This window comes from Pseudomonas sp. P4_C4, from assembly GCF_056402055.1.
This window is the reverse complement of sequence record NZ_JBFUID010000024.1, coordinates 1-86,678: the sequence shown is the minus strand read 5'-3', so window position 1 is coordinate 86,678 and position 86,678 is coordinate 1. Positions and strand designations below refer to the sequence as shown.

Here is an 86,678-nt window from a genome sequence, read left to right as displayed (position 1 = left end):
GTCTACGGTCTCGATGGTAGAAACCAGCAGGTTGTTAAGGCTGGAAGAAGATATTGACTTTCGGCAGCGGTAGCATGCTTGAGTTGGGGCAGGAACAGTAAAAATAATCACTGTTTTTATGATTTGTTATTGTCGGTGCGATGTTCTGTGGGTTGCATGTAATAAATATTTGAGAGTTTCTCAGTTTTGTTGGTTGGTTTAAGTGATGAGGAGATATCTTCTGCGCACTATGCAGTAAAGTCCAATCACATCTTACGGCCGGTTGCCCTATCATGACGGCCTTGCAAGGAGAGGGATCTGCGTGATCCTTGAGTCGGGCGCCTGACTGGTTTGTGATCCTGATAACACTGCCGCATTGGCGGCGCGCTATTACCGTATTCCAGCAGGTAGTCGCAGTCTAAATTATAAAAGCATTTCATCCGGGCGAGAAAGAAAAAATTCAGGCCAAGCCCGGATGTTCGACTCTTACTGGTGTAAAATGAAAGTCGTACGGGAATGAGCGCATTCTAAGCGTCATAAAAATAGGTGTGGTTGGAGCGTTCGAAGGGGTTATGGAAAGATTCCGGGTTTTGTTATTAGGTCTTCCGCGCCGCAGTAAACGACTGATCCAGGTTGCTGCTGATGTCGCGTTGGTGTGGCTAGCCCTGTGGATGGCATTTGTTGTCCGATTAGGCATCGATGAGATGGTCAACCCGCTCACTCAGCATCTCTGGCTTTTTTTGAGTGCGCAGTTTGTAGCAATTCCACTTTTCTTTCAATTTGGAATGTATCGCGCAGTCATGCGCTATTTTGGTAATGATGCCCTTATTACGATCGTCAAAGCGGTAAGTTTGTCATCGTTAATTCTTGGCGTTGTCGTGTATTGGTATAGTAATCATCAGAATATTGTGCCGCGGTCAATAATTTTTAATTATTGGTGGCTAAGTTTGGTCATGATCGGTGGTCTTCGACTGTTCATGCGTCAATACTTTCTCGGTGATTGGTTTTCCGCAGCCCAACATGTTCCTTTCACCAACCGGGATAACGGATTACCTAAGGTGGCCATTTATGGAGCTGGTGCTGCCGGAAATCAGCTTGTAGCAGCTTTGCGAATGGGACGAGCCATGCGTCCGGTCGCCTTTATCGATGACGATAGAAGTATTGCCAGTCGAGTTATTTCTGGGCTTAAGGTTTATAAACCAAAGCATATCAAGGAGATGATTGAAGCTACTGGTGTGCAGGAAATTTTATTAGCGATACCCTCCACATCTCGTGGGCGTCGTCGAGAAATACTTGGTTTTCTGGAGGAATATCCCCTTCATGTTCGCACTGTCCCCGGGTTCATGGATTTGGCTAGCGGACGCGTAAAAGTCGATGATATCCAAGAAGTAGATATCGCCGACTTATTGGGGCGTGATGCAGTTGCTGCCCAACATGAGTTACTCGAACATTGCATCAAACAACAGGTCGTACTTGTTACCGGGGCTGGTGGGTCTATAGGTTCTGAGTTGTGCCGGCAGATATTGTCATTGCAACCCACGGTCCTTTTATTGCTCGAGCATAGTGAATTTAATCTCTATAGTATTTTGTCGGAGCTTGAGCAACGAATTGTTCGGGAGTCGTTGTCTACGAAAATTCTTCCGATCCTCGGATCGGTCCGTGATAAGGCTAAAATTTTAGATGTGATGTCAACATGGCATGTAGAGACCGTCTATCACGCTGCGGCTTATAAACACGTTCCGATGGTCGAACATAATATTGCCGAGGGTGTACTCAATAATGTAATGGGTACACTTAATACGGCCCAAGCTGCAATCCAGGCAGGCGTGGCTAATTTTGTATTGATTTCGACGGATAAAGCTGTACGGCCTACAAATGTCATGGGTAGCACTAAGCGTCTTGCCGAACTGACGCTTCAAGCTCTCAGCAAGGAGCCCGCACCGGTACTATTTGGTGACACTGCAAGCATATCCAGAGTCAATCGAACCCGATTTACGATGGTCCGTTTTGGAAACGTTTTAGGTTCTTCCGGCTCGGTGATACCATTATTTCACAAACAAATAAAATCAGGTGGCCCGCTCACGGTTACTCATCCTAAAATCACTCGTTACTTCATGACCATTCCAGAGGCGGCGCAACTGGTTATTCAGGCGGGCTCTATGGGGATGGGAGGTGATGTTTTCGTGCTGGATATGGGCGAACCGGTAAAAATTGTTGAGCTGGCAGAGAGAATGATTCATCTGTCAGGTTTAAGTGTTCGTTCAGAAAAAAATCCGCACGGTGATATCTCCATTGAGTTTACTGGGTTACGCCCGGGAGAGAAACTCTACGAAGAACTGCTGATTGGTGACAACGTAGTTGCAACTCAGCACCCGATGATCATGAGTGCTCACGAGGATTATTTGGCCTGGGAAGTCCTCAAGGTCAAGCTGACGCATCTGCTTGCGGCGCTTGATGAGAATGATTACTCTCTCGTTCGACAATTATTGAGAGAAACAGTCCATGGATACACCCCTCAAGGAGAGATAGTGGATTGGATTTACGAACAGCGGCGTCTTGATCATTAAGCCGGTTATATTACGGATTTTAACTGAAAAAAATCCTGGATCCATGGCGGGCTGAGTAGTCGTACTGAATAGATGTATTATATTTTTAAGCTGTTTTTATATTTTTGATGGCATTGGTACGAATACTAGGGCTTGAATTGTGTGTGCATTTAAGGAGTGAGTCATCTTGAATCTTGAGACAAGTGATACTGAATGCGAAGTTCACTCTACCATTGAACAGCGTATCGTTGTGATAGGTGGAACTGGCTTTGTTGGTCAGCATTTACTCAATTCTTTAGTTGATTACAGCAAAGAGTTCGAAATTATTTTCGCGGTCCATCGAAACGAGCCACATTGGTTAACAGAATCGCCTATACAGGTTCGACATTTTGACTTGGATGATAGCGCGTCGTTAGAGAAAATTTTGAATTGCGGCAGCATCGTTTTGAATTTGCTGCGGCCAGACGGCACCGGATGGTTCTTGTCAGCGATCAAGAATATTTTGCGCGCTTGCGGCAATGCACGTGTTAAGCGTTATATCCATGTTTCAAGTATTGACGTTTTTGGAGCAAGCCAGGACAGCATTTGTACTTCGGCTTCACAGATCGTGCCTATCACGCCTTATGAGCGTGAGCATGCCGCTGCTGAGAAGTTTGTGAGCGCCGTCAATGCCGAGCATTTCGAAGCCTTGATTTTGCGCCTTGGCGCGGTATTTGGTGTCGGTGGATTAAATATTGTTTCATTCGTAAGGGAAGTTTCGAGTGCCCCTGGCTGGAAACTCGCATTGCGCCGTTCATTGTACGGTGCGCGGCGAATGCATTTGGTCAGCGTTGAAAAAGTAGTCGAGGTTTTATTATTTGTTACAACGGCGGCACCAATAATTCAGGGGGAAATTATTGTAGTGACTGAAGACGCTGACGCTGATAATAATTTCGCTTATCTTCAGGATTGTTTGCTGGAAGTATTTAATCGTACTGCAGTATTGCATATTCCTTACCTCCCCTCGCGAGTGCTGCGTTTGGTATTAAATGCCAGAGGGATTAGTAATACCGATCCAATGCGTCGCTTCCAAGAAGATCGATTGTTGCAACTTGGATTGCCAGATTCTGCACTGTTCACCCAGCGCCTTAAAGGTTACTTGAGTCACTTGAGGGCTACGGTATGAATGTTTTATTGATTAATATTTCTCTTGATGCACAGCGTGGGGGAGGGACTGCGGAACGCACAAGACACTTAGCCAATACCCTTGCGGATAAAGGCTGTCGTTGTGAAGTCATCGCGATGTCCGGTGATTCCTGGCAGTCAGAATTTAATACTCGAGGTGTTAAAACCTACATTACTGGAAAAATGGGTCAACACTTTCCAATCCCATTGGTCAATTTTATGCGTCTGTGGAAAGCGGTGAAGTCTGCTGACATTATCCATATCATGGGCTACTGGAATTTGTTGAGTATTATTACCGGCTTCTTCGCCAGGATCGCGCGGACTCCTTATGTACTTTGCCCCGCGGGTGAATTTGCTTCCATCGGAAAGCCTAGTCCAGTTAAGAAGCTGTTTCATTTGTTGCTTGGTAAATCACTTATAAAAAGTGCGTCGGGGTTTATTGCAATTACTCAGTTAGAGCGAATACTAATTGCAGAAGTTACAGGTTTTTTGCCGGATCGTATCCCGGTGTTTCCGAATGGGGTGGCGGAGCCCGCGTTAACCCCAATACGTACACTGCAGAATCTGCCCGAAGAGCCGTATATTTTATTTATGGGTAGGCTTGCCCCTGTCAAAGGCCCTGATTTGCTTATTAAAGCCTATCTCTCTACAAAGGCAGCCCACCATTATCCTTTAGTGCTTGCCGGGCCAGACTTCGGAATGCAAGCCGAGCTTGAGGCCTCTTTGATTGGTCATGAAATAGCTCGTCAGATTCATTTTATTGGATTTCTCAATGAGGCCCAACGGAATGAAGCTTATCAACATGCATTGATGCTTGTCATTCCCTCCAGATCGGAAGCCATGTCACTTGTTGCTCTGGAAGCAGGAATCACAGGTTTGCCGGTATTGCTGACAAATACATGTGGCTTTGACGAAGTACAGACAATCAACGGGGGAAGAGTTGTCGAGCCGACAGCCGCTGGTATCAGTAGAGGGCTTCAGCTCATGCTTTCAGAGACCGACGATTTGACGCTTAAAGGGCAACGACTTAAGTCGTTTGTAATCGACCATTATAGTTGGCATGTAATTGTAACTAATATGGTCGATTATTTTGAAGGTTTTATTCAGGATAATTAGAGTGCTTGTTGATGTAAAGAGTTGATGGGATGCTTTTGTTTATTTAGTATCCATCTCAGCACAATTAACCCTATAAGAAAAGCGGTTATCTCAATCGCGAAAAAAAGAAACGCTCTGGGGAAATTAATTTGCACTGTCAAGTATGCCATTCCAACGCCAATAGTAGCGCTTGTCATAACATTATTCAGTAACCGTTTAGCGGCAAGCTCGATGCTATAACCCAAGAAGAATAATAGTGCCATGCCAGCAAAAAGCACGAGATGATTGCCGCTGTAATACAGTACTGCTATAGGACCAGGGATTGTCATGAATGTAAAATTTTCTAATCTTTCATACTGTGCATTAGATATTCGCTGATATATTGCTTGTGTGCCTTGTGCTGGATCTTCTTTTAAGCCTCTCATAAAAAGATCTAAATTCAGGTGATGATTGCTCGTTACTGCTAAAACTCCTTCAGCGCCAATCCATCGGTCTACGATTAGCTTGCTCAATTCGTTTGCGATTCGTTTGAACTTCAGTTCGGGTGACAGTTGATGCGGGGTGAYGTATGGCTCTGGGGTGGCGTCGTGTATTAAAGTTTTTTCGGATAATTTCAACGACGTCCCGGATTCTTCCAGATTTCCTTTCACGATGGTTTTTTCTGTATAAGGTACTGCCTTTGCAAACGAAGAAAGGCGATCGACTGATACGGAAATTATCGAAAATGCAAACAATAAAGCGGTCGTCGAAAAAATCTTTATCCAGCCAATTTTTGATATGTTCCACTCTAGTTTTCTCCCTTGTATCAGGTAAGCAATAAAAGGGGCCGAAACATGAAGGATCATTTGTGCACGACTGCCCATCGAAATTGATGTCAGTGCACCCTCAATAATGACGATATAAAAAAGCATGTTCGGAGTTAATTTTCCGCTTTTTACCAACCAGTAAGCCAAGGTGAAAAGAGCAATAGAGTTTCCCCAGGCGACCATGAAGGAAAAGACTACGTAAATATAACTATGTAGCTTTAAAGTTGGTTCGTATCCAACTTTGATAATCGAAAAGTAATAGTTAAAAATTAGAGAGGCAATTGTGAAGATGATTGCCATGCCCAAGAGTGTTGATAAGAATTTTGTGTTTATATTGGTTTCGAGTTCTTTTCTTTTTTGCAAGCCGGCCACGACAATGAAGTAGCAGATAAGCAGCGCGCTAAATGCTGTGATCAGTACTACAATGGCGTTGTTCCATGCGGCTGGCGATTCATCAAAGCCTCCTATGGGCTCAATGAAATTGTTTCCAATGAGCAAGTGTAAAGTGATTTTTGCCCAGCAACCTAAAATCAAAAAAGAAAATAGAAAAAATATGAAGTAGCTTTTCGGTCGATTTTTAATCGTGGCATATATTATGGCAATGCTCAGTGTGCAATAGATTGCAAATAAAGCGACCATGCCTGGGTAATAGAAGCCTGCCCATATGCTAAGTAAAGTCACTGTGGCGACAATCCATGTTGTTGTCGCTTTATTATCAAAATAGCCTTCTGAGATCTCGTTCATTTTTTTACCGATGCGGATTTATAAATGCCGATTACGTAGCTGATCATCTTGCGAGAAAATAGTGATGAAGGGCTTAGTATTGCGGCCCGAAACATCTGCTTTAAACTGATGAGGTAACGGCCGGAGAAACCGTGCATGAATCCTGACAGCAGATAGGCGTTTGCCATCGCCCTTTTTTTCCAGCGAAGAAACCTTTTGGGTAAACCATTCGTATTATAAAAATCTTTAATAACGATAACTGGCTCATCTGAACGTTGAACACTGGAGGGATTATAGGTAGTTGACCCAGAGTGAATGCGAAAATCTGCTAGCGCCTCTGGGACGCGGATGAATGGGCCGTGTTGACAAAAACGCAGAAAAAAGTCCATGTCCGGAATGTTTCTTAACCCAGTATTCCAGTCGCCTACTAGCGCCCATGTTGTCCGTTTGAATAGCGCGCCTGGGCCAGGTAAACATTGGAAATTGGCGATGAGCAGATTTTCAGAATATTCGGGGGCTGTAATGGTTCTAATATAATTTGAGTCTTCGTCGATTACGCAAAAGTCCGGGTATGCCAATACTGCTTCAGGTGACAACGCCATTCGCGAGACCATCGTCTCGATTGCAGTAGGGTGTAATCTGTCATCAGCACTTAGATAACCCAACAAATCGCCGGAACTTTGTTTCCATCCGAAATTCATGGCAGCGCTTTGTCCAGCATTTTCCTGTCTGAAATGCGAAAACTGCATAGGATGATTCTTCAGCAAATTCGGAGTGTCATCGGTTGATCCATCATCAACCACAATCAGTTCGATATTTTGATAGGTTTGTTTTTTGACGCTATCAATTGCATCCAGCAAATATCGAGCAGTATTGTACGTGGGGATGACAATAGTGACTTTCGGCAGTGTCGTCATTTTATCGTCCATGTGGATTCTCTTAGTGAAAATAGGATTGGCTGAATTTGATTGTTGATTTAAAGTTGGCAGTTGTTTTCAGGTTGAATATTCGATTTACATAATGAATCATCAGGGCTGACTGAATAATACTGCCCGAGCTATAAACGATAGCTAATCCAATTATGCCGAAATATATGAATGCCACACTTCCTCCGGCGATCATCAGTACACCGCTGACAATAGAGATTCGCATGGTAATATGTTGTTTTTGCAACATGACCAAGACCATGCCGGCGGTTCCAGCGAAGGTCTGAATAACTTGAGCGAAGCCGAGAATGATAAATAGAAAGTAAGCTTCTGAATACTCTTCTGGCCAAGCCATTGCAATAATGAGTTGACCTAAAATGGCGAATAATAGATAGCCCGTAATTGCCATTCCCGTTGCTACACCCGCACCGATACCCATCACTTTTTGCAAGTAACGTTTTTTTCGTCGAACCCACAGACGCCCAATTGATGGTGCGATGACTGTATTGACTACTGCCAAGGGAATTATCACCAAGATAGCAAGCCGTGATGCCAGGCCATAGATTGCTACGTCAGCGGTGCTGCCAAAGAAAACAATGATCCACAAGTCTGCTTGAGCTATGATAAATAGCACGCTTGTGGTGGTAAGGTTAGGTATGGTTTGCCACAATATTTCGGAATAACTTACAGTTTCTTTGGTTTCCCCATCATGAGTATTGTGCCAGCGCCACAGGGAATATCCACCCAGTAATGCGGTACATAAAACACCAAGAACTCCCGAAAAGAGAAGGGTGTCCAATGAAAGTGTTATCTTTGACTGCCAGGCAATAATGACGGCAGCAGCGCTGGCGACAGCAGTACCAACCACCAGGAAACTCGCCTGAACAAAGTGTCCTAAAACCCGGTGTTGCTCGGATAGTAAAGTTACCGTGGCAGCTAACATCATACTGATTGAGATAAGTGGTGCTAATTTCTGCAGCGCGCCTGTCAACTCTGAGTGCAACAGGTTTTCCAGTACCGTTAGAGTTATCAAAAAAGTAACCGCGAACAGACTTGCCGCTGAGCATCCAATGATTAAAGTGCGCCGTAAAGTTTGCTTTACCCTGGCAGTGTCTTTATCACCGATGGCTCTGGAGATAATAGCTGGAGCTGTAATGCTTAAACCTAACTGACCCAAAGTGGCAAGCGCTGCTATTATGGATTGGCACAAAAAAAACAAGCCCACGGACTCTTGCTTCATAGTGAGTGGCAGTAGAATTCCGGTCAGGGCCCCCGTACCAAGCAGGAGAAATCGACCGACGATGGCTGCAGCACTCGCAGCCACTGGAGAGGATAGAGCGCTGATATTTTTCTTCGCAGTCATTTATTGAGATTTCGCAGCCGGTCATAATGCAGCTGCCGATTTTCACGTTTTTTCAATGCCCTGTCTACAGCCAGGGTCCTCCAGTTCTAACCGATCGGCGGAAGCTGTGATTTCTGCTGTGGCTGACCAAACTTGCTTGCCTGGAAGATGCAACGGTTGGTGACTCGGCAATCAATGAGCTATTTTAGCAACGCTAAAGGGGCGGAATCAGTTCCATCCACTGCCTTTTCACGGAGCGCTACCTGGTTTCAATCGTGCCATTGACCTATTGATGATGCATCTTCTCACGAAGTTGCACGCGACTCTTATAGTTAAACTATCTGTTAGTATTTAATGTTCCGCTATTGCTGGATAATTTATTCGAAGTGATTGGCGATTTAAATAAATTTTGTTGAGACACTCTTCGCTCATCACGCAGCTGCTGGAATCGTACTGCCAGCTCCGGTGTTTACATTGACAAAATGTTATCTGGCCAAATTCCTTCATCTCGACCTATGATTGTTTCATTTTCCGCAACAGACACATTCTTGACATTCTCCCACGGCGCCTGATTTGAGGAGCAGCTTCAGAAATGCTGCTTCTTCAACCGATGTCATGGAGCGCCATTTATGCGTACAGGCTATTTCTACTCCCAGGTTTTCGCCTTGCTTACCAGCGCCTCTTTTACCGCTAAGGCAGAGCCTGCAGCGAATCCGGATCTGCCAAGGTTGCGGTGGTGATGGAAGGCTTCAGCGAATGCGCAATCGGCACAGTGGATCTTGGCAGGGCCGATGCGCCGACTTTGCGGCGTGAGTTAACCGGTGCAGGGGAGACCAAGGCTCTGGCGATTGTTGCGTACCGCGAAAGTATTGGTCTGTTTGTGGCCGACGAGTTGTTCGAAGTGAAGGGTATCGACAAGGCCCTTCCAGATAAGAATCGCGAGAAGTCCCGGTTGAACTATGCTTGTAAATCAGTCTTGGAGGCCGGTCATTGACCGGCCTTTTTTAATTTTTGGTGACTGCAGCGAATTTTGACTTCCGTCGGCAATTGAAAAATTACGACTGTAATATACTATATTAAATTATGTGTATAATAAATACGCAGCTCGTCCAGGCAGGCTGAGATTCAGGCGCTTATCTATCCCTCTGGCATCTCCCAGGAGCCAAGTCATGACGTCCATTCAGTCCCAAGGCACCGCCCTCATCACTGGTGCTTCTTCCGGTATCGGTGCGATTTACGCGCAACGGTTGGCAGCGCGAGGTTTTGATTTGTTGCTGGTTGCTCGTGACCAGGAGCGGCTTGAAGCAGCGGCAAGCGCGCTGCGCAATGCTCATGGGGTTCAGGTGGAGGTGCTCAAGGCAGATCTGACGCAGAAGGACGATGTGCTGAAACTTGAACAGCGTCTGCGCAGCGATTCGAGTATCAGCCTTTTACTGAACAATGCCGGCGTAGCCGCGGATGGCTTGTTGGCCAACGCCGATACCGATCAACTGGAGCGAATGATTCAGTTGAATATTACAACGGTGACGCGATTGGCATCGGCCGCGGCGGCCAGTTTTGCCAAGGCGCGCCGGGGTACCATCATCAACATTGCTTCTGTGGTAGCGCTGTTTCCCGAACGCTTCAACGCCACCTACAGCGCCAGCAAGGCCTATGTATTGAGCCTGACCCAGTCGTTGAATGCCGAACTCGATGGCACCGGGGTCAAGGTCCAGGCCGTATTGCCTGGGGTGACACGCACCGAAATCTGGGAACGCTCCGGTATCGATGCTTCGCAGATTCCAGCCGAGATGGTCATGGAAGCGGGCGAGATGGTCGACGCGGCACTGTCGGGTCTGGATAAGGGCGAGTTGGTCACCATTCCTTCGCTGCCGGATGCCGCCGACTGGGATGCCTTTGTTGCGGCACGCCTTGTGATGGCGCCCAATCTTTCCAAAAGCAAAGCCGCTGCGCGTTACAAATGAAACGCCCCTAATCGACTGAGGTATTGCGGTATGAGTGATCGTCGTGTGGTTGTAACGGGCATGGGCCTGGTGTCGCCGCTGGGGAGCGGTGTCGAGGCAGTCTGGACGCGGCTGTTGGCCGGGCGTTCCGGGCTGCGCAATTTACCGCAAGAGGTGGTTGCCGACCTGCCGGCCAAGGTTGGCGGTGCAGTGCCTGCGTTGGCTGACGATCCGGAGGCGGGGTTCGATCCGGATCGGGCAACCCCACCCAAGGAACAGAAGAAGATGGACCGCTTCATCCTGTTCGCCATGGAAGCGGCGCGTCAGGCACTGGAGCAAGCCGGCTGGCAAGCACTGGACGCCAATGCCCAGGAGCGCACGGCCACCATCATCGGTTCAGGTGTAGGTGGTTTCGGCGCGATTGCCGATGCGGTGCGCACCACCGATAGCCGTGGTCCGAGACGTTTGTCTCCATTCACTATCCCTTCATTTCTGGTCAACCTCGCGGCAGGTCACGTGTCAATCCAGCATGGCTTCAAAGGGCCATTAGGTGCGCCGGTCACGGCATGTGCCGCCGGGGTTCAGGCGATTGGCGATGCGGCGCGGTTGATTCGCGCGGGTGAGGCGGATATCGCGGTGTGCGGTGGTGCGGAAGCGGCGATCGATCGGGTCAGTCTTGCCGGGTTTGCGGCTGCTCGTGCCTTGTCCAGCGCTTACAACGAAACGCCTGAGCGCGCTTCGCGACCTTTCGACAGTGGTCGCGATGGCTTTGTCATGGGAGAAGGGGCCGGGCTGCTGGTCATCGAATCTCTGGACCATGCGCTGGCCCGCGGCGCCAAGCCCCTGGCGGAACTGGTCGGTTACGGCACCAGCGCCGATGCCTTTCACCTGACCGCCGGCCCCGAGGACGGCAGCGGTGCGCGGCGAGCGATGTCGTTGGCATTGGCGCAGGCCGGTGTTTCACCGGCTCAGGTTCAGCATCTGAATGCTCATGCAACCTCGACTCCGGTAGGTGATCTAGGTGAGCTGGCGGCGATCAAGGCGTTGTTCGGTGCGCAAAACGGCATCGCCGTGACATCGACCAAGTCGGCGACCGGGCATTTGCTCGGTGCAGCGGGTGGGCTCGAAGCGATCTTTACGCTGCTGGCGATTCGTGACCAGATCGTGCCGGCGACTCTCAATTTCGAGAACCCGGACCCTGCCACTGAAGGTGTCGACATCGTTCATGGCAACGCGCGGCCGATGGCCATCGAATACGCGCTGTCCAACGGCTTCGGATTTGGCGGGGTCAATGCCAGTGTGCTGTTCAAGCGTTGGCAGGATTAATCCTGTGAATGTTTGAGGTGATCGCGTGCGACGTCGAGAATCCGTTGGGCAAACTCGGCGTCGGCGACGCTGCGGGATAACAGCAAGGCGCCGACCAGCGTCGACATGATGACGATGCTGCGGTCGGCGGTGCGCTCACCGTCAAGGGTGTGCTGGATCTGATCGAGTCGCGCCTGGAGCACGACGTCGCTGGTTGGACTCGGTTGACCACGCAGCCCCAGTTCCGAAGAAATGGTCAGCAGCGGGCAGCCCTCGTGAGGCGAGGTTTGATGCCATTCGGACAGGTAGGTGTCGATGAAAGCTTCGAGTGGGTGTTCCTCGGCGAAGATTTGCGCGCACAACTCGTCGACTTGTACGCCAGCCTCTTGCAAGGCTTTCTCCACCAGTTCGTCTTTGGACTTGAAATGCGAGTAAAAGCCACCGTGGGTCAAGCCCAGAGCTTTCATCAGGGGTTGCAGCCCGGTCGCGCCGATACCATCGCGTCGAAATCGCGCTGAAGCTTCCTTGATTATGCGTTGGTGGGTCTGGGCTTTATGGTCCTGCGAGTAACGCATCTGATATCTCCGCATCAATGCGGACCATATTAACCAATGAAAATTGCATGGTGACTGTACTTCTACTTCTAAAAAGCATGCAGATGCTTCGATATGGGTACAAAGCGGCATGATTTAAGGATATTCCACGCAAAAACAAACCCCACCGATACAGGCGGGGTTTTCAGTCAGCGGTCCTTCGCTTCCTTGGCGTCCATTTCCGCATTGCGTTCGGCGACGCGCTTACGTTGCTCTTCGGTCAGTTCGACCTTGTTGGCGGTGTCGCGCAGCAGCATCAGACCACCAACGATCGAGCCGATGGCAACGACCAGAATCAGCCAGGCATACCAGGGCATAGGACTCTCCTTGAAAAGCGGGCGGGTCGACGAGGGTTCGCCAACCGATCGTGCATACCACTTTGAGTGATGGGGTTTCATCGCAGTTCCATCGCTATCACCCCCATTCTATGCCTGTTGTCCAAGGTTCACTCTAACGCTTTCAATGTCCGGTCAACATCGCATCCGCCGGTGCGTCGGCGCGCAATTGCGCGGTGAGCATGAAGTACACGAAACCTGCCACCATGAAGCCCAGGAAGATCAGGCCGATCAACGTGTTGAACCATGCCATCGCCACCAGGCACACCACTGCCAGCATCAGTGCAATGAACGGCACCAGCGGGTAGCAGGGGGCGCGGAAGGTGCGTTCCAGGTTCGGCTCGGTTTTACGCAGTTTGAACAGGCTGAGCATGCTCATGATGTACATCACGATGGCGCCGAACACGGCCATGGTGATCATTGCGGCGGTCAGCGTCATGCCGCCTAGGTTGATCAAGCCGTCGCTGTAGATGGCTGCAATGCCGATTACACCGCCGGCGATGATCGCCCGGTGCGGGGTTTGAAAACGTGACAGTCTGGCCAGGGACACCGGCAGGTAGCCGGCCCGGGCGAGGGCGAAGAACTGCCGCGAGTAGCCAAGGATGATCCCGTGAAAACTCGCCACTAGACCAAACAGGCCGATCCACACCAGCATGTGCAGCCAGCCCGAGCTTTCGCCGACCACGGTTTTCATTGCCTGTGGCAGCGGGTCGTTGATGTTCGACAGGGTGCGCCAGTCGCCGACGCCACCGGCGAAGAACATCACGCCCATCGCCAGCAGCACCAGGGTCAGAATACCGCTGATGTAAGCCTTGGGAATCGTGCGCTTCGGGTCCTTGGCTTCTTCGGCGGCCATGGCTGCGCCTTCGATGGCGAGGAAGAACCAGATGGCAAAGGGGATCGCCGCGAACATCCCGGCAATCGCCGGAGCATCGAACACGTCGGAACCGGCCCAGCCATTGAGGGCGAAGTTGCTGAAGCTGAACGCGGGGGCGACTACGCCCATGAACACCAGTAATTCGGCGACGGCCAACACGCAGACCACCAGTTCGAAGGTCGCTGCCAGTTTCACACCGAGGATATTGAGGCCCATGAACACGATGTAGGCACCGACTGCCGCGTGTTTCGGGTCAAGGGCTGGAAACTGGACATTGAGGTAGGCGCCGATGGCCAGGGCAATCGCCGGCGGGGCGAAGACGAATTCGATCAGTGTCGCCAGCCCGGCGATCAACCCGCCTTTTTCGCCAAAGGCGCGACGGCTGTAGGCAAAGGGACCGCCGGCGTGAGGAATGGCAGTGGTCAGCTCGGTGAAACTGAAGATGAAGCAGGTGTACATGGTGGCGACCAAAAATGAGGTCACCAGAAAGCCCAAAGTCCCGGCCACGCCCCAGCCATAACTCCAGCCGAAATACTCCCCGGAAATCACCAGCCCAACCGCAATGCCCCACAAGTGCAACGTGCCCAGCGTGGGTTTGAGTTGTGTGTTCATGTTTTTGCTCCCTGAGTGGTTTGGAAAGCTCGGGGGAGGCCAGTGCAGTGGGCGTGCCATTTCACGATGGTGCGTCGTAATAGGATGAAAGGCGTCGTATCGGGGATGTTCGCCACAGAATGCGCGAATTTTGTGCGTCAGTCAGGGGCGGCGCTGGTGTAAATGCCGCTTTCGCGAGCAAGCCCGCATGCCCGCTACCCGACACCGCTGCAACGCGCAGGTTTGGTATTTCAATGCAGGTGCGGGCAGCGGTTGATGCTCAGGCTTGCTGAGTGAGGCACTCGCGCAACGCCGTTTGCCAGTCAGGTTGACTGACACCCCAATCGCGTTGCAAGCGACTGCAATCCAGGCGCGAGTTGAGCGGCCGGGCTGCGGGTGTCGGGTAGTCGCTGGACGGGATCGGTAACAGGTCGGCGCAGGGCTTGCCCTGTTGTCGCAATGCTTCGCCGATCGCCTGTGCGAAGCCGAACCAGGAGGTTTCACCTTGAGCGGTCAGATGATAAGTACCCCAGTTGGCAACTTCGTTCGCCTGCCAGCGTTCGATCAGGGCAAGGGTGCTATTGGCGATTGTACCGGCCCATGTAGGGGCGCCGATTTGATCGGCGACTACGCGTAACTCCGGTTTCTCTTGCAGCAAACGCTGCATCGTCAGCAGAAAGTTACGGCCATGAGTTGAATAGACCCAACTGGTACGCAGGATCAGGTATTTACCTTGCACGTCCCTGATTGCCTGCTCACCGGCCAGTTTGCTCTTGCCGTACACCCCAAGCGGATTGGGCGTGTCGTCCTCGTTGTAAGGTCCGGCTTTACTCCCGTCGAATACATAGTCCGTGGAGTAATGTATCAACGGGATGTCGAGAGCCAGCGCTTCTTCGGCAAGGATGCCGGGAGCTACCGCGTTTATGGCAAAGGCTGATTGCGGCTCGCTTTCTGCCAGATCAACCGCTGTATGGGCCGCGGCGTTGATGATCAGATCGGGCCGGACGTTTTGCACCTGACGGCGAATCTGATCGGGTTGCGCAAGGTCGAGCTGATCGCGACCCAATACGATCAGCTCGCCGGCAGCCCCCAGTCGCCGTTGCAATTCATGTGAAACCTGACCGTGTCGGCCATTGATGAGTATTTTCACGGGAACAGTCCAGTCTCGTTACCGGGCGAATCGGGCTCGCACAGATTCATTGCTCTTCCCCTGCCAGTTTGGCCAGGTACTGGCCATACCCGGTTTTGCCAAAGTACCGGGCACGCTCCAGCAACTGTTCGCGGTCGATCCAGCCATGTTCATAGGCTATCTCTTCGAGACAGGCGACTTTGAGGCCTTGGCGGTGTTCGATGGTTTGCACGTACTGAGAGGCTTCGAGCAAGCTGTCGTGGGTGCCGGTGTCGAGCCAGGCGAATCCTCGACCAAAACGCTCGACCTGCAGATCGCCACGTTGCAGATAGGCATTGTTGACGTCGGTGATTTCCAGCTCGCCGCGAGGCGAAGGCTTCACCGCCTTGGCGATCTCGATCACATCGTTGTCGTAGAAATACAGGCCGGTAACGGCATAGCTGGATTTCGGCTTTTTCGGTTTCTCTTCGATCGAAAGCGCACGGCCATCTTTGTCGAAATCGATCACGCCGAAGCGCTCGGGGTCTTTGACCCAGTAACCGAACACGGTGGCACCGCAAGTGCGTTTTGTCGCGTTCTGCAATTGCTCGCCAAAGTGCTGGCCATGGAAGATGTTGTCGCCCAGGATCAGGCACACGGGATCATCGCCAATGAACTCTTCGCCAATCAGAAAAGCCTGGGCCAGACCGTCCGGTGATGGCTGCTCGGCAAAGCTGAAGTTCACCCCGAACTGGCTGCCGTCACCCAGCAGATTGCGATACTGGGGTAGATCCTGCGGGGTGGAGATCAGCAGAATATCCTTGATACCGGCCAGCATCAGCACCGAAATCGGATAGTAGATCATTGGCTTGTCGTAGACCGGCAACAGCTGTTTCGACACTCCAAGCGTAATCGGGTGCAGGCGCGTGCCCGAGCCACCCGCCAAAACGATGCCTTTCATCATGCGAGCAGCTCCTTGGGGTTGATGGCGCCAAGGCGTTCGCCCTGATAGCTGCCGTCTTGAACGCGGCGGCACCATTCCATATTGTCCAGATACCATTGAACGGTTTTGCGCAGGCCGGTTTCGAAGGTCTCTTCGGGTACCCAGCCCAGTTCGCGTTCAATCTTGCTGGCGTCGATTGCGTAGCGCAGGTCATGACCAGGGCGATCCTGGACGAACGTGATCAGGTCGGCGTAATGCGCAACGCCCTCAGGCTTGTGCGGTGCCAGTTCTTCAAGCAGGGCGCAGATGCCACGTACCACGTCGATGTTCTTTTGTTCGTTGTGCCCGCCGATGTTGTAGGTCTCGCCGACGGTGCCGGTGGTCACCACTTTGAGCAGTGCCCGGGCGTGATCTTCGACGAACAGCCAGTCGCGCACTTGCAGGCCATTGCCATACACCGGCAGCGGCTTGCCGGCCAAGGCATTGAGGATGACCAGCGGAATCAGTTTCTCGGGGAAGTGGAACGGCCCGTAATTGTTCGAGCAATTGGTCAGCAGCACCGGCAAGCCATAGGTTCGCTGCCAGGCGCGGACCAGGTGGTCGGACGCTGCCTTGCTGGCGGAGTAGGGCGAGCTTGGCGCGTAGGGCGTCGTTTCCGTAAACAGATCGTCGACGCCGTGCAGGTCGCCGTAAACCTCGTCAGTGGAAATGTGATGAAAGCGAAAGGCGCTTTTCTCAGGCTCCGGGAGTTCTTGCCAATAGGCACGGGTGGCTTCGAGCAGGCTGTAGGTGCCGACGATGTTGGTCTGGATGAATTCCGATGGCCCGTCGATGGAACGATCGACATGGGACTCGGCTGCCAGGTGCATGATCGCGTGAGGCCGGAAACGCGCCAGCACTGCACTGACGGTCGCCTGATCGACAATATCGGCCTGAACGAACTCGTAGCGAGTGTCGTTGGCAATGCTGGTCAGCGACTCGAGATTGCCGGCATACGTCAGTTTGTCCAGGTTGAGCACATCATGCTCAGTGTGTTGAATCAGCTCGCGGACAAGGGCCGAGCCTATGAAACCGGCTCCGCCGGTAATAAGGATACGCACGTTGGGCCAGCCTTCTTCAGAAATGCGAATAGCGGTAGCTTGCAGGCGCGAGCGGGGAGGTGCAAGAGTTCTTGACCCCACTCGGTTGCGTCGCGCCAATCGGGCGGGATTATCCATGACTTGCAGCCTTCACTCACTACTCTCGCGCACAATTTAGAGTTCTACCTGCGACACTCCCGGTTTTTCCGCCCCGCACCCTGTAACCCCTGCATAAACCCACTCTTTACGTTTTCTTTATGCCTCTCCCGCACCCTCGATCTCGTTCCTTTACAGCCTCCTTTCCGACAATGACTCCACACGCGGCAATACGCCGTAACACGGAGAACTTCCATGAGCGTTCTGGACGGGGTGTCACTACTGCTGGCAGTGGGGCTGTTCATTTATCTGTTGGTTGCGCTGCTGCGCGCGGACCGGAACTAGGAGCGGCTATGCACGGTTATGACTATTGGCTGATCCTCGGGTTTTTTGCCCTGGTATTGGTCCCGGCGCCGTTTCTCGGGCGCTTCTACTACAAGGTGATGGAAGGTCAGCGCACGTGGTTGTCGCCGGTCCTTGGGCCAGTCGAACGTGGCTGTTACCGACTGGCCGGGGTTGACCCGCAAGCCGAACAGAGCTGGCAGAAATACGCCCTGTCCTTGCTCGCCTTCAACCTCGCGGGTTTCCTGCTGCTGTTCGCGATCCTGCTGTTCCAGGACCACCTGCCGCTGAACCCTCAGAACCTGCCGGGCCAGGAGTGGACGCTGGCGTTCAATACCGCCGTCAGCTTCATGACCAACACCAACTGGCAGGCCTACAGCGGCGAAGCGTCCCTGAGCTACTTGAGCCAGATGGTCGGCCTCACCGTGCAGAACTTCGTCAGCGCCGCCACCGGTCTGGCCGTACTGGTTGCGCTGTGCCGCGGCATCGGTCGCAAATCCACTGCATCGCTTGGCAACTTCTGGGTCGATATGACCCGCGCCACCCTCTATGGCCTGCTGCCGCTGTGCCTGCTGCTGGCGCTGTATCTGGTCTGGCAGGGCGTGCCGCAAACCTTCGCGCAGTATGTGAATGCGGTGACGGTGCAAGGCGTCGACCAGGTCATTCCCCTTGGCCCGGCGGCCAGTCAGATTGCGATCAAGCAATTGGGCACCAACGGTGGTGGTTTTTTCGGCGTGAACTCGGCGCATCCGTTCGAGAATCCGACCGCGTGGAGCAACCTGTTCGAGATGGCCTCGATCATTCTGATCCCCGTCGCGCTGGTCTTCACCTTCGGTCATTACGTGAAGGACCTGCGCCAGAGCCGCGCGATCATCGCCTGCATGCTGGCGCTGTTCCTGATCGGCGGCGCGACCTCGCTGTGGGCTGAATACCAACCGAACCCGGCGTTGAACTACGTTGCTGTCGAACAGACCGCGCCGCTGGAAGGCAAGGAAGCACGTTTCGGCACCACCGCCACGGTGTTGTGGTCGGTGACCACCACGGCCGCGTCCAACGGTTCGGTCAACGGCATGCACGACAGCCTCAACCCGCTGAGCGGCATGGTGGCGCTGGTCAACATGATGGTCGGCGAAGTGATCTTCGGCGGCGTCGGCGCCGGGCTCTACGGCATGTTGCTCAACGTGCTGATCGCGGTGTTCCTCGCCGGCCTGATGATCGGCCGCACCCCGGAATACCTCGGCAAGAAACTGCAGGCCAGGGAAGTGCAATTGCTGGTGGTGACCCTGATGGTCATGCCGATCGGTGTACTGGTGCTCGGCGCGATCGCCGCCAGCCTGCCAGGCCCGGTGGCCGCCGTGAGCAACCCGGGCGCTCATGGTTTCAGTCAGCTGCTCTACGCCTACACCTCGGCCAGTGCCAACAACGGTTCGGCTTTCGGTGGCTTCGGCGCCAACACCCCGTTCCACAACCTGATGCTGGGCCTGGGCATGTTGCTCGGTCGCTTCGGCTACATCCTCCCGGTGCTGGCCCTGGCTGGCAGCCTGGCGATGAAGAAAACCGCACCGATCGGACAAAACAGCTTCCCGACCCACGGCCCGCTGTTCGTGACCCTGCTGACCGTGACCATTTTGCTGGTGGGTGGTTTGACCTTCCTGCCGACTTTGGCATTGGGACCAATCGCTGAACATCTGAGCATGGGATTCTAAGGAAACCATCATGAATATGCCTGCAATCAAGCCTGCCGCCGTCAAGGCAGCGGAACAACCGAAAACCGCGATCTCGGCCCTCTGGCGCCCGGCGCTGCTGCAAGCCTTCGTCAAGCTCGACCCACGGCAATTGCAGCGTGCGCCGGTGATGCTGGTGGTCGAACTGACCGCGATCCTGACCACCGTGCTGTGCTTCATTCCCGACACAGCGGTGCCGACCTTCGTCGCCGCGCAAATTGCGGTGTGGCTGTGGTTCACCGTGCTGTTCGCCAACTTCGCCGAAGCCCTCGCCGAAGGTCGCGGCAAGGCCCGCGCTGACAGCCTCAAGGCGGGTAGCGAAGGCCTGAGCGCGCGGCGCAAGAGCGGCAATGGCAGTTTTCAGGTGGTGCCCGCCATCAGCCTGCGCAAAGGTGATGTGGTGCGCGTCGACGCGGGGGAGATGATCCCCGGTGACGGCGAAGTGATTGAAGGCATCGCGGCTGTCAACGAGGCGGCGATTACCGGCGAATCGGCGCCGGTGATTCGTGAGTCCGGTGGCGACCGCTCGGCCGTCACCGGTAACACGCGGCTGGTGTCGGACTGGCTGTTGGTGAAGATTACCGCCAACCCCGGCGAGTCGACCCTGGACCGCATGATTGCCCTGGTCGAAGGCGCCAAACGCCAGAAAACCCCGAATGAAGTGGCGCTCGACATCCTTCTGATCGGCCTGACCCTGATCTTCCTGCTGGTGGTCGTGACCCTGCAACCGTTCGCCCACTTCGCCAATGGCAACCTGCCGCTGGTGTTCCTGGTGGCGCTGTTGGTCACGTTGATTCCGACTACCATCGGCGGTTTGCTGTCGGCCATCGGTATCGCCGGGATGGATCGCCTGGTACGCCTGAACGTGATCGCCAAGTCCGGTCGCGCGGTGGAAGCGGCGGGGGACGTGCACGTCTTGCTGCTSGACAAGACCGGCACCATCACSTTCGGTAACCGTCGTTGCTCGGCGGTGTATGCCGCGCCAGGTGTGACAGCCAGGGAACTGGCCGAAGGCGCATTGCTGGCTTCGCTGGCCGACGACACCGCTGAAGGCAAGTCGATCGTCGAGTACCTGCGTGGCACTCATCCGCAACCGGAACCGTCCGCCGATGTGCTGACAGTCGTGCCATTCAGCGCCGAAACCCGCTTGTCCGGTGTCGACTATCAGGGCCGCGTGTACCGCAAAGGCGCGGTGGATTCGTTGCTGGCGTTCGTCGGCCTCACGCGGGCTGATCTGGCTGCACCGTTGTCCCGTGAAATCGACAAGATCGCCCAAAGCGGCGGCACCCCGCTGCTGGTGTGTGCCGACGGCAAGTTGCTCGGGGCGATCCACCTCAAGGACGTGGTCAAGCCCGGTATCCGCGAGCGTTTCGCCGAGTTGCGCAAACTGGGGATCCGCACCGTCATGGTCACCGGCGACAACCCATTGACCGCTGCTGCCATCGCCGCTGAGGCGGGTGTGGACGATGTGCTGGCGGAAGCCACGCCGGAGAAAAAACTGGCGCGCATTCGTCACGAGCAAAACGACGGTCGTCTGGTCGCCATGTGCGGCGACGGCGCCAACGACGCCCCGGCCCTGGCCCAGGCGGACGTCGGCATGGCGATGAACGACGGCACGCAGGCAGCACGTGAAGCGGCCAACATGGTCGACCTCGACAGCGACCCGACCAAGCTGCTGGACGTGGTGCAGATCGGCAAGGAGTTGCTGGTCACCCGCGGTGCGCTGACGACCTTTTCCATCGCCAACGACGTGGCCAAGTACTTCGCGATCCTGCCGGCACTGTTCGCCGCGATCTATCCGCAACTGGGCGTGCTCAACGTGATGCACCTGAGCAGTCCGCAGAGCGCGATTCTCTCGGCGATTGTGTTCAACGCCCTGATCATCGTGGTGCTGATTCCTCTGGCGCTACGCGGCGTGCGGGTTCACGCGGCGAGTGCGGCGGCGTTGCTGCGGCGCAATCTGCTGATCTACGGCCTGGGCGGGATCCTGGTGCCGTTCGTGGGCATCAAGGCGATCGACATGCTGTTGACGGCGTTGCATCTGGTTTGACTGCGTGGTGTGCCAGATAAGCCGCCATCGCGAGCAAGCTCGCTCCCACAAAGGCACCTCATACCCTGTGGGAGCGAGCTTGCTCGCGATGGATGCGCCACGGTGTACCTGACTTGTGAATTAGAGGGTTTTGAAATGTCCACATTGATACGTCCAGCCCTGAGCCTGCTGGTCCTGATGACGCTGATCACCGGCGTCGCCTATCCACTGGTGGTCACCGGCGTGGCCCAGGTCATGTTTCCGGATCAGGCCAACGGCAGCCTGGTGCGTGATGCCGAGGGCAAGGTCCGTGGCTCTTCGCTGATCGCCCAGGATTTCGTCGGCGACGCCTGGTTCCACCCGCGCCCTTCGGCTGGTGCCTTTGCCACCGTGTCGAGCAGCGCCAGCAACCTGTCGCCGAGCAACCCGGCCCTGGCCACGCGGGTGATCGACGATGCCAACAAACTGCTGGTGCCAGGCCAGGGGCCGGTGCCATTGGCGCTGGTCACTACGTCCGGCAGCGGTCTCGATCCGCACTTGCCACCGGCGGCGATTGCCTATCAACTGGCGCGTGTCGCGACGGCGCGCAACCTGCCGGTAGCGACACTGCAACAACTGCTGGACGCTCACATCGAGCAACCACTGGTAGGCCCGCCAGTGGTGAATGTGCTTGAGTTGAATCGGGCGCTGGAAAACCTGTAGATCAAAAGATCGCAGGCTTCGCCAGCTCCTACAGGATGTACGCCATCTGGCGTAGGAGCTGCCGCAGGCTGCGATCTTTTAATGCCACACCCATATATCAAGTCAAACAAGGCAATGAAAATGAGCAACTCCGGCCGCGCCGACGCGCTGTTAGCAGACCTGCCCCGCGATGGCCGTGGCCGGCTCAAGGTGTTTCTCGGCGCCGCGCCGGGTGTCGGCAAGACCTACGCCATGCTGCAAGCGGCCCACACCCAGTTACGCCAAGGGGTGAAAATCATCGCCGGCGTCGTCGAAACCCACGGCCGGGCCGAAACCGAAGCCCTGCTCGGCGGCTTGCCGCAGCAGCCGTTGGTGCGCTCGGAATACCGTGGCGTGTTGCTTGAAGAAATGGACCTCGACGGTCTGATCAAAGCCAAACCAAAACTGGTGCTGGTCGACGAACTGGCGCACACCAACGCACCCGGTAGCCGTCACGAAAAACGCTGGCAGGACATTCAGGAACTGCTCGCCGCAGGCATAGACGTGTACACCACGGTCAACGTCCAGCATCTGGAAAGCCTCAACGACCAGGTGCGCGGCATCACCGGCGTGCAGGTCCGCGAAACCCTGCCGGACTGGGTGTTGCAGGAAGCCTATGAACTGTTGCTGATCGACTTGCCGCCACGGGAGCTGCTGGAGCGACTGCGCGATGGCAAGGTCTATGTGCCGGAGCAGGCGCGGGCGGCCATCGACGCATTCTTTTCCCAGACCAACCTGACGGCTTTGCGCGAACTGGCGATGCAAACCGCGGCGGCTCAGGTCGATGACGATCTGGCCCAGGGCTATCGCCAACTCGGTCAAGCGGCTCCGGCCGTGCGTGGGCGTTTGCTGGTAGGGGTCGACGGCGATACCCAGGCTGAACGCCTGGTACGGCATGCCAGCCGCGTGGCCCAGCGGCGGCACCTGCCCTGGAGTCTGGTACACGTGGACAACGGCAGCGTGCGTGACGAACAGTCGCGCCTGCGCCTGCAAAGCGCCCAGCAACTGGCCGAACGGCTGGGCGGCGAAGTGGTGTTGCTGCGCGCCGGTGAAGTGGCGAAGACCCTGATCCAGCATGCCGCCGAACGCCGCGCCAGCCTGGTGCTGGTCGGTCAGTCCCGGCCGAGATTGCGCCGGCGTCTGTTCGGTGGCGGGCTGGCGGCGCGGCTGCTGCGTAATGCACGCGGACTGGAAATCAACGTACTCGACAGCGATCACCAACAGCATCAACCCCATCAGCGGTCGATGCATTCACTGGTCTGGTTCGACTACGCATTGGCGGTGGTGGCGACGGTTCTGGCCAGCGCCCTGGCCTGGGCCGTGGCGAGTGTTCTGCCGTTGCCGAACATCTCGCTGGTGTTCCTCGCCGCCGTTTTGCTGGTGGCGGTGCGCAGCAGTCTCGGGCCGGCGCTGGCCTGTGCGGCGCTGTCGTTTCTGACCTATGACTTCCTGTTCATTCCACCGAATTTCTCTTTCAGCATCCAGCGCGAAGAAGACGTGCTGACCCTACTGTTTTTCCTGCTGATGGCGGCCCTCACCGGCAACCTCGCGGCGCGCCAGCGCAGGCAATTGCAGGCACTGCGCGATACCCAGGAAGAGACCACCGAGTTGCTCGACCTGTCGCGCAAACTTACCGCCGCCACCGACCGTCAGGCTGTGGTCAGCGCGGCCGCCCAGCACCTCAACGGTTGGAGCGATGTGCAACTGTGCCTGCTCAATCGCGACGGGCAAAACGGCTGGAAAGTCGAAACCGGTGGCCCGCTCGAGTTCACCGAAGCCGAACGCGCCGCCGCCGATTGGGCCTGGCAGCACGATCAACCCGCGGGTGCGGGTACCGGCACCTTGCCGTTCGGCCGCTGGTGGTGGTGGCCGTTATCGGTGGAGGACGGCCCGCTGGCGTTGCTTGGCGTATGTGCCAACGAAGGCCAGACCCTGAGTGGCCAGCGCCGACGCTTGTTGACCGCGCTGAGCCAGCCGCTGGCCCAGGCGCTGGCCCGGGCGCAACTGGCCGATGATCTGGAAGCGGCGCGGCTGCACGGCGAAACCGAGCAACTGCGCAGTGCCTTGCTGGCTTCGGTGTCCCACGATTTGCGCACACCGTTGACGTCCATGCGCGGCAGTATCGACAGCCTGCTGGCCCTGGGTGAGGCGATCCCGCTGGAGGATCGACGTGAACTGCTCGAAGGCACGCGCGATGAAGCCGAGCGCCTCGACCGCTACATTCAAAACCTGCTCGACATGACCCGGCTCGGCCACGGCGCGCTGAAGCTGGCACGGGACTGGGTGTCGCCGGCCGATATCATCGGCAGTGCGCTCAATCGCTTGCGCGCGGTACTCGCGTCGCTGCAGGTCAGCACCGAAGTACCGGCGCAATTGCCGCTGCTGTTCGTCCATGCCGCGCTGATCGAACAGGCACTGGTCAACGTGCTGGAAAACGCCGCGCGGTTTTCGCCGCACCACGGACGTTTGCAATTGCGCGCCGGGGCCGATGACAGTGAGCTGTTTTTCTCGGTCTGCGATGAGGGGCCGGGAATTCCGGAGGCGGAACGGGCGAAGATTTTCGACATGTTCTACACCGCGGCGCGGGGTGATCGTGGCGGGCAGGGTACCGGGCTGGGGCTGGCGATTTGTCAGGGCATGGTCGGTGCCCATGGCGGGCGTATCAGCGTTGCCGACGGTATCGAGGGGCGCGGGACCTGCATCACGTTGCACCTGCCGCTACAGGCTCAGCCAGGATACGAGAGTGAAGCCTGATCGTGCTTGCGCTACTCTCTTGCCACTTCTTTGTGTTGATGTGAATTCATGAGCCAGACCGCGACCATTTTGGTCATCGACGACGAACCGCAGATCCGCAAATTCCTGCGCATCAGCCTCGCTTCCCAGGGCTATAAAGTGCTGGAGGCCGGCACCGGCAGTGAAGGATTGGCACAAGCCGCGTTGAACAAACCGGACTTGCTGGTGCTCGATCTCGGCTTGCCGGACATGGACGGCCAACAGGTATTGCGCGATTTTCGCGAGTGGTCGACGGTGCCAGTGCTGGTGCTCTCGGTGCGCGCCGGTGAAGGGCAGAAAGTCGAGGCCCTGGATGGCGGCGCCAATGACTACGTGACCAAGCCGTTCGGCATTCAGGAGTTCCTGGCGCGGATTCGTGCGTTGTTGCGCCAGGCGCCCGTGGGCGAGGTGCAACAAGCGGCGCTGACCTTCGGTCCATTGACGGTCGACCTGGCGTATCGCCGGGTGTTGCTCGACGGTATCGAAGTCGCGCTGACTCGCAAGGAATACGCCGTGCTGGCGCAACTGGCGCGACATCCCGGGCGGGTGATCACCCAGCAGCAATTGCTCAAGGACATCTGGGGGCCGACGCACACCGAAGACACTCATTACCTGCGCATCGTGGTCGGGCACTTGCGCCAGAAACTGGCGGATGACCCGACCCAACCCAGGTTCATCGTCACTGAGGCTGGGGTGGGGTATCGGTTGTTGAGTGAGGGTAGCCTTTAGATCTTCGTTGCCTGATCTGACGATGGGGCCCTTACATTCACCCGAGAGTTTTCAGGCTTTCAGTTCTGCTCATTCTCATACCGATCCAGCGTATCCCGCGCAATCTCCCGTCCCAGCGCGATCAGCTCCGGCGCCTTGTAGAACTCGAAAAACCGACACACGCGTTTAGGCACGTTGATCAGGATGTCAGGCGGATACCCGGCAATCTTGTACTGCGCCAGCGACGTCTGCATCACCTCGAAACTCTGGTTGATCAAATCCAGCAAGGACGCCGGCCCGACGTTGTCGATGATGAACGAACCGGTGGCGGAGCGGGGTGCGCCACTGGTTTGCGGAGCGGCCGCGGGTTGCTGCGCCTCGGGCTCGGCGGATTCGATCCACGGGTTGAAGTCCGCACCTTCGGCCTTCAAGGCTTCCTGTTCCAGAACCAACAATTGTTCAGCCTGTTTGCGCCGGAACGGCAACTTCGAGCCGACGGAGTTGATCAGGCTGTCGAAGCGGGTCTTGAAGGCAGCGGGACGCTGGATGACCGGCAATTGATAGTGGCGCTGGTTGGTGGAGTTGAGGTTGACCGCGATGATCAAATCGCAATGGCTCGACACTACGGGCACGATCGGTAGCGGGTTGAGAATGCCGCCATCGACCAGCATGCGGTTGCCCTGCATCACCGGGGTAAACAGGCTGGGAATCGCTGCCGAGGCGCGCATGGCCTGATGCAGGCAACCTTCCTGGAACCAGATTTCCTGCTGGTTGGTCAGGTCGGTGGCAACCGCGGTGTAGGGAATACGCAAATCTTCGATGTTGATCTCGCCGACGATCTTGCGGATCTGCCCGAAGACTTTCTCGCCACGGATCGCCCCCAGACGAAAACTGACGTCCACCAGACGCAACACGTCGAGATAATCCAGGCTCTCGATCCAGTCGCGGTAATCATTGAGTTTGCCGGCGGCGTAGATCCCGCCCACCACCGCGCCCATGGAGCAACCGGCGATACAGGCAATGTCATAGCCGCGCCGTTCGATCTCTTCAATGACCCCGATATGTGCATAACCCCGGGCTCCACCCGAGCCCAATACCAGTGCGACACGCTTTTTCATGGATCGCCCTCGCTTGAATGGTTCAACAATGCACCCATCGAGGGGCACGCTTCAATCGCCTTGGTCGTTCGACGGGGCAAGAGCGTCGTATTTTCGACACTCCATGGCGGCACATGGTTATTCTCGTCAGCGCTATAGTTTGCATAGCGGACCAACGGCACTTTTCAGGTGCCACACCGTCTTACCTGCACGACTGTTGACCTATCTTTGAGGAGTGAGTGATGAAAGCCTGGATCTGCGTGCCATTGATTGCCCTGGCGCTCGCCGGTTGTGCCGGCAAAACCGCTTATCGCGACAGTTGCGGTAGCAACCTGGATGCTGCATGGCATGAACTGGACTTGGCCAAGGCCGAAGGTTTTGCCGGGACCGTCAGCTACTCCAAGGCCCTGTCGCTGTTGACCGCAGCCAAGACCCAGCAGCAATTCGAGGGGTTTGAAGGCTGCACCACCAAAGCCGAGAAGGCCCGTTTCTATATTCGTGAATCGCGCGYGGGGCGTTAAAAGCGAAAAGCGGTTACAAGCTCTAAGCTGCAAACTGCAAGACCCACCGAGCTTGCAGCCTGGAGCTTGCAACCTGGCGCAGTTTACGGAGTAAACCCCCATGATCGATCGGTTGGTGGCTCAGGTTCTGGGCCTGGAAGTTCGTCTGCTGGCCTGTCAGGCCCGCCTGAACGAGCGTACAGACCCTGAAGCGTTACACGACCTGCGCACGACCATGCGTCGGTTACGCAGCCTGTTGCGACCCTTGCGCGGGCTGCCCGGTGTCGAACAACTGGAAGCGGCCGCCTCCCGGGTGGGCGAACTGAGCACGCCATTACGTGATCGCGAAGTGCTGGCGGCGTACCTGCTCCAGCACCATCAACCCCAAGCCGCACAGTGGCGCATGGCGCAAATGGCCGAGGCCTATCCGGCCGTGGCGGCCAGCCCTGAACTTGCGCAATTGCTGATCGTCCTCGATGCATTTCCGCGTTTTCTGCGCGCCGCCCAGCGCCAGGGATTGCTCAAGGGCTTGCGCAAGCGCATCAAAAAACGCCTGGGCAAGCAGTGGGGAAAACTCGACGAGGCACTGCACGACCCGGCTCATGACCGTCATCGGCTGCGGCTGCTGATCAAGCGTGTGCGCTATGGCATCGATGCTTACCCCGAACTGGACCGTTTGCCGAAAGCGGCCATGTCCCGGTTGAAATCGGCCCAGGGCGCGCTGGGCGACTGGCACGATTGCGTGCAATGGCTGGCCATGGCTGAACAGGAAACGGATTTGCAGCCCTGTGTTGCGGTCTGGACAGCCACCATGGCCGAGGCTGAACAGCGTGCGGACCGGGTGCTGGAAAAACTGGGTAAGGCCTGTTTCAAATCCTGAAAACACCGGAGATCCATTGTAGGAGCGAGCCTGCTCGCGATGAGGTCGTGACATTCAAAATTGATGTTGGCTGTCCTGGCGCTATCGTCGGAACGCCGCCCGGAGCAGGCTCGCTCCCACAGGGTTATGTGTTCGGCTCTTCTGTCAGTACTTTTGGCCGGAATGGGTGCTGTATAGCCTTCTCCGGCTGGGTAAGATCCCTTCATCTTTTTTCGATCCCTGAGGTTTTCATGCGTTTCTCCGAACTGCTCGACGCTGTCCGTAGCCAGCCGCATGAGCTGTCTATCCCGGCCTCCTGGGCGCAGGGGCGCGCCAGTTTCGGTGGCCTGGTGGTTGCTTTGCAGTACGAAGCCATGCGTGCCCGGGTTCCGGCGGATCGGCCGGTACGTTCGTTGGCAATCACCTTTGTCGGCCCGGTTGAACCCGAGGTTCCGGTCAGTTTTGAGGTCGAGGTGCTGCGCGAAGGCAAGGCGGTCAGCCAGGTGTTGGGCCGGGTGATGCAGAAGGGTCAGGTGGTGACGTTGATCCAGGGCAGTTTTGGCGCCTCGCGCCCCTCGGAAGTGGCGGTGACCGCTGAACCGGCACCAGAAATGAAGCACTGGGACGAATGCCAGGAACTGCCTTTTGTCGAAGGCGTCATCCCGGAATTCATGCGGCATCTGGCGATGCGCTGGAGTATCGGCGGGCTGCCGTTCAGCGGCAGCACGTCCCGGCAAATGGGCGGCTGGGTGCGCTTGCGCGGCGACGTGAAAGAAGAGGCCATCAGCGAGGCGCATATCCTGGCGCTGGTGGACGCCTGGCCGCCGGCCCTGATGCCGTTTTTGAAGAAGCCGGCGATGGGCAGCACGCTGACCTGGACCATCGAGTTCGTGCAACCGCTGCTGGAACTGAACACTCTGGACTGGTGCAAATACCTGGTCGAAACCGAATACGCCGCTGACGGCTACGGGCATGCTGCCGCAAAAATGTGGAGCGCGGATGGCCGGTTGATCGCCATGAGCCGGCAGACGGTGACCGTGTTCGCCTGATCAGTGACGGCGGTGGCGTTCACGCCAGGCGCGCCACCAGCCACCGCTGAGGAAGAATCGCGGAAACGTCAGGAACTGCTCGACCAACAAGCGCGAAATCGCATCTTTGCGGTCACTGAACGGCTCGGAGGCTTGGGTCTCCAGGCTGTGGCCGTGGCGTTGCAAGGCCAGCGCCGCAATCACACCGATCACACCGATGGCGATGTTCGCCAGGCTCAGGCTGAACACCCCGGACACAATCAGCAGAAACGCCACGATGAACAACGGCACCGCGATCAGGTGCAGCACCAGATTGGTCGGGTGCTGATGATTGTTCGGGTACGCTCGCCATTGCCAGACGGGAAGGTTGGGGTGACGTTTGCCCATGATGCTGATCCTCGATCCATGTTGAACACATGTAGGAAGAATAGGCCCGGTCCATGCTGGCGGCGAATCAAGGCTGGCTATTGGCTTGATAGGTGTCATGGTCTGGATTGATGTTGCCGGTTCCGGCCTCATCGCGGGCAAGCCCCACATTCGTCCGCATTCTAATGAAAGAACTCGGTCACCTGTGGGAGCGGGCTTGCCCGCGATGAGGACATCACATCCAACATCGGTGTTATCTGAAAGTCCGCTATCGCGGGCAAGCCCGCTCCCACAGGGATTTATGTTAATCAGGAGATCAATGGCAGCCCATAAAACGCCCGCGCACAGGCTGTAGTGTGCGCCGCCAGATCTTCCTGGCTTTCTCCGCGATGCAGCGCCACTTCACGCAATACTTCGGTCAGGTACGCCGGCTCGTTTCGCCCGTTCTTCGGCTTGGGGCGCAGGCTGCGCGGCAGTAGATACGGTGCATCGCTTTCGAGCATCAGGCGTCCGCGCTTGATCTCCTTGACCAGCGGATGCAAATGCGTGCCCCGGCGCTCGTCGCAGATCCAGCCGGTAATGCCGATGTGCAGATCGAGGTCGAGGTAGCTGAACAGCGCCTTCTGCTCCCCAGTGAAGCAATGCACAACGGCGGCCGGCAGTCGGTCGCGGAAGTCGCGCAGGATCTCCAGCAAACGCTGGCTGGCGTCGCGCTCGTGCAGAAAAACCGGCAGCTGCAATTCGACGGCCATGGCCAGATGTTCTTCGAGGACTTTCTCCTGTTGCGGGCGCGGCGAGAAATCACGGTTGAAATCCAGCCCGCATTCACCCACGGCCACCACATTCGGCTCCATGAGCAAGCTGCGCAAACGTCGGGCGCTGTCGGCGTTCCAGTCGCTGGCGCAGTGAGGGTGAATACCGGCGGTGGCGAACAGGCGCTGGGCGCTTTCGTCCAGTTGCTGGCACAGCTCAAGAGCCTGTTCACTGCCCTCGACACTGGTGCCGGTCAGCACCAGTTGGCACACGCCGGCCGCGTAGGCGCGGTCGAGTACGGCCTGGTGTTTGTCGGCAAAACTGGCGTTGGTCAGGTTGACGCCGATATCGATGAGTTGCATGGTGCTACCTCGGCCCAAAGGCCGGAAAGCATATCAGAGCCGTGGATTTATAAGAAAAACCAAGAACTACAACGGGTTAACGCTGTCTCTTGAGCCGCGGACCAGGCTGGGTTGGTAGTTTTGCCATCATTGTGCCAGTCTTTCGCACTTTGCCAGCGCCTTGGGCGCTCTGTTTTTGTCGCCGCGCTTGATGGTTTTCGTCATTGAAGCGGGCCTCATATTCTTTCCGGAGAGTGGATGATTCGTCCCTCGGTTTTGCTACTGCTGTGTTGTTCGCTGCTACTGCCGATGTCGGCGGTCGCGCGTCTGCCCGGGCCGCTGCAAGCCGTACCGGCCAGCAAGGTGCGCGACCTTGCGGAAATTCGCAACAGTCGTGTGCTGCGGGTGTTGGTCAACCAGAGCCGCAACAGTTCCGGCGAAGTCCAGGGGCAGGCGATCGGGGTCGAATACCACCGTCTGAGAGCGTTCGAGCAATACCTCAACGGCCACGCCCGAGACGGTCAGGAAATCACCCTCAAGATCATTCCCAAGGCCAAGGATCAACTGCTCGGCGCATTGCAGCGCGGGGAGGGCGATCTGGTGGCGCCAGGCGAGTTGCTCGATCTGCAAGCGGGTTTCGCCGTCAGCACCAGTGAGCCGATTGCCAGCAACATTGCGCTGGTCCTGGTGGGCATCAAGGGCGAGCGCCGCTACACCCGGCTTGAACAGCTTTCCGGCAAGACCCTGGCGTTACCCGCCGGCAGCGCCGCCGGGGATGCCGTCAGCCAGATCAATCAAAAGCTTGCCCTGCACAAACTGCCACCGGTCAAAATCGAGTGGGTCGATCCGAGCCTTGCCGTCGAGGATGTGCTGGAGATGGTGCAGGGCGGGATCTTCCACCTGACTATCGTCGAGCAGCCGATCGCCGAACGCTGGGGCAAGATCCTGCCCAAACTGCGTTTCGACAAACAGGCACTTGTCAGTGATCCGGGAGAGGAATTCTGGTTCGTGCGCCGTGACGCCTCGATGCTGCGGGCCAGCATCGATCGCTTCCTCACCGTCTACAAGAAACCATCGGATCAGGACGTCGCGTTCCTGCGGATCTATCGTCGTCTCTATCAAGTGCACTATCCACTGGCGAAGACGGACCGGCAGCGTCTGGAAAAACTTCGCCCGGTGCTGCAGAAACACGCCGATGCCCAGGGCATGGACTGGCTGAACCTGGCGGCGCTGGCCTTCAAGGAGTCAGCCCTGCAACCTGCCGCCCGCAGTGGCGATGGCCCCACCGGTCTGATGCAGATCACTCCTGCTGCGGCGCAGCGGGTGGGGGTCAACAATATTCAGGACGTAGACGGCAATGTGCAGGCCGGGGCCAAGTACCTGGCGATGATCCGGCGCAAATTCTTTGCCAGCCCGAAACTCAACGAGCGCGAACGCATGGCCTTCGTGCTGGCGGCCTACAACATCGGGCCGGAGCGGGTTCAGGGCATGCGCGCAGAAGCCCGGCGGCGAGGATTGAATCCCAACCAGTGGTTCTTCCAGGTCGAACGCGTGGCCATGGAGCAAGTGGGTATGGGCCCCGTCAGCTATGTTAATAGCGTGAACAAGTATTACTTGGCATTCGACCGGGAGCGAGAGTCGTTGGAGCCCCAGGGACAAAAGATTGCTTCACGCAAATGATCGGTTAATTTGATTGTAATGGTGGGTTTTTTGCGCTTTTAACATGCAATTAACTGATTAATATAGCGGCCAACCAACACACACTTACAAGGAATGAAACAGCATGAGCACTCTGATCAACAAGGTACTGTCTACCCGCGCTGGCTACGGCCTGACGGTTCTGCGCATCGTGGTCGGCATTATTTCCGCCGCTCACGGCTCGCAGAAACTCTTCGGGGCATTCGGTGGCTATGGTCTGGCTGGAACCGCGCAGTACATGGAAAGCCTGGGACTGACGCCGGGTTACCTGATGGCGACACTGGCGGGCGGCATTGAATTCTTCGCCGGCCTGGCCCTGATCATCGGCTTGCTGGTTCGCCCGGCCGCGCTTGGCCTGGCCTTCCTGTTGCTGGTCGCGATTTTCTCGGTGCACATCAGCAACGGTCTGTTCATGGCCAACAACGGTTATGAATTCGCCCTGGCCTTGCTCGGTGGCAGTATCGCGGTATTGATCGAAGGTGCGGGCAAACTCTCGGCGGACCGTGCCATCGCTGGTTGACCGCTCTGGCTCAACGAAAAGGCCCGCATTGTCGGGCCTTTTTTGTTGAGCGTCATTCTTGACACTGTCCAGTCAGCTTCTCTAGGATGTTGCTCATGCGCCGATTTAAACAGCTACTTGCGGGGCGCCAGGTGACTCATTCAGTTGCCGATAGAAGCCGGAACAGGCTTCGAAATACCGCTAAAGCGCTGGTTCGGTGTTGCCTCTCACCTGCCATGCAGACTTTTGAGGCAGAGACACGACACAATGAATGCACTAAACGCCGTTGTACGTCCCGCGCCGATCACGGCACACCTGACCCAGCGCAATCCAAAAATCCTGCTTGGCGGCAAACATCAGCCGACGCTCTTGCGTTATCTCGATGGCTGGCCACGCCGTACCGGCGGTCCCGCTGCTTTCCTGATCCAGTTTGTCGAAGACGGTGAGTCCCTCGCTCGTTTCGCCGACGACAGTTTCGATCTGGCAGTGATTCAGTCCCCCAGCCTCGAAGAGGCTCCTGAAGTGATCCGGCAACTGACCCGCGTTGCCCGGCAAGGATTGATTACCCGGCGTTAAAGCTCACGGGTAGTCGATCGCCACGATGTAAACGCACTGCTCACCGGTGGGGGTCTGGACCCGGACTTCGGCGTCCAGTGCCTTGCCGATCAGGGCGCGGGCCAACGGCGAATCAATGCTGATCAGGCCCTGTTTGAGGTCCAGTTCATCGGGCCCGACAATGCGGTAGCGCGACTCTTTGCCATCCTCATCTTCGATCGTGACCCAGGCGCCGAAATAGACCTTGTTCGGATCGCTGGGTTTTTCGCTGACGACTTTCAGCGCTTCCAGACGTTTGGTGAGAAACCGCACGCGGCTGTCGATTTCTCGCAGCATCTTTTTGCCGTAGGTGTATTCGGCGTTCTCCGAGCGATCACCCTGGGCCGCGGCTTCGCTGACAGCCTGGGTAACCTGGGGGCGACGTACATGCCACAGCTCATGGAACTCGGCGCGCATCCGCGCTTCACCCTCGGGGGTGATCAGCGCGGTGCCGGCGGTGCGGGGAGGGCGGTAACGGCTCATGACTGCTTCTTGTGGTGAGGATGGCAGGAGTCTATCAACCCTCGCGCAGGACTGTCAGCGGGCTGGCGTTCAATGCCCGACGGGTGCCGAACACCCCGGCACCACCAATGAGCACGGCACCCAGCAGTGGCAGCAACATCAGCAATGGATGCGGATGCCACGGCAGGTCAAAGGCGTAGCGGTAGAGCACCCAACTCACGACTTCCGAACCCAGCGCTGCCAGCAAGCCACTGACGGCGCCCAGCAAACCGAACTCGATGCGCCGCGCCTTGACCAGCAATTGCCGTTCCGCCCCCAGCGCACGCAGCAACGCGCCCTGGCGAATGCGTTCATCCAGCGTCGCTTGCAGGCCGGAGAACAGCACCGCCATCCCCGCCGCCAACACAAACAACAACACGTACTCCACCGCCAGGGTCACCTGGGCGAGAATGCTGCGCAGTTGCTCCAGCAAGGCTTCGACCTGCAGGATCGTCACCGCCGGGAAGGCCCGGGACAGGTCGACGATCTGCTGGTCGTGACCGGGTGCGAGGTAGAAACTGGTCAGGTAAGTCGCCGGCAGATCCTTCAGGGTGCCGGGCTGGAAGATCATGAAGAAGTTCGGCTGGAAGTTGTCCCAGTCGATCTCCCGCAGGCTGGTGACTTTCGCCTCGCGATTGACCCCGCCAACGCTGAAAATCAGGTGGTCGCCGAGCTTGATTTTCAAGCTTTCGGCGACCTTGCCTTCTACCGACACGCCGGGAACATCGTCCGGCGTTTGTTCGTTCCACCAATGGCCGGCCGTGAGTTTGTTACCCGACGGCAGGTCCGCGGCCCAGGTCAGGCTCAGGTCGCGCTGGATCGCCCGATCACCCGCAGATTCTTTGGTGACGATCTGTTGCACCGGCTCGCCGTTGATGCTGATCAATCGCCCCGGCACCACCGGGTACAACGGTGCCGATTGAGCCGACACGGCGATCAGGTGGTTGGTGAAGGCCTGTTTATCTGCGGGCAGGATGTTCAGGGCGAAGTAATTGGGGGCGTTTTTCGGCAACTGGTTCTGCCAGGTATCCAGCAACTCACCACGTAGCAAGGCGATCAGCGCCATTGACAGCAGAATCAGGCCGAACGCCAGGGACTGTCCCGCCGCAGCGAGCGGATGACGCAGCAATTGCCCGAGTCCAAGACGCCAGGGCAAGGATGCACGCGCAAGCATGCGCCGCAGACTCTTCAACAGCAGCAACAACAAACCGCCCAGCACCAGCGCTGCAATCACGCCGCCGCCGAGCAGGGCAAAGGTCAGCACCAGGTCCAGGCTCAGGCGCCACATGATCAGGCCGAGGGCGCCCAGCGCTACACCGTAGACCATCCAGGTGCTGGAAGGGATCGGCAGCATATCCCGACGCAGCACGCGCAATGGCGGTACCCGGCCCAAGGCCGCCAGCGGCGGCAAGGCGAAACCGGCGAGCGCCACCAGTCCGGTGCCGATCCCGGCAACGGCCGGAAACAGTCCGCCCGGAGGCACGTCGGTCGGCAGCAAGTCATGCAGCAGGGCAAACAATCCCAGTTGTGCGAGCCAGCCGAGGAGGGCGCCGCTGATGCTGGCCAGCAGCCCGAGCACAGTGAGTTGCAGGCTGAACAACACCATGGTTTCCCGGCGCGACAGCCCGAGGCAGCGCAGCAATGCACTGGCATCGAATCGGCGGGTGGCGAAGCGGGTTGCCGACAGCGCCACCGCCACGCCGGAGAGCAATACCGCCACCAGGCTGGCCATGTTCAGGTAGCGTTCGGCCTTGCCCAGGGCGCCACCGATCTGTCGATTGCCGTCGCGGGCGTCCTGCAAGCGCTGATTGGCGGCAAGCCCCGGCTTGATCAGTTGCCGGTACGTCTCGAGTGCCTGAGCGTTGCCTCGCCATAATTCGCGATAGCTGACCCGGCTACCGGGTTGCACCACGCCGGTTGCTGCAAGGTCGCCGAGATTGATCAGCACCCGCGGCGTCAGGCTGTAGAAATTGCCGGCGCGATCGGGTTCGTAAGTCAGCACCCGCGCCAGTTTCAGGGTTTTCATGCCGACATCGATGCTATCGCCGATCTTCAGGTCCAGGGCGGTCAGCAGGCGTGCCTCGACCCAGGCTTCACCGGGTTGCGGTCCGCCACCGACTGTTTCCGTGGCGAAGGGGGCGGGCGCGCTTTTCAATTCGCCGCGTAGCGGGTAGGTGTCATCGGCCGCCTTGATGCTGGACAGCTGAATGCCGTTATCGGTGGCGATGACGCTGGAGAACTCCACCACTTGAGCGTGTTCCAGACCCAGTTCGGTGCCGCTTCTTATCTGTTCGGGGCGCGCAGGCGAACTGCCTTCCAGCAGCAGGTCGGCACCGAGGAACTCGGTAGCGCGCAGCATCATGGCGCCGTTCAGGCGCGCGCCAAAGTAACCGATGGCGGTGCTGGCGGCCACGGCCACCAGCAAGGCGAAAAACAACACGCGCAATTCACCGGCGCGGGCATCGCGCAGCAATTGGCGGATGGCGAGGCTGAACAGGCGCAACAGCGGCAGACGTGCCATCAAGGCTCCAGAGGGGCGACCAGCAGGCCGGCTTCAAGACGGATCAGGCGCCGGCAGCGATGGGCCAGGCGTTCATCGTGAGTCACCAGCACCAGGGTCGTGCCGCGTTCCTGGTTGAGCTCGAACAGCAAGTCGCTGATGCGCTCGCCGGTGTGGCTGTCGAGGTTGCCGGTCGGTTCGTCGGCGAACAACACATCGGGCTCGGCGGCAAACGCGCGGGCAATCGCCACGCGTTGTTGCTCGCCTCCGGAGAGCTGGCGCGGCGAGTGAGTCAGGCGTTGGCCCAGCCCGACCCGTTGCAGCAATTGGGTGGCGCGTTCTCGGGCGTCTTTGCGGCCGTCGAGCTCCAGCGGCAACATGACGTTTTCCAGGGCATTGAGGCTGTCGAGCAACTGGAATGACTGGAACACGAAACCCACGTGTTCGGCGCGGATGCGCGCACGCTGGTCTTCATCGAGGTTGCTCAGGCCTTGCCCGGCGAGAGTGACCTCGCCACTGCTCGGCAGGTCGAGGCCGGCGAGCAGGCCCAGCAGTGTGGATTTTCCAGAGCCCGAAGCGCCGACGATGGCCAGGCTGTCGCCCTTGTTCAGTTCCAGGCTGAGTTCGTGCAGGATGGTCAGTTCACCTTCCGCGCTGGGAACCACTTTGCTAAGGTCCTTCGCGATGAGAATGCTTGCGCCCATGGAGAGTCCGATGCGTGTCTGGTTTTTGAGTGCTGGCCTGGCCTTGATGTGCATGGCCCAAAACGCAGCGGCGGGTACAGTCCTGATCGTTGGCGATAGTATCAGCGCCGGTTTCGGGCTGGATACCCGGCTGGGGTGGGTGTCGCTGCTTGAGCAACGGCTCAGGCGCGAAGGTTTCGACGACAAAGTGATCAATGCGTCCATCAGTGGCGACACCAGTGCCGGGGGCCAGGCACGCCTGCCCGCGCTGCTTGTAGAGCATAAACCGCAAGTCGTGATCCTCGAGTTGGGCGGCAATGACGGCCTGCGCGGCTTGCTGCCAACTCAATTGCAACAAAATCTTGCGTCAATGATCGACAGCTCCCGGGCCAGCGGTGCCAAGGTGCTGTTGCTCGGCATGCAACTGCCGCCCAATTACGGTGCCCGCTACACCAAGGCCTTCGCCGAGGTCTACAGCAACCTGGCCGATGAGAAAAAAATCCCGCTGGTGCCGTTTTTCCTCGACGGCGTGGGCGGCCATCCGGACTTGATGCAGGCCGACGGCATACACCCGGCGGCCGGGGCTCAGGACAAGTTGCTGGAAAATGTCTGGCCTACTCTAAAACCACTGTTATGACACTTTTCTAGAAGCAGGCTTTCGGCTAAGGTGGCGCCCCCGATTTGGAGCCCCCGATGCCGCGTCCTGCCTGGTCACTTTTTGCCTACCAACTGATCGAGCCTGACGAACAGCTGGATCTGTTCGCCTGCCAGGAGGTGCGGGTGCATCTGGTGACCCGTCAACTGGAGCTGGGCGGCTCGGCGGACCGCACCTTGTGTGGCAGTCTGTTGCCGGCGCAACCGCGCTGGTCGAGTGTCGATCGCCGGGTGTTTCAGGATCAGCGTCTGTGCTCGTTGTGCCGGGCCATTCTTGAGTCGCAGAAGCGGGGGACTTCGCCGATCTGGCCGGAGTTGCGGTTTGAGCTTTGATTCGTGTTGATTGTGTACATATCCGTTGGTTAGGTAACGGCGGCTTATGGTTTCGCCCTTACGGCGAGTCCCTTTTGGCAAACGCCCCAAAAGGAACCAAAAGGTCTCGCCCCGAACGTACGGCCCCTCGCTAAGGCTCGGCGTTCCTTCGCTCCGGCATTCATCCGGGGGCATTGCCCTCCGGTCGGCTTCGCTTCGACCTACATGCAATGAGTTCGACTGCGTCGAACGGCGCTGCGCGCCCATCCCCGGATGAACACCTCCACTCAGCCTTCCGAGGGGGCGGGTGGATCAAGATCAAAAGCTGCAGGCGAGCTAACGCTCGGCCTGATGAGTGGTGAAGAGCATTAGGTGCACGTCGATCCATTGTAGGAGCGAGCCTGCTCGCGATGGCGGCCTGCCAGCCGACCTGGTTTCGCGGACGTATCAATCCGTAGGAGCTGCCGAAGGCTGCGATCTTTTGATCTTGCTTGTAAGCAATAAAGCCAAAAGATCGCAGCCTCGTTGCACTCGACAGCTCCTACAGGGAAACACGCACGCATCAGAACCAGGCCGGCCGGTAGGCCGCCTCGGACGCTGTTGCGGTACACGCCCCCTCGTGAGGCCGAGTGGAGGTTCTGCGCAGTGGGCAACCCGGCATGGATGCCGGGTTAGCCGCCGCCGGCCATGGATGGCCGATGGCGGCGGGCCCACGGAGCAGGACCGGAGCGAGGGCATGCCGAGCCTAGGCGAGGCACCGAACGTCAGGGGCAAGAGCCCTTTGGTTACTTTGGGGCTTTTCCAAAGTGACCCGCCGTAAGGGCGGAACCCTAAGTGGCCGTTACCGCAGCAACGGATATGTACACCCACAAAATACTCATCGCCTGACACACAGCCATCGCAAGCAGGCTCACCCCCACACGGAATCGAGGACAATCGCAAAATCTCCTTGCATTACCTGCAATCGGGCCATCTCCCCGAAATAACGGATGGCGGTGTACAATCGCGTTCTTATACCCTCTGTTGATCATGCGAAGGATTTTCCGGATGTTGTCGCGCTTTCCTGCCGTCACCCGCTGCCTGACACTTGCCGCCCTTTTGGTGGCCGGTCCCGTTGCAGCATTGGAGTTTCCCCTGCCACCGCCCGGTGAAGACATCATCGGCCAGGTGCAGGTGATCAAGGCCAAGTACGAAGATACCTTCGCCGACCTTGGTACCGCCTACGATCTGGGCTACACGGAAATGGTCGCGGCCAACCCGGGTGTCGATGCATGGTTGCCAGGCACCGGCACGGAAATCATTCTGCCGACCCGCTTCATCCTGCCACCGGGCCCGCGTGAAGGCATCGTGATCAACCTGGCCGAGTACCGCCTCTACTACTACCCGAAAGGCAAGAACGTGGTGTACACGTTCCCGCTGGGTATCGGTCGTGAAGGCTGGGGCTCGCCGATTGCCCACACCAGCATCACCGCCAAGACGCCGAACCCGACCTGGACGCCTCCGGCTTCGATCAAGGCCGAGCACGCAGCAGACGGTGATCCGCTGCCCAACGTCGTGCCAGCCGGCCCAGACAACCCGCTGGGGCCGTTCAAGTTCACCCTGGGCACACCGGGCTACCTGATCCACGGTTCGAACAAGAAGTTCGGTATCGGCATGCGCACCAGCCACGGTTGCTTCCGCATGTTCAACAACAACGTGCTGGAAATGGCGGGCATGGTGCCGGTCGGTACGTCGGTGCGGATCATCAACGACCCGTACAAGTTTGGTTTGAGTGGCGGCAAGGTCTATCTGGAGGCGCATACGCCGCTGGACGACAAGGGCAACCCGTCGGTGGTCGACAAGCACACCGCGGTCATCAACGCGATGCTCAAGCGTGAAGACATCACTAACAACCTGCGCATGAACTGGGATGTGGTGCGTGATGTGGTTGCCGCTGAAGACGGCCTGCCGGTGGAGATTGCTGTGCCGGGCAACAACGCCGTACCGATGGTGTCGAGCACTCCGGTCGACCCGATGCAGTAAGCTTGTAAAGAGCCCGTCGGCGCGGACTGCGTCGACGGGTTTTTTATTGCCTGGAGAAACGCCGGGCAATAAAAAAGCCGACCCAAAAAATGGATCGGCTTGATAACAATCCCGAAGGATTATTACTTGCGGCTAGCTTTGTCCAGCATGCGCAGAGCACGCTCGTTAGCTTCGTCAGCAGTCTGTTGTGCTTTTTGAGCAGCAGCCAGAGCTTCATCAGCTTTACGGTAAGCTTCGTCTGCACGAGCCTGGGAGCGAGCAGCTGCGTCTTCAGTAGCGGTCAGACGTGCTTCGGTTTCTTTCGATGCGCTGCTGCAACCGGTAGCCAGAACTGCGGCCAGAGCCAGAGCAGAGAATTTCAGAACGTTGTTCATCGTGTTCCCCTTCAAGGACTTTCTATTAAGTAGCTATCTCCTCCGATTGAGGAAATAGCCGGCGTACATACTACCTATTACTTGTAGTAAGTAAAACTGACGTGACGCAAGAAGCAAAAAAAATTGTAGGCGTTGATTCTTTTTCGAGCAACTTTTAACTGAACTGATTAAAAAACATCCAGCTGCAAGGCCCGTGGCTGAGCCAGCTGGCGAGAAAAAGTTCCTTCGGCATACCGCTCTTTTTCCAGTCTGGCTAGAGCCCGCCTACATGGATTCGTCTACACTTTTGTTCGGCTTTTGCGTAGCGCCTCCCAATATCTTTCTCGATGTTCAGGTGACTTTAACAACGGGCGCTCGTCTTAAGTCTCAACATCCGGCAATGTTCAGGCTATCGACCCGGAGTGATCTTCGGTCGAGCCATTCCTGCGTGATCCGGAGCAGCACCCGCCAACCCGCACGATGACGAGCGCACCTTGAGCATTTCTGCCAATGGTGCCTACTATTTGTAGGTGCTCGGTAGCGCGAGATCGGTGCAGCTCTTCTCGGTGTCCATTCAGGCACGGGGTGGCGTAGATGTTCCTTCGCCGGAAAAACATCGGTAAGGTAGGGGTCGGAATTCCAGACCCGCGAGGAGTAGTGATGAGCGAGGCGTTGTCCATCCACCATGACCAGGCTGGTCATCAGTTCGAGACCAATGTGGACGGTCATCGTGCCTATCTGACCTACATGGATCTGGGGAAGCAGACCCTGGATATCTATCGCACCTTCGTGCCCAACGCATTGCGTGGTCGCGGTATTGCGGCAGCCTTGACCGAGAAGGCGCTGGAGTACGCTGACGAAATGGGTTACACCGTCATTCCATCGTGCTCCTACGTCGAGCGCTACATGGAGCGTCACCAGCGGCATGCGGCCAAGCTGAGTCAGTGACCTTCAACAAAACGAACGCATAAAAAAACGCCGGGCTCAGCCCGGCGTTTTTTTGTGTGCGTTTTTTGTGCAGGCAAACAGGCGATCAGCTGCGATCGCGTTTGGGCAACACATCCTTGAGCTTGGCATGCATGCTGCGCAAGGTGTTTTCGGTCGCGGTCCAGTCGATGCAGGCGTCGGTGATCGACACGCCGTATTGCAGGTCGGCGAGGTCTTTCGGGATCGCCTGGCAGCCCCAGTTCAGGTGGCTTTCAACCATCAGGCCGATGATCGACTTGTTGCCTTCGAGGATCTGGTTGGCGACGTTTTCCATCACCAGCGGTTGCAGGGCCGGATCCTTGTTGGAGTTGGCGTGGCTGCAATCGACCATGATGTTCGGCTTGATCTTCGCCTTGTTCAACGCCTGCTCGCAGAGCGCAACGCTGACCGAATCGTAGTTCGGCTTGCCGTTGCCGCCGCGCAGCACCACGTGACCGTAGGCATTGCCCTTGGTGGTCACGATCGACACGCCACCTTCCTGGTTGATGCCCAGGAAGCGATGCGGGCTGGAAACCGACTGCAGGGCGTTGATCGCCACGGTCAGACCGCCATCGGTGCCGTTCTTGAAGCCGACGGCCGAGGACAGGCCGGACGCCATTTCGCGGTGAGTCTGGGATTCGGTGGTGCGCGCGCCGATGGCCGACCAGCTGATCAGGTCCTGCAAGTATTGCGGGGAGATCGGGTCGAGGGCTTCGGTGGCGGTTGGCAGGCCTTTTTCGGCCAGGTCCAGCAGCAATTGGCGACCGATGTGCAAGCCGTCCTGGATCTTGAACGAGTCGTCCAGGTACGGGTCGTTGATCAAGCCTTTCCAGCCGACGGTGGTACGGGGCTTCTCGAAATACACGCGCATGACCAGATACAGGGTATCGGACACTTCGGCAGCGAGAGCCTTCAGGCGCTCGGCATACTCGTGGGCGGCCTTGATGTCGTGGATCGAGCAAGGCCCGATGACGACGAACAGGCGGTGGTCGGTGCCATCCAGAATGTTGCGAATGACTTCGCGGCCCTTGGTGACAGTGCGCAGTGCGGTGTCGCTCAGGGGAATATCGCGCTTGAGCTGATCGGGAGTGATCAGTGTCTCGTTGGAGGCGACGTTTAGGTCGTTGATCGGTAAATCAGCCATCGTTTACTCGTCAGGTCACGGGTGCCGGCCGCCAGCGAACCCGCGCGGCGGAGCACAGCAAATTAAGCGCGTCGGGGAGCCGAACCTTAGCGCGTTACACCGTGGCTCGACAATGGGCAGACACTGGTTTAGGGGCCATTCTCAGTCAGTTTCCCCAACGTGGCCGGCAAACCCGTCGGGAACGCCCCTAATCCAGCACAGGCAAGGCAAAAGCCTTGCGCACCGATTCGTGAGAAAACTCGTCGGCATGCTCCTGGAGCCATTCGAGGGCCAGGGCCTGGATACCCTGCAAGTCGTCGTGGGCGTCATGCAGGCGGCAGTAGCGTTCGATCTGGCACACCTGCTCGCCCATCCGGGCGCTGAACAGCATTTGTTCGTCGACGAAGGCGATGCCCACCAGATAACCGCGCTTGCGCCGCAGGCACCAGGCGACATAGCCCAGGTAACGCGCGTCCGGATTCACGGTCGGCATGCGAACTTCCAGCGCTGTGCCGTGGCGCCACGCGCGGTGATAATTGCAAGCCATGCCCCCGAGGCTGATAGTGTGCAGTTGTCGTCGCGAAATACATTCAGGTTTCAGCAACGTTAATTCGACGGGCACATCGTCAGGGTGAGGAATAAATCGTCCCATGAACACAGACTCCATGTGTCGGCCATCTGACATTGTTCTCCCAAGTATAGTGGTCGAATTGGAACTGACCGATTTTGACGCCGACCAACGGCTGCTGGCGATGAGCGGTGTATCGCTGGTCATTTTCACCAGTGTCGGCTGCGCCGGTTGCCGGTTTGCCCGCGAGCAATTGCCGACACTCGACCTGGCAGTCGATCGACTGTGCTGGATCGATGCCGGCAACAACGGCGGGGTGGTCGAGCGTTATCAGGTCTTTCACTTGCCGGCGCTGTTTGTCGTTCGCGACGGCGAATTCTTTGGAGCACTGAAATCGCGCCTGACCGACACCGAGCTCAACCGGGCCGTGCGCCAGGCGCTGAGTCGAACAGCAGAGGAGTTGCCATGATGGGGACAGTTGCTAGGCCGACGATCGGCATAATCGGGACCGGCGCAATCGGTGGTTTCTACGGGGTAATGCTGGCGCGTGCCGGTTTTGATGTGCATTTTCTGCTGCGCAGCGAGTTTTCCGCTGTGGCCGAGCACGGGTTGCAAGTCGATAGCGCGCCCCATGGCGCGCTGAAACTGAACCCGGTGCAGGCTTATTCGAACGCTGAAGACATGCCGCCCTGCGACTGGCTGCTGGTGGGCGCGAAAACCACCAGCAACGCCGACCTGGCACCCGCTATCCTGCAAGCGGCGGCACCGAACGCCAAGGTACTGCTGTTGCAAAACGGCCTGGATGTCGAAGACAGCCTGCGCGCGTTGCTCCCCGATTCGCTGCATGTGCTTGGAGGGCTCTGCTACATCTGCGTCCATCGCGAGGCGCCGGGCGTCATCACTCATCAGGCGTTGGGCGCGGTGCACGTTGGTTATCACAGCGGTCCTGCCGATGGGCCGGCACGCACTGCGATTGTCGAGGAAGGTGTCGGCCTGTTCCGCAGCGCCGGTCTCGATTCCCAGGCCATGGCGAATTTGCATCAGGCGCGTTGGCAAAAACTGGTCTGGAATATCCCTTACAACGGTCTCTCGGTGTTGCTGGGAGCGAGCACCACACCGTTGATGGCCGATGCCGACAGTCGCGAACTGATCAAGGCGCTGATGGCTGAAGTGGTGCAAGGCGCAGTCGCGTGCGGGCACGGTGTACCGGCGGGGTATGCCGAGCACTTGTTCATGGTGACCGAAAAAATGCCTGACTACTGGCCGAGCATGTACCACGATTTCCTGCACAAACGACCGCTGGAGCTGGCCGCGATCTACGCCCGGCCACTGGCGGCCGCCAGGGCCGCGGGGTGTGAGATGCCGCGCATCGAGGCCTTGTATCGCAGTTTGAGTTTCATTGATCGACGAAACACCTGAGTCGACCAACCTGAGGGAGAAGGGCATGCCGAAGGCAATTGACGACAAACTGGTGCTGGCGATTTCTTCGCGAGCGCTGTTCGACCTGAGCGAAAGCCACAAGGTCTATCTGTCGAGCGGTGTCGAAGCCTACCGGCAGTATCAGATCGAACACGAAGACGAAATCCTCCAACCCGGCGATGCCTTTGCGTTGGTGCAGAAACTCCTGAACCTCAACAATAGCCTCGGCCGTGCCCGGGTCGAGGTGATTCTGGTGTCGCGCAACAGCGCCGACACCGGGCTGCGGGTATTCAACTCGATTGACCATTACGGACTGGCAATCTCTCGCGCGGCCTTTGTCGGCGGGCGCAGTCCGTATCCCTACCTCAAGGCCTTTGGCTGCGACCTGTTTCTCTCGACCCACGCCGAAGACGTACGCAATGCACTGGACGCCGGGTTCGCCGCGGCGACCATTCTGTCGGGCGGTGCCAGTCGTGCGGCCAGCGACGAATTGCGCATCGCCTTCGACGGAGACGCGGTGCTGTTTTCCGATGAGTCGGAGCGCGTTTATCAGGCCGGTGGTCTGGAGGCGTTCCAGGCCAGCGAGCGTGAGGCCGCCCGCGAGCCGTTGCGCGGTGGGCCGTTCAAGGGCTTTCTCGCGGCCCTCAATCTGTTGCAGCGTGAGTTCCCGGAGGACGCCTGTCCGATCCGTACTGCGCTGGTCACGGCGCGATCGGCGCCGGCCCATGAGCGAGTGATTCGCACGTTGCGCGAATGGGACATCCGTCTCGACGAGTCGCTGTTCCTCGGCGGCCTGACCAAGTCAGCCTTTCTCGAAGCCTTCGCGGCCGATGTGTTTTTCGACGATCAGGCCGGCCACTGCGAATTGGCCCGTGAAGTCGTCGCCACCGGTCATGTGCCCCATGGCATAAGCAACGAGCAAAAGGTTTAAGCCCACTGTTCAATGCGTTGCGCCGCATGTCGTAGTCGCCAAGGCACTGCTAAGCTGAATCAAATCTCCGCCATGTTGGCAGTCGAGGAGGTCATATGATTCGTTCGATGCTGTATGCCACTGACCTTGGCCTGTACGCGCCCGTGGTGATGCAGCATGCCCTGGAACTGGCCCGGACCTTCAATGCCGATTTGTATGTGGTGCATGCGGTTGAACCCATGGGGTTGTTTGCCGAGTCGGTGCTGCAAAGTTATCTCGATGAACAGGCGCTGAACGAGTTTCACAGCCAGGGCCTGAATACAGTGATTGCCAGTATCGAGCAGCGGGTGCTCGACAGTTTTCGTGAGGAGTTGGGGGATGAAGGGGAGCACGATCTGGAGCGGATTCAGGCAGTACGGGTGGTGCAGGGCGACCCATCGCAGGTGATTCTGGACCAGGCGCAGAAACTCTCCGTGGATTTGTTGATCGTAGGGAGTCACAGCCACGGTGCGGGTGCGGAAACGCCTTTGGGGCGAACCGCCGCCCGTGTGCTGCAACTGTCCAAGGTGCCGGTCTATCTGGTGCCGCTGGTGCAACGTCGTCGCCAAGGGGATCTCTAGAACACGAATAATGGCAATTTGACAAAAAAGTTCTAGATTTATTCTTCGAACCATTAATATAGTTATATACCGTCGCTGATGCCCGTGGCGTCTACCTGCTTTGAGGGATTCATATGAAGCTTCAACAATTGCGCTACATCTGGGAAGTGGCGCACCACGACCTCAACGTTTCCGCTACAGCCCAAAGCCTTTACACCTCTCAACCGGGCATCAGTAAACAGATCCGTCTGCTGGAAGACGAACTGGGCGTCGAGGTTTTTGCCCGCAGCGGCAAGCACCTGACCCGCGTTACCCCGGCCGGCGAACGCATCATCACCACCGCTGGCGAAATTCTGCGCAAGGTTGAAAGCATCAAGCAGATCGCCCAGGAATTCTCCAACGAGAAGAAGGGCACCCTGTCGATTGCCACCACTCACACCCAGGCGCGTTATGCGTTGCCGCCGGTGATCAGCAATTTCATCAAGCAATACCCGGACGTGGCCCTGCATATGCATCAGGGTTCGCCCATGCAAATCGCCGAAATGGCCGCCGACGGCACCGTGGATTTCGCCATCGCCACCGAAGCGCTCGAGCTGTTCGGTGATCTGGTGATGATGCCGTGCTACCGCTGGAACCGTTGCGTGGTCGTGCCTCAGGGCCACCCGCTGACCAAACTGTCGAAACTGACCCTCGAAGCCCTGGCCGAATACCCGATCGTGACGTACGTGTTCGGTTTTACCGGCCGGTCGAAGCTCGACGAAGCATTCAGCCATCGTGGCCTGACGCCGAAAGTGGTGTTCACCGCCGCCGACGCCGACGTGATCAAGACCTATGTTCGCCTGGGTCTGGGTGTGGGCATCGTGGCGAAAATGGCTGTCGACAGCAAACTCGACAGCGACCTGGTGGTGCTTGATGCCAGCGAACTGTTCGAGTCCAGCGTGACCAAGATCGGCTTCCGTCGCGGCACCTTCCTGCGTGGTTTCATGTGCGACTTCATCGAGAAGTTCGCGCCGCACCTGACCCGCGAAGTCATGGCCAAGGCCATTCAGTGTCACAACAAGCAGGAACTGGAAGAGCTGTTCGAGGGCGTCGAACTGCCCGTTCACTGATAGTGTTTCCTGCCGGTCAAACCACCTCGGTGACAGCGAACTGTTGCCGAGCGCCCGCCACCAGAATCTCCACCTCATCGCCCTCGAACTTGCCCAGCAGGCTTTTGCCCAGCGGTGAGCGCGGGGTGATGACGGTTATCAGTTGCCCCACCAGATCGACCTTCAATCCGGCTGCATCGGGGGCGAGAAACAGCCATTGTTCGCGCCCCCTTTCGTCCTCGAGCCCGAGCAGCGCGCCCACTTCGATGCCCCGCTGATCGTCATACGGGCGCAGGGCCAGGTTCTGGCAGAGGCTCAGTGACTGGCGAATTTCCTCGACCCGCCTGGCTTGCCCGGCCGCGAGATAGGACGCTTCCAGCCCCAGGGTGTCGTATTTGTTCTCGGCGATGTTTTCTTCATGGGTCGCCGTTTCGTAAGCGGTTTGCGCGGCCCGTTCGGCGATGTCTAGATCGACCCGCAGCTTGTCGAGAATCAGTTGGTGGACTGTGTGCTTATTCATGATCAATCGCAGAATTGCAGGACGTTGGCGCGGCTTTTTTCGCTGGGTGCAGTCCGGTCCTGTTGCAGCCAGAACTGACAGCTTGGGTTGGATAGGTTGCGACTGCTGCTGCGCGCCTGATCGAGCCGTTGCTGCTGCTCGTTCTTGCGCAGGTTTTCTTCATATAGCTCAAACAACGGACTCTGTGGCGGAATGTCCGGCACCGGTTGCGCTGCCACCGGTGGTTTGGCCAGTTGCTCCACAGCTGCTGCCACAGGTGCCAGTTGCTCGCTGAAAAGCAGGCGCGAAGCGAGCCAGCAGGTCAGCACAATGGCAATGAATCCCAGCCACATGCCGAGGGCGATGCTGCCGGTCAATTGCAGGGCATTGAGGCTGATTGGGAAAGAGCGGTGCGGAGTGGGGCGGTGGGGCATGGTTGCTTCCTGGCGAAAGGTCACGGGCGAGTGGCGATTGTCGCATGAAGAATAATCACCGTCGGCTCTTCTGCACGGGGTAATTTATGCGGACAATCGGCGCCTTTGCCAACGGGAACCTGGAATGCCTGAAATGAAAACCCGCTGGGATATTTTTTGCACCGTAGTCGATAACTTCGGCGACATCGGCGTGACCTGGCGACTGGCCCGACAACTGGTCGCCGAACATGGGCTGGCGGTGCGTCTATGGGTCGATGATCTGCGAGCGTTCGAGCGCCTGTGCCCGGAAATCGACATCCACGCTGCGCAGCAGTGGCAACAAAACGTCGAAGTGCGCCAATGGCCAGCCGAGTGGCAACCGACCGAAGCCGCCGATGTGGTGATTGCTGCATTTGCCTGCCAATTGCCGAGCGCCTACATGGACGCCATGGCCGAACGGGAAAAGACGCCGCTGTGGATGAACCTCGACTACCTGAGTGCCGAGGACTGGGTGATCGGCTGCCACGGTTTGCCCTCGGTGAAGTACAAAAGCGTGCAGAAGTTCTTTTTCTTTCCGGGGTTCCAGAAGGGCACTGGCGGGTTGTTACGTGAGCGTGGATTGCTTGAGCGTCGTCGGCAATTTCAGCAAGACCCGCAGGCTCAAAGAGAATTCCTGCACGGTTTGGGGATTGATCGTGCACCCGGTGCGCAGTTGATCTCATTGTTTGCCTACGAAAACACCGGGCTGGCCAGTTGGCTCGATGCGATGGCTGGCGATTCTACGGCCACTCATCTGCTGGTGCCGGAAGGGCGGATTCTCGGCGACGTAGAGCGTTGGCTCGGTGTGGAGGGTTTGGCGGCCGGTGCCGTGCATGTGCGTGATGCCTTGACCGTGCAAGTGCTGCCATTCGTCCGCCAGGACCAATACGACTTGTTGCTATGGTGTTGCGATTTCAATGCCGTGCGCGGCGAAGACTCCTTTGTGCGCGCTCAATGGGCCGGCCGGCCATTTCTCTGGCACATCTACCGGCAGGAAGAAGATATCCATCTGGACAAACTCGAGGCCTTCCTCGAAGTCTATATAAAGGGGCTTTCTGAACCTGCGCGGGAGGCGATCAGCGGTCTCTGGCGGGCGTGGAACGCTGGTGAAAAAATAGCCGACCACTGGCAATTCACCCGTAAACACTGGCCAGAGCTGGAAAAACACGCCGAGGCGTGGTGTCTGGAACAGGCCTTGCAGGCCGATCTTGCCACGGCGCTGGTACAGTTTTATGGAAATTGGATATGATACGCGGCCTAGATTTTTGTAAATCCCATCCAAATTCGGATATTCGCAATGAAAACTGGTAAAGRACTGAAACCCGGGACCGTGATTCGTCTCGAAAACGATCCTTGGCTGGTTCAGAAAGCTGAATTCACCAAATCCGGTCGTAACAGCGCGATCATGAAGACCAAGCTGAAGAACCTGCTGACCGGTTACAAGACCGAGATCGTTTACAGCGCCGACGACAAACTGGACGACGTAATCCTCGACCGCAAAGAAGCGACCCTGTCCTTCATCAGCGGCGATACCTACACGTTCATGGACACCACCGACTACACCATGTACGAGCTGAACGCTGAAGACATCGAAGCCGTTCTGCCTTTCGTTGAAGAAGGCATGACCGATGTTTGCGAAGCGATCTTCTTCGAAGAGCGTCTGGTTTCCGTAGAGCTGCCGACCACCATCGTGCGTCAGGTTGACTACACCGAAGGTTCCGCTCGCGGCGACACTTCCGGCAAGGTGATGAAGCCTGCCAAACTGAAGAACGGTACCGAGCTGTCGGTTGCTGACTTCATCGAAATCGGCGACATGATCGAGATCGATACCCGCGAAGGCGGTTCCTACAAAGGCCGTGCCAAATAAGCACCGCTTGAGGAATGAAAAAGCCCGACCATTGAGTCGGGCTTTTTTGTGCCTGGATGAAACATCCAGTTCTCCTGTAGGAGCGAGCCTGCTCGCGATGGGCGTTAACGATAACGCGAGCTTCCTGAATGCCCGCGTTGTCTGGGCGTCCATCGCGAGCAGGCTCGCTCCTACAGTTGGGCGGTGTTATTTCAAGTGCTGTTTCAGTTCTTCAGACGCCTGCAACATCGCCGAACGCACCGCCGGCACCTGGCTTACCACGTTGAGCAAACCGTAGTCGTGGATCAAGCCGTTGTAGCGAATCGAGGTCACCGGCACACCGGCTTCATCGAGTTTGCGGGCGTAGGCTTCGCCTTCATCGCGTAACACGTCGGCACCGGCGGTCTGCACCAGCGCTGGAGGCAATCCTTTCAACTGGGCGGTGGTCGCGCGCAGTGGTGAGGCGTAGATCTCGTTCCGTTGATTGGCGTCGGTGGTGTAGTTGTCCCAGAACCACTTCATCATGTTTTTGGTGAGGAAGTGCCCTTCGGCGAACTGGTTGTAGGACGCTGTTTCGAAGTTGGCATCAGTCACCGGCCACAACAGCACCTGGAACTTGATCGCCGGTGTGCCCTTGTCCTTGGCCATCAGCGCAACCACGGCCGCCATGTTGCCGCCGACACTGTTGCCGGCTACTGCCAGGCGCTTGCCATCGACGTTGATCTCTTTACCGTGCCCGGCCACCCATTGGGTCGCCGCGTAAGCCTGGTTGATCGCCACCGGGTAATGCGCTTCCGGCGACGGCGTGTAGTTGACGAAGACGGCCGCTGCACCCGAACCCGTCACCAGGTCACGTACCAGCCGCTCGTGGGTCGGGAAATCTCCCAGTACCCAGCCACCGCCGTGGAAGAACATGAATACGGGCAGCTCACCCTTGACCCCGGCCGGCCGGACGATGGTCAGGCTGATCGGTTGGCCGTCGACTTGAATGGTCTTCTGGCTGACATCGGCTTTTGGCTGCGTCAGCTTCACCCCGGCCTGCGCGCCTACCAGAACGGCGCGGGCCTCGGCGGGCGTCATTTGCTCCATCGGCTTGCCGGTACCGGCGTTCAGAACGTCGAGGAATGCCTGGGTGTTGTGTTCAACCCCAGTACCTGCGAACGCGTTGCTGATGGACAAGGCGAGAAGGGTACCGGTCAAGACTTTGCTGAAAGTGTTCATGTTCGTTTCCTGTTCGGGCCTGGGTAGTCAGCGCTTAGACGGTTACGTGCAGACGCACATCGACGTTGCCACGGGTGGCGTTGGAGTACGGGCAGACCTGGTGGGCCGCGTCGACCAGTGCTTGTGCGTCGGCTTGTTCAAGACCGGGCAGGCTGATGTGCAGGTCGATGTCCAGACCGAAACCGCCAGGGATCTGGCCGATGCCGACATGGGCGGTGATCGAAGCGTCGTTCGGGATGCTGCGCTTGGTCTGGCTGGCCACGAATTTCAGGGCGCCGATGAAGCAGGCGGAGTAGCCGGCGGCGAACAGTTGCTCAGGGTTGGTGGCTGCGCCGCCGGCACCGCCGAGTTCTTTCGGGGTGGCGAGTTTGACGTCGAGGATGTTGTCGCTGGAAACCGCACGACCGTCACGGCCACCGGTGGAAGTTGCGATTGCGGTGTAGAGAGTTTGCATGGTGAAAGCCTCGTTCAGGGTTTGGTTTGCGCTAAATGTTTGCGCGCTAATTAAGTGCGAGGTGAATGTATCGCGCCAATATTTAGCGCGCAAGATAAAATTTCAAACAGATTTGAAAAAGCGAAATGTCAGCGAGGGCGTTTTTGTTGGAAGTGTTGAGCTAGAGCTATCGAGGGAAATTTTTCAAGAAGAGGTGGCGAACCCGATTTTTCGGTCCCGCGCAAAACAAATGTGGGAGCGAGCTTGCTCGCGATTGCAGTCTCACATTCAGCAATGATGTTGACTGACACACCGCCATCGCGAGCAAGCTCGCTCCCACAAGGGATTTGTGGTGAATTGAAAATTACAGGCTGTCTTGCAGGTGACGACGCAGTTCCTGCAGCTCCGCTTGCAGGTTTTGCAGGCGCTCCAGTGTCATCCCGCTAGCGCCGAGGATGCACTGGGGAATATCCCGGGCCTTGTCGCGCAAGGTCCGGCCCTGTTCGGTGAGTTCGACGATCACCACGCGCTCGTCCTCGCGGCTGCGGGTGCGGCTGAGCAAGCCTTCGGCTTCCAGGCGCTTGAGCAACGGCGTCAACGAGCCAGGGTCGGTCAGCAACCGCGTGCTGATTTCGCCTACGGTCAAACCGTCCCTTTCCCACAAAACCATCATCGCCAGGTATTGCGGGTAGGTCAGTCCCAGCACCTGCAGCAAGGGTTTGTAGACCTTGGTCATCATCAGCGAAGTGGAATGCAGGGCGAAGCAGGCCTGATTGTCCAGCAGCAGGTTGTCGCAGTTGTCCGGGGAGTTGCGCTCGGTGGTCATGTCGAAGCCTTGATCTGTGATCTTAGGAATCTAGCGGGCGAATCTTTAATGCGCCAGATAAATTTGATCAGTGCTGTTGCAAATGGGTTTGCAGCAGCAGATCCCAGGGTGGAACCGGGCTGAAGCGGGTTTTCAGGTACTCCAGCAACAAGCGACTGCGGGAGTTGGGTTGCTGTTCCAGGCGCAAGGCGTAGATGCCGGTGCTTTCCGGTTTCGGCAGGCCGCTGTCGCAGAACAGCGGCAGCAACTCACCCCGCAACAGGTACTCGCTGACCAGCCAGGTTGGCAGGTGCGCGATACCCAGTCCGGCCAGCGCGCCGCAGACCAGCGCCTCGGCATTGTTGGCACTCATGCGGACCCGCGCCGGCCGGTGCAACTGCATTTGCCCGTCGCGCTCGAAACGCCAGGCGAAGGGCGGGGCCAGGCCATCCCAGTCGAGTCCGTCGTGTTCAGTCAGTTGTGAGGGCTCGGTTGGCACGCCGCGACGCTGCAAGTAATCAGGGCTGGCGCAGGCGATACGCACCATGCTCGCCAGTGGCGTGGCTACCAGCCGGGTATCGGCCAATTGCCCGGCGCGCAGCACCAGATCGACCTTGCCGAGGTTCAGGCCCTGCATGTCGACGAAGCTGTCGATCAGGTGCAGTTGCACATCGAGACCGGGATAGAGCAAGAGGAAATCGGCGATCACCGGTGCCAGGTGCCGGCGCCCAAAGGCTGTCGGCGCATCGATGCGAATCAGACCTTCCGGCGCGCTGCTCAGAGACACCGCTTCGGCCCGGGCCAGGCGCAACTCGGCGACGATCCGCCGTGCGCGCTCGGCAAAGGCCAATCCCGCCGGGGTGGCGCGTACTGCATGAGTGCTGCGCAGGAACAGCTGACTGCCGACCGCGCTTTCCAGGCTGTCGATTCGCCGTGCCACGGCCGAAGGGGTCAGCGGATGACGGCGCGAGGCGGCGGAAAAACTGCCGGTTTCCAGCACGTCGAGGAACAAGACCAGTTGGTCGGTCAGTTGATTGGGGTTCATGGCAGGTTTGCGCTTGTGCGAATTTGGCACAGCCATTGTGCGATGCTGTGCGTTTCCGCGCCAGAAGCAACTGCGTAGGATCAAAGGCCTGACGGCAACGGGGAAAATGCTGTGATTGAGTTTTTGATGTATCTGGTGTTCGGCGCTGCGTTGGGCACGCTCGGCGGGTTGTTTGGCATCGGCGGCGGCCTGATCGCCATTCCGCTGCTGGGCGTGCTGTTCGGGCTCGATCAGCAGATAGCCCAAGGCACAGCGCTGGTGATGGTGGTGCCGAACGTGATGCTGGCGCTGTGGCGCTATCATCAGCGCAACCGGATCGAACTGCGCCACGCGCTACCGCTTGCGATCATGGGGTTCTGCTTCGCCTGGCTCGGATCGATCTGGGCGGTAGGCATCGATGCGCAAACCATGCGCATAGGCTTTGTCGCGTTTCTGATCGCGCTGTCGGCGTACAACCTCGTTCGCATGTTCGCCGCCAGCGCTCCGCCGGCTTCGCAGATGAACTATTCATGGCCCTGGCTGGGCGTACTGGGTGCTGCATCGGGCACGATGGGCGGGTTGTTTGGCGTGGGGGGCGCGGTGGTGGCGACACCGGTGCTGACCAGTCTGTTCGGCACCAGCCAAGTGGTTGCGCAGGGGTTGTCGTTGGCGCTGGCCTTGCCGAGTACCGGGGTGACGCTGGTGACTTACGCCGTGCACCATCAGGTCAGCTGGGTGATCGGCTTACCCTTGGCGGTCGGCGGGCTGATGAGCATCAGTTGGGGCGTGAAGGTTGCCCACGCATTGCCGGAGCGGCTGCTGCGCGGGCTGTTTTGCGGGTTCCTGGTGTTCTGTGCGGCGATGCTCGCCTTCAAAGTTTGAAGCCTTCGATGATGTGCTCGGCCAGGCACTCGGTGATCGGTGACGGGTTATGCAGGTTGCGCACGAGCATGATGCTGGCCTCGGGCAGCAACGGCAGGTCCTCGGCTGCACCGAGGATGCGCATGTCCGCGGTGATCAGGCTTTCAAGCTGCGCCGTGACGGCCAGCCCGGCGCTGACTACTGCCATGATCGCCGACAGGCTGTCGCTGTTGTACGCCACCCGGTAGTCGCGCCCTTGGGCATCCAGGGCATTGCAGGCCCACAGGCGGCAGAAGCAATCACTGTTGAACATTGCCAGCGGCAGCGGCGTCTGCTCATGAGCGCTGTAGCATTGCGCTTCGGCCCAGACAAAACGTTCCTTGCGCAACAACTGGCCGATTTCGCTGCCCGGCTCGCGGGTGACGATGGACAGGTCGAGGTCCTGGCGCATCAGCAGTTGCTTGGATGATTCGCAGTGCACTTCTATCTGAATCAGCGGGTAGGACTGGGCAAACCGGCGCAGAATCCCCGGGAGGAATCGCATCACATAATCGTCCGGCGTGCCGATGCGCACCGTGCCGACCATGTCGGGTTCGCGCAAGGTATTGAAGACCTCGCTGTGCAGCTTGAGGATCCGCCGCGCATAGCCCAGCAACACCTGGCCTTCAGCCGTCAGCCGCACCTGCCGCCCGTCGCGCTGGAACAACTGACGCTGCAGCACATCTTCTTCCAGGCGTTTCATCTGCATGCTGACGGCTGACTGGGTGCGGTTGACGATTTCGCCGGCGCGGGTAAAGCCGCCCTGGTCGGCGATGGCGACGAAGGTGCGCAACACTTCGGTATCGATACTCGGGTAGGCGGACATCCATCAATCTCCGAGATATGTGACATCAGAAACATTCGTTGGATTGATCTTAGACCCGGCGCGAGACTGGAGCCATCCAAACGGAGGGCAACAAGATGAAAGGTCAACATGAGTTCCACGGTGCAGAAAAACACTCGATTCACGTGATATCCGATCTGCTGCACAAGGTCGGCCGCTGGTACGAACTGCATCGCGAGCGCGAACTGCTGGCGAGCTTGAGCGACGAAGCACTCAAGGACATCGGCATGAGCCGTGCGGATGTGGAGAACGAGTCGATCAAACCGTTCTGGAATGACCCGATGCATAAATGACCCGATCAATAAATGATGAGTGCCACGCTACACAAACCCCTTACCGGTGAGGTAGGTTGCGAGCAGACAAGGAGGCACCCATGCGCGCAACGTTGTCCTTTACCCTCAACCAGGCTCGGCGTCTGGCGCTGGCCGCCCAAGGGTTCAACGGGCGGTCGCCGCCAGCGGCGATCAAGGCTGTTGCACTCAATCGCCTGATCGAACGGCTGGGCATTTTGCAGATCGATTCGGTCAATGCATTGGTGCGTTCGCACTACCTTCCGCTGTTTTCCCGCCTCGGTAACTATTCTTCCGATTTACTCGACCAGGCTGCCTGGGGTCAGGGTAGGCGACGTACGTTGTTCGAGTATTGGGGCCATGAAGCCTCGTTATTGCCACTTTCCATGTACCCCTTGATGCGTTGGCGCATGCAGCGTGCAGCCCGTGGCGAAGACATTTATCAGCAATTGGCGCGCTTTGGCCGTGAACAGCAAGACACCATTCGCCGGGTGCTGGCTTCGGTCGAGGAGCAGGGCGCGCTGGGGGCCGGAAGTCTGTCGACCCGTCAGGAACGAGCCGGTCCCTGGTGGGACTGGAGCGCGGAAAAGCATGCGCTGGAGTGGTTGTTCGCGGCCGGTGAAGTGACCGTTGCCGGACGGCGCGGATTCGAAAGGCTCTACGATCTGCCGGAGCGGGTGATTCCCCGGGCGGTTCTTGCGCACCCCGTCCTGAGTGAAGGCGATGCCCAGCGCGGCCTGTTGCGGCATGCGGCAACGGCCTTGGGAGTCGGCACGGAGAAAGACTTGCGTGACTATTTCCGCTTGAACCCTGCGGACAGCCGCCCACGTTTGGCCGAATTGGTCGAGGCCGGTGAATTGCAGACCTGCGAAGTCCAGGGCTGGCGGCAACCGGCCTATTGTCTGGCCGGGCCAAAAGTGCCGCGCAAAGTCGTCGCCAGTGCATTGCTCTCGCCGTTCGATTCGCTGATCTGGGAGCGCAGCCGGACCGAGCGGCTGTTTGATTTCCGCTATCGATTGGAGATCTACACGCCGCAGGACAAGCGGGTGTACGGCTATTACGTCCTGCCGTTTTTGCACAACGAGCGGATTGCCGCACGGGTAGACCTGCGCGCCGAACGGGCGGCGGGCCGTTTGGCCGTGCATGCGGTGCATGAAGAGGAAGCGGGGCTGGACGAGGAGGGGATGCTGGCGTTGGCGGTCAATCTGCGGCAGATGGCGGATTGGCTGGGGCTGGCGCAGGTTCAGTTGAATTGCCCGCGGGCGAGTGCGGCAAGGTTGCGGGTGGCGTTCACTCAAATTGGCGGTGTTTGATCTGACGCCATCGCGAGCAAGCTCGCTCCCACAGTTGACCGAGTTGTTCGGGCGAACGCAGTCCAATGTGGGAGCGAGCCTGCTCGCGAAGGGCGCGGCGCAATTTAGCGCCGAACCTGCTTCAGTGTCTCGGCAATCAAAAACGCCAGCTCCAGCGACTGATCGGCATTCATCCGCGGGTCGCAATGGGTGTGGTAGCGATCCGATAAGCCATCCTCGGTGATCGGCCGCGCACCACCGATGCACTCGGTCACGTTCTGCCCGGTCATTTCGATGTGGATACCACCGGCATAACTGCCTTCGGCTTCGTGCACCTGGAAGAACTGCTTCACCTCGCCAAGGATCTGCGCGAAGTCGCGGGTCTTGTAGCCGCTGCTGGCCTTGATCGTATTGCCGTGCATCGGGTCGGAACTCCACAGCACCTGCTTGCCTTCACGCTGGACGGCGCGGATCAGCTGCGGCAAGTGATCGCCGACCTTGTTCGCGCCCATCCGCGCGATCAGGTTCAGGCGACCCGGATCGTTCTGCGGGTTGAGCACGTCGATCAAACGAATCAGGTCGTCGGGGTTCATGCTCGGGCCGACCTTGACCCCGATCGGGTTGTTCACCCCGCGCAGGAATTCGACGTGGGCACCGTCGAGCTGGCGGGTGCGGTCGCCGATCCACAGCATGTGGGCCGAGCAGTCGTAGTAATCGTTGGTCAGGCTGTCACGACGCACGAAAGCTTCTTCGTAGTTCAGCAGCAGCGCTTCGTGGGCCGTGAAGAAACTGGTTTCGCGCAACTGCGGCGAGGTGTCCATGCCACAAGCGCGCATGAACGCCAGGGTTTCATCGATACGGTCGGCCAGGTGGCTGTACTTTTCCGCCAGCGCCGAGTTGGCAATGAAGTCCAGGTTCCACTTGTGCACCTGATGCAGATCGGCAAACCCGCCCTGGGCGAACGCGCGCAACAGGTTCAGGGTGGCGGTGGACTGGTGGTAGGACTGCAGCAGGCGTTCCGGGTCCGGTACGCGGTTTTTTTCGTCGAAACCGATACCGTTTACGATATCACCGCGGTAGGCGGGCAGGGTCACGCCATCGATGGTTTCGTCGTTGGCCGAGCGGGGCTTGGCGAACTGCCCAGCCATGCGCCCGACCTTGACCACCGGGCAGCCGGCGGCAAACGTCATCACGATCGCCATCTGCAACAACACTTTGAAGGTGTCGCGGATTTTCGCCGCGGAGAATTCGGCGAAGCTTTCGGCGCAGTCGCCACCCTGTAATAGAAACGCTCGGCCCTGGGTCACCTCGGCAAACTGACGGCGCAACTCACGGGCTTCACCGGCAAATACCAGCGGCGGATAGCTGGCCAGGGTCTGCTCGACCTGCTGCAAATGCGCGGCGTCGGGGTATTGGGGTTGTTGCTGGATCGGCAGGGCGCGCCAGCTGTCAGGGCTCCAGGGTTGGCTCATCACGGTCTCTAGTGTTTTCGCTCGGACCTCCATGTTATCAGCAAATTAGTGCGTGACCTGTTCCCGTCGCTTCGCCGACAATCTCGCCTTTGCCGCTCTCTATACGCGGTGTTATTGCGTTGCCGGCCCCGGTGACGATCAGGAGATGAAATGACTGAGGAGCGCGTCGAGCATCTGCTCGCCGAGGTACAGGACGAGTTCGGCGTGATTCGTGTGCTGGAAGTGGCCGATTACCGTTTTCTCGAGTTCGGTGATGCCATCGAGCAAAGTTGCGTGTTCACCGCCGATCCGAGCTGGCTCGAGTACGACTATACCCGGGCGATGCTGATCGGCGCGCTGTGCCACGAGCAACCGGAAAGTGCGCTGTTTCTCGGCCTCGGCGCCGGGACGCTGACCCAGGCCTGCCTCAAGTTCCTGCCGTTGGAAGATGTCGAAGCCATCGAACTGCGCCCGGATGTACCGCGCCTGGCCATCGAGTACCTGGGGCTGGATGACGATCCGCGCCTGTACATCCGCGTTGGCGATGCGCTGGAGCTGCTGGACACCGCCGAATCGGCCGATCTGATTTTCGTCGACCTTTACACCGATGTCGGTCCGGGTGTCGGGCATCTGGCCTGGAGCTTTCTGGAAAACTGCCAGAAGCGATTGAATCCGGGGGGCTGGCTGGTCATCAATCAATGGGCTACCGACGATGGCAAACCCTTGGGCGCCGCGTTGTTGCGTGGTTTGTACCACCGACATTACTGGGAGCTGCCGGTGAAGGAGGGCAACGTGATTCTGATCGTGCCGTCGGAACTGGATCAGGAACTGGACATGGACGGCCTGATCGCCCGCGCCGAAGCGCTGGCGCCACGGTTGGGGTATTCGCTGGATTCGTTGATCAAGTGCATTCGTCCGGCGACATGAGTTGTCTGTGAAGGCGTCATCGCGAGTAAACTCGCTCCCACATCTGACTGCGATCCCCTGTGGGAGCGAGCTTGCTCGCGATAGCTTTCCAACTGGCGCTACAAGGCTAAAGCCCTTTGAACACTCCAGGCCGCCGCTCCACCATCGACCGCACACCCTCCTTGACGTCCTCGCTGGCCATCAACTTCTTGACCAGCAGCGGCAACGCCTTTGCCGCTGCGGTTTCCCCTTCATACCGGGCCTGTCGAGCAGACATCAGCGTCGCCTGCACCCCTAGCGGTGCCTGCCGGGCGATCCGCTCGGCCAGTTCAATCGCCCGGGGCAGCAAGTCCTCGCTGGCCATGACCTCCTGCACCAGGCCCAGGTGCAAGGCATCACGGGCGTCGAACTCATCACCAGTCAACAACCAGCGCATGGCATTGCCCCAACCGGAAACCTGATGCAGACGCAGGGTGGCGCCGCCGAACGGGAAGAGCCCGCGTTGCACTTCCATCTGTGCGAACCGGGTGTTGCTGGCGCACAGGTTGATGTCGGCGGCCARCATCAATTCGATGCCGATGGTCAGGCAATAGCCTTGGGCGGCGACGATTACCGGTTTGCTGACCCTGGGACCTGCGAACACCCCCCACGGATCACAGCCGCCAGGGGGGACCTGCCAGCCTTCGGCGAGTGTAACGCTGGCATTGACCAGATCGAGCCCGGCGGTAAAGTGCTCGCCATGAGCGAACACCACCGCCACGCGCGCCTCGCTGTCGGCTTCGAACTCGCCATAGGCCAGACTCAACGCGTTGAGCAGGTCGAGATCGAAGGCGTTGCGCTTGGCTACCCGATCCAGACCGATCATGAACACATGACCATGCCGTTCGCGGCTGACTCGACTGGAGCTGGGCTGATTCATGGAGCGATCCTCGGGGTGGGAAGGGCGTGCCAGACCGGCGGTCTGCACGGCAAAGGATGAACCGTTTTAGCGCCATCACCCACAAGGCCGGGCCTTTGAAAAGTAGACGGCTGATCGATTATTCGCAAAGCCTGTCACACAACGGCGTATCCGGTGGATTTCCGATAAAAAAAGCTCCCTTTTTGGGTGAATTCCGGTATAGTGCGCGCCGGCCTTTAACCGGGCCGCGTTTAGGTAGCGCAATTCCCCGAAGCCAGCTTCGGCTGCACGTCCGCCCAGCGGACTCTTCCTTGACGATTCTTTTCATTCATTCGTTTTCGCAAATCCCCGCCGACAAAGCTGCCAGGGCGACTCTTGAGTCTCAACACGGCACGCGCAGCTTTGGAGCATGGGTCTTTGCGGATGCACTTAGAGGCAGACCCATGACCCAGGAAACCGGCGGCTTCGCCGCTTTTAATCTTAATCCGAATATTCTTGCAGCCGTCACCGCGACTGGCTACGAAGAGCCTTCGGCTATTCAGCAGCAATCGATCCCGATCATCATGGCCGGTCACGACATGATTGGTCAGGCGCAAACCGGTACGGGTAAAACCGCTGCGTTCGCCCTGCCGATCCTGCATCGCATCGATCCTGCAAAGCGCGAACCGCAAGCCCTGATCCTGGCCCCAACTCGTGAGTTGGCGCTACAAGTTGCAACCGCTTTCGAAACCTATGCCAAGCAAATGCCGGGCGTAACTGTTGTGGCTGTCTACGGCGGCGCGCCGATGGGCCCACAACTGAAAGCAATCCGTAATGGCGCACAGATCGTTGTCGCCACTCCGGGCCGTCTGTGCGACCACCTGCGTCGCGACGAAAAAGTACTGGCGACCGTGAACCACCTGGTTCTCGACGAAGCCGACGAAATGCTCAAGCTGGGCTTCATGGACGACCTGGAAGTTATCTTCAAGGCCCTGCCTGTCACCCGTCAGACCGTATTGTTCTCGGCCACCCTGCCGCAGTCGATCCGAGCCATTGCTGAACGCCACCTGCGCGATCCGCAACACGTGAAGATCCAGACCAAGACCCAGACCGTTACCGCGATCGAGCAGGCTCACCTGTTGGTTCACGCTGACCAGAAGACTTCGGCCGTTCTCAGCTTGCTGGAAGTGGAAGATTTCGACGCCCTGATCATGTTCGTGCGCACCAAGCAAGCGACCCTGGATCTGGCCAGTGCCCTGGAAGCCAAAGGCTACAAAGCCGCTGCGCTGAACGGTGACATCGCCCAGAACCAGCGTGAGCGGGTGATCGACTCCCTCAAGGATGGCCGTCTGGACATCGTTGTGGCGACCGACGTTGCCGCTCGTGGCCTGGACGTTCCGCGCATCACTCACGTATTCAACGTTGACATGCCGTACGATCCAGAGTCCTACGTTCACCGTATCGGCCGTACCGGCCGTGCCGGTCGCGAAGGTCGTGCACTGCTGCTGGTGACTCCGCGTGAGCGCCGCATGCTGCAAGTGATCGAGCGCGTAACCGGTCAAAAGGTTGCTGAAGTTCGCCTGCCAGACGCTCAAGCTGTTCTGGATGCGCGCATCAAGAAGCTGACCAACAGCCTGTCGCCGCTGGTGGCCGATGCCGAATCGACTCACGGTGATCTGCTGGATCGCCTGACTGCCGACATCGGTTGCAGCCCGCGTGCCCTGGCCGCAGCCCTGCTGCGCAAGGCAACCAACGCTCAAGCGCTGACCCTGGCTGCAATCGAGAAAGAGCGTCCACTGGTGCCTAACAATGCACCGCGTGGCGATCGTCCAGAGCGTTCCGGTGATCGTCCTGAGCGTGGTGACCGCGAGCGTCGTGCTCCGATGCCACTGGGCGAAGGCCGTGCACGTTGCCGTACCGCGCTGGGTGCGCGTGACGGTATCGCTGCCAAAAACCTGCTGGGCGCCATCCTCAACGAAGGTGGTCTGGCGCGTGAAGCCATCGGTCGCATCCAGGTGCGTGATAGCTTCAGCCTCGTCGAGCTGCCGGAAGATGGTCTTGAGAAGTTGCTGACCAAGCTGAAGGACACTCGCGTTGCCGGTAAGCAATTGAAGCTGCGTCGCTACCGCGAAGATTGATCCGCTTTCGGGCTGATTGATCGAACATAAAAAATCCCCGACTGGCTCGGGGATTTTTTATGCCTTATTGGCTAGCCGAAGCGATAGATGTCCATGCCCAATGCCCCCATGGTGAAGCCTTGGTGGGCAATGCTGAACTGCCCACCGGCGGCACGGGCAAAGTACAGCGGTAACAAGTGTTCGTCGCTGGGATGGTTGCGCACGGCATTCGGTGCCTGCGCGCGATAGTCGTGCAGCGCGGCTTCGTCGTTCGCGGCGAGTTTTTCGATCATCCAGTCACGAAACGCCTGAGCCCAAGGCTCAACGCTTTCGGGACCGGCATGCCAGTCCAGTTCCCGCAGGTTGTGGGTGATACTGCCTGAGCCGATCAGCAGGACTCCGTGCTCGCGCAGGCTGGCCAGCGCGTGGCCAACGCGGGTCTGCAGGGTGGGGCCGCCACGGGTGGGCAGCGAAACCTGGACAATCGGGATGTCTGCCTGCGGATACATCAGTGATAAAGGCACCCAGACGCCATGGTCGAAAGGCCGATTGCTGTCGATACGTGCTGGAAAGCCAGCGGTTTTCAATAACCCGGCAACCTCTGCGGCGAGTCGTGGGTCGCCTGGGGCTGGGTACTGCACTTCGAACAGGGCTTTGGGAAAGCCACCGAAGTCATGCCAGGTTTGCGGTTGTGGATTGCCGCTGACCAGCAGCTCATTGCTTTCCCAGTGTGCGGAAACAATCACGATGGCTTTTGGCTTCTGTATCTCGGCGGCCAGGCGGGCGAGTGCCGGCCCGCTGGCGCCGGGTTCCAGGGCGAGCATGGGGGAGCCGTGGGATATGTACAGGCTGGGGAACATGAATGAGCTCCTGAGAGTTAAGATGCAACATCTTCAGTCAGATCATTAATCTAAATCTAATATAAGTTTTAGGGTGTTTTGATCGAATTTTCGGGGTTATTTATGCAGCCGGAGTTTTGGCACAAGAAGTGGGCGGCGAACCAGATCGGCTTTCACCTGCCGCAGGTGAACCCTCATCTGAAGCGGTTCTGGCCAGCGTTAAGCCTTGAAGAAGGCGCGCGCGTGTTGGTGCCGTTATGTGGAAAAAGCCTGGATTTGCTATGGCTCGCCCATCAAGGCCATGAGGTCTTGGGGGTCGAACTGTCGGAAAAAGCCGTCGAGGAGTTTTTCAGCGAGCATGGCTTTGATCCGGCCGTCAGCGAGCAGGGGCCTTTCAAGGTCTATCGGGCAGGTTCCATTGAACTGTGGTGCGGCGATTTCTTCGAGCTGACGGCAGGCGATGTTGCCGATTGCTCCGCGCTTTACGATCGCGCGGCGTTGATCGCGCTGCCGGCGGAAATGCGAGAGCGCTATGCCGCCCATTTGAAGCGGATACTGCCGAAGGAGTCCCATGGCCTGGTGATTACCTTGGACTATGACCAGGCGCAAATGCCCGGCCCGCCATTTGCTGTACTCGATGATGAGGTGCGGCGGTTGTTCGGGGACTCGTGGACGCTGAAGATTTTGGAAGATCAGGATGTGTTGAGTGAAGGCGGGAAATTCCTGGAGGCGGGTGTTACGCGGCTTGAGGAGCGGGTGTATCGGGTTTCCAGCCGGTAAAACTGTGTTGTTTTTGCTGGCCTCATCGCGAGCAAGCTCGCTCCCACAAGGGACCTGCGTCGTTCACAAAACCCTGTGGGAGCGACGGTGCGACGATTCGACTTGCTCGCGATGAGGCCCTCAAAAGCACCCCCAATAATCAAGCAGACAAAAAAAGGCCCGCATCGCTGCGGGCCTTTTGCTTTGCTGTGGAGTGTATCAGCCCCGGCGACGAGCCAGAGCATCGATACGCTCTTCCAGTGGCGGGTGGCTCATGAACATGCGAGCGAACCCTTGCTTGATGCCACCGTTGATGCCAAAGGCGTTCAGGGTGTCGGGCATGTGCACCGGCAGCCCCTGTTCCGCCCGCAGGCGTTGCAGGGCACCAATCATCGCGGCGGTGCCGGCCAGGTTTGCACCGGCTTCGTCGGCACGGAATTCGCGCTTGCGCGAGAACCACATGACGATGGCGCTGGCCAGAATGCCCAGAACCAGTTCGGCGAAGATGGTCGCCACGTAGTAGGCAATGCCCTGGCCTTCTTCGTTCTTGAAGATCACCTTGTCGACGAAATTGCCGATGATCCGTGCGAAGAACATCACGAAGGTGTTCACCACGCCCTGGATCAACGCCAGGGTAACCATGTCGCCATTGGCCACGTGACCGATTTCGTGGGCCAGGACGGCTTTCACTTCATCCGGCGAGAAACGCTCGAGCAAACCCTGGCTGACTGCGACCAATGCGTCGTTCTTGTTCCAGCCGGTGGCGAAGGCGTTCGCCTCGTAGGCCGGGAAGATACCGACTTCGGGCATCTTGATTCCGGCTTCGCGGGACAGTTGCTCGACGGTTTGCAGCAGCCATTGCTCGTGACGGGTGCGTGGCTGGGTGATGATCTGGGTGCTGGTGCTCATCTTCGCCATCCACTTGGAGATGAACAGCGAGAACAGGGAACCTGCGAAACCAAAGACCGCACAGAAAATCAGCAGCTGATTGAGGTTGAGGTCAACCCCATTGGCCGCCATGAACCCGTTGAAGCCGAAAAGGCTCAGGGTGATGCTGGCAATCAGCACGACCGCCAGGTTAGTGGCCAAGAACAGCAGGATGCGCATCATGGTTGTAGAAATCTCCTCAAGCTAAAGATGTAGCGTACTGCGGGGTATATAAGGTGCTGCACCGGGGGATTCAACCGGGTGACTATTTCAAACTGTGTCCTACGGCAACAGTCTAGCTGCTTGCAGGGCATTTCCGACAAGTGTGCGGGAAGTGTTTGTCAGTCAATTCGTGTCGAAGGCCCCGCCTTTGTTAGGCGCGAGCAGCCAAGGCGCTGTCCGGCAGCGACAAAGCGACTGCCAGTGGCGCATTGCAAACAAATGTTGCCGGATCAATCACCGTGCGACCTGTGGGAACGTCGCACGGTGACAGATCGCTTACTGGCGGTAGGACTTGAGGAAGCCGCCGATGCGTCCGATGGCCATCTCCAGGTCATCGACACGGGGCAGGGTCACGACGCGGAAGTGGTCCGGCCATGGCCAGTTGAATGCGGTGCCTTGAACCACCAGCAGCTTTTCGGAGAGCAGCAGGTCGAGGACAAATTTTTCGTCGTTATGGATCGGGCAGACCTTGGGGTCGATCCGCGGGAACGCATACAGCGCACCCATCGGCTTGACGCAGCTCACGCCCGGAATGTCGTTGAGCAACTCCCAGGTGCGATTGCGTTGTTCCAGCAGGCGACCCTGGGGCAGCACCAGGTCATTGATGCTCTGATAGCCACCCAGGGCGGTCTGGATCGCGTGCTGGCTCGGCACGTTGGCGCACAGGCGCATGTTCGCCAGCATGTCGATGCCTTCGATGTAGCTCTGGGCGTGGTGTTTCGGGCCGGAAATGGCGATCCAGCCGGAACGGAAACCGGCGACGCGATAGGACTTGGACAGACCGTTGAACGTCAGGCAGAGCAGGTCGGGCGCCAGGGAGGCGGTGCAGATGTGCACGGCATCGTCGTAGAGGATCTTGTCGTAGATCTCGTCGGAAAACACCACCAGGTTGTGCTGACGGGCCAGTTCCAGCATGCCCAGCAGCACTTCCTTGGAATACACCGCGCCGGTCGGGTTGTTCGGGTTGATGATCACCAGGGCCTTGGTGTTCGGGGTGATCTTGGCCTTGATGTCGGCCAGGTCCGGCCACCAGTTGGCTTGCTCGTCGCACAGGTAATGCACCGGATTGCCGCCGGACAGGCTCACGGCTGCGGTCCACAATGGATAGTCCGGCGCTGGCACCAGCACTTCGTCGCCGTTGTTGAGCAGGGCCTGCATCGACATCACGATCAGTTCGGAAACGCCGTTGCCCAGATAGATGTCTTCAATGCCGACGCCTTCCACCTGCTTTTGCTGGTAATACTGCATCACGGCCTTGCGCGCACTGAACAGGCCCTTTGAGTCGCTGTAGCCCTGGGCGGTCGGCAGGTTGCGGATCACGTCCTGGAGGATTTCATCCGGTGCTTCGAAACCAAAGGGCGCCGGGTTGCCGATGTTCAGCTTGAGGATGCGATGGCCTTCCTCTTCCAGGCGCTTGGCGTGCTTGAGCACCGGGCCGCGAATGTCGTAGCAGACGTTGGCGAGCTTGTTCGATTTGCTGACCTGCATGGCGATGTGTTCCCGAAAATGAACGATCCAGACGGCGTTTGGACAACCGTGCTGGGAATCCTGCGTATTCACACAGGCCTGACGCCTTGAGATGCAGCACCCATATTTCCGTTTGAATGCGCGTGGTCTGGCTGCCAGACTGGCGTTTGACGAGGCGCAATCATACGTGCCGCCCGATCCGTGGAAAAGGTACAGATCGGGCTTTTTCAGCCGCTGAGGTGTGATGATGGAAAAGTTGGAAAAAACCCTGGAAGAATGGAAGTCAATGCTCGATCCAGAGCAGTACAACGTGTGCCGCCTCAAAGGCACCGAACGTCCGTTTTCCGGCAAGTACAACGCCACCAAGACCGACGGTGTCTACCACTGCATCTGCTGCAACGAGCCGCTGTTCGACTCAACGACCAAGTTCGACTCCGGCTGCGGCTGGCCCAGCTTCTATGCGCCGATCGGCGACAGCGCCATGACCGAAATCCGTGATGTCAGCCATGGCATGATCCGCACCGAAGTGGTCTGCGCCAAGTGCGACGCGCACCTGGGGCATGTATTCCCCGATGGGCCACCGCCGACGGGCCTGCGTTATTGCATCAACTCGGTGTGCCTGGACCTGGTGCCCCGCTCGTAATGCGAGCCCTGTAGGAGCAGCCTTCGGCAGCTCCTACAGTTGGTCAGCGTTTTGATTAATTAAATTGCACGCAATTCAATTGCTCGCTATTTTGTTATCTCTTCCATCCACTCGGACCCTCAAACATGAGCGACAACCTGCTGAGCATCCCTTGCACCACCATCAAGGGTGAGCAAAAGACCCTGGCGGATTTCGCCGGCAAGGCCGTGCTGGTGGTCAACACGGCCAGCAAGTGCGGTTTCACTCCGCAATACAAAGGCCTGGAAGAGCTGTGGCAGACCTACAAGGACCAGGGCCTGGTGGTGCTCGGTTTTCCCTGCAACCAGTTCGGCAAGCAAGAGCCGGGCAACGAAGGGGCGATCTCCGAATTCTGCGAGCTGAACTTCGGTGTCAGCTTCCCGCTGTTCAAAAAGATCGACGTAAACGGTGCCGACGCCCATCCGCTGTTCGTGCAATTGAAAAAGCGTGCACCGGGTGTGCTGGGTTCCCAGGGCATCAAGTGGAACTTCACCAAGTTCCTGATCGGCAAGGACGGGCAATTGGTCAAGCGCTTCGCTCCGGCGACCAAGCCGCAGGACCTGACCCGCGAGATCGAAGCCCTGCTCAAATGAATACCTTGTCAGTCGACTCCCTGAAGCTCGATAGCCAACTGTGTTTCAAGCTGTACGCGGCTTCCCGGGCGGTGATTCGCGCCTACAAGCCAATGCTCGATCAGTTGGGCCTGACTTACCCGCAGTACCTGGCGATGCTGGTGCTGTGGGAGTGGCAGGAAGCGGCCCCGGAGCAGCCGACCGTGAAGGCGTTGGGCGAGCGTTTGGCCTTGGATTCCGGCACGCTGACACCGTTGCTCAAGCGCCTCGAACAACTGCAACTGGTGCAGCGTCAGCGTTCGGCGCGCGATGAGCGTGAAGTGCATCTGAGCCTGTCGCCAGCCGGCACGGCCCTGCGCGATCAGGTAGGGCCACTCAAGGCCCGCCTGTTGTGCGACAGCGGGGTCGATCTGAACCGTCTCAACGATTTGCGCGATGGCCTCGATCACTTGTTGGGACAGATCAAGGCGCTGTCGTAGCGGGGACCCACAAGTCCAGCAGGGAGGCCAGTTCTTCCCGCCGGAAGGGTTTGGCCAGGTAGTCACTCATGCCCGCGGCACGACAGCGTTCGCGCTCTTCCGACATGGCGTTGGCCGTCAGGGCGACGATGGGCAGTTGGGGCCAGCGGCCGCTGCGGCGGATTTGCCGGCTGGCCTCATAGCCGTCCATCACCGGCATGTTGCAGTCCATCAGCACCAGATCGAACTCCCGTTGTTCGAGTTGATCCAGGGCTTCGGCACCATGGGCCGCGGTGGTCACCTCGCAGCCGAGTTTGCCGAGCATGCCCTTGGCCACCAGTTGGTTGACCGGATTATCTTCCACCAGCAGCACGCGCCCGCGGCGCTGCGGGCTTTGCGCGTCGAGTGGGACATTGTTGATCGGGTGGGTTTGCGGTTGCAGGATTCGCCGCAACAACTGATGCAGCGAATTGCGTGCCAGGGGGCGGGCCTGCTGTTGCAAGGGGGCGAGGGCGTTGACCTCTTCGCTGGGCATGAAATTGCCATAAGCGGTAATCAGCAGGATCGGCGCGCTGAGAGTGGGGCGCAAAATGAACAGGCACTCGGGGCAGTCGGTGATGAGCACGTCGGCCGCCAGGCCAAGCATTGGGTCATCCATGGAGCGCCGTTCGTAGTCCAGTCCCCAGCCAGGTAACAGGCCGTTCAGCAGTTCGCCCAGCCCGCTGCTGGCGGCCGTGATGGCGATGACTTTGCCCTTGAGCGAAACAGCCGGCATTGCACGGGTATGGCTGGGCAATGGCAAGTCCGCGCAGAACTGGCTGCCAAAACCCGGCTCGGAGTCGATCGTCAGGCGCCCTTGCATGGCTTCGCAAAGGTTGTAGGTCAGCGCCAGGCCCAGCCCGGTGCCGCCAAATTGGCGGGTAATACCGGCGCCGGCCTGAGTGAAAGGCTGGAAAATTTTCACTTGGGCATCCAGAGGGATTCCGATGCCGGTGTCACACACTTCGATTCTGACGCCGTCCCCGAACGTCGACAGGCGCACGTCGACACGCCCGAAACGGGTGAACTTGAGGGCGTTGGACAGCAGATTACTGACGATCTGCCGCACCCGGGTCGGATCGCCGAGCACGAGTGTCGGGAAATGCGGATCGATCAGGCAGGTCAGTTCGACGCTGGGGGCGGCGTTCTGCGATAACAGGTTGGCAGTGTCTTCGATCAGCGAGCCGAGGTCGAAGGGGATGTGTTCGAGTTCGAGTTGACCGGCATCGAACTTCGACAAGTCGAGAATATCGTTGAGCAATTCCACCAGCACTTTGCCCGAGTCATGGGCGATGGACAGCTGTTGCTGTTGTTCGGCAGTCAGCGGCCCGTCGAGGGACAGCGCGATCATCCCGAGCAAGCCATTGAGGGGCGTGCGGATTTCATGGCTCATGTTGGCCAGGAACACCGAGCGGGCGTCGGCCATGTCCAGTGCTGTGCTGCGAGCGGCTTCCAGTTCCAGGTTGGATTGGCTCAGCCGGGCATTGATCGCGTTGAGTTCGGCAGTGCGGGCCGAGACGATATTTTCCAGTTGGCCGAGATACTCGGTCAGGCGGTTTTCCGCATTGCGCCGCTGCTGGATTTCGGTGGCGATGTTTTTGAATTGCTGGTTGGCAACCTTGACCAGCACGCCGATCTCATCGTCGGCGTGCCCGGCGGGACACTCCAGTGAGCTCGGCTCGGTGCTGCTCGGGTCGCGGCCGCTGAGTTCACGGATGACCCGCACCAGGGGTTTGGTCAGCATCACATAGAACAGCGCCAACAGGATGCCGGACAGTAGCAGGCTGCGGGCGAAGCCATTGAGCAGGGTCACTTCGGCCCGGCGCAGGAACCGGTTGCCGAAGGCGTAAGTGTCGACGTTCAGCCGCAGCGTACCCAGGGATTCGCTGGGTAAATGATCCAGGTAAAGCCGGTCTTCGAACTGTCGGTTGGCGCCGAACAGGAAGTCACTGAACATCCGGTAACCGTTTTCCACACCGGCTCGCTTGACGCTGGCCAGCACAGTGCCGTTGTTGTCGGTCAGTTTCACGCTAGTGATCGCTGGCGAGCGCAGCAGGCCCAGGGTCAGTTCCTTGGCGAGTTCGGCGTCGATGTTGTAGGCAATTCGCGAGGCCGGGTTGTGGCTGATTTCCAGTAATGAAAGGATTTCACGATTGATGGAGGCGTCTTCACTGGCATAATCGATGCCTATTTGCAGCAGGCTGAGCAGCGTGCCCAGAATGAAACCGACCAGCACGGTAAGCCGGGCTTGCTTGAATGACAGCCGGTTGGTGAATTTGATGTCCATGGAGGGGTGAACCACTTCCGTTTCCTTTCGCTGCTCAAGCATAGTCGATCATGCCTGCCTGTTGATGTTCTCGCGAGGCCTGTACTGCGGGGGCCGCCGCTTGTGTGACGCTGTGTTTCGTCGCTGTATCACCATCATTACTGTGAACGTGCCCGAGGAGAAGTCGTGGATTCCCGATTGAATGCTTTTCTTGAACGCGCCGATGCCGTTCTGGCCCGTATCGAGCCGTTGCTGCCGGCGCCGCGGCCAGCTATCGACTGGACGCAATGCCTGGCTGCGCGCTGGCAGTGTGAGGCACGCGGCGGATATCTGATGCCACTGGAGGTCAGCCTCGACATGCATTTGTCGGACCTGATCGGCGTCGACCGGCAAGTCGAGCAGCTTGGGCGCAATACCCAACAGTTCCTCGATGGCATGCCCGCCAATCACGCCTTGCTCTGGGGTTCGCGCGGCACTGGCAAGTCGTCGCTGGTGCGCGCCTTGTTGGCCGAGCACGCACAAGCCGGTTTGCGTTTGATCGAGATTGAACGTGATCACTTGGCAGACCTGCCGCGAGTGGTCGAACAGATCGGCAAACTGCCCCAGCGTTTCGTGCTGTTTTGCGATGACCTTTCCTTCGAGTCGGGTGAGGGTAATTACCGGGTGCTCAAAAGCGTCCTCGATGGCTCGCTGGAACAGGCGCCGGACAACGTTTTGCTGTACGCCACGTCCAACCGTCGCCACCTGGTGCCGGAAAAGGAAAGTGACAACGAAAACTGGAAACGGGTCGACGGCGAACTGCATCCCAGCGAGGCGGTGGAAGACAAGATCGCGCTGTCGGACCGCTTCGGTTTGTGGCTGTCGTTCTATCCGTTTACCCAGGAACACTTCCTCAACGTCGTCGAGCACTGGATCGGTCAGTTGGCCGGCAAGGCCGGACTGGCGTGGCAGCGCAGCGAAGAGCTGGACATTCTGGCGGTACGCTGGGCCACCGGCCGGGGCAATCGTAATGGACGTTGCGCTTATCAATTTGCCCGTTATTGGGTCGGGCTGAAACTGTTGGAGCACAAGGCATGATCGATTTACAAAAGAGCGGCCAGGGCCTCGAAGGCTACGGCATGCTGCACGCGCAGCTGGAGTCCTTGCTGGCGGACGAGCGGGACTTCATCGCCAATGCCGCACAGTTCTCGGCGTTTCTGTTCAATCAGCTCGATGACCTGAACTGGGCCGGTTTCTACCTCAACCGCCATGAAGAACTGGTGCTGGGCCCGTTTCAGGGGCAGATCGCTTGCGTGCGGATTCCGTTCGGTCGCGGCGTATGCGGGGCAGCGGCTGCCACCTTGCAGACTCAACGAGTCGAAGATGTTCACGCGTTCCCCGGTCACATTGCCTGCGACAGCGCCTCGAACAGCGAACTGGTGGTGCCGCTGGTCAAGGACGGCCGATTGATCGGTGTGCTCGACCTCGACAGTCCGAAACTGGCGCGTTTCACCGAACAGGACCAGGCAGGAATCGAACAGCTGGCGGCGATTTTCCTGCGGCTGACCGACTGCTGATCAAGACCCCGGGCCTGCCTTGAGCAGCAGGCCTGACGCCGGTTTTCTCCATGACGGTCAACACCCTGCTGAGGGTCCAGGCATAGTTAAGGCTCTGTCACTTTGCCTTCGTCGTAGTGCTCGATCTGACGTAGTAACGCGCCCTCCAGCTCAATTATGGCGCACTCCATGGATTTACAGCATGCAACCACTTTTTCGCGATCGAAATCCTCATGGCAGGCTGCTTCGAGTGCCTCGCAGCGGTCGATCAAGCGGGATGCCTGCACTATCCGGGCTGCGCCTTTGATTTTGTGGGCAATGTCCTTCAGCGCCTGCGTATCTGCGGAGCTGGATAGCGACAACAGCGTTTGCAGATCCTGGCGGTTGCTATTCACCAACTCGTTGAGCAATCGCCGGTTCAACATCGGGTTGCCCCCGGTCAGCAGTTTCAACCCGTGCAGGTTGAACGCCGGGGCTGCCTGGGTGGGCTCAATGCCTTCCACCCATAGACTCAAGGCACCGAGGCTGAGGGGTTTGAACAGGCAGTCGTCCATTCCCGCCTGTTTGCAGCGTTGTACTTCTTCCGGTTGGGCGTTAGCGGTAAAGCCGAGAACGGTGCAGGGAGGACGATGGTTTTGTCGTTCATGCTGGCGAATGGCGCGGGCTAGCTCGTAACCGTTCATGACCGGCATGTTGCAATCGGCGATCACCAGATCAAACGGCTGGTCTTTCCATGCATCCAGTCCCTCCTGGCCATCGGCCGCGACGGTAAATCGATGCCCAAGAAACTCCAGTTGCTGGCACGTGAGCAAGCGATTGGCCGGGTGATCGTCGACTACCAGCACACTCAACGGGGTTGTGGCGACGATGATTTGCGTTTCGGCCACCTGGGCTGACTGTTGTAGCGGCAACGTTTCCAGCAGTAGCAACACCTCCACTTGAGTGCCGACGCCCGGTTCGCTACGCAATTGCAGATTGCCGCCCATCATCTCGCAGAGGTTGCGGCTGATCACCAGCCCCAGCCCTGCGCCCCCCCTGGCCGATTGCATGGCGTTGTCGGCCTGTGCGAAGGGTTCGAACAGGTGCTGTTGATCCTGTTCGCTGATCCCGATACCACTGTCGTGAACCTGCACCCGCATTTGCACGTGCTCAGGTTGCGTTGCCGGCTGCAGATCGACAATGACCCGGACCTGGCCTTGCTCGGTAAACTTGATGGCATTGCTGATCAGGTTGGACAGCACTTGTTTGAAGCGCAAAGGATCCAGCAACACATCGAAGGTCGGGTTGGCCGATGAAAACTCCAGTACCAGCCCGAGCTTCTTCTGTCGGGCCAGGCCATCGAAAATCCGCACGACCGAGGCTACGAGTTCACCCGGACTAACGCGCTCCGGGCTCAGGCTCAAGCGTCCTGATTCGATTCTGGCAATGTCCAGAATGTCGCCAATCAGCTCCAGCAACCCTTTCGCCGAGTTGTATGCGACATCGATGGTCGCGCGCTCCGGGTGCAGATGATCAAGACGCTTGAGTGTCAGTTCAAGCATACCAATGATTGCATTCATCGGCGTGCGGATCTCATGGCTCATCGTGGCCAGAAACGTGCTTTTGGCCCGGTTGGCGTTATCGGCACGTTCTTTCGCGCAACGCAGATCATCGAGCAGTTGCCGCCGTTCGCTGATATCGATCCAGCCACCGATAATGCCTTGCACTTTTGCGCTGGAATCCCGATAGGGAAGAATCCAGTGATAGATCGTCAGCCGCCGGCCGCCAATGTGCAGTTCGCGATCGACGATCAAAGGTCTGCCCTCGGCCACCACGCGTTGGTAGTCAGCCTGGTACTCCCGGGCTTCGAATACATTGCTCATCGATCCCTGCATGACACTTTTGCCGATGACATCTTCACGCCTGGCGCTGAACGCTTGCAGGTAACTGTCGTTGCAACTTTGCAGTAGTCCCTGGCGATCACGTACGTAGATCGGATGGGGCGTGCCATTGACCAGCGATCGCATGAACTCGAATTGATCGTTCAACGCACGCTCGGCGGCCTTGCGTTGCTTGATCTGGCGTCGCATGTAGTCGTTCCACGCAATGGAAATCAGCAACAGCACGCCGGCACCGATGACGATCTGATAGAACAGTCGTTGATAGTTGCGCCAGGTGTTTTGCGAAGACGCCGAATAGCCGCGCCAACGGCTGTTGATGATGCCCAGTTCTTCCGGCGAGATGCTTAGTAACGCCTTGTCGAGAATCGCGTTCAGCTCTTTGGCGCCCCGAGCGGTGGCAAGGGAAAACGCTGCCTGCTCGGTGCCGATGGTGGTGCTGATTTGCAGTGTGTGCTCGAACAGTCGCGACGAAATGAAGTAATTGGCAATGATCAGTGAGTTCACCGCGCCCTCGACCTGGCCTTCGGCGAGTAACTCTACGGCGCTGAAGGTGTCCGGGGCTTCAATCAACTTGATCCGGGGAAATTCTCTGCGCAGGTAATCCATGAGTGGATTGCCACGGGCAATGGCCAGGCGCTTGTCCTGCAACTGCACGAGGTTGGTCGGGCTGTCGGCGGCTTTGCGGGTCAGCAGGACGTAGGAATTTTCCAGAAAGGGTCGAGTAAAGTTCAGTTGGGTTTGACGTTGCGCGCTGGGAAGCAACGCGGCGATCACATCGGCCTTGTTGTCCTTGATCTGTTTGATCATCTCGTCATCGCTCCGACTGTGCTGGATGTCAAAGCGCAAGCCGGTGCGCAGCCTGATCAGCTCAAGCAAATCTGCGGTGACACCGCGAAAGTTGCCGTTGCTATCGAAAAACGTCAGTGGCGCAAAGGCTTCGTTGACGACGACGCGCACTATCGGGTGGCGTGCCAGCCAGCGTTCTTCCCGTTCAGTGAGTTGCAACTTTTGATCGGTCAGCAGAATGTCGCTACCGGCGCTCCAGCGTTTGGCGATGTTTTCTCGTTCACTGGAGGGGATGGCCGTGATCGTCGCGTTGATGATGCCAAGCAGCTCGGGGTTGCTCCTGTTCACGGCGAAGCTGAAACCATAGGCTTCATGTTTGCCGAAGTTGGCCATCCGGATGTTGTTCAAGTATCCCTTGTTGATCATGTAGTGAGTTGAAATGGTGTCACCGAGAAACACGTCCGCCTGATCGAAAGCAACGGCGTTGATTGCATTCTGGTAGGAGGGATAGGACGTGATGATCGCCTTCGGGTACAACGCCCTGACTTCCGTCAGCGGCAAGTAGTGATACACCATGCTCAGGCGCAATCCGGCCAGGCCCTCGGTGAGGGATCGGGTTTCCCCTTCGCGGGTCACCAAGACGGGTTGGTCGACGGCATAGGGTATCGACAGTGCAATGTCGGCATTGCCAGCTTCGAATCCATTGGCGGTGCCTAGCAGATCGACTTCGCCGCTTTCCAGTGCAGCGATCGCGGCCCCTCGGGAATCGAAACGCTGAACCGTGACGGGCAAACCGGTTATTTTTCCCAGAAGACCAGCGTAATCGGCGGTAAACCCTTCATAGTCCTGCCCACTGGTGGTCAGGTCGAAAGGGGGGTAGTCCGGGGCTGACGTCCCGAGCGTCAGTTCATGTTTTTGCTTTATCCATTGCCGTTGGGATTCATCCAGTCGAACCTCCATTGCTCCGGCCTTCGAACGGCTGAGCAGTGTGTAGTGTTCACTGTTCGGTGCCCCAAACAACGAGGTGCTCACGCATAGACCTGCAGTCACCTGTATCAGATAAACCTTCAAACGGCTGGGCATCGAGGGTCTCACACTAGCGCGTTTCGTTTAGCCATCTCGATTAGTTCAACCAGGGATTTGGCTTTGAGCTTCTGCATGAGGCGCTTTTTGTAGGTGCTCACGGTCTTGTTGCTCAGAAACATCCCCTTGGCGATTTCCTTGTTTGTGCGACCTTGGGCAAAAAGTTGCAAGACCATCAGTTCCCGGTCGTTTACGGATTTGAACAGTTCCAGTTCGATGCAGCGTGTTTCATCTCCGCGGATGGGGTTCAAGGCCTCGCTCGGAAAATAGTTGTAACCTGCAAATACCGCTTTTATGGCGCTGACCAGTTCACTGATGTCCTCTTGTTTGCAGACATAGCCCGAGGCACCGGATTGCATGCAACGAATGCCGAAAAGTGTCGGGCATTGTGCTGTCAGTACCAGTGTTTTAAGAGGTGTATTCATGGCGTTGAATCGGGATAGCACTTCCAGGCCATCCAGTTTTGGAATGCTGATGTCGAGAATGACCAGATCCGGCATGCATTCGCGAACCATCTGCATGGCGTCGACCCCATTGTCAGTTTCGCCGACGACTTTGTAACCTTCATGCTCCAGCAGCATTCGAACGGCAAGGCGGATAACCGGGTGATCGTCGACAATAAAAACGGAGTTCATAATCAAGTCCCATGCGAGCTCAAATAAAGCGCGCACCTTAGCTCAGATACTTGAAGGGGCGCATGAACTGACCGAGCTGTAGCAGCAATATAGGAGAAATCCTACAGATCAAAAGGAATGGGACTACGTGTTAACTAGGTTTCTTATTAGGAAGGCTAAGAAAGTCCAGCGCTTTGGTGTACTTTTGAAGGAAGTTGTTTGTAAGTTTTACGTTGTATGTTTTCCGGCTTTTATATGTTTCTTTTTTCTATAGTAGTGCTGAGGTCAACAAGTCTCTAAATTCAGATTGTTTCAGTGGTTTTATCAAATATCCCAATAATGGCAGCCCGTAATCAGTGGCTGTTTTTACAAGCTCATCCAATTCAGACGTTGTCAGACTACTCAGAATGATCGCCTGTCTGATCAGCCCTCGCTGGCTGGCGAACCGGACCAGATCGAGTCCCGTCAGATCGGGCAGGCATTGATCGCATAAAAGAATGTCGAACGGTTGGTCGGCCCCGAGCATTTTCTGCATGGCGCTTTTGGCGCTATCGGAGGTAGTCAGCCGGGTGAAGCCATAACTTTCCAGCAAGTACTGAGTGGCTATTAGTTGGAAGGGATGGTCTTCCACCACGAGGATGCGTAGATCGTCTTCGGCCATGGGGCGCACTTCATCTGTCGAACAGAAGGGAGGGCGATTGTTTCGCGAGAGTGCCGGACAAGCGATCAGTTTGCTCGACAGGTGCTGTAGGGCGATTCGACGAAACTTGAGTGCTGTTGGAGTTTGAAGGGGAGATCAGCCATTACGAATGCTGTAATGGCTGATCAATCGATACACCTCAGTGGCTGGCGCGTCCGGTCATTTCCAAGGCCATGTCACTGGCATAGCTGTCGGTCATGCCGGCGATGAAATCAATCATGCGCAAAAACGAAGTGTGCAATGGGCCGTGAGGGTCGGGTGCATTGTTGCCCAGCAGATCAAGGATACGACGGCTCTTGAACGACGGCGTACGTCCGTTGTGCTGCTCCAGCGCTGCGCCGCAAAAGGCGTTGAGCAGGATTTCCAGTGTGGTGTAGGCACCGATCTCGTGCAGAGTCTTGCGCTTGTCCTGGAAGATTTTCTTGCGGGCCATGTCTTTGGCATTCAGCACGCAACGCTTGGCGGGACCATGCATGTGTTCCACCAGGTCGCCGGAAAGCGTACCGGCCAACAGCGCATCCTGTTGCTCGACAAACGCCCGGGCCGCGGCATTGGTCAAGTGTTCGATGGCTTTACCGCGCAGTATCGCCAGTTTGCGTCGGCGCGAATCGCCGGGACCAAGCTGGCGGTAGGTCTCAGGCAAGTCATCGCCCACCAGGCCCAGCAACAGGGACTCGACTTCGGCGTATTCCAGCAACTCCATTTCCAGGCCGTCTTCCAGGTCGATCAGTGCATAGCAGATGTCGTCGGCAGCCTCCATCAGGTACACCAGAGGATGTCGCGCCCAACGTTGCTCCTCCAGTTGTGGCAGGCCGAGTTTATGGGCGATCTGCTCGAGTAGCGGCAGCTCGCTCTGATAACAGCCGAACTTGTGTTTCTTGTAGCCCAGCGAGTCGGCGTGCCTGGCCGTCCATGGATACTTCAGGTAGGTGCCCAGCGTTGCATAGGTCAGTCGGGTGCCGCCGTCGAACTGGTGATACTCCAGTTGAGTGAGTACCCGAAAGCCCTGGGCATTGCCTTCGAAATTCAGGAAGTCATTGCGCTCGGCTTCACTCATTGCATCCAGCCAGCCACGGCCGGCGGCTTGCTGGAACCAGTGCCGGATCGCGTCTTCACCGGAATGGCCGAAAGGCGGGTTGCCGATATCGTGTGCCAGGCAAGCCGATTGCACCACCATCCCCAGGTCGCTGGGTTCGCACCAGTCGGGCAGGGCATTGCGGATGGTTTCGCCGACCCGCATGCCCAGTGAGCGACCCACGCAACTGACTTCCAGCGAGTGGGTCAGGCGCGTATGAATGTGATCATTGCTGGACACCGGATGGACCTGGGTCTTGCGCCCGAGGCGGCGGAAAGCCCCCGAGAAAATGATGCGGTCGTGGTCTTTGTGAAAAGGGCTGCGACCGAGCTCTTCAGGGCTGTGCAGAGGTTTTCCGAGGCGTTCGCGGGTAAGCAGAGTGTGCCAATCCAAGGCGGGGTCTCTCCGTCAGGTGACTAATAGCCTAGCTTCCCGTTTCGCGCCATGACCTGCAAGCGGAACTGCAGTCCGGCGGCGTCGATATCGATGAGTAACCGACGCCGAAATCATCGATGGCTATCCGCGCGCCGGCTTGCCGGTAAGGCACCACCACATGTGCCAGACTCATCAGTCTTTGCGCGAAGAACCTTGCATGATCAGTGTGATCAGCGGCCCTAGTGTTGTGCCGAGGCGGATCAGCCGGGTCAGGCTGCTGAGGCCACCACCGTTTTTTGCACCCTTGCCGGTCAGATAGCCCAGCAACGTGACGGCAGCCACGCCCCAGAGTGGAGCGTGCTTGACGCCGAAGCCGTCCTTCAGGTTTTGCGTTATCCCGCGCACCCGCTGCAAAGGTTGTAGCAGTTGCGCGGATTCGTGGCGGATTTCCTGACGATGCATTTCCATGCGCAAGCGGATCAGGGCTTTGCGCATTTCCGTGCGTGAGCTGTTGTGTGGCAATTCAGGCAGGTTCATGGCATCAGGCGCTCCCGATCGTTGGCCAGCTCTTCCAGTGTGCCGTGGAAGGGCGAGGACTCATCGAAAATCGCTGCTCTCAAACGCATTCCACAGAATATGGCGGCGAGGGTGTAGAACACACAGAGCCCGATGATGGCGGTCAGGCGATAGGTGTCCCAGAACACAATAAGCACCAGCGTCGACAACCCCACCAACAGCAGCAATGCAAACACCAGCGCCAGGCCGGCAAACAGCAACAGGCTGACGGTGCGGGTCTTTTGTTCCTGCAATTCGATACCGAACAGTTCGACATGGCTGTGCAGTAATCCAAGGAAGGCAGCGCCCAGGCGCCGCGATGAGGAGCTGGTTCCCGCTACAGACGGGCCGGATTCACCGATCGACATATCAGCGCCGGCTGGCCAGCAGGCCGATCAGGAAACCCACACCGGCCGCGATCCCGACGGATTGCCAAGGGTTGGCCTGGACATAGTCTTCCGTGGCGGTGACTGCTGCCTTGCCGTGTTCGCGCAGGGAGTCTTCGGTCAGCTTCAGGGTTTCACGGGCACGCAAGAGACTGTCGTGAATCTGCTCGCGCAATTCATCGGCCTGATCGCCGGCCAGGGTCGCGGTGTGCTCCAGCAACCGTTCGGTGTCACTGACCAGTGTCTGAAAGTCGTTCATCAGGATTTCTTGAGCAGTCTTTGCCTTGGTGCGGGCCATGGGGGATCTCCATAAGTGGCTTTCTGATGCGTTCGAGTATGAGCCTTCGGCGAAGGTTCAGTACAAATGACTGGTACAACTTTTGCTACGTCGTGGTGCGCCGGTCCGCACCATTGCGCTATGGCCGGGCATGATTTCAGTAAAACCGTAGGACCAACAATCAAAAACTCGCGTAAACGTCCGGGGCGCGTTTTTCCTGGAGGGCGTCCGTGCGCCAAAGTGGTTCAACGAGATCAGTGCGCTGATGCTCCGAAGCCGCAACTTGGTGCGTGGACAGTCATCGCGAACTGCTTTGGTGCTTTTTTCTGCCATAAGGTCTGCCCATCCCATGGAAAACCTGCAAAGCGCTGTGGACACCCTGGTCCATAGCTCCAACACGCTGTTCATTCTGATCGGTGCGGTCATGGTTCTGGCCATGCACGCCGGTTTTGCCTTTCTCGAAGTCGGAACCGTGCGACAGAAAAACCAGGTCAATGCGTTGTCGAAAATCCTCAGTGACTTCGCTGTTTCGACACTGGCCTACTTCTTTATAGGCTATTGGATTTCCTATGGCGTGACATTCATGCAGCCAGCGGCCGTGCTCAATGCCGACCATGGCTATGGACTGGTGAAGTTTTTCTTCCTGCTGACCTTTGCCGCGGCGATCCCGGCGATCATTTCCGGCGGGATCGCCGAGCGCGCCCGGTTTGTTCCCCAGTTGTGTGCAACCGCGTTGATCGTCGCGTTCATCTATCCGTTCTTCGAAGGCATTGTCTGGAACGGCAACCTGGGTTTGCAAGCCTGGTTGCTGGAGCGCTTTGGCGCCGGTTTCCATGACTTCGCAGGATCGGTGGTGGTGCATGCCATGGGCGGTTGGCTGGCACTGGCGGCGGTGCTGTTGCTCGGGCCGCGTAATGGCCGCTATCGCGACGGTCGGCTGGTCGCGTTCGCGCCATCGAGCATCCCGTTTCTGGCACTGGGCTCGTGGATCCTGATTGTTGGCTGGTTCGGCTTCAACGTCATGAGCGCGCAAACCCTGCAAGGTGTCAGCGGACTGGTGGCGGTGAACTCGTTGATGGCCATGGTTGGCGGTACGGTGGCGGCGCTGATTGTCGGGCGCAATGACCCCGGCTTTTTGCACAACGGCCCGTTGGCGGGGCTCGTGGCAATCTGTGCCGGTTCCGACCTGATGCATCCTGTGGGCGCGCTGGTCACCGGTGCCGTCGCGGGGGCGCTGTTTGTCTGGTGCTTTACCGCGGCCCAAGGCAAATGGCACATCGACGATGTGTTGGGTGTGTGGCCGTTGCATGGCTTGTGCGGTGTGTGGGGCGGCATCGCCTGCGGCATTTTCGGCCAGACCGCTTTGGGCGGGTTGGGCGGGGTCAGCCTGATCAGCCAGTTGATTGGTACTGCGCTGGGCGTCACTGTGGCACTGGCCGGCGGGTTTGCCGTGTATGGCGTGATCAAGGCGTTGCATGGATTGCGCCTGAGTCAGGAAGAGGAGTATTACGGCGCGGACCTGTCGATCCACAAGATCGGTGCCGTGAGCCAGGACTGATTCAGGTTTTTTCATCGTCCGTGGCATTAGGGGGCGTTCTCAATTAGTTTCCCTACCGCGCCGGGTCTGCTGTTGTGCAGGGCAGGGGGCTCAATGGCTCGACGGTTTTTCGGGGCAGGCCTAGAATGGTCAATTCATTATCTGGTTGAGTGCTCATGCTTCCCGAATGTCAGCTGTTCGGCACCCTTGGATGCCATCTCTGTGAAGTAGCCGAAGCCATGTTGATGGAGTTTGTCGAGCGCGGCCTGCTGGTTGAACTGGTGGATATCGCCGACGATGAAGCGTGGTTCGCCGCTTACAGCCTGCGAATTCCAGTGCTGCGACGAGTCGATACCGGTGCTGAACTGGGCTGGCCGTTCAGCGCCGATCAGGTGGTGGCATTCCTGCGTTGAGCGGTTCTTGTGCTGGCGGTATGTTCCGTCTGTCGAACTTTGCGATTGATCCCCTTGGCTTATTCGATGTTGATCGGATACTGTATGCGTATACAGTTATTCGCGGTGCCTGCCATGCCGTTCCTGATTTTCGGGAGTGAGCAGGCAAGCCCGGGCGTGAGAGGGATGAATCGTGGTCAATGTCGAACAGTTGAAGAGCAGCGTGAACCGGATGTCCGCAGACGTCGTGCGCGAGGCTGTCCTTGAGTTGCGTCTGGATGGTCTGGTGACCGAGGGGAAAACGCCCTTCAACAAAATGCATTTCAATACCTGCTTCGCAGAAATCGAAGCCTTGTTTCAGCGCGCGGGTTATCACCGGCAACTCGATGTCGTGGGTTATCAGGGATTGTTGTACGCCCTGTACGACCCCGCTCGCTGGGAAGCGGTCGATGTACTGCGCTGGCTCAAGGAGTACACCGAAGCGGCGGCGCGCACGCAGATCCCGGCTTGAGGAATCTCCTCCAGGGGGCGCTCCCGATTAGTTTTCACGGGAACACTAATTGATAACGCCCCCTAGGTTCATTCCCCTTGCTGTTGGATAATGCCGCTCTGCACTGAGGGTTAGAGCTTTCGTATGTCCACTTCTTCTTTTTCCGCGGCACACAGTCAGGCCAGTACGCTCTACTTGCCACCCGGCCCGTGGCACACCGTTGTCGATTGCCTGTGCGAGCATTTCAGCGCCATCGGTCGCGAACAATGGCTGGACAGAATTGCCCGTGGCCGGGTCCTCGATGGGCAGGGCATGCCGATAGCCCTCGATCTGGCCTACAAGGAAGGTTTGCGGATTCATTATTTTCGCGAAGTGCCGGATGAAAAGCCGATCCCGGTGATCGAGTCGATCCTGTACGCGGACGAGCATCTGGTGGTGGCCGACAAACCGCACTTTCTGCCCGTGACGCCGGCTGGCGAATACGTCGAACAGACGCTGCTCAGGCGCTTGATCCGTCGCCTGGACAATCCGCATCTGGTGCCATTGCATCGCATCGACCGGCATACCGCAGGGCTGGTACTGTTTTCCGCCAATCCGCAGAGTCGTTCGGCTTATCAGTCGTTGTTTCCAACCCGGCAGATCGAAAAGCGTTACGAGGCCATCGCTGCGGCGTTGCCTGAACTTGCTTTCCCGCTGGTTCATAGAAGCCGACTGGTCGATGGCGAACCGTTCTTCCGTATGCAGGAGGGGCCCGGGGCCAGCAACACCGAGACTGCGGTCGAAGTCAGGGAGAAACAGGGGGATCTCTGGCGTTATGGTCTTTACCCGGTGACGGGCAAGAAACATCAGTTGCGGGTACATATGGCGGCGTTGGGGGCCGGTATCTGCAATGATCCGTTTTACCCCGAGGTGCTCAAGGATGCGCAGGATGACTACGCCAACCCATTGAAACTGCTGGCTCAGGGGCTGAAATTTATCGATCCGGTCACAGGCGAGGCGCGAGAGTTCGAGAGTGAAATCACCCTGCAATGGTGATCACAAAGCTACCCTGAAGCGCTGTTCCTCAGGCATGAAAAAGCCCGCATCAAGCGGGCTTTTCTGTATCCGGCGGTGCCAGGATTACAGCTCTTTAACGGTACGAACCTGGTCTTTGTTGATGCGGGTCTGTTTGCCGTCGAGCTGTTCGAATTCGTAGAAACCGGAATCCTTGTCGAACTGTGGCGTGTCGACGGCCTGGATTTCGCGACCGTCATTCAAGGTGATCACCGTAGGCGATGCGCAACCGGCGAGGGTGGCGAGGCCGAGTGCAAGCATGAAAGTGGCGAGGGTCCGTTGAGTCATGAGTGTGTTTCTCCGAATAAGAAATCTTTGGTTACCGAACTTGAGACGTGCACCATTCGCGCAAGTTCCTGATTAATCTCAGTCTGACACAGTGTCGTGACCGCTTAACAGTTCCGGCGTGTTGAGGTTGGCCAGCCGAGGGTCCTTGTCGGGGCATTGCAGTGCGGTCGCACCGAGCTTGCGCATCAACCGGCCAGGGCTGCGCTCACCTTCGTTCCAGGCGTTTTCAAATGCTGCCCTGTGTAGCACAGGAATCACGCACAACAACGGTTCCCAGTGGTCATCATGCCGCACCATCAGCGGCTTGTCCGGATGCAGGTTGGCGGTCTCGCGCATATTGTCGATCAGCGCCGCATCGATGCCCGGAACGTCACAGGGCAAGACCAGCAGATGGCTATGGCGAGCAGCTTTCAGGCCAGCGCGAATACCGGCCAGCGGCCCGGGGAAGTCACCTTCATCATCGTGGACCAACTGGTCGGCGTAGGGCGCGTACTTCTCAAGGTTGCGATTGCAGGAGATGATCAGGTCATCGCTCAGCGGGCGGGTCTTGCGATGCAGATGTGCAATCAGGGGTTCGCCCTGCCAGTCCAGCAACCCTTTGTCCCGACCACCCATACGTTGGCCGCGACCGCCCGCCAGGAGCAGAATGGAGCAGGGTGGCAATTGTGAATTCGAGGTCATGGCAGGTCTCCATGGGAGCGGCGAAAAAACGGAGCGCTGTGATATAACACCGGGCTGTTTCTCCTACAACTGGACGAGCCTATGAAAGCCAAGGCTGATGTACCTTTCGCACCGCTGAATATTGCAGTGCTGACTGTCAGCGATACCCGCACACTGGAAACCGACACCTCAGGTCAGGTCTTTGTCGACGGCTTGACCGCCGCCGGTCATTACCTGGCAGCCCGGGTGTTGCTCAAAGATGACCTCTACAAAATTCGCGCGCAAGTCGCCAACTGGATTGCCGACGATGTCGTACAGGTTGTGCTGATCACCGGCGGCACCGGTTTTACCGGGCGTGACAGCACACCGGAAGCCGTCGGCTGCCTGCTGGACAAACAGGTTGATGGATTTGGTGAACTGTTCCGCCAGATCTCGGTTGCCGATATCGGCACTTCGACCGTTCAGTCCCGGGCGTTGGCCGGTCTGGCCAACGGCACGCTGGTTTGCTGCTTGCCGGGCTCCACCAATGCCGTGCGCACCGGTTGGGACGGCATACTGGCCGAGCAACTGGATTCGCGGCATCGGCCGTGCAATTTCGTGCCTCACTTGAAACAGGCAGCGCCTTGTGAATCCCGTGGGTAAGCCTGGCAAGACTGGCAGCCTGATGCCCGTCGAGCAGGCGTTGGCACGCTTGCTGGAAATGGCCGAGGCTACAAGGATTGTCGAGCGCGAACGCTTGCCGTTGGCACAGGTACAGGGGCGTGTACTGGCTGAAGACCTGGTGTCGACCCTTGACCTGCCACCCTGGCCCAACAGTGCCATGGATGGTTTTGCCTTGCGCATGGCGGACTGGACGGGAGAGCCGTTGGTGGTCAGTCAGAAGGTGTTTGCTGGCCAGGCCCCCGATCCGTTGCTGCCAGGAACCTGTGCGCGCATTTTCACCGGGGCGCCTGTTCCCGCCGGTGCCGATTGCGTCGAGATGCAGGAAAATGTCGAGGTTCAGGCGGATGAGCGAGTACGTTTCACTGAAGCCTTGACCCAAGGTCAGAACATCCGTCCGCAAGGCCAGGAAACCACCGTCGGCGAGCTGATTCTGCCGGCAGGTACGCGGTTGGGGCCGATCGAGCAAGGATTGGCTGCCTCATTGGGGTGCGCTGAGCTGGAGGTGGTTCGCAAGGTGCGTGTGGCGGTGCTGTCCACCGGCGACGAATTGATTGAGCCTGGGCAGACGCTGGGGCCGGGACAGATCTACAACAGCAACCGGGTGTTGTTGTGCAGCTGGTTGCAGCGTTTGGGGTGTGAGGTCGTCGACGCGGGCATTCTTGCGGACAATCTGGAAACCACTCGTTCCCGATTGGGTGAATTGAAGGATGTCGACCTGATCCTCTCGACCGGTGGCGTATCGGTAGGGGAAGCCGATTTTCTGGGTATCGCCTTGCGCGAAGAGGGCGAATTGACGCTGTGGAAACTCGCCATCAAGCCCGGTAAACCGTTGACCTTCGGACATTTTCGCGGTGTGCCGGTGATTGGCTTGCCGGGCAATCCGGCATCGACCCTCGTGACTTTTGCATTGTTGACCAGGCCCTATCTCCTGCGCCGTCAGGGTGTAGAAGAAGTCGAGCCGTTGAAGGTGCAGGTGCCGGCAGGGTTTGACTGGCTCCAACCTGGCAATCGGCGTGAGTATTTGCGCGGACGGCTGGAAAACGGCAGGGCGACGATCTACAAAAACCAGAGTTCTGGCGTATTGCGTAGCGCTGCCTGGGCTGATGGATTGGTAGAAGTCCTGGAAGGTCGCACGCTGGTTCAGGGCGATAGCGTTTTCTTCATTCCGCTGAGTGAAGTTCTGAGCTGATAGTTTCAGCGGCTTGGTCACACAAAACCCGGTTGATTGAACCGGGTTTTGTGTTGAAGGCCACTCAATGCGCCAGAAGCAATGAAATAACCTGCTCGAAACGGCTATTGGCGATCCAGCCAAGGAGGCCGAGGATCACGGCTGTTCCGCAGGCGGAATAGGCAAGCCTGTGCTTGATGGATTTGACGTCATCCAGGACTTCGTCCATGTCCCTGCGTAAGCTCTTGAGGTGTGTTTCCAGCTCGGTGACGCGAGGTTCCATATCAACTTCTCCCGTGGCTTTTGTGCTGTTGCGGTATTCAGCTCGATGGCCTGCATTTTTATTATCTGTGAGCGGCAAGACCGAAATGGCCGGTGATCCGAGGTTTTGGCTTTGCATGGCACGTCCTTGTGGTGTCCTGCTGTAGCCCCCAAAAGTCTACCAATTCAGGTTTCCGGTCAATTGAGCCGATTCCTCACTTTTTGTAAGAAAAATCCTGCCGTGTGGGGGGATCAAGACTGTCCGACTGGAAGTAATTCGTTTTCTTGCGACTTTTAACGGCGGGGGGCTTCTGGCGTCGACAGCATGTTTATTCGTGCGCGCCTGCCCTGGAGGGGGACAACTTGCGTTTCTCGGTTCGCCCGGCGGCGTTACTCGTGCATCTGCCTGAGGATTCGCCGCTGTTACGAGCGGGGGCGTTCTCAATTAGTTTCCCCACCGGGTTGTGCCTTAAAGCTGGCCATGCTGCGTTGCAGGCCTTGGAAAGGGAACAACCATTCCCAGCGGCCTACGCCTTGCCTGGACAGCTTTAAGG

86 protein-coding genes and 3 pseudogenes are annotated in these 86,678 nt (G+C 58.1%); 47 read left to right on the top strand and 42 right to left on the bottom strand.

What is annotated here, in order from left to right; all coding sequences use genetic code 11:
• The first annotated feature begins 551 nt into the window (after window positions 1-551).
• The 3 genes from AC1DXW_RS14735 (at window position 552) to AC1DXW_RS14725 (ending at window position 4,805) form a co-directional block, all read left to right on the top strand.
• Window positions 552-2,546 carry a polysaccharide biosynthesis protein gene (locus AC1DXW_RS14735; protein WP_477760146.1) on the top strand — a complete coding sequence of 665 codons (1,995 nt, stop codon included), beginning with the start codon at window positions 552-554 and terminating at the stop codon, window positions 2,544-2,546.
• A 166-nt stretch (window positions 2,547-2,712) separates the two neighbouring features.
• On the top strand, window positions 2,713-3,690 hold the full coding sequence (locus AC1DXW_RS14730; protein WP_477756882.1) for an NAD-dependent epimerase/dehydratase family protein: 978 nt from the start codon (window positions 2,713-2,715) through the stop codon (window positions 3,688-3,690).
• The gene (locus tag AC1DXW_RS14725; protein ID WP_477760145.1) at window positions 3,687-4,805 is read left to right on the top strand and encodes a glycosyltransferase; all 1,119 of its coding nucleotides are present in this window, start codon (window positions 3,687-3,689) and stop codon (window positions 4,803-4,805) included. The genes AC1DXW_RS14730 and AC1DXW_RS14725 overlap by 4 nt, the downstream gene beginning before the upstream one ends.
• On the opposite strand, the gene AC1DXW_RS14720 is transcribed toward AC1DXW_RS14725, so the two are convergent.
• Genes AC1DXW_RS14720 through AC1DXW_RS14710 form a run of 3 tightly spaced genes read right to left on the bottom strand, consistent with a single transcriptional unit; the run spans window position 4,802 to window position 8,602 of the window.
• Window positions 4,802-6,334 (bottom strand): hypothetical protein, encoded by a 1,533-nt coding sequence (locus tag AC1DXW_RS14720; protein WP_477760144.1) that lies wholly within the window; start codon window positions 6,332-6,334, stop codon window positions 4,802-4,804. The two genes, AC1DXW_RS14725 and AC1DXW_RS14720, sit on opposite strands and share 4 nt — an antisense overlap.
• Window positions 6,331-7,242, bottom strand: a complete 912-nt coding sequence (locus tag AC1DXW_RS14715; RefSeq protein ID WP_477760143.1) for a glycosyltransferase — start codon at window positions 7,240-7,242, stop codon at window positions 6,331-6,333. The genes AC1DXW_RS14720 and AC1DXW_RS14715 overlap by 4 nt, the downstream gene beginning before the upstream one ends.
• Window positions 7,243-7,252: 10 nt before the next feature.
• Entirely contained in the window at window positions 7,253-8,602 is a 1,350-nt protein-coding gene (locus AC1DXW_RS14710) for a lipopolysaccharide biosynthesis protein (protein ID WP_477760142.1), read from the bottom strand.
• Between the two features lie 608 nt (window positions 8,603-9,210).
• On the opposite strand from AC1DXW_RS14710, the pseudogene AC1DXW_RS14705 reads away from it, so the two are divergent.
• From AC1DXW_RS14705 to fabF, 3 genes and pseudogenes are all read left to right on the top strand, one after another.
• Window positions 9,211-9,575 (top strand): annotated as a pseudogene (locus AC1DXW_RS14705) (ComEA family DNA-binding protein).
• A gap of 175 nt (window positions 9,576-9,750) precedes the next feature.
• The gene (locus tag AC1DXW_RS14700; protein WP_477760141.1) at window positions 9,751-10,545 is read left to right on the top strand and encodes an SDR family NAD(P)-dependent oxidoreductase; all 795 of its coding nucleotides are present in this window, start codon (window positions 9,751-9,753) and stop codon (window positions 10,543-10,545) included.
• Between the two features lie 30 nt (window positions 10,546-10,575).
• Window positions 10,576-11,850, top strand: coding sequence for a beta-ketoacyl-ACP synthase II (fabF, locus tag AC1DXW_RS14695; protein ID WP_477760140.1), 1,275 nt, complete (start codon window positions 10,576-10,578; stop codon window positions 11,848-11,850).
• Here fabF and AC1DXW_RS14690 read toward each other — a convergent pair.
• From AC1DXW_RS14690 to rfbB, 6 genes are all read right to left on the bottom strand, one after another.
• Window positions 11,847-12,404, bottom strand: coding sequence for a TetR/AcrR family transcriptional regulator (locus tag AC1DXW_RS14690; protein ID WP_477760139.1), 558 nt, complete (start codon window positions 12,402-12,404; stop codon window positions 11,847-11,849). The two genes, fabF and AC1DXW_RS14690, sit on opposite strands and share 4 nt — an antisense overlap.
• 167 nt (window positions 12,405-12,571) lie before the next feature.
• The gene (locus tag AC1DXW_RS14685) at window positions 12,572-12,739 is read right to left on the bottom strand and encodes a DUF2897 family protein (protein ID WP_477760138.1); all 168 of its coding nucleotides are present in this window, start codon (window positions 12,737-12,739) and stop codon (window positions 12,572-12,574) included.
• Between the two features lie 142 nt (window positions 12,740-12,881).
• Entirely contained in the window at window positions 12,882-14,246 is a 1,365-nt protein-coding gene (eat, locus tag AC1DXW_RS14680; protein ID WP_477760137.1) for an ethanolamine permease, read from the bottom strand.
• A gap of 259 nt (window positions 14,247-14,505) precedes the next feature.
• Window positions 14,506-15,375 (bottom strand): dTDP-4-dehydrorhamnose reductase, encoded by an 870-nt coding sequence (gene rfbD, locus AC1DXW_RS14675; protein ID WP_477753741.1) that lies wholly within the window; start codon window positions 15,373-15,375, stop codon window positions 14,506-14,508.
• A gap of 46 nt (window positions 15,376-15,421) precedes the next feature.
• Window positions 15,422-16,297, bottom strand: a complete 876-nt coding sequence (gene rfbA, locus AC1DXW_RS14670) for a glucose-1-phosphate thymidylyltransferase RfbA (protein WP_223456256.1) — start codon at window positions 16,295-16,297, stop codon at window positions 15,422-15,424.
• The gene (rfbB, locus tag AC1DXW_RS14665) at window positions 16,294-17,376 is read right to left on the bottom strand and encodes a dTDP-glucose 4,6-dehydratase (protein ID WP_223466006.1); all 1,083 of its coding nucleotides are present in this window, start codon (window positions 17,374-17,376) and stop codon (window positions 16,294-16,296) included. The genes rfbA and rfbB overlap by 4 nt, the downstream gene beginning before the upstream one ends.
• 330 nt (window positions 17,377-17,706) lie before the next feature.
• Here rfbB and kdpF point away from each other — a divergent pair, with 330 nt between their 5' ends.
• From kdpF to AC1DXW_RS14635, 6 genes are all read left to right on the top strand, one after another.
• Window positions 17,707-17,796, top strand: a complete 90-nt coding sequence (kdpF, locus tag AC1DXW_RS14660) for a K(+)-transporting ATPase subunit F (RefSeq protein WP_007899818.1) — start codon at window positions 17,707-17,709, stop codon at window positions 17,794-17,796.
• Between the two features lie 8 nt (window positions 17,797-17,804).
• Window positions 17,805-19,499 carry a potassium-transporting ATPase subunit KdpA gene (gene kdpA, locus AC1DXW_RS14655; protein WP_477753742.1) on the top strand — a complete coding sequence of 565 codons (1,695 nt, stop codon included), beginning with the start codon at window positions 17,805-17,807 and terminating at the stop codon, window positions 19,497-19,499.
• A 10-nt stretch (window positions 19,500-19,509) separates the two neighbouring features.
• Window positions 19,510-21,567, top strand: a complete 2,058-nt coding sequence (kdpB, locus tag AC1DXW_RS14650; protein ID WP_477760136.1) for a potassium-transporting ATPase subunit KdpB — start codon at window positions 19,510-19,512, stop codon at window positions 21,565-21,567.
• Between the two features lie 135 nt (window positions 21,568-21,702).
• Window positions 21,703-22,248 carry a potassium-transporting ATPase subunit KdpC gene (gene kdpC / locus AC1DXW_RS14645; protein WP_477753744.1) on the top strand — a complete coding sequence of 182 codons (546 nt, stop codon included), beginning with the start codon at window positions 21,703-21,705 and terminating at the stop codon, window positions 22,246-22,248.
• A 120-nt stretch (window positions 22,249-22,368) separates the two neighbouring features.
• Complete coding sequence (locus AC1DXW_RS14640; protein WP_477760135.1) at window positions 22,369-25,020, top strand: DUF4118 domain-containing protein; 2,652 nt, start codon at window positions 22,369-22,371, stop codon at window positions 25,018-25,020.
• A gap of 48 nt (window positions 25,021-25,068) precedes the next feature.
• Complete coding sequence (locus AC1DXW_RS14635; RefSeq protein ID WP_477753746.1) at window positions 25,069-25,767, top strand: response regulator; 699 nt, start codon at window positions 25,069-25,071, stop codon at window positions 25,765-25,767.
• Window positions 25,768-25,826: 59 nt separating this feature from the next.
• Here the strand turns inward: AC1DXW_RS14635 and AC1DXW_RS14630 are convergent, their stop codons facing one another.
• A complete protein-coding gene (locus tag AC1DXW_RS14630; RefSeq protein WP_477753747.1) occupies window positions 25,827-26,864 on the bottom strand; it encodes a patatin-like phospholipase family protein in 1,038 nt (345 codons plus the stop codon).
• Window positions 26,865-27,085: 221 nt separating this feature from the next.
• Between AC1DXW_RS14630 and AC1DXW_RS14625 the strand changes: the two genes are divergently transcribed.
• The 3 genes from AC1DXW_RS14625 to AC1DXW_RS14615 all read left to right on the top strand — a co-directional run bounded on the left by AC1DXW_RS14625 (window position 27,086) and on the right by AC1DXW_RS14615 (window position 29,251).
• Window positions 27,086-27,364 carry a hypothetical protein gene (locus tag AC1DXW_RS14625; RefSeq protein ID WP_477760134.1) on the top strand — a complete coding sequence of 93 codons (279 nt, stop codon included), beginning with the start codon at window positions 27,086-27,088 and terminating at the stop codon, window positions 27,362-27,364.
• Window positions 27,365-27,464: 100 nt separating this feature from the next.
• Entirely contained in the window at window positions 27,465-28,223 is a 759-nt protein-coding gene (locus tag AC1DXW_RS14620) for a CHAD domain-containing protein (RefSeq protein ID WP_477753748.1), read from the top strand.
• 230 nt (window positions 28,224-28,453) lie between these two features.
• Window positions 28,454-29,251 (top strand): acyl-CoA thioesterase, encoded by a 798-nt coding sequence (locus AC1DXW_RS14615; RefSeq protein ID WP_477753749.1) that lies wholly within the window; start codon window positions 28,454-28,456, stop codon window positions 29,249-29,251.
• On the opposite strand, the gene AC1DXW_RS14610 is transcribed toward AC1DXW_RS14615, so the two are convergent.
• Entirely contained in the window at window positions 29,252-29,617 is a 366-nt protein-coding gene (locus AC1DXW_RS14610; protein ID WP_477753750.1) for a terminase, read from the bottom strand. It abuts the gene before it with no gap.
• Window positions 29,618-29,904: 287 nt separating this feature from the next.
• Window positions 29,905-30,711: a TatD family hydrolase gene (locus AC1DXW_RS14605; protein WP_477753751.1), complete on the bottom strand. Its 807-nt coding sequence runs from the start codon at window positions 30,709-30,711 to the stop codon at window positions 29,905-29,907.
• 237 nt (window positions 30,712-30,948) lie between these two features.
• Between AC1DXW_RS14605 and AC1DXW_RS14600 the strand changes: the two genes are divergently transcribed.
• From AC1DXW_RS14600 to AC1DXW_RS14590, 3 genes are all read left to right on the top strand, one after another.
• A complete protein-coding gene (locus tag AC1DXW_RS14600; protein ID WP_477760133.1) occupies window positions 30,949-32,370 on the top strand; it encodes an MltF family protein in 1,422 nt (473 codons plus the stop codon).
• A gap of 103 nt (window positions 32,371-32,473) precedes the next feature.
• Window positions 32,474-32,908, top strand: a complete 435-nt coding sequence (locus AC1DXW_RS14595; RefSeq protein ID WP_046042643.1) for a DoxX family protein — start codon at window positions 32,474-32,476, stop codon at window positions 32,906-32,908.
• A 246-nt stretch (window positions 32,909-33,154) separates the two neighbouring features.
• A complete protein-coding gene (locus AC1DXW_RS14590) occupies window positions 33,155-33,463 on the top strand; it encodes a class I SAM-dependent methyltransferase (protein ID WP_477753753.1) in 309 nt (102 codons plus the stop codon).
• Window positions 33,464-33,466: 3 nt separating this feature from the next.
• Here AC1DXW_RS14590 and greB read toward each other — a convergent pair whose 3' ends face one another.
• From greB to AC1DXW_RS14575, 3 genes are read right to left on the bottom strand one after another with little or no spacing between them, the layout of a single operon-like run.
• A complete protein-coding gene (gene greB / locus AC1DXW_RS14585; RefSeq protein WP_007973570.1) occupies window positions 33,467-33,964 on the bottom strand; it encodes a transcription elongation factor GreB in 498 nt (165 codons plus the stop codon).
• A 34-nt stretch (window positions 33,965-33,998) separates the two neighbouring features.
• Window positions 33,999-36,503, bottom strand: coding sequence for an ABC transporter permease (locus AC1DXW_RS14580; protein ID WP_477753754.1), 2,505 nt, complete (start codon window positions 36,501-36,503; stop codon window positions 33,999-34,001).
• Window positions 36,503-37,186, bottom strand: coding sequence for an ABC transporter ATP-binding protein (locus AC1DXW_RS14575; RefSeq protein WP_223456271.1), 684 nt, complete (start codon window positions 37,184-37,186; stop codon window positions 36,503-36,505). The genes AC1DXW_RS14580 and AC1DXW_RS14575 overlap by 1 nt, the downstream gene beginning before the upstream one ends.
• 10 nt (window positions 37,187-37,196) lie before the next feature.
• Here AC1DXW_RS14575 and AC1DXW_RS14570 point away from each other — a divergent pair, with 10 nt between their 5' ends.
• The 3 genes from AC1DXW_RS14570 (at window position 37,197) to AC1DXW_RS14560 (ending at window position 40,153) form a co-directional block, all read left to right on the top strand.
• Window positions 37,197-37,802: an arylesterase gene (locus AC1DXW_RS14570; protein ID WP_477753755.1), complete on the top strand. Its 606-nt coding sequence runs from the start codon at window positions 37,197-37,199 to the stop codon at window positions 37,800-37,802.
• A gap of 56 nt (window positions 37,803-37,858) precedes the next feature.
• A complete protein-coding gene (locus AC1DXW_RS14565) occupies window positions 37,859-38,152 on the top strand; it encodes a hypothetical protein (protein ID WP_003226812.1) in 294 nt (97 codons plus the stop codon).
• A gap of 1,026 nt (window positions 38,153-39,178) precedes the next feature.
• The gene (locus AC1DXW_RS14560) at window positions 39,179-40,153 is read left to right on the top strand and encodes a L,D-transpeptidase family protein (protein ID WP_477760132.1); all 975 of its coding nucleotides are present in this window, start codon (window positions 39,179-39,181) and stop codon (window positions 40,151-40,153) included.
• A gap of 122 nt (window positions 40,154-40,275) precedes the next feature.
• Here the strand turns inward: AC1DXW_RS14560 and oprI are convergent, their stop codons facing one another.
• Window positions 40,276-40,527 carry an outer membrane lipoprotei OprI gene (gene oprI, locus AC1DXW_RS14555; RefSeq protein WP_003199355.1) on the bottom strand — a complete coding sequence of 84 codons (252 nt, stop codon included), beginning with the start codon at window positions 40,525-40,527 and terminating at the stop codon, window positions 40,276-40,278.
• Window positions 40,528-41,166: 639 nt separating this feature from the next.
• Here oprI and AC1DXW_RS14550 point away from each other — a divergent pair.
• Window positions 41,167-41,454: a GNAT family N-acetyltransferase gene (locus tag AC1DXW_RS14550; RefSeq protein WP_007973562.1), complete on the top strand. Its 288-nt coding sequence runs from the start codon at window positions 41,167-41,169 to the stop codon at window positions 41,452-41,454.
• A gap of 85 nt (window positions 41,455-41,539) precedes the next feature.
• On the opposite strand, the gene AC1DXW_RS14545 is transcribed toward AC1DXW_RS14550, so the two are convergent.
• Both AC1DXW_RS14545 and AC1DXW_RS14540 read right to left on the bottom strand, forming a co-directional pair.
• Window positions 41,540-42,616 carry a 3-deoxy-7-phosphoheptulonate synthase gene (locus AC1DXW_RS14545; protein ID WP_477760131.1) on the bottom strand — a complete coding sequence of 359 codons (1,077 nt, stop codon included), beginning with the start codon at window positions 42,614-42,616 and terminating at the stop codon, window positions 41,540-41,542.
• A 187-nt stretch (window positions 42,617-42,803) separates the two neighbouring features.
• Window positions 42,804-43,247, bottom strand: a complete 444-nt coding sequence (locus AC1DXW_RS14540) for a PilZ domain-containing protein (RefSeq protein WP_477753758.1) — start codon at window positions 43,245-43,247, stop codon at window positions 42,804-42,806.
• Between AC1DXW_RS14540 and AC1DXW_RS14535 the strand changes: the two genes are divergently transcribed.
• From AC1DXW_RS14535 to cysB, 5 genes are all read left to right on the top strand, one after another.
• Window positions 43,246-43,632 (top strand): thioredoxin family protein, encoded by a 387-nt coding sequence (locus tag AC1DXW_RS14535; RefSeq protein WP_108219647.1) that lies wholly within the window; start codon window positions 43,246-43,248, stop codon window positions 43,630-43,632. The two genes, AC1DXW_RS14540 and AC1DXW_RS14535, sit on opposite strands and share 2 nt — an antisense overlap.
• On the top strand, window positions 43,629-44,582 hold the full coding sequence (locus AC1DXW_RS14530) for a putative 2-dehydropantoate 2-reductase (RefSeq protein ID WP_477760130.1): 954 nt from the start codon (window positions 43,629-43,631) through the stop codon (window positions 44,580-44,582). Before AC1DXW_RS14535 ends, AC1DXW_RS14530 begins: the two co-directional genes overlap by 4 nt.
• Before the next feature lie 25 nt (window positions 44,583-44,607).
• Window positions 44,608-45,513: a 5'-nucleotidase gene (locus AC1DXW_RS14525; protein ID WP_477756259.1), complete on the top strand. Its 906-nt coding sequence runs from the start codon at window positions 44,608-44,610 to the stop codon at window positions 45,511-45,513.
• Between the two features lie 95 nt (window positions 45,514-45,608).
• Window positions 45,609-46,112 carry a universal stress protein gene (locus tag AC1DXW_RS14520; RefSeq protein WP_477760129.1) on the top strand — a complete coding sequence of 168 codons (504 nt, stop codon included), beginning with the start codon at window positions 45,609-45,611 and terminating at the stop codon, window positions 46,110-46,112.
• A 113-nt stretch (window positions 46,113-46,225) separates the two neighbouring features.
• Window positions 46,226-47,200 carry an HTH-type transcriptional regulator CysB gene (cysB, locus tag AC1DXW_RS14515; RefSeq protein WP_046043380.1) on the top strand — a complete coding sequence of 325 codons (975 nt, stop codon included), beginning with the start codon at window positions 46,226-46,228 and terminating at the stop codon, window positions 47,198-47,200.
• Between the two features lie 16 nt (window positions 47,201-47,216).
• Here the strand turns inward: cysB and AC1DXW_RS14510 are convergent, their stop codons facing one another.
• Window positions 47,217-47,699 carry a GreA/GreB family elongation factor gene (locus AC1DXW_RS14510; RefSeq protein ID WP_477756257.1) on the bottom strand — a complete coding sequence of 161 codons (483 nt, stop codon included), beginning with the start codon at window positions 47,697-47,699 and terminating at the stop codon, window positions 47,217-47,219.
• Window positions 47,700-47,701: 2 nt separating this feature from the next.
• Entirely contained in the window at window positions 47,702-48,112 is a 411-nt protein-coding gene (locus tag AC1DXW_RS14505) for a hypothetical protein (RefSeq protein WP_477756256.1), read from the bottom strand.
• Window positions 48,113-48,236: 124 nt separating this feature from the next.
• Between AC1DXW_RS14505 and earP the strand changes: the two genes are divergently transcribed.
• Together earP and AC1DXW_RS14495 are read left to right on the top strand one after the other, a co-directional pair.
• Entirely contained in the window at window positions 48,237-49,379 is a 1,143-nt protein-coding gene (earP, locus tag AC1DXW_RS14500; RefSeq protein ID WP_477760128.1) for an elongation factor P maturation arginine rhamnosyltransferase EarP, read from the top strand.
• A gap of 48 nt (window positions 49,380-49,427) precedes the next feature.
• Window positions 49,428-49,997, top strand: coding sequence for an elongation factor P (locus AC1DXW_RS14495; RefSeq protein ID WP_477760127.1), 570 nt, complete (start codon window positions 49,428-49,430; stop codon window positions 49,995-49,997).
• Between the two features lie 186 nt (window positions 49,998-50,183).
• Here the strand turns inward: AC1DXW_RS14495 and AC1DXW_RS14490 are convergent, their stop codons facing one another.
• The 4 genes from AC1DXW_RS14490 to AC1DXW_RS14475 all read right to left on the bottom strand — a co-directional run bounded on the left by AC1DXW_RS14490 (window position 50,184) and on the right by AC1DXW_RS14475 (window position 53,480).
• On the bottom strand, window positions 50,184-51,197 hold the full coding sequence (locus tag AC1DXW_RS14490) for an alpha/beta hydrolase (protein ID WP_477754044.1): 1,014 nt from the start codon (window positions 51,195-51,197) through the stop codon (window positions 50,184-50,186).
• Between the two features lie 34 nt (window positions 51,198-51,231).
• The gene (locus tag AC1DXW_RS14485; RefSeq protein ID WP_046031808.1) at window positions 51,232-51,651 is read right to left on the bottom strand and encodes an organic hydroperoxide resistance protein; all 420 of its coding nucleotides are present in this window, start codon (window positions 51,649-51,651) and stop codon (window positions 51,232-51,234) included.
• A 343-nt stretch (window positions 51,652-51,994) separates the two neighbouring features.
• Complete coding sequence (locus tag AC1DXW_RS14480) at window positions 51,995-52,456, bottom strand: MarR family winged helix-turn-helix transcriptional regulator (protein ID WP_477754043.1); 462 nt, start codon at window positions 52,454-52,456, stop codon at window positions 51,995-51,997.
• Window positions 52,457-52,523: 67 nt separating this feature from the next.
• Entirely contained in the window at window positions 52,524-53,480 is a 957-nt protein-coding gene (locus AC1DXW_RS14475) for a LysR family transcriptional regulator (protein ID WP_477754042.1), read from the bottom strand.
• A gap of 111 nt (window positions 53,481-53,591) precedes the next feature.
• Between AC1DXW_RS14475 and AC1DXW_RS14470 the strand changes: the two genes are divergently transcribed.
• Window positions 53,592-54,341 (top strand): sulfite exporter TauE/SafE family protein, encoded by a 750-nt coding sequence (locus AC1DXW_RS14470; RefSeq protein WP_477754041.1) that lies wholly within the window; start codon window positions 53,592-53,594, stop codon window positions 54,339-54,341.
• Here AC1DXW_RS14470 and AC1DXW_RS14465 read toward each other — a convergent pair.
• Window positions 54,331-55,185, bottom strand: coding sequence for a LysR substrate-binding domain-containing protein (locus AC1DXW_RS14465; protein WP_477754040.1), 855 nt, complete (start codon window positions 55,183-55,185; stop codon window positions 54,331-54,333). The genes AC1DXW_RS14470 and AC1DXW_RS14465 overlap by 11 nt on opposite strands.
• Before the next feature lie 95 nt (window positions 55,186-55,280).
• Between AC1DXW_RS14465 and AC1DXW_RS14460 the strand changes: the two genes are divergently transcribed.
• Together AC1DXW_RS14460 and AC1DXW_RS14455 are read left to right on the top strand one after the other, a co-directional pair.
• The gene (locus AC1DXW_RS14460) at window positions 55,281-55,496 is read left to right on the top strand and encodes a DUF1127 domain-containing protein (protein WP_007983517.1); all 216 of its coding nucleotides are present in this window, start codon (window positions 55,281-55,283) and stop codon (window positions 55,494-55,496) included.
• Between the two features lie 80 nt (window positions 55,497-55,576).
• Window positions 55,577-56,806, top strand: a complete 1,230-nt coding sequence (locus AC1DXW_RS14455) for a winged helix-turn-helix domain-containing protein (RefSeq protein ID WP_477754039.1) — start codon at window positions 55,577-55,579, stop codon at window positions 56,804-56,806.
• A 104-nt stretch (window positions 56,807-56,910) separates the two neighbouring features.
• On the opposite strand, the gene AC1DXW_RS14450 is transcribed toward AC1DXW_RS14455, so the two are convergent.
• Window positions 56,911-58,257, bottom strand: coding sequence for a class II 3-deoxy-7-phosphoheptulonate synthase (locus tag AC1DXW_RS14450; RefSeq protein WP_477754038.1), 1,347 nt, complete (start codon window positions 58,255-58,257; stop codon window positions 56,911-56,913).
• A 150-nt stretch (window positions 58,258-58,407) separates the two neighbouring features.
• Here AC1DXW_RS14450 and AC1DXW_RS14445 point away from each other — a divergent pair, with 150 nt between their 5' ends.
• Entirely contained in the window at window positions 58,408-59,163 is a 756-nt protein-coding gene (locus AC1DXW_RS14445; protein WP_108229894.1) for a spermidine synthase, read from the top strand.
• A 106-nt stretch (window positions 59,164-59,269) separates the two neighbouring features.
• Here AC1DXW_RS14445 and AC1DXW_RS14440 read toward each other — a convergent pair whose 3' ends face one another.
• A complete protein-coding gene (locus AC1DXW_RS14440; RefSeq protein WP_477754037.1) occupies window positions 59,270-60,061 on the bottom strand; it encodes a crotonase/enoyl-CoA hydratase family protein in 792 nt (263 codons plus the stop codon).
• Between the two features lie 422 nt (window positions 60,062-60,483).
• Here AC1DXW_RS14440 and AC1DXW_RS14435 point away from each other — a divergent pair, with 422 nt between their 5' ends.
• Window positions 60,484-62,157, top strand: coding sequence for a DEAD/DEAH box helicase (locus AC1DXW_RS14435; RefSeq protein ID WP_150756007.1), 1,674 nt, complete (start codon window positions 60,484-60,486; stop codon window positions 62,155-62,157).
• 71 nt (window positions 62,158-62,228) lie between these two features.
• On the opposite strand, the gene AC1DXW_RS14430 is transcribed toward AC1DXW_RS14435, so the two are convergent.
• On the bottom strand, window positions 62,229-62,996 hold the full coding sequence (locus tag AC1DXW_RS14430) for a DODA-type extradiol aromatic ring-opening family dioxygenase (RefSeq protein ID WP_477754036.1): 768 nt from the start codon (window positions 62,994-62,996) through the stop codon (window positions 62,229-62,231).
• A 102-nt stretch (window positions 62,997-63,098) separates the two neighbouring features.
• Here AC1DXW_RS14430 and AC1DXW_RS14425 point away from each other — a divergent pair, with 102 nt between their 5' ends.
• Window positions 63,099-63,755: a thiopurine S-methyltransferase gene (locus AC1DXW_RS14425; protein ID WP_477754035.1), complete on the top strand. Its 657-nt coding sequence runs from the start codon at window positions 63,099-63,101 to the stop codon at window positions 63,753-63,755.
• 198 nt (window positions 63,756-63,953) lie between these two features.
• On the opposite strand, the gene htpX is transcribed toward AC1DXW_RS14425, so the two are convergent.
• Together htpX and AC1DXW_RS14415 are read right to left on the bottom strand one after the other, a co-directional pair.
• Complete coding sequence (gene htpX / locus AC1DXW_RS14420) at window positions 63,954-64,844, bottom strand: protease HtpX (RefSeq protein WP_007973520.1); 891 nt, start codon at window positions 64,842-64,844, stop codon at window positions 63,954-63,956.
• Between the two features lie 315 nt (window positions 64,845-65,159).
• A complete protein-coding gene (locus AC1DXW_RS14415; protein ID WP_007973513.1) occupies window positions 65,160-66,371 on the bottom strand; it encodes a pyridoxal phosphate-dependent aminotransferase in 1,212 nt (403 codons plus the stop codon).
• Between the two features lie 226 nt (window positions 66,372-66,597).
• Between AC1DXW_RS14415 and msrB the strand changes: the two genes are divergently transcribed.
• From msrB to AC1DXW_RS14400, 3 genes are all read left to right on the top strand, one after another.
• Entirely contained in the window at window positions 66,598-66,993 is a 396-nt protein-coding gene (gene msrB, locus AC1DXW_RS14410; protein ID WP_477754034.1) for a peptide-methionine (R)-S-oxide reductase MsrB, read from the top strand.
• Window positions 66,994-67,118: 125 nt separating this feature from the next.
• A complete protein-coding gene (locus AC1DXW_RS14405) occupies window positions 67,119-67,604 on the top strand; it encodes a glutathione peroxidase (RefSeq protein ID WP_056727098.1) in 486 nt (161 codons plus the stop codon).
• Window positions 67,601-68,062 (top strand): MarR family winged helix-turn-helix transcriptional regulator, encoded by a 462-nt coding sequence (locus AC1DXW_RS14400; RefSeq protein ID WP_046043405.1) that lies wholly within the window; start codon window positions 67,601-67,603, stop codon window positions 68,060-68,062. The genes AC1DXW_RS14405 and AC1DXW_RS14400 overlap by 4 nt, the downstream gene beginning before the upstream one ends.
• Here AC1DXW_RS14400 and AC1DXW_RS14395 read toward each other — a convergent pair.
• Window positions 68,046-70,367 carry a hybrid sensor histidine kinase/response regulator gene (locus tag AC1DXW_RS14395; RefSeq protein ID WP_477754045.1) on the bottom strand — a complete coding sequence of 774 codons (2,322 nt, stop codon included), beginning with the start codon at window positions 70,365-70,367 and terminating at the stop codon, window positions 68,046-68,048. The two genes, AC1DXW_RS14400 and AC1DXW_RS14395, sit on opposite strands and share 17 nt — an antisense overlap.
• Before the next feature lie 165 nt (window positions 70,368-70,532).
• Between AC1DXW_RS14395 and AC1DXW_RS14390 the strand changes: the two genes are divergently transcribed.
• A complete protein-coding gene (locus AC1DXW_RS14390) occupies window positions 70,533-71,423 on the top strand; it encodes an ATP-binding protein (protein WP_477754033.1) in 891 nt (296 codons plus the stop codon).
• Window positions 71,420-71,902: a GAF domain-containing protein gene (locus AC1DXW_RS14385; protein WP_477754032.1), complete on the top strand. Its 483-nt coding sequence runs from the start codon at window positions 71,420-71,422 to the stop codon at window positions 71,900-71,902. Before AC1DXW_RS14390 ends, AC1DXW_RS14385 begins: the two co-directional genes overlap by 4 nt.
• A gap of 86 nt (window positions 71,903-71,988) precedes the next feature.
• On the opposite strand, the gene AC1DXW_RS14380 is transcribed toward AC1DXW_RS14385, so the two are convergent.
• The 8 genes and pseudogenes from AC1DXW_RS14380 to AC1DXW_RS14345 all read right to left on the bottom strand — a co-directional run bounded on the left by AC1DXW_RS14380 (window position 71,989) and on the right by AC1DXW_RS14345 (window position 79,633).
• The gene (locus AC1DXW_RS14380) at window positions 71,989-75,630 is read right to left on the bottom strand and encodes a transporter substrate-binding domain-containing protein (protein ID WP_477760126.1); all 3,642 of its coding nucleotides are present in this window, start codon (window positions 75,628-75,630) and stop codon (window positions 71,989-71,991) included.
• Window positions 75,631-75,638: 8 nt separating this feature from the next.
• Window positions 75,639-76,265 carry a response regulator gene (locus tag AC1DXW_RS14375; protein WP_477754030.1) on the bottom strand — a complete coding sequence of 209 codons (627 nt, stop codon included), beginning with the start codon at window positions 76,263-76,265 and terminating at the stop codon, window positions 75,639-75,641.
• A 247-nt stretch (window positions 76,266-76,512) separates the two neighbouring features.
• Complete coding sequence (locus AC1DXW_RS14370) at window positions 76,513-76,905, bottom strand: response regulator (RefSeq protein ID WP_477760125.1); 393 nt, start codon at window positions 76,903-76,905, stop codon at window positions 76,513-76,515.
• Between the two features lie 178 nt (window positions 76,906-77,083).
• Window positions 77,084-78,412, bottom strand: coding sequence for a deoxyguanosinetriphosphate triphosphohydrolase (locus AC1DXW_RS14365; RefSeq protein WP_477760124.1), 1,329 nt, complete (start codon window positions 78,410-78,412; stop codon window positions 77,084-77,086).
• A gap of 85 nt (window positions 78,413-78,497) precedes the next feature.
• Window positions 78,498-78,599 (bottom strand): annotated as a pseudogene (locus tag AC1DXW_RS14360) (hypothetical protein); the annotation flags it as partial.
• Window positions 78,587-78,931, bottom strand: a complete 345-nt coding sequence (locus AC1DXW_RS14355) for a hypothetical protein (RefSeq protein ID WP_477756113.1) — start codon at window positions 78,929-78,931, stop codon at window positions 78,587-78,589. The pseudogene AC1DXW_RS14360 and the gene AC1DXW_RS14355, both read right to left, overlap by 13 nt.
• Complete coding sequence (locus AC1DXW_RS14350) at window positions 78,928-79,317, bottom strand: phage holin family protein (protein WP_477756112.1); 390 nt, start codon at window positions 79,315-79,317, stop codon at window positions 78,928-78,930. Before AC1DXW_RS14350 ends, AC1DXW_RS14355 begins: the two co-directional genes overlap by 4 nt.
• 1 nt (window position 79,318) lies before the next feature.
• Window positions 79,319-79,633 carry an ElaB/YgaM/YqjD family protein gene (locus tag AC1DXW_RS14345; RefSeq protein ID WP_477756111.1) on the bottom strand — a complete coding sequence of 105 codons (315 nt, stop codon included), beginning with the start codon at window positions 79,631-79,633 and terminating at the stop codon, window positions 79,319-79,321.
• A 328-nt stretch (window positions 79,634-79,961) separates the two neighbouring features.
• On the opposite strand from AC1DXW_RS14345, the gene AC1DXW_RS14340 reads away from it, so the two are divergent.
• From AC1DXW_RS14340 to AC1DXW_RS14325, 4 genes are all read left to right on the top strand, one after another.
• Window positions 79,962-81,170 carry an ammonium transporter gene (locus AC1DXW_RS14340; protein ID WP_477756110.1) on the top strand — a complete coding sequence of 403 codons (1,209 nt, stop codon included), beginning with the start codon at window positions 79,962-79,964 and terminating at the stop codon, window positions 81,168-81,170.
• A gap of 155 nt (window positions 81,171-81,325) precedes the next feature.
• Window positions 81,326-81,562, top strand: a complete 237-nt coding sequence (locus AC1DXW_RS14335) for a glutaredoxin family protein (protein ID WP_477756109.1) — start codon at window positions 81,326-81,328, stop codon at window positions 81,560-81,562.
• Window positions 81,563-81,734: 172 nt separating this feature from the next.
• The gene (locus AC1DXW_RS14330) at window positions 81,735-82,052 is read left to right on the top strand and encodes a transcriptional regulator (RefSeq protein WP_477756108.1); all 318 of its coding nucleotides are present in this window, start codon (window positions 81,735-81,737) and stop codon (window positions 82,050-82,052) included.
• 123 nt (window positions 82,053-82,175) lie between these two features.
• Window positions 82,176-83,066: a pseudouridine synthase gene (locus AC1DXW_RS14325; RefSeq protein WP_477756107.1), complete on the top strand. Its 891-nt coding sequence runs from the start codon at window positions 82,176-82,178 to the stop codon at window positions 83,064-83,066.
• An 84-nt stretch (window positions 83,067-83,150) separates the two neighbouring features.
• Here the strand turns inward: AC1DXW_RS14325 and AC1DXW_RS14320 are convergent, their stop codons facing one another.
• Both AC1DXW_RS14320 and mobA read right to left on the bottom strand, forming a co-directional pair.
• Entirely contained in the window at window positions 83,151-83,372 is a 222-nt protein-coding gene (locus tag AC1DXW_RS14320) for a YgdI/YgdR family lipoprotein (RefSeq protein WP_007994800.1), read from the bottom strand.
• 78 nt (window positions 83,373-83,450) lie between these two features.
• Complete coding sequence (gene mobA / locus AC1DXW_RS14315) at window positions 83,451-84,053, bottom strand: molybdenum cofactor guanylyltransferase MobA (RefSeq protein ID WP_477760123.1); 603 nt, start codon at window positions 84,051-84,053, stop codon at window positions 83,451-83,453.
• A gap of 81 nt (window positions 84,054-84,134) precedes the next feature.
• On the opposite strand from mobA, the gene moaB reads away from it, so the two are divergent.
• Both moaB and AC1DXW_RS14305 read left to right on the top strand, forming a co-directional pair.
• A complete protein-coding gene (moaB, locus tag AC1DXW_RS14310) occupies window positions 84,135-84,674 on the top strand; it encodes a molybdenum cofactor biosynthesis protein B (RefSeq protein WP_223456911.1) in 540 nt (179 codons plus the stop codon).
• Entirely contained in the window at window positions 84,658-85,884 is a 1,227-nt protein-coding gene (locus tag AC1DXW_RS14305; protein WP_477754955.1) for a molybdopterin molybdotransferase MoeA, read from the top strand. The genes moaB and AC1DXW_RS14305 overlap by 17 nt, the downstream gene beginning before the upstream one ends.
• Window positions 85,885-85,948: 64 nt before the next feature.
• On the opposite strand, the gene AC1DXW_RS14300 is transcribed toward AC1DXW_RS14305, so the two are convergent.
• Entirely contained in the window at window positions 85,949-86,263 is a 315-nt protein-coding gene (locus AC1DXW_RS14300; protein ID WP_477754956.1) for a hypothetical protein, read from the bottom strand.
• Between the two features lie 174 nt (window positions 86,264-86,437).
• Between AC1DXW_RS14300 and AC1DXW_RS14295 the strand changes: the two are divergent.
• Window positions 86,438-86,556 (top strand): annotated as a pseudogene (locus AC1DXW_RS14295) (lipid kinase YegS); the annotation flags it as partial.
• Window positions 86,557-86,678: the final 122 nt, after the last annotated feature.

Coding starts and splice junctions, on each gene's coding strand:
- AC1DXW_RS14735 (WP_477760146.1), top strand. CDS start 552: ATGGAAAGATTCCGGGTTTTGTTATTAGGTCTTCCGCGCCGCAGTAAA.
- AC1DXW_RS14725 (WP_477760145.1), top strand. CDS start 3,687: ATGAATGTTTTATTGATTAATATTTCTCTTGATGCACAGCGTGGGGGA.
- AC1DXW_RS14715 (WP_477760143.1), bottom strand. CDS start 7,242: ATGGACGATAAAATGACGACACTGCCGAAAGTCACTATTGTCATCCCC.
- AC1DXW_RS14710 (WP_477760142.1), bottom strand. CDS start 8,602: ATGACTGCGAAGAAAAATATCAGCGCTCTATCCTCTCCAGTGGCTGCG.
- AC1DXW_RS14700 (WP_477760141.1), top strand. CDS start 9,751: ATGACGTCCATTCAGTCCCAAGGCACCGCCCTCATCACTGGTGCTTCT.
- fabF (WP_477760140.1), top strand. CDS start 10,576: ATGAGTGATCGTCGTGTGGTTGTAACGGGCATGGGCCTGGTGTCGCCG.
- AC1DXW_RS14690 (WP_477760139.1), bottom strand. CDS start 12,404: ATGCGTTACTCGCAGGACCATAAAGCCCAGACCCACCAACGCATAATC.
- AC1DXW_RS14685 (WP_477760138.1), bottom strand. CDS start 12,739: ATGCCCTGGTATGCCTGGCTGATTCTGGTCGTTGCCATCGGCTCGATC.
- eat (WP_477760137.1), bottom strand. CDS start 14,246: ATGAACACACAACTCAAACCCACGCTGGGCACGTTGCACTTGTGGGGC.
- rfbA (WP_223456256.1), bottom strand. CDS start 16,297: ATGATGAAAGGCATCGTTTTGGCGGGTGGCTCGGGCACGCGCCTGCAC.
- kdpF (WP_007899818.1), top strand. CDS start 17,707: ATGAGCGTTCTGGACGGGGTGTCACTACTGCTGGCAGTGGGGCTGTTC.
- kdpA (WP_477753742.1), top strand. CDS start 17,805: ATGCACGGTTATGACTATTGGCTGATCCTCGGGTTTTTTGCCCTGGTA.
- kdpC (WP_477753744.1), top strand. CDS start 21,703: ATGTCCACATTGATACGTCCAGCCCTGAGCCTGCTGGTCCTGATGACG.
- AC1DXW_RS14640 (WP_477760135.1), top strand. CDS start 22,369: ATGAGCAACTCCGGCCGCGCCGACGCGCTGTTAGCAGACCTGCCCCGC.
- AC1DXW_RS14635 (WP_477753746.1), top strand. CDS start 25,069: ATGAGCCAGACCGCGACCATTTTGGTCATCGACGACGAACCGCAGATC.
- AC1DXW_RS14630 (WP_477753747.1), bottom strand. CDS start 26,864: ATGAAAAAGCGTGTCGCACTGGTATTGGGCTCGGGTGGAGCCCGGGGT.
- AC1DXW_RS14620 (WP_477753748.1), top strand. CDS start 27,465: ATGATCGATCGGTTGGTGGCTCAGGTTCTGGGCCTGGAAGTTCGTCTG.
- AC1DXW_RS14615 (WP_477753749.1), top strand. CDS start 28,454: ATGCGTTTCTCCGAACTGCTCGACGCTGTCCGTAGCCAGCCGCATGAG.
- AC1DXW_RS14610 (WP_477753750.1), bottom strand. CDS start 29,617: ATGGGCAAACGTCACCCCAACCTTCCCGTCTGGCAATGGCGAGCGTAC.
- AC1DXW_RS14605 (WP_477753751.1), bottom strand. CDS start 30,711: ATGCAACTCATCGATATCGGCGTCAACCTGACCAACGCCAGTTTTGCC.
- AC1DXW_RS14600 (WP_477760133.1), top strand. CDS start 30,949: ATGATTCGTCCCTCGGTTTTGCTACTGCTGTGTTGTTCGCTGCTACTG.
- AC1DXW_RS14595 (WP_046042643.1), top strand. CDS start 32,474: ATGAGCACTCTGATCAACAAGGTACTGTCTACCCGCGCTGGCTACGGC.
- AC1DXW_RS14590 (WP_477753753.1), top strand. CDS start 33,155: ATGAATGCACTAAACGCCGTTGTACGTCCCGCGCCGATCACGGCACAC.
- greB (WP_007973570.1), bottom strand. CDS start 33,964: ATGAGCCGTTACCGCCCTCCCCGCACCGCCGGCACCGCGCTGATCACC.
- AC1DXW_RS14580 (WP_477753754.1), bottom strand. CDS start 36,503: ATGGCACGTCTGCCGCTGTTGCGCCTGTTCAGCCTCGCCATCCGCCAA.
- AC1DXW_RS14575 (WP_223456271.1), bottom strand. CDS start 37,186: ATGGGCGCAAGCATTCTCATCGCGAAGGACCTTAGCAAAGTGGTTCCC.
- AC1DXW_RS14570 (WP_477753755.1), top strand. CDS start 37,197: ATGCGTGTCTGGTTTTTGAGTGCTGGCCTGGCCTTGATGTGCATGGCC.
- AC1DXW_RS14565 (WP_003226812.1), top strand. CDS start 37,859: ATGCCGCGTCCTGCCTGGTCACTTTTTGCCTACCAACTGATCGAGCCT.
- AC1DXW_RS14560 (WP_477760132.1), top strand. CDS start 39,179: ATGTTGTCGCGCTTTCCTGCCGTCACCCGCTGCCTGACACTTGCCGCC.
- oprI (WP_003199355.1), bottom strand. CDS start 40,527: ATGAACAACGTTCTGAAATTCTCTGCTCTGGCTCTGGCCGCAGTTCTG.
- AC1DXW_RS14550 (WP_007973562.1), top strand. CDS start 41,167: ATGAGCGAGGCGTTGTCCATCCACCATGACCAGGCTGGTCATCAGTTC.
- AC1DXW_RS14545 (WP_477760131.1), bottom strand. CDS start 42,616: ATGGCTGATTTACCGATCAACGACCTAAACGTCGCCTCCAACGAGACA.
- AC1DXW_RS14535 (WP_108219647.1), top strand. CDS start 43,246: ATGAACACAGACTCCATGTGTCGGCCATCTGACATTGTTCTCCCAAGT.
- AC1DXW_RS14540 (WP_477753758.1), bottom strand. CDS start 43,247: ATGGGACGATTTATTCCTCACCCTGACGATGTGCCCGTCGAATTAACG.
- AC1DXW_RS14530 (WP_477760130.1), top strand. CDS start 43,629: ATGATGGGGACAGTTGCTAGGCCGACGATCGGCATAATCGGGACCGGC.
- AC1DXW_RS14525 (WP_477756259.1), top strand. CDS start 44,608: ATGCCGAAGGCAATTGACGACAAACTGGTGCTGGCGATTTCTTCGCGA.
- AC1DXW_RS14520 (WP_477760129.1), top strand. CDS start 45,609: ATGATTCGTTCGATGCTGTATGCCACTGACCTTGGCCTGTACGCGCCC.
- cysB (WP_046043380.1), top strand. CDS start 46,226: ATGAAGCTTCAACAATTGCGCTACATCTGGGAAGTGGCGCACCACGAC.
- AC1DXW_RS14510 (WP_477756257.1), bottom strand. CDS start 47,699: ATGAATAAGCACACAGTCCACCAACTGATTCTCGACAAGCTGCGGGTC.
- AC1DXW_RS14505 (WP_477756256.1), bottom strand. CDS start 48,112: ATGCCCCACCGCCCCACTCCGCACCGCTCTTTCCCAATCAGCCTCAAT.
- earP (WP_477760128.1), top strand. CDS start 48,237: ATGCCTGAAATGAAAACCCGCTGGGATATTTTTTGCACCGTAGTCGAT.
- AC1DXW_RS14490 (WP_477754044.1), bottom strand. CDS start 51,197: ATGAACACTTTCAGCAAAGTCTTGACCGGTACCCTTCTCGCCTTGTCC.
- AC1DXW_RS14485 (WP_046031808.1), bottom strand. CDS start 51,651: ATGCAAACTCTCTACACCGCAATCGCAACTTCCACCGGTGGCCGTGAC.
- AC1DXW_RS14480 (WP_477754043.1), bottom strand. CDS start 52,456: ATGACCACCGAGCGCAACTCCCCGGACAACTGCGACAACCTGCTGCTG.
- AC1DXW_RS14475 (WP_477754042.1), bottom strand. CDS start 53,480: ATGAACCCCAATCAACTGACCGACCAACTGGTCTTGTTCCTCGACGTG.
- AC1DXW_RS14465 (WP_477754040.1), bottom strand. CDS start 55,185: ATGTCCGCCTACCCGAGTATCGATACCGAAGTGTTGCGCACCTTCGTC.
- AC1DXW_RS14460 (WP_007983517.1), top strand. CDS start 55,281: ATGAAAGGTCAACATGAGTTCCACGGTGCAGAAAAACACTCGATTCAC.
- AC1DXW_RS14455 (WP_477754039.1), top strand. CDS start 55,577: ATGCGCGCAACGTTGTCCTTTACCCTCAACCAGGCTCGGCGTCTGGCG.
- AC1DXW_RS14450 (WP_477754038.1), bottom strand. CDS start 58,257: ATGAGCCAACCCTGGAGCCCTGACAGCTGGCGCGCCCTGCCGATCCAG.
- AC1DXW_RS14445 (WP_108229894.1), top strand. CDS start 58,408: ATGACTGAGGAGCGCGTCGAGCATCTGCTCGCCGAGGTACAGGACGAG.
- AC1DXW_RS14435 (WP_150756007.1), top strand. CDS start 60,484: ATGACCCAGGAAACCGGCGGCTTCGCCGCTTTTAATCTTAATCCGAAT.
- AC1DXW_RS14430 (WP_477754036.1), bottom strand. CDS start 62,996: ATGTTCCCCAGCCTGTACATATCCCACGGCTCCCCCATGCTCGCCCTG.
- AC1DXW_RS14425 (WP_477754035.1), top strand. CDS start 63,099: ATGCAGCCGGAGTTTTGGCACAAGAAGTGGGCGGCGAACCAGATCGGC.
- htpX (WP_007973520.1), bottom strand. CDS start 64,844: ATGATGCGCATCCTGCTGTTCTTGGCCACTAACCTGGCGGTCGTGCTG.
- AC1DXW_RS14415 (WP_007973513.1), bottom strand. CDS start 66,371: ATGCAGGTCAGCAAATCGAACAAGCTCGCCAACGTCTGCTACGACATT.
- msrB (WP_477754034.1), top strand. CDS start 66,598: ATGGAAAAGTTGGAAAAAACCCTGGAAGAATGGAAGTCAATGCTCGAT.
- AC1DXW_RS14405 (WP_056727098.1), top strand. CDS start 67,119: ATGAGCGACAACCTGCTGAGCATCCCTTGCACCACCATCAAGGGTGAG.
- AC1DXW_RS14400 (WP_046043405.1), top strand. CDS start 67,601: ATGAATACCTTGTCAGTCGACTCCCTGAAGCTCGATAGCCAACTGTGT.
- AC1DXW_RS14395 (WP_477754045.1), bottom strand. CDS start 70,367: ATGGACATCAAATTCACCAACCGGCTGTCATTCAAGCAAGCCCGGCTT.
- AC1DXW_RS14385 (WP_477754032.1), top strand. CDS start 71,420: ATGATCGATTTACAAAAGAGCGGCCAGGGCCTCGAAGGCTACGGCATG.
- AC1DXW_RS14380 (WP_477760126.1), bottom strand. CDS start 75,630: ATGCCCAGCCGTTTGAAGGTTTATCTGATACAGGTGACTGCAGGTCTA.
- AC1DXW_RS14375 (WP_477754030.1), bottom strand. CDS start 76,265: ATGAACTCCGTTTTTATTGTCGACGATCACCCGGTTATCCGCCTTGCC.
- AC1DXW_RS14370 (WP_477760125.1), bottom strand. CDS start 76,905: ATGGCCGAAGACGATCTACGCATCCTCGTGGTGGAAGACCATCCCTTC.
- AC1DXW_RS14355 (WP_477756113.1), bottom strand. CDS start 78,931: ATGAACCTGCCTGAATTGCCACACAACAGCTCACGCACGGAAATGCGC.
- AC1DXW_RS14350 (WP_477756112.1), bottom strand. CDS start 79,317: ATGTCGATCGGTGAATCCGGCCCGTCTGTAGCGGGAACCAGCTCCTCA.
- AC1DXW_RS14345 (WP_477756111.1), bottom strand. CDS start 79,633: ATGGCCCGCACCAAGGCAAAGACTGCTCAAGAAATCCTGATGAACGAC.
- AC1DXW_RS14340 (WP_477756110.1), top strand. CDS start 79,962: ATGGAAAACCTGCAAAGCGCTGTGGACACCCTGGTCCATAGCTCCAAC.
- AC1DXW_RS14335 (WP_477756109.1), top strand. CDS start 81,326: ATGCTTCCCGAATGTCAGCTGTTCGGCACCCTTGGATGCCATCTCTGT.
- AC1DXW_RS14325 (WP_477756107.1), top strand. CDS start 82,176: ATGTCCACTTCTTCTTTTTCCGCGGCACACAGTCAGGCCAGTACGCTC.
- AC1DXW_RS14320 (WP_007994800.1), bottom strand. CDS start 83,372: ATGACTCAACGGACCCTCGCCACTTTCATGCTTGCACTCGGCCTCGCC.
- mobA (WP_477760123.1), bottom strand. CDS start 84,053: ATGACCTCGAATTCACAATTGCCACCCTGCTCCATTCTGCTCCTGGCG.
- moaB (WP_223456911.1), top strand. CDS start 84,135: ATGAAAGCCAAGGCTGATGTACCTTTCGCACCGCTGAATATTGCAGTG.
- AC1DXW_RS14300 (WP_477754956.1), bottom strand. CDS start 86,263: ATGCAAAGCCAAAACCTCGGATCACCGGCCATTTCGGTCTTGCCGCTC.